This is a genomic window from Salmonella sp. SAL04214 (assembly GCF_046550615.1).
Taxonomy (GTDB): domain Bacteria; phylum Pseudomonadota; class Gammaproteobacteria; order Enterobacterales; family Enterobacteriaceae; genus Salmonella; species Salmonella enterica.
The window spans coordinates 1-114,287 of record NZ_JBGDXT010000011.1; the positions used below are offsets into that span (position 1 = coordinate 1).

At 49.7% G+C, this 114,287-nt stretch carries 116 protein-coding genes, 2 tRNA genes, 1 other RNA gene, 1 pseudogene and 1 other annotated feature (1 of these 121 running past the window's edge); of the genes and pseudogenes, 46 read left to right on the top strand and 74 right to left on the bottom strand.

The features are described 5' to 3' along the window. Positions 1–76: 76 nt before the first annotated feature. The 3 genes and pseudogenes from mdtK to ACLJQD_RS17495 all read left to right on the top strand — a co-directional run. Positions 77–631, top strand: a pseudogene (gene mdtK / locus ACLJQD_RS17485) (multidrug efflux MATE transporter MdtK); the annotation flags it as partial. Between the two features lie 151 nt (positions 632–782). Continuing rightward, positions 783–859, top strand: a tRNA-Val gene (locus tag ACLJQD_RS17490). A 10-nt stretch (positions 860–869) separates the two neighbouring features. After that, positions 870–946, top strand: a tRNA-Val gene (locus tag ACLJQD_RS17495). 158 nt (positions 947–1,104) lie between these two features. Here the strand turns inward: ACLJQD_RS17495 and ssaU are convergent. The 30 genes from ssaU to spiC all read right to left on the bottom strand — a co-directional run bounded on the left by ssaU (position 1,105) and on the right by spiC (position 22,594). Then, on the bottom strand, positions 1,105–2,163 hold the full coding sequence (gene ssaU / locus ACLJQD_RS17500) for an SPI-2 type III secretion system apparatus protein SsaU (RefSeq protein WP_017441025.1): 1,059 nt from the start codon (positions 2,161–2,163) through the stop codon (positions 1,105–1,107). Then, entirely contained in the window at positions 2,160–2,939 is a 780-nt protein-coding gene (gene ssaT, locus ACLJQD_RS17505) for an SPI-2 type III secretion system apparatus protein SsaT (RefSeq protein WP_000068770.1), read from the bottom strand. The genes ssaU and ssaT overlap by 4 nt, the downstream gene beginning before the upstream one ends. Next, positions 2,940–3,206: an SPI-2 type III secretion system apparatus protein SsaS gene (ssas, locus tag ACLJQD_RS17510; RefSeq protein ID WP_000999982.1), complete on the bottom strand. Its 267-nt coding sequence runs from the start codon at positions 3,204–3,206 to the stop codon at positions 2,940–2,942. It lies immediately after the preceding gene. Then, on the bottom strand, positions 3,203–3,850 hold the full coding sequence (gene ssaR, locus ACLJQD_RS17515; protein WP_000056367.1) for an SPI-2 type III secretion system export apparatus protein SsaR: 648 nt from the start codon (positions 3,848–3,850) through the stop codon (positions 3,203–3,205). Before ssaR ends, ssas begins: the two co-directional genes overlap by 4 nt. Positions 3,851–3,917: 67 nt before the next feature. Then, complete coding sequence (gene ssaQ / locus ACLJQD_RS17520; RefSeq protein WP_017441024.1) at positions 3,918–4,886, bottom strand: SPI-2 type III secretion system cytoplasmic ring protein SsaQ; 969 nt, start codon at positions 4,884–4,886, stop codon at positions 3,918–3,920. Continuing rightward, positions 4,867–5,241, bottom strand: a complete 375-nt coding sequence (gene ssaP, locus ACLJQD_RS17525) for an SPI-2 type III secretion system apparatus protein SsaP (RefSeq protein WP_017441023.1) — start codon at positions 5,239–5,241, stop codon at positions 4,867–4,869. Before ssaP ends, ssaQ begins: the two co-directional genes overlap by 20 nt. Beyond that, positions 5,222–5,599: an SPI-2 type III secretion system apparatus protein SsaO gene (gene ssaO, locus ACLJQD_RS17530; RefSeq protein ID WP_000449089.1), complete on the bottom strand. Its 378-nt coding sequence runs from the start codon at positions 5,597–5,599 to the stop codon at positions 5,222–5,224. Before ssaO ends, ssaP begins: the two co-directional genes overlap by 20 nt. Positions 5,600–5,601: 2 nt before the next feature. Further along, a complete protein-coding gene (ssaN, locus tag ACLJQD_RS17535; protein ID WP_017441022.1) occupies positions 5,602–6,903 on the bottom strand; it encodes a SctN family type III secretion system ATPase SsaN in 1,302 nt (433 codons plus the stop codon). Continuing rightward, positions 6,893–8,938: an SPI-2 type III secretion system apparatus protein SsaV gene (gene ssaV / locus ACLJQD_RS17540; RefSeq protein ID WP_017441021.1), complete on the bottom strand. Its 2,046-nt coding sequence runs from the start codon at positions 8,936–8,938 to the stop codon at positions 6,893–6,895. The genes ssaN and ssaV overlap by 11 nt, the downstream gene beginning before the upstream one ends. Next, positions 8,923–9,291, bottom strand: coding sequence for an SPI-2 type III secretion system apparatus protein SsaM (gene ssaM, locus ACLJQD_RS17545; RefSeq protein WP_000383700.1), 369 nt, complete (start codon positions 9,289–9,291; stop codon positions 8,923–8,925). The genes ssaV and ssaM overlap by 16 nt, the downstream gene beginning before the upstream one ends. Before the next feature lie 57 nt (positions 9,292–9,348). After that, positions 9,349–10,365, bottom strand: coding sequence for an SPI-2 type III secretion system apparatus protein SsaL (gene ssaL, locus ACLJQD_RS17550; RefSeq protein WP_017441020.1), 1,017 nt, complete (start codon positions 10,363–10,365; stop codon positions 9,349–9,351). Then, positions 10,331–11,005 carry an SPI-2 type III secretion system apparatus protein SsaK gene (ssaK, locus tag ACLJQD_RS17555; RefSeq protein ID WP_000011191.1) on the bottom strand — a complete coding sequence of 225 codons (675 nt, stop codon included), beginning with the start codon at positions 11,003–11,005 and terminating at the stop codon, positions 10,331–10,333. The genes ssaL and ssaK overlap by 35 nt, the downstream gene beginning before the upstream one ends. Then, positions 11,002–11,550, bottom strand: a complete 549-nt coding sequence (locus ACLJQD_RS17560; RefSeq protein WP_015405965.1) for a type III secretion system domain-containing protein — start codon at positions 11,548–11,550, stop codon at positions 11,002–11,004. Before ACLJQD_RS17560 ends, ssaK begins: the two co-directional genes overlap by 4 nt. A 17-nt stretch (positions 11,551–11,567) precedes the next feature. Beyond that, positions 11,568–12,317, bottom strand: coding sequence for an SPI-2 type III secretion system apparatus lipoprotein SsaJ (gene ssaJ, locus ACLJQD_RS17565; protein ID WP_000868145.1), 750 nt, complete (start codon positions 12,315–12,317; stop codon positions 11,568–11,570). Further along, positions 12,314–12,562: a SctI family type III secretion system inner rod subunit SsaI gene (gene ssaI / locus ACLJQD_RS17570; RefSeq protein WP_023194623.1), complete on the bottom strand. Its 249-nt coding sequence runs from the start codon at positions 12,560–12,562 to the stop codon at positions 12,314–12,316. Before ssaI ends, ssaJ begins: the two co-directional genes overlap by 4 nt. A gap of 11 nt (positions 12,563–12,573) precedes the next feature. Continuing rightward, the gene (locus ACLJQD_RS17575; protein WP_017441019.1) at positions 12,574–12,864 is read right to left on the bottom strand and encodes an EscG/YscG/SsaH family type III secretion system needle protein co-chaperone; all 291 of its coding nucleotides are present in this window, start codon (positions 12,862–12,864) and stop codon (positions 12,574–12,576) included. Further along, positions 12,842–13,057, bottom strand: a complete 216-nt coding sequence (ssaG, locus tag ACLJQD_RS17580) for a type III secretion system needle filament protein SsaG (protein ID WP_000350226.1) — start codon at positions 13,055–13,057, stop codon at positions 12,842–12,844. The genes ACLJQD_RS17575 and ssaG overlap by 23 nt, the downstream gene beginning before the upstream one ends. Positions 13,058–13,150: 93 nt before the next feature. After that, positions 13,151–13,840 (bottom strand): pathogenicity island 2 effector protein SseG, encoded by a 690-nt coding sequence (gene sseG / locus ACLJQD_RS17585; protein WP_000805837.1) that lies wholly within the window; start codon positions 13,838–13,840, stop codon positions 13,151–13,153. Beyond that, positions 13,837–14,619 (bottom strand): type III secretion systems effector SseF, encoded by a 783-nt coding sequence (sseF, locus tag ACLJQD_RS17590; protein WP_017441018.1) that lies wholly within the window; start codon positions 14,617–14,619, stop codon positions 13,837–13,839. Before sseF ends, sseG begins: the two co-directional genes overlap by 4 nt. Positions 14,620–14,634: 15 nt before the next feature. Next, complete coding sequence (gene sscB, locus ACLJQD_RS17595; RefSeq protein WP_000979962.1) at positions 14,635–15,069, bottom strand: SycD/LcrH family type III secretion system chaperone SscB; 435 nt, start codon at positions 15,067–15,069, stop codon at positions 14,635–14,637. Between the two features lie 51 nt (positions 15,070–15,120). Further along, positions 15,121–15,537 carry an LcrR family type III secretion system chaperone SseE gene (sseE, locus tag ACLJQD_RS17600; RefSeq protein WP_000249609.1) on the bottom strand — a complete coding sequence of 139 codons (417 nt, stop codon included), beginning with the start codon at positions 15,535–15,537 and terminating at the stop codon, positions 15,121–15,123. A 2-nt stretch (positions 15,538–15,539) separates the two neighbouring features. Next, entirely contained in the window at positions 15,540–16,127 is a 588-nt protein-coding gene (gene sseD / locus ACLJQD_RS17605) for an SPI-2 type III secretion system translocon protein SseD (RefSeq protein ID WP_017441017.1), read from the bottom strand. 15 nt (positions 16,128–16,142) lie between these two features. Then, the gene (locus ACLJQD_RS17610; protein WP_017441016.1) at positions 16,143–17,597 is read right to left on the bottom strand and encodes a type III secretion system translocon protein; all 1,455 of its coding nucleotides are present in this window, start codon (positions 17,595–17,597) and stop codon (positions 16,143–16,145) included. Between the two features lie 2 nt (positions 17,598–17,599). Beyond that, positions 17,600–18,073: a SycD/LcrH family type III secretion system chaperone SscA gene (gene sscA, locus ACLJQD_RS17615; RefSeq protein ID WP_017441015.1), complete on the bottom strand. Its 474-nt coding sequence runs from the start codon at positions 18,071–18,073 to the stop codon at positions 17,600–17,602. Beyond that, a complete protein-coding gene (gene sseB, locus ACLJQD_RS17620) occupies positions 18,070–18,660 on the bottom strand; it encodes an SPI-2 type III secretion system translocon protein SseB (protein ID WP_000094429.1) in 591 nt (196 codons plus the stop codon). The genes sscA and sseB overlap by 4 nt, the downstream gene beginning before the upstream one ends. A gap of 6 nt (positions 18,661–18,666) precedes the next feature. After that, the gene (sseA, locus tag ACLJQD_RS17625; protein ID WP_023182094.1) at positions 18,667–18,993 is read right to left on the bottom strand and encodes an SPI-2 type III secretion system chaperone SseA; all 327 of its coding nucleotides are present in this window, start codon (positions 18,991–18,993) and stop codon (positions 18,667–18,669) included. Between the two features lie 262 nt (positions 18,994–19,255). After that, positions 19,256–19,498 (bottom strand): YscE family type III secretion system co-chaperone SsaE, encoded by a 243-nt coding sequence (ssaE, locus tag ACLJQD_RS17630; protein ID WP_000210204.1) that lies wholly within the window; start codon positions 19,496–19,498, stop codon positions 19,256–19,258. A 7-nt stretch (positions 19,499–19,505) separates the two neighbouring features. Beyond that, the gene (gene ssaD, locus ACLJQD_RS17635; RefSeq protein WP_000323780.1) at positions 19,506–20,717 is read right to left on the bottom strand and encodes a SctD family type III secretion system inner membrane ring subunit SsaD; all 1,212 of its coding nucleotides are present in this window, start codon (positions 20,715–20,717) and stop codon (positions 19,506–19,508) included. Next, entirely contained in the window at positions 20,698–22,191 is a 1,494-nt protein-coding gene (spiA, locus tag ACLJQD_RS17640; protein WP_000261286.1) for an SPI-2 type III secretion system protein SpiA, read from the bottom strand. Before spiA ends, ssaD begins: the two co-directional genes overlap by 20 nt. A 1-nt stretch (position 22,192) precedes the next feature. Further along, positions 22,193–22,594 carry an SPI-2 type III secretion system protein SpiC gene (spiC, locus tag ACLJQD_RS17645; protein ID WP_001562740.1) on the bottom strand — a complete coding sequence of 134 codons (402 nt, stop codon included), beginning with the start codon at positions 22,592–22,594 and terminating at the stop codon, positions 22,193–22,195. Between the two features lie 400 nt (positions 22,595–22,994). Between spiC and ACLJQD_RS17650 the strand changes: the two genes are divergently transcribed. The 4 genes from ACLJQD_RS17650 to mlrB all read left to right on the top strand — a co-directional run bounded on the left by ACLJQD_RS17650 (position 22,995) and on the right by mlrB (position 28,464). Then, positions 22,995–25,757, top strand: coding sequence for a two component system sensor kinase (locus ACLJQD_RS17650; RefSeq protein ID WP_017441013.1), 2,763 nt, complete (start codon positions 22,995–22,997; stop codon positions 25,755–25,757). 30 nt (positions 25,758–25,787) lie between these two features. Beyond that, the gene (locus ACLJQD_RS17655) at positions 25,788–26,426 is read left to right on the top strand and encodes a two component system response regulator (protein WP_000666335.1); all 639 of its coding nucleotides are present in this window, start codon (positions 25,788–25,790) and stop codon (positions 26,424–26,426) included. A 178-nt stretch (positions 26,427–26,604) separates the two neighbouring features. Further along, on the top strand, positions 26,605–27,333 hold the full coding sequence (locus ACLJQD_RS17660) for a MerR family transcriptional regulator (protein ID WP_000122320.1): 729 nt from the start codon (positions 26,605–26,607) through the stop codon (positions 27,331–27,333). A gap of 171 nt (positions 27,334–27,504) precedes the next feature. Next, positions 27,505–28,464, top strand: coding sequence for a transcriptional regulator MlrB (gene mlrB, locus ACLJQD_RS17665; protein ID WP_017441012.1), 960 nt, complete (start codon positions 27,505–27,507; stop codon positions 28,462–28,464). 95 nt (positions 28,465–28,559) lie between these two features. Here mlrB and fumD read toward each other — a convergent pair whose 3' ends face one another. From fumD to ttrS, 3 genes are all read right to left on the bottom strand, one after another. Beyond that, positions 28,560–28,772 (bottom strand): fumarate hydratase FumD, encoded by a 213-nt coding sequence (fumD, locus tag ACLJQD_RS17670; protein WP_000165779.1) that lies wholly within the window; start codon positions 28,770–28,772, stop codon positions 28,560–28,562. Between the two features lie 97 nt (positions 28,773–28,869). After that, positions 28,870–29,490 (bottom strand): tetrathionate respiration response regulator TtrR, encoded by a 621-nt coding sequence (ttrR, locus tag ACLJQD_RS17675; RefSeq protein WP_000190927.1) that lies wholly within the window; start codon positions 29,488–29,490, stop codon positions 28,870–28,872. Then, positions 29,465–31,243 carry a tetrathionate respiration histidine kinase TtrS gene (gene ttrS / locus ACLJQD_RS17680; RefSeq protein WP_001214406.1) on the bottom strand — a complete coding sequence of 593 codons (1,779 nt, stop codon included), beginning with the start codon at positions 31,241–31,243 and terminating at the stop codon, positions 29,465–29,467. Before ttrS ends, ttrR begins: the two co-directional genes overlap by 26 nt. 181 nt (positions 31,244–31,424) lie before the next feature. On the opposite strand from ttrS, the gene ttrB reads away from it, so the two are divergent. The 11 genes from ttrB (at position 31,425) to ACLJQD_RS17735 (ending at position 43,855) form a co-directional block, all read left to right on the top strand. Next, on the top strand, positions 31,425–32,159 hold the full coding sequence (ttrB, locus tag ACLJQD_RS17685) for a tetrathionate reductase subunit TtrB (protein ID WP_001523928.1): 735 nt from the start codon (positions 31,425–31,427) through the stop codon (positions 32,157–32,159). Next, complete coding sequence (gene ttrC / locus ACLJQD_RS17690; RefSeq protein ID WP_017441011.1) at positions 32,160–33,182, top strand: tetrathionate reductase subunit TtrC; 1,023 nt, start codon at positions 32,160–32,162, stop codon at positions 33,180–33,182. It abuts the gene before it with no gap. Next, positions 33,175–36,237, top strand: coding sequence for a tetrathionate reductase subunit TtrA (ttrA, locus tag ACLJQD_RS17695; protein ID WP_017441010.1), 3,063 nt, complete (start codon positions 33,175–33,177; stop codon positions 36,235–36,237). The genes ttrC and ttrA overlap by 8 nt, the downstream gene beginning before the upstream one ends. A 322-nt stretch (positions 36,238–36,559) precedes the next feature. After that, the gene (locus ACLJQD_RS17700; protein WP_000471823.1) at positions 36,560–37,786 is read left to right on the top strand and encodes a PfkB family carbohydrate kinase; all 1,227 of its coding nucleotides are present in this window, start codon (positions 36,560–36,562) and stop codon (positions 37,784–37,786) included. 11 nt (positions 37,787–37,797) lie between these two features. Continuing rightward, entirely contained in the window at positions 37,798–38,535 is a 738-nt protein-coding gene (locus ACLJQD_RS17705) for a glutamine amidotransferase (RefSeq protein WP_017441009.1), read from the top strand. 58 nt (positions 38,536–38,593) lie between these two features. Next, the gene (locus ACLJQD_RS17710) at positions 38,594–39,487 is read left to right on the top strand and encodes a proline iminopeptidase-family hydrolase (protein WP_017441008.1); all 894 of its coding nucleotides are present in this window, start codon (positions 38,594–38,596) and stop codon (positions 39,485–39,487) included. A 21-nt stretch (positions 39,488–39,508) separates the two neighbouring features. Beyond that, positions 39,509–40,852 carry an APC family permease gene (locus ACLJQD_RS17715; RefSeq protein ID WP_000756093.1) on the top strand — a complete coding sequence of 448 codons (1,344 nt, stop codon included), beginning with the start codon at positions 39,509–39,511 and terminating at the stop codon, positions 40,850–40,852. A gap of 401 nt (positions 40,853–41,253) precedes the next feature. Beyond that, positions 41,254–42,666 carry a pyruvate kinase PykF gene (gene pykF / locus ACLJQD_RS17720; protein ID WP_000751447.1) on the top strand — a complete coding sequence of 471 codons (1,413 nt, stop codon included), beginning with the start codon at positions 41,254–41,256 and terminating at the stop codon, positions 42,664–42,666. Positions 42,667–42,976: 310 nt separating this feature from the next. Continuing rightward, the gene (gene lpp / locus ACLJQD_RS17725) at positions 42,977–43,213 is read left to right on the top strand and encodes a murein lipoprotein Lpp (protein WP_001082307.1); all 237 of its coding nucleotides are present in this window, start codon (positions 42,977–42,979) and stop codon (positions 43,211–43,213) included. A gap of 82 nt (positions 43,214–43,295) precedes the next feature. Then, on the top strand, positions 43,296–43,535 hold the full coding sequence (locus tag ACLJQD_RS17730; protein ID WP_017441007.1) for a major outer membrane lipoprotein: 240 nt from the start codon (positions 43,296–43,298) through the stop codon (positions 43,533–43,535). An 80-nt stretch (positions 43,536–43,615) separates the two neighbouring features. Further along, positions 43,616–43,855 carry a major outer membrane lipoprotein gene (locus ACLJQD_RS17735; RefSeq protein ID WP_017441006.1) on the top strand — a complete coding sequence of 80 codons (240 nt, stop codon included), beginning with the start codon at positions 43,616–43,618 and terminating at the stop codon, positions 43,853–43,855. Between the two features lie 66 nt (positions 43,856–43,921). Here ACLJQD_RS17735 and ACLJQD_RS17740 read toward each other — a convergent pair whose 3' ends face one another. The 7 genes from ACLJQD_RS17740 to sufA all read right to left on the bottom strand — a co-directional run bounded on the left by ACLJQD_RS17740 (position 43,922) and on the right by sufA (position 50,597). Further along, positions 43,922–44,923, bottom strand: a complete 1,002-nt coding sequence (locus tag ACLJQD_RS17740; RefSeq protein WP_017441005.1) for a L,D-transpeptidase family protein — start codon at positions 44,921–44,923, stop codon at positions 43,922–43,924. Between the two features lie 154 nt (positions 44,924–45,077). Then, a complete protein-coding gene (gene sufE / locus ACLJQD_RS17745) occupies positions 45,078–45,494 on the bottom strand; it encodes a cysteine desulfuration protein SufE (protein WP_000729470.1) in 417 nt (138 codons plus the stop codon). 12 nt (positions 45,495–45,506) lie between these two features. After that, the gene (gene sufS, locus ACLJQD_RS17750; RefSeq protein WP_000143859.1) at positions 45,507–46,727 is read right to left on the bottom strand and encodes a cysteine desulfurase SufS; all 1,221 of its coding nucleotides are present in this window, start codon (positions 46,725–46,727) and stop codon (positions 45,507–45,509) included. Beyond that, positions 46,724–47,995 (bottom strand): Fe-S cluster assembly protein SufD, encoded by a 1,272-nt coding sequence (gene sufD, locus ACLJQD_RS17755; RefSeq protein ID WP_017441004.1) that lies wholly within the window; start codon positions 47,993–47,995, stop codon positions 46,724–46,726. The genes sufS and sufD overlap by 4 nt, the downstream gene beginning before the upstream one ends. Then, on the bottom strand, positions 47,970–48,716 hold the full coding sequence (sufC, locus tag ACLJQD_RS17760; protein WP_000948904.1) for a Fe-S cluster assembly ATPase SufC: 747 nt from the start codon (positions 48,714–48,716) through the stop codon (positions 47,970–47,972). Before sufC ends, sufD begins: the two co-directional genes overlap by 26 nt. Before the next feature lie 16 nt (positions 48,717–48,732). Continuing rightward, on the bottom strand, positions 48,733–50,220 hold the full coding sequence (gene sufB / locus ACLJQD_RS17765) for a Fe-S cluster assembly protein SufB (protein ID WP_000089375.1): 1,488 nt from the start codon (positions 50,218–50,220) through the stop codon (positions 48,733–48,735). A gap of 8 nt (positions 50,221–50,228) precedes the next feature. Further along, complete coding sequence (gene sufA / locus ACLJQD_RS17770; RefSeq protein WP_000418973.1) at positions 50,229–50,597, bottom strand: Fe-S cluster assembly scaffold SufA; 369 nt, start codon at positions 50,595–50,597, stop codon at positions 50,229–50,231. A gap of 426 nt (positions 50,598–51,023) precedes the next feature. On the opposite strand from sufA, the gene ACLJQD_RS17775 reads away from it, so the two are divergent. Continuing rightward, positions 51,024–52,370, top strand: coding sequence for an L-cystine transporter (locus ACLJQD_RS17775; protein WP_017441003.1), 1,347 nt, complete (start codon positions 51,024–51,026; stop codon positions 52,368–52,370). Positions 52,371–52,657: 287 nt separating this feature from the next. On the opposite strand, the gene ACLJQD_RS17780 is transcribed toward ACLJQD_RS17775, so the two are convergent. From ACLJQD_RS17780 to ACLJQD_RS17790, 3 genes are all read right to left on the bottom strand, one after another. Beyond that, a complete protein-coding gene (locus ACLJQD_RS17780) occupies positions 52,658–52,846 on the bottom strand; it encodes a YdiH family protein (RefSeq protein ID WP_001537749.1) in 189 nt (62 codons plus the stop codon). A 98-nt stretch (positions 52,847–52,944) separates the two neighbouring features. Beyond that, a complete protein-coding gene (menI, locus tag ACLJQD_RS17785; protein ID WP_000637930.1) occupies positions 52,945–53,355 on the bottom strand; it encodes a 1,4-dihydroxy-2-naphthoyl-CoA hydrolase in 411 nt (136 codons plus the stop codon). After that, entirely contained in the window at positions 53,352–56,408 is a 3,057-nt protein-coding gene (locus tag ACLJQD_RS17790; protein WP_410967628.1) for an FAD-binding and (Fe-S)-binding domain-containing protein, read from the bottom strand. Before ACLJQD_RS17790 ends, menI begins: the two co-directional genes overlap by 4 nt. A 264-nt stretch (positions 56,409–56,672) precedes the next feature. On the opposite strand from ACLJQD_RS17790, the gene ydiK reads away from it, so the two are divergent. The 9 genes from ydiK (at position 56,673) to ACLJQD_RS17835 (ending at position 66,211) form a co-directional block, all read left to right on the top strand. Beyond that, complete coding sequence (ydiK, locus tag ACLJQD_RS17795) at positions 56,673–57,791, top strand: AI-2E family transporter YdiK (RefSeq protein ID WP_000248615.1); 1,119 nt, start codon at positions 56,673–56,675, stop codon at positions 57,789–57,791. Positions 57,792–57,973: 182 nt separating this feature from the next. Further along, positions 57,974–58,081, top strand: an RNA gene (rprA, locus tag ACLJQD_RS17800) — antisense sRNA RprA. Positions 58,082–58,249: 168 nt separating this feature from the next. Next, positions 58,250–58,609, top strand: coding sequence for a YdiL family protein (locus ACLJQD_RS17805; protein ID WP_000980454.1), 360 nt, complete (start codon positions 58,250–58,252; stop codon positions 58,607–58,609). A 140-nt stretch (positions 58,610–58,749) separates the two neighbouring features. Beyond that, positions 58,750–59,961 carry an MFS transporter gene (locus ACLJQD_RS17810; RefSeq protein WP_000797669.1) on the top strand — a complete coding sequence of 404 codons (1,212 nt, stop codon included), beginning with the start codon at positions 58,750–58,752 and terminating at the stop codon, positions 59,959–59,961. A 363-nt stretch (positions 59,962–60,324) separates the two neighbouring features. After that, positions 60,325–61,560 (top strand): MFS transporter, encoded by a 1,236-nt coding sequence (locus ACLJQD_RS17815; protein WP_000081211.1) that lies wholly within the window; start codon positions 60,325–60,327, stop codon positions 61,558–61,560. A gap of 66 nt (positions 61,561–61,626) precedes the next feature. Next, positions 61,627–62,493, top strand: a complete 867-nt coding sequence (gene ydiB / locus ACLJQD_RS17820; protein WP_000383488.1) for a quinate/shikimate dehydrogenase — start codon at positions 61,627–61,629, stop codon at positions 62,491–62,493. A 44-nt stretch (positions 62,494–62,537) separates the two neighbouring features. Then, on the top strand, positions 62,538–63,296 hold the full coding sequence (gene aroD / locus ACLJQD_RS17825) for a type I 3-dehydroquinate dehydratase (RefSeq protein WP_000860224.1): 759 nt from the start codon (positions 62,538–62,540) through the stop codon (positions 63,294–63,296). 154 nt (positions 63,297–63,450) lie between these two features. Beyond that, positions 63,451–65,046, top strand: coding sequence for an acyl CoA:acetate/3-ketoacid CoA transferase (locus ACLJQD_RS17830; RefSeq protein ID WP_000773598.1), 1,596 nt, complete (start codon positions 63,451–63,453; stop codon positions 65,044–65,046). Positions 65,047–65,059: 13 nt separating this feature from the next. Then, positions 65,060–66,211 carry an acyl-CoA dehydrogenase gene (locus tag ACLJQD_RS17835; protein ID WP_000347819.1) on the top strand — a complete coding sequence of 384 codons (1,152 nt, stop codon included), beginning with the start codon at positions 65,060–65,062 and terminating at the stop codon, positions 66,209–66,211. A 75-nt stretch (positions 66,212–66,286) separates the two neighbouring features. On the opposite strand, the gene ACLJQD_RS17840 is transcribed toward ACLJQD_RS17835, so the two are convergent. Then, positions 66,287–67,177, bottom strand: coding sequence for an AraC family transcriptional regulator (locus ACLJQD_RS17840; RefSeq protein ID WP_017441002.1), 891 nt, complete (start codon positions 67,175–67,177; stop codon positions 66,287–66,289). A 462-nt stretch (positions 67,178–67,639) separates the two neighbouring features. On the opposite strand from ACLJQD_RS17840, the gene ACLJQD_RS17845 reads away from it, so the two are divergent. The 5 genes from ACLJQD_RS17845 to fadK all read left to right on the top strand — a co-directional run bounded on the left by ACLJQD_RS17845 (position 67,640) and on the right by fadK (position 72,724). Continuing rightward, the gene (locus tag ACLJQD_RS17845; protein ID WP_000692095.1) at positions 67,640–68,404 is read left to right on the top strand and encodes an electron transfer flavoprotein; all 765 of its coding nucleotides are present in this window, start codon (positions 67,640–67,642) and stop codon (positions 68,402–68,404) included. 21 nt (positions 68,405–68,425) lie between these two features. Beyond that, positions 68,426–69,361: an electron transfer flavoprotein subunit alpha gene (locus ACLJQD_RS17850; protein WP_001015880.1), complete on the top strand. Its 936-nt coding sequence runs from the start codon at positions 68,426–68,428 to the stop codon at positions 69,359–69,361. Positions 69,362–69,417: 56 nt separating this feature from the next. After that, on the top strand, positions 69,418–70,704 hold the full coding sequence (locus ACLJQD_RS17855; protein ID WP_017441001.1) for an FAD-dependent oxidoreductase: 1,287 nt from the start codon (positions 69,418–69,420) through the stop codon (positions 70,702–70,704). After that, positions 70,701–70,994 carry a ferredoxin family protein gene (locus tag ACLJQD_RS17860; RefSeq protein WP_000093362.1) on the top strand — a complete coding sequence of 98 codons (294 nt, stop codon included), beginning with the start codon at positions 70,701–70,703 and terminating at the stop codon, positions 70,992–70,994. The genes ACLJQD_RS17855 and ACLJQD_RS17860 overlap by 4 nt, the downstream gene beginning before the upstream one ends. Positions 70,995–71,083: 89 nt before the next feature. Continuing rightward, positions 71,084–72,724 carry a medium-chain fatty-acid--CoA ligase gene (gene fadK / locus ACLJQD_RS17865; protein WP_017441000.1) on the top strand — a complete coding sequence of 547 codons (1,641 nt, stop codon included), beginning with the start codon at positions 71,084–71,086 and terminating at the stop codon, positions 72,722–72,724. A 41-nt stretch (positions 72,725–72,765) separates the two neighbouring features. On the opposite strand, the gene ppsA is transcribed toward fadK, so the two are convergent. Next, positions 72,766–75,144, bottom strand: coding sequence for a phosphoenolpyruvate synthase (gene ppsA, locus ACLJQD_RS17870; protein ID WP_000069335.1), 2,379 nt, complete (start codon positions 75,142–75,144; stop codon positions 72,766–72,768). Positions 75,145–75,480: 336 nt separating this feature from the next. On the opposite strand from ppsA, the gene ppsR reads away from it, so the two are divergent. From ppsR to hemP, 3 genes are all read left to right on the top strand, one after another. Next, a complete protein-coding gene (gene ppsR, locus ACLJQD_RS17875; RefSeq protein WP_000370992.1) occupies positions 75,481–76,314 on the top strand; it encodes a posphoenolpyruvate synthetase regulatory kinase/phosphorylase PpsR in 834 nt (277 codons plus the stop codon). Between the two features lie 155 nt (positions 76,315–76,469). After that, positions 76,470–77,516 carry a 3-deoxy-7-phosphoheptulonate synthase AroH gene (aroH, locus tag ACLJQD_RS17880; RefSeq protein WP_001082196.1) on the top strand — a complete coding sequence of 349 codons (1,047 nt, stop codon included), beginning with the start codon at positions 76,470–76,472 and terminating at the stop codon, positions 77,514–77,516. 156 nt (positions 77,517–77,672) lie between these two features. Continuing rightward, on the top strand, positions 77,673–77,864 hold the full coding sequence (gene hemP, locus ACLJQD_RS17885; protein ID WP_000089118.1) for a hemin uptake protein HemP: 192 nt from the start codon (positions 77,673–77,675) through the stop codon (positions 77,862–77,864). Between the two features lie 35 nt (positions 77,865–77,899). Here hemP and selO read toward each other — a convergent pair whose 3' ends face one another. The 16 genes from selO to ACLJQD_RS17965 all read right to left on the bottom strand — a co-directional run bounded on the left by selO (position 77,900) and on the right by ACLJQD_RS17965 (position 92,138). Beyond that, positions 77,900–79,342, bottom strand: coding sequence for a protein adenylyltransferase SelO (gene selO / locus ACLJQD_RS17890; RefSeq protein WP_017440999.1), 1,443 nt, complete (start codon positions 79,340–79,342; stop codon positions 77,900–77,902). Between the two features lie 61 nt (positions 79,343–79,403). Next, positions 79,404–80,117 carry an anti-FlhDC factor YdiV gene (gene ydiV / locus ACLJQD_RS17895; RefSeq protein ID WP_017440998.1) on the bottom strand — a complete coding sequence of 238 codons (714 nt, stop codon included), beginning with the start codon at positions 80,115–80,117 and terminating at the stop codon, positions 79,404–79,406. Positions 80,118–80,430: 313 nt separating this feature from the next. After that, positions 80,431–80,895, bottom strand: a complete 465-nt coding sequence (locus ACLJQD_RS17900) for a C40 family peptidase (protein ID WP_001213256.1) — start codon at positions 80,893–80,895, stop codon at positions 80,431–80,433. A 76-nt stretch (positions 80,896–80,971) separates the two neighbouring features. After that, positions 80,972–81,721 carry a vitamin B12 ABC transporter ATP-binding protein BtuD gene (btuD, locus tag ACLJQD_RS17905; protein ID WP_000080607.1) on the bottom strand — a complete coding sequence of 250 codons (750 nt, stop codon included), beginning with the start codon at positions 81,719–81,721 and terminating at the stop codon, positions 80,972–80,974. After that, complete coding sequence (locus ACLJQD_RS17910) at positions 81,721–82,272, bottom strand: glutathione peroxidase (protein WP_017440997.1); 552 nt, start codon at positions 82,270–82,272, stop codon at positions 81,721–81,723. Before ACLJQD_RS17910 ends, btuD begins: the two co-directional genes overlap by 1 nt. A gap of 91 nt (positions 82,273–82,363) precedes the next feature. Then, a complete protein-coding gene (btuC, locus tag ACLJQD_RS17915; protein WP_000954984.1) occupies positions 82,364–83,344 on the bottom strand; it encodes a vitamin B12 ABC transporter permease BtuC in 981 nt (326 codons plus the stop codon). Positions 83,345–83,546: 202 nt separating this feature from the next. Then, the gene (gene ihfA, locus ACLJQD_RS17920; protein ID WP_001229266.1) at positions 83,547–83,846 is read right to left on the bottom strand and encodes an integration host factor subunit alpha; all 300 of its coding nucleotides are present in this window, start codon (positions 83,844–83,846) and stop codon (positions 83,547–83,549) included. A 4-nt stretch (positions 83,847–83,850) separates the two neighbouring features. Next, on the bottom strand, positions 83,851–86,238 hold the full coding sequence (gene pheT / locus ACLJQD_RS17925) for a phenylalanine--tRNA ligase subunit beta (RefSeq protein ID WP_000672402.1): 2,388 nt from the start codon (positions 86,236–86,238) through the stop codon (positions 83,851–83,853). 15 nt (positions 86,239–86,253) lie between these two features. Beyond that, positions 86,254–87,237: a phenylalanine--tRNA ligase subunit alpha gene (gene pheS, locus ACLJQD_RS17930; protein WP_000018570.1), complete on the bottom strand. Its 984-nt coding sequence runs from the start codon at positions 87,235–87,237 to the stop codon at positions 86,254–86,256. A gap of 62 nt (positions 87,238–87,299) precedes the next feature. Continuing rightward, positions 87,300–87,423 (bottom strand) — a sequence feature (Phe leader region). Continuing rightward, a complete protein-coding gene (gene pheM, locus ACLJQD_RS17935; RefSeq protein ID WP_001386830.1) occupies positions 87,374–87,418 on the bottom strand; it encodes a pheST operon leader peptide PheM in 45 nt (14 codons plus the stop codon). Its footprint overlaps the feature before it by 45 nt. Before the next feature lie 115 nt (positions 87,424–87,538). Further along, on the bottom strand, positions 87,539–87,895 hold the full coding sequence (gene rplT / locus ACLJQD_RS17940; protein WP_000124850.1) for a 50S ribosomal protein L20: 357 nt from the start codon (positions 87,893–87,895) through the stop codon (positions 87,539–87,541). A gap of 50 nt (positions 87,896–87,945) precedes the next feature. Further along, the gene (rpmI, locus tag ACLJQD_RS17945; RefSeq protein ID WP_001124225.1) at positions 87,946–88,143 is read right to left on the bottom strand and encodes a 50S ribosomal protein L35; all 198 of its coding nucleotides are present in this window, start codon (positions 88,141–88,143) and stop codon (positions 87,946–87,948) included. Positions 88,144–88,238: 95 nt separating this feature from the next. Next, a complete protein-coding gene (infC, locus tag ACLJQD_RS17950; RefSeq protein ID WP_001574431.1) occupies positions 88,239–88,781 on the bottom strand; it encodes a translation initiation factor IF-3 in 543 nt (180 codons plus the stop codon). 3 nt (positions 88,782–88,784) lie between these two features. Further along, a complete protein-coding gene (gene thrS / locus ACLJQD_RS17955; RefSeq protein ID WP_001144226.1) occupies positions 88,785–90,713 on the bottom strand; it encodes a threonine--tRNA ligase in 1,929 nt (642 codons plus the stop codon). A 259-nt stretch (positions 90,714–90,972) separates the two neighbouring features. Continuing rightward, positions 90,973–91,827, bottom strand: coding sequence for a DNA/RNA non-specific endonuclease (locus ACLJQD_RS17960; RefSeq protein ID WP_001044094.1), 855 nt, complete (start codon positions 91,825–91,827; stop codon positions 90,973–90,975). Then, a complete protein-coding gene (locus ACLJQD_RS17965) occupies positions 91,824–92,138 on the bottom strand; it encodes a hypothetical protein (protein ID WP_000916604.1) in 315 nt (104 codons plus the stop codon). The genes ACLJQD_RS17960 and ACLJQD_RS17965 overlap by 4 nt, the downstream gene beginning before the upstream one ends. A gap of 142 nt (positions 92,139–92,280) precedes the next feature. Between ACLJQD_RS17965 and ACLJQD_RS17970 the strand changes: the two genes are divergently transcribed. Further along, entirely contained in the window at positions 92,281–93,240 is a 960-nt protein-coding gene (locus ACLJQD_RS17970) for a lipid A deacylase LpxR family protein (protein ID WP_001046434.1), read from the top strand. Between the two features lie 48 nt (positions 93,241–93,288). On the opposite strand, the gene ACLJQD_RS17975 is transcribed toward ACLJQD_RS17970, so the two are convergent. Next, a complete protein-coding gene (locus ACLJQD_RS17975) occupies positions 93,289–94,047 on the bottom strand; it encodes a YdiY family protein (RefSeq protein ID WP_000770981.1) in 759 nt (252 codons plus the stop codon). 288 nt (positions 94,048–94,335) lie between these two features. Here ACLJQD_RS17975 and pfkB point away from each other — a divergent pair, with 288 nt between their 5' ends. From pfkB to ACLJQD_RS17990, 3 genes are all read left to right on the top strand, one after another. Beyond that, positions 94,336–95,268 (top strand): 6-phosphofructokinase II, encoded by a 933-nt coding sequence (pfkB, locus tag ACLJQD_RS17980; protein WP_000251707.1) that lies wholly within the window; start codon positions 94,336–94,338, stop codon positions 95,266–95,268. A gap of 96 nt (positions 95,269–95,364) precedes the next feature. Next, on the top strand, positions 95,365–95,655 hold the full coding sequence (gene ghoS / locus ACLJQD_RS17985; RefSeq protein WP_000146133.1) for a type V toxin-antitoxin system endoribonuclease antitoxin GhoS: 291 nt from the start codon (positions 95,365–95,367) through the stop codon (positions 95,653–95,655). 106 nt (positions 95,656–95,761) lie between these two features. Further along, positions 95,762–96,622, top strand: a complete 861-nt coding sequence (locus tag ACLJQD_RS17990; RefSeq protein WP_000267686.1) for a fructosamine kinase family protein — start codon at positions 95,762–95,764, stop codon at positions 96,620–96,622. Positions 96,623–96,664: 42 nt separating this feature from the next. Here the strand turns inward: ACLJQD_RS17990 and ACLJQD_RS17995 are convergent, their stop codons facing one another. Continuing rightward, positions 96,665–97,201, bottom strand: coding sequence for a YniB family protein (locus ACLJQD_RS17995; RefSeq protein ID WP_017440996.1), 537 nt, complete (start codon positions 97,199–97,201; stop codon positions 96,665–96,667). A 148-nt stretch (positions 97,202–97,349) separates the two neighbouring features. Between ACLJQD_RS17995 and hxpB the strand changes: the two genes are divergently transcribed. The 3 genes from hxpB to tcyP all read left to right on the top strand — a co-directional run bounded on the left by hxpB (position 97,350) and on the right by tcyP (position 100,283). Further along, positions 97,350–98,018 (top strand): hexitol phosphatase HxpB, encoded by a 669-nt coding sequence (gene hxpB, locus ACLJQD_RS18000; protein ID WP_017440995.1) that lies wholly within the window; start codon positions 97,350–97,352, stop codon positions 98,016–98,018. Between the two features lie 137 nt (positions 98,019–98,155). Next, complete coding sequence (locus ACLJQD_RS18005) at positions 98,156–98,755, top strand: metal-dependent hydrolase (RefSeq protein WP_000505804.1); 600 nt, start codon at positions 98,156–98,158, stop codon at positions 98,753–98,755. A 136-nt stretch (positions 98,756–98,891) separates the two neighbouring features. Next, positions 98,892–100,283: a cystine/sulfocysteine:cation symporter gene (gene tcyP / locus ACLJQD_RS18010; protein ID WP_001010654.1), complete on the top strand. Its 1,392-nt coding sequence runs from the start codon at positions 98,892–98,894 to the stop codon at positions 100,281–100,283. Between the two features lie 102 nt (positions 100,284–100,385). Here the strand turns inward: tcyP and cedA are convergent, their stop codons facing one another. Next, complete coding sequence (cedA, locus tag ACLJQD_RS18015) at positions 100,386–100,628, bottom strand: cell division activator CedA (RefSeq protein ID WP_000977510.1); 243 nt, start codon at positions 100,626–100,628, stop codon at positions 100,386–100,388. Between the two features lie 216 nt (positions 100,629–100,844). Here cedA and katE point away from each other — a divergent pair, with 216 nt between their 5' ends. Next, positions 100,845–103,097, top strand: coding sequence for a catalase HPII (katE, locus tag ACLJQD_RS18020; protein WP_000019101.1), 2,253 nt, complete (start codon positions 100,845–100,847; stop codon positions 103,095–103,097). A 43-nt stretch (positions 103,098–103,140) separates the two neighbouring features. Here katE and chbG read toward each other — a convergent pair whose 3' ends face one another. The 7 genes from chbG to osmE all read right to left on the bottom strand — a co-directional run bounded on the left by chbG (position 103,141) and on the right by osmE (position 109,046). Next, a complete protein-coding gene (chbG, locus tag ACLJQD_RS18025) occupies positions 103,141–103,899 on the bottom strand; it encodes a chitin disaccharide deacetylase (RefSeq protein WP_000442730.1) in 759 nt (252 codons plus the stop codon). A 12-nt stretch (positions 103,900–103,911) separates the two neighbouring features. Next, positions 103,912–105,267 carry a 6-phospho-beta-glucosidase gene (locus ACLJQD_RS18030; RefSeq protein WP_000078778.1) on the bottom strand — a complete coding sequence of 452 codons (1,356 nt, stop codon included), beginning with the start codon at positions 105,265–105,267 and terminating at the stop codon, positions 103,912–103,914. Between the two features lie 124 nt (positions 105,268–105,391). Further along, entirely contained in the window at positions 105,392–106,234 is an 843-nt protein-coding gene (gene chbR, locus ACLJQD_RS18035; RefSeq protein ID WP_000983393.1) for a transcriptional regulator ChbR, read from the bottom strand. A gap of 10 nt (positions 106,235–106,244) precedes the next feature. Next, entirely contained in the window at positions 106,245–106,592 is a 348-nt protein-coding gene (gene chbA, locus ACLJQD_RS18040; RefSeq protein WP_000459883.1) for a PTS N,N'-diacetylchitobiose transporter subunit IIA, read from the bottom strand. Positions 106,593–106,642: 50 nt separating this feature from the next. After that, positions 106,643–108,001 (bottom strand): PTS N,N'-diacetylchitobiose transporter subunit IIC, encoded by a 1,359-nt coding sequence (gene chbC, locus ACLJQD_RS18045; RefSeq protein WP_000073064.1) that lies wholly within the window; start codon positions 107,999–108,001, stop codon positions 106,643–106,645. An 82-nt stretch (positions 108,002–108,083) separates the two neighbouring features. Then, positions 108,084–108,404, bottom strand: coding sequence for a PTS N,N'-diacetylchitobiose transporter subunit IIB (gene chbB, locus ACLJQD_RS18050; protein ID WP_000412161.1), 321 nt, complete (start codon positions 108,402–108,404; stop codon positions 108,084–108,086). 300 nt (positions 108,405–108,704) lie between these two features. Next, complete coding sequence (gene osmE, locus ACLJQD_RS18055) at positions 108,705–109,046, bottom strand: osmotically-inducible lipoprotein OsmE (protein ID WP_001039301.1); 342 nt, start codon at positions 109,044–109,046, stop codon at positions 108,705–108,707. Positions 109,047–109,264: 218 nt separating this feature from the next. On the opposite strand from osmE, the gene nadE reads away from it, so the two are divergent. After that, a complete protein-coding gene (gene nadE, locus ACLJQD_RS18060; protein ID WP_000174982.1) occupies positions 109,265–110,092 on the top strand; it encodes an ammonia-dependent NAD(+) synthetase in 828 nt (275 codons plus the stop codon). A 120-nt stretch (positions 110,093–110,212) separates the two neighbouring features. Continuing rightward, positions 110,213–111,094 carry an excinuclease Cho gene (gene cho / locus ACLJQD_RS18065; protein WP_023194607.1) on the top strand — a complete coding sequence of 294 codons (882 nt, stop codon included), beginning with the start codon at positions 110,213–110,215 and terminating at the stop codon, positions 111,092–111,094. A 74-nt stretch (positions 111,095–111,168) separates the two neighbouring features. Here the strand turns inward: cho and spy are convergent, their stop codons facing one another. The 3 genes from spy to astB form a co-directional block, all read right to left on the bottom strand. Beyond that, a complete protein-coding gene (spy, locus tag ACLJQD_RS18070) occupies positions 111,169–111,654 on the bottom strand; it encodes an ATP-independent periplasmic protein-refolding chaperone Spy (RefSeq protein WP_001229001.1) in 486 nt (161 codons plus the stop codon). A gap of 335 nt (positions 111,655–111,989) precedes the next feature. Continuing rightward, positions 111,990–112,958 carry a succinylglutamate desuccinylase gene (gene astE / locus ACLJQD_RS18075; protein WP_017440993.1) on the bottom strand — a complete coding sequence of 323 codons (969 nt, stop codon included), beginning with the start codon at positions 112,956–112,958 and terminating at the stop codon, positions 111,990–111,992. Beyond that, positions 112,951–114,287: the 3' portion of an N-succinylarginine dihydrolase gene (gene astB, locus ACLJQD_RS18080; RefSeq protein ID WP_000123949.1), read on the bottom strand. It continues 7 nt past the right edge of the window; the window shows 1,337 of its 1,344 coding nt (coding positions 8–1,344); its start codon lies off the right edge, out of view; its stop codon occupies positions 112,951–112,953. Before astB ends, astE begins: the two co-directional genes overlap by 8 nt.

Below are 114,287 nucleotides of genomic sequence, written 5' to 3' on the forward strand. Positions count from 1 at the left end.
CGATCTCCTTCGTTGGCAGATTGATTATGCCGGATGATCTCTAAATGTGAATGGCACGATTATGCGGGATACTTACAATCAGATTGCGCTTAACTTTAGCTCGCTGATGTTCGTGCTGCCGATGTCGCTGGCTGCGGCGGTAACAATTCGAGTGGGTTATCGTCTGGGCCAGGGCTCAACGCTGGATGCGCAAACCGCAGCGCGTACCGGTTTAGGCGTCGGTATTTGTATGGCTGTGGTTACCGCGATCTTTACCGTGACTCTGCGTAAGCATATTGCTTTGCTTTACAATGACAACCCTGAGGTCGTGGCGCTTGCCGCGCAATTAATGCTGCTCGCTGCGGTTTACCAGATTTCCGACTCTATACAGGTTATCGGCAGCGGTATTCTGCGCGGTTATAAAGATACGCGTTCCATCTTTTTTATCACCTTTACCGCCTACTGGGTGTTAGGTTTACCCAGCGGTTATATCCTGGCGTTAACGGATTTGGTGGTGGATCGTATGGGACCGGCAGGCTTCTGGATGGGGTTCATCATCGGCCTGACCTCGGCGGCGGTGTTAATGATGCTACGGATGCGCTATCTACAACGTCAGCCGTCCGCCATCATTTTGCAGCGCGCTGCGCGATAATACGACGATAGCCGTCGCATGGCGGCTATTTTCTCGACATGTTGCATATTTCCACCGCAATCAGGTGATTTCAAGAAGAAAATTGCGATTTCCCTCTTGCCTCATTGCGGTTGTGACGCTAATATTCGTCCCCGTTGTCACCTACAACGTTGCGTTCATAGCTCAGTTGGTTAGAGCACCACCTTGACATGGTGGGGGTCGTTGGTTCGAGTCCAATTGAACGCACCATCATTTTAATGCGTCTGTAGCTCAGTTGGTTAGAGCACCACCTTGACATGGTGGGGGTCGATGGTTCGAGTCCATTCAGACGCACCAATCCATTATCTTGTTTAAGTTTATAATACGCTATCTGGTGCTGGTGTCAGCCTAAAAGCGATTATTTTCAGTCTCTCACCTTTATCGTCAAGCGCTGCTCTATACGCTATTACCCCTCTTAACCTTCGCAGTGTCTTGAAGAAGCATACCAAAGGCATTTATGGTGTTTCGGTAGAATGCGCATAATCTATCTTCATCACCATACGTAACAAGGCTGCAACGGGTTCAAATAACGTTTCAGGAATTTTATCTCCACGTTCCACTTCAAAAAATAATGAGCGGGCCAGCTCAACATTTTCAACAACGGGGATGCAGTTACGTTCAGCGATGTTAACAATATAGTTAGCTTGAGCATCACTGCCTTTTTCCAGAACGCGTGGTATTGGCATATCGGTGGGGTGATAGCCAAGACAAACCGCAATATGCGTTGGATTACGCACTACCGCAACGGATTGTTTAACAGATTGAGCTAAACTCCCACTTTGTATTTCACTCTGCATTTCCCGACGCCGTGTCTTCATTTGAGGGTCTCCCTCCAGATCTTTATGCTCCTGTTTTACGTCATCTTTACTCATTTTTAGATCTTTTCTAATCTTATAATATTGAAAAGAATAGTCCAGAATGCCAACGACGATATAAAAAGCCATCACCCCTACCCATAACCATTTTATTAAAGAAGAAACCACAAGCACGCCACAGGCTAACCCACAGTACGGAAGCGCCCGAAAAGTACTGGCATAATAATAAAAGAAAAAGGCAAAGATAAGAGATAGCATGATAACTTTCAGGCTGGATTTACATAATTCCACTACGCTATGTAAAGAGAATATCTGCTTAAAATTACTTACCGGATTTATATGCTCGCTTTTAAAACCAATGGCCTTGCTGGCAATAACCACCCCCACCTGAAGAAACACGCTACCCACAGTAGCAACTATTACCCCTGCGCCCAGAAACAGCAGTGCAGAAGTCAATGACTCTATCAAAGCATGAGTCAATTGCGTTAATGCATAAGAAAATGGTTTATTTACTAATTGTAATGTGAAAGTTATTGACGCAATCAGTATCAAAATCATCTTTTCAGTAAAGAAATGAAAATACAAATAAAGCGCAATCAGCTGAAATAATGATGTTATTTCAATACTTTTGACGACCTGCCCTTCCTTACGGCCATCACGTAATTTCTTTTCTGTAGGCTGTTCTGTTTTCTCGCTCATACAGATGGGAACCAGTCTTTCAGATAAATATAAAATTTATCGCTTTCAACCAAATAGTGATGAAGAGCATAAGGGAATGAGATCAGGAGCGTTAGTAAAACTAATATACTTTTGAGCGGCATTGAGAAGAAAAATACATTCAATTGTTGTGCCGACCGATTTAAAAGACCTAAAGCCAGATCGGCTAATACCATACATATTATGGCAGGAACAGAAAAACTGATGCATAATTGATAAAGTGTTCTCCACTCTGCCTGGATATATTTTAAAAATTGCCGGTCAAATAATAAAGTACGCCCCGGTGGTAAATATTGGTATGACTCATACAGAATGTTTAATATAAACTCCATGCCGCCGCTTATAAAGAAAATAACACACAAAAACTGGCTGAAAAGCAAGCCAAAAAGTGAGGTTTCAGCTTCCATTGTAGAATTGAATATCGTACCCATTGTCGCGCCACGTAAAGTATCAAGCAGAAACCCCGCCATATCAACGGCCCAAAAGGGAACCGCCGCACAAAACCCAATTAAAAAACCAATAATCACCTCTCCGGTGACTAACCCTAACCAACTGTAATCTTTACCAATATGCATCATAATCTTCTGCTGGTAAATGATTGGTAATATGGGAAAGGTAAGTGACATAAGCACGCCATTACGTAAAAGCGCGGACCCTAAACTGCCACTTTTTAATAGGGGAAGTAATAAAGAGAGGCTCAATGGTCGAATAAAAGCCACAGCCAATGCAATAAGCCACTCATTTACCTGTTGTGCCATTCAACCATGCTCTCCAATTCGTAACATTATCTGCCGGGTATAATTCAACAGGATACCGCTAAGCCATGGGTAGCTGACCATTAAGGTTATTGCAATTGCCAATAATTTAATCATGAACTGTAGCGTTTGGTCCTGTATTTGAGTCAAGGCCTGAACAAGGCTTACGATGACACCAACTACCGATGCCACCAACACCACCGGCATAGACGTAAACAGGACGATCCATAAAAGTTGCGTTACAAATTGCGTCAATTCAGAATCATTCATGAAAAGCTCTGTACCAATTGCGCCAGTGTCAGATCCCAACCGCCTGCCAGTAAAAATATTAGCAGCTTAAACGGCAATGAAATGGTCATCGGCGACACCATCATCATCCCCATAGCCAGCAGTATATTTGAAATAAGCAGGTCAATAGCCAGAAAGGGAAGATAAATAAGTAATCCAATCCGAAACGCCTGCGTTAACTGACTCACCGTAAATGCCGGAATTAATATGAGCAAAGAATCAGGTTTTATCTTTCTTTTTATGTCTTCAGGCCAGGTTCGTTTTATCAAATTCCGAAAATAATTGGCTTCCTTTTCTTCAGAGTTTTTTTGCAAAAACTGTCGATAAGGCGCCAATGCTTTACTGTCCCACTCAGACGTCCAGAAAGGAGCGCCAGCGACCTGAACCGGATGCCAGCGCTCTTTTACAGCCAATAGCGTCGGCCCCATAATGAATAAGGAAAGTACAAGCGCAAGGCCATACAGTGCGATATTTGGGGGAACTTGTTGAATACCCAGAGCATTTCGTAAAATCGAAAATACCACCGCCAGTTTAAGGAAAGAGGTTCCCATGACGATAATGAGAGGCAGTATTGAAAGCAGAAACAATATACCAATCAGTTGCAAAGGCGAATCGGGTAAAGACATACTGTATCTCTCATGACACGACCTGGAACGCTATTATATTGTTCGCATATTATTTTTCTTATCAGGTTTACGCTGTATTTTTGGAAAGATACCAACGTGTAATACGCACCATAAATTCATTGCCACAGGCAATCAACTCACCTTGCCCAATAATACGGTCATTTACTCTTATCGTCACCTCTGGCGCAAAACATCCACCTACAGGCAAAACGTCCCCCGTTTTAAGTTGCCGTAATTGTCCAATTTCCAGACTCGCACGTCCGATCTCAAAGAGCACCTGTTGTGGTATCTGCTCAAGTTCGACTGAAGACGTTCCGTCACTCTTTGACATTGGGCTCCCTGACGCAAGTAGCGTTTCGATATCCTGGACTAATTCGTCAAATTTCATCGTGTTATCCTCTGTCAGCAATACCCTTGCGTAGATTCCCCCTGGTAGTTGAATAGCAAAAAAACCGAGTCTGATGTCGCCAAAGCAATGAATCCGAACGCCCATGCCGATTTCGATAGACTCAAGTTCAATTAATGTAAGCTGGCACCAGCCTGAATATACAGGGACTACAATAGGAGGAGCAGGATAAATCTGTTGACGCTCAGCAGAAAGCTCTCCGACTATATTGCGCAAAAAACCCGTTGGCCATGTAAAAATAATGCTATGGAACTCATGTTCTTCAACTATCCATTTAATATGCAACGCTAGCTGATGTGGTAGATTACTGCAGGATGTTGGCGGTTCGTTCTGACAGAGGGTGGCATCACTGGCTTGCAATAACGGCGCCAGCCCCCATTCAGCTATTCCATATAGCAATTCAGGATCGATAGCCGATCGATTAGCGGTGCCAATTAACCCTTCACACCAGCGCTGCCAGCATTGTTCTGCAATCCACACCCTACCCAGCTCATTATGATAATTTATGGTAAATAATGTCCCTTGCTGTACTGGATATTGTTGCATACTCAATGTCAGCTCACCAATGGTAGCGCCTTGCGTTGGAAGCATCTCCATCCACGGACGCTCTTCATTCGCTATTCTTAACATAGAATATCTCCAGGGAAATTATATACCCCATATGCAGCAACTGAGACTCCAGCCACTGCTTTAGCGCTTTCATCGAACGGTAAATTTCATGATGAGGGACATTGATTCTTAACTGGATTAGCCCCCCTGATTCACATACTTCACACTCTACACCGTCAAGATAACCGCCACTAACACGATAACGTTGCGTGAAAACCATGTTCTTATTCAATGCTGCAGGAGGATTATTCTCACCAATGGGTAATGCCTGGTGCATGAGTTGTTCAAAGTCCATACGTTCCGCCTCCGCCTCGTTATCATCCTGATAAGACTGGCATGGCAACCCAAGACTTCCCTCAACTTTGGTAATACGCATCGCTTAATACCATAGTAATTTTTTCTTTCTTTTTCATAAGCGCATTAAAATTCTTTTGTAATTCGCTTCGCCGGGAGACAAGCTGCTGATACTGATTCTCTAACTGCTGCCGTTGCGTCAAAAAGCTCTGCGCCTGAGTGAATAACCCGGCCATTTGTTGTTTCTTATCCAACAATAAATGACAAGATAACGTACCTTGCCAGCCCATTAATTCTTTCAGTCTGGTAGACACTGCTAAAGCGCGCGTCTGGCAAATCTGCTGTTCAGTAATAATCGCCTGTTGCTGCTGATCAAGTACGGTAAGTTTGCCGCGTAATTGCTTTTCACGCCGCGCGATTATCTCCAGCAAAGTTTCCATGATCACTCGGTGAGTATTTGGTGTAATTTTTCTATGAGTAGCTCGGGTCCGCATACTTCATCCTTACTTTGTCGCAAAAATGTGCAAATATCCGGATAGGTATCAATGGCTTTGTCAGTATCTGTATCAACTCCTCGCTGGTATTCCCCAATGCGTATTAACAGTTCAACCTCCTGGTAAAGCGCCAGGCACCGTCGCAATATCGCCGCCAGTTGACGATGCTCATGGCTGGTAACGACTGGAAAAACGCGGCTGAGCGTTGCCAACACGTCAATGGCAGGATAATGCCCCCTCTCTGCAAGCCGCCGGGATAGCACAATATGTCCGTCAAGCAGTGAACGGACTTCATCCGCCAACGGCTCATTCATATCATCGCCTTCCACCAGTACCGTATAAAATGCGGTAATACTGCCTTTTCCCCCCATTCCTGTACGTTCTAAAAGTCGTGGCAATGCACTAAATACGCCTGGCGGATATTCTCCAGAAACCGCGGTCTCTCCGGCGGCCAGAGCGATTTCCCGCGCGGCCCTGGCATAACGCGTCAGTGAGTCGGCAAGCAAGACGACTCGCTTTCCATTATCGCGAAAAAATTCTGCTATCGTGGTGGCCACAAACAGTGCCCTCACTCGCTCTAAGGCGGGTCTGTCAGAGGTTGCGACAACAATGACACAACGTTTTCGGGTCTCTTCAGACAGTGTAAAATCGATGAACTCGCGGACTTCTCGTCCACGTTCACCAATTAACACCAGAACATTGCAGTCTGCGTCTGGCGCATTACACAGCATCGCCAGAAGCGTGCTTTTCCCCACGCCAGGAGCAGAAAAAATACCCACTCGTTGCCCTTCGCCACAGGTCGCAACGCTATCAATAGCGCGAATCCCCGTCATTAATGGTTGAGTGATAGGCTGTCGAACCATTGCGGGAGGAGGCATTGCATCATAGTCTTTCCAGCAGACGTCGGGCAGTTCGCGGCCATCAAGGGGACGACCAAAACCATCAATGACTCGCCCTAATAACGCTTCGCCCACGGGAACCTGATGGCGTCGCCTTAAGGCCATCACTTGCTGCCCGCAGTGAAGTCCGATAGTACTCGTAAAAGGAGATAGCAAAGCTTTGCTGCCATTAATCCCCACGACTTCAGCAAGTTCTTCCCCAGGCTTTATACAGCACAACTCGCCCATAAATACCCCAGGCAACCACGCATTTAACAACGTTGCGCTGACATCCTGAATTCGGCCCCATCGACAATAACCATCGGGGGGCGGATATTTCAGCCTCAGACGTTGCATCAATTCATTCTTCATTGTCCGCCAACTCCTCTTCGCTAAGGTCAATACTTTCTACCACTTGTATAAGGCTCTCCTCTCCTAATTCCTGCCATGACAAAATCGGTACGTCGAACAAGGTGGCTTCTGTAATTTTTCGCAAGAAACGTCGGGTGTCGACAGAAGTGACAATGAATAATTTGGCTGACTGCTTCAGCGCCTGCTCGATAAGTTGCAGGATCTGCGTCTTATGACGAGACGACAGCGCAGTATAGGTCCCCATTGCCGTCTGGCGAATGGATTCACGCACGAGGTTCTCAATACCTTCGCCGATCCGCAAAATCGGCAGCGGTTTTCCTTCCGGATTAAGACGACGCAGAATATGACGGCGAAGCGCGATACGGGCATATTCTGTCAACATCAGGACATCTTTTTCACGTGGCGCCCAGTCAATTAAGGTGCCGAAAATAAGACGTAAATCTCTAATAGAAACCCGCTCTGATACAAGCCGCTGCAAAGTTTCAGCGATTTTATTAATGGGTAACTGGCGTTGAAGCTCTTTCACCAGCTCAGAGTAGTTTTTTTCCATCGCATTCATTAGATAACGCGTTTCCTGAACACCAATAAACTCTCCCATATGCCGAAGCAGGACACATTTTAATAAGGCAGAGATACGTTGGCTGCCCGCGAAAACGTCCAGTCCAAAACCTTGCGCCTTATGGGCCATCTCTTTTGTAAGCCAACAGATCTGTCCCATCCCGTTCGGTAACGTCTGGCTGTCACCCACCACACTAGCGTCCGCGCCTATCAATAAATAATCCGCCTGGGCGGGAATAGATAAACTAAATACGGGTTCCTGATATAGCAGTACCGTCAATTTTTCGGTGGGTTCAGGCAAAACCTCAATATTCACCTCAGGGAGAGGGACGCCGGTATCCTCAAATAAAAACCATCTCATGGCGTCAATATCACGAATCAGGTCGGCAGAATGTAACGTCGGGGTAAGACGTAAGATTAGAGGACATGCGCCGGGAACCATACTATCTTTTTCCGGTGCTTCGACGCCATTTGCGGAAACCACAGACTTTTTGCGGCGAATGAGGATAATTGGCAATGCTAACAACGCTGAAAAGAAAGCGAGAGTGATAAAAGGAAAGCCAGGAATTAAAGCGAGGAGCATTAAAACCACAGCGGTTAATATGAGCGACTGAGGTTGTCTGGCAATTTGAGAACTCAACTCTGTCGCCAGGTTCTGGCGTTTCTCACCCGGAACACGGGTGACAATAATTCCCGCGCTAAGGGAAATCAGCAGCGATGGAATTTGCCCACATAAACCATCTCCGATTGACAGTACGCTATAAGTGTGAACAGCCTCACTCATCGACATATCATATTGCACGATAGCGATAATGATACCGCCGATAATGTTCACCAGAACAACAATAATACCGGCAATCGTATCGCCTTTAACAAATTTCATCGCACCGTCCATCGCACCGAGAAAGCGGCTTTCCTGCTGGACGTGCTGTCTTAATGTACGGGCATGGTCTGCATCGATAACTCCGGCACGCAAATCGCCATCGATACTCATTTGTTTGCCTGGCATCCCATCAAGCGAGAAACGCGCGCTAACTTCCGCCACCCTCTCGATACCTTTTGTAATGACAATAAACTGCACGATAGTAATGATGGTAAATACGACCAGCCCAACGGTGAGATTTCCTCCTACGACAAACTTACCGAAAGCATCCACAATATTACCGGCATTATGTTGTAACAGTACCAGCCGTGATGTGCTGATTGTGAGTGACAAACGATATAATGTAGTAATAAGTAATAAAGACGGAAATACCGATAAATCGAGAGGGTCACTAAGATAAATAGCAATTAAGAGCAGGATCACTGAAAACATAAGGTTGATAGTAATCAGGATATCAACCATCCAGGTCGGTAAAGGTAACAGCATCATCACAATAGCGATTAATAACACCGTCGCCAGAACCATATCCTGCCGACCCGCGCATACACTGAGCCACTGTTGCGCCCTGATTCCCTCACCTAACCATGAACGCATTGCGACTCCAGAAATTTTATTTGTCGATGATGTAATCGTAACCAGAGCTCGGCGGAGCTGGAAAGAGGAGGAGAACAGCTCATTGCAAGCCCATCGCGCAACAAAAATAATCGCTGAGGAATACCCTGGAACGCTGCAGGTTTCCAGTGAGTTAAGGCTTTAAAAAGCAGATCTTCGTCTAAGAAGGTTTGCTTGAGTATCTGACATAAGTGAATACGACCGTTATGATAGTTTAGATAGGTTTCATATTGTCCTTGCCGCCAGAACATATTGGTTGCTAAAGGCCGTTCAGCTAATCCTGCTAATTGAATAAAAAGCTGAATATTACGTTCAGTAATGAGATCCCAATCCATCCTGCCGCCTCATGATGAGCCAGAACGCCAATTTACCTAAATATTGAAAGCCAGGTATCAGAATAAAACCTGATTTACCTTTACTTCACGAAGCGTTTCGAGAATTTGTTCACGTTGATCTTCGTCGTTAAAACAGTTATCGGGTATCAGCATAAACTGCGCATCAAGTTGTTGGAGTAACCGATTGAACATCTTCGATGAAGAAACTATAGCGGTAAGTCTATCAAGCAACCAATCACTGAAAAGCCAACGCTCACAAATGATATCGAGTAGTAGCGGCAGTAATGTATTAGGCGGCAACTGGCAAATCCACTCCTCACGCTGGCACTCTTTTTCAAGGCCAAGGAATAACAACAAACGACGCAAACGTACTAATGCTGCGGCCAAACGACTTTGCTCCGAGGGTTCGATGCATATGCTAAGTTCAAAGGCTATTGCTCTTAGCAAAATACGGACCCGTTCACAGCGATCCGGCCAGTCTGCCACGCGTCTGAACCACTGCGATAAGGGCATTTCATCGTTGTCTATCGCCTGTTGCATAAAACGCTTCAGCGAGGACAGCGTAGCGGTATCCACTTCGCCAAGTTCCAGTAAACTAAAAACGGCAAGTTCCCATCCCTCCTCCGCTGTAAGCGTATCCAGTTGCGATTGCAAATCGCGTTTTTTCTTTTTTGACAACCCGTCGGCAGTAAGCGCCATTGCAAGAGCGATAATTTGATACGCATTCTGTAAATCAGGATCACTATTCTCTTCGGTAAGCGGGCGCAACGTTGCCCCATTATCCTCCTGTATTTGTTTTATCAAACGCAGCAAAGCCTGCTGTCTGCGCTCCAGTTTCTCAGCATCCGTGAATTTATAACTTTCGCGCAGTTTACCACTCAGCGCCATTCCTATTTCTTCCATCGTCTCATAGAGCGCTGCCCCCGTCGTTTCCTGTAACTCCTGGAGAGCTAACATTGAAGGCGAAATAACCTCTTGTTCCTCTATAACCTGACCAGGGGTAAATGCTGTAGGGGGCGTCATTTTTATCTCATTAATTTTAATATTCATCGCTACCTCTTTTATCTTCACCATTACGTAACCATTTCAGTAACGCGTTGAAATGACGAGAAAGTGAAAATTCAACGGCATATCGTGTTGAGGAAAGTTCAGCCTGATCGGGAGAGAAACCAGGCTCGATAATCAACGTAAACCGCTTGCCAAAAGTTTCACGCATCAATGCCTCTTTTTCAGGATGAATACGCAAATAAAGCGCTCCCTCTTCCGCCATAGCCGTGGCCTGGCGTGCCAGACGATGGCACATAACACTGTCTACCGACTGTTGGTCGAACCAGGCCAACAGAACCTGTTCTATACTATTTTTAATATGATGCGCTGCTTGATCGACCAATGAACGAAATTGATTTTCATCTTCTTGTAAATGTTTTACATGCTGTTCCAGCCATTCCACTTCCATTTTTTCCAGCGTATTTTTACGCAACCACGCTAGTTCTTGTTGCTGCTCAACTTTCTGTTCACGCTGATAACGATAGGCGTCTCGGATGATTTTTTCAGCCTTACGGTAAGCGGAGCTCACAATAGCATGTGAAACTCTCTTAGCTTGTTGCTCTTGTGCAAATAAAGTTAATTGTAATGTTATCCACGGTGACTCAATAATATTTCGAGCGGGTAGCTTATGGTTAATTTCCGTCAGAGGAAGTGAAGTAAAACTCATAGCAAATGCTCCATGAAGATAATCTCGGTAAGAGAAGTCTTCGGCCAAAGTATACGCTGCGGAGGGGGTAATAATACTAATAGCGCATGTAAAACCGCATCATCATGCGCTTCCCGATTAAGAATGGCGGTACCGATCTGCAATGCAGTTTGTTGCATCACTTGCGGAGGAAGTAATTTGCCATCTCTTTGCCCCAACCAACCATATAGCTGCCAGATCTCATCCTCGCTAAACCACTGTAGAAGCAATTGCCGATACTCTGGTAGCATAAAATAGTCACTACACCTGAGTTTGAATAATCCCAGCCCAAAGGCAAATGCCGATATACGCGGCGCAAGACGAACCTGCCGTTTTTGCCTGTCATTTAAACAAGCTGGAATAACAGAGCTTCCTCTTAGTCTATTTAACGCTCTGTCAAGAAGAAGATCCAACTCGGGCCGATCGCCATAACGCCAGCAGTTTGAAGGATGAAAACCCAGCTTATCCAGCCATTCCGGTACAGCGTAACGAGCAGGTTGCCAGAAATAACGATAAAGTTGCAACACCTCGGGATCAGGTCGGCTCAAAAACGGCGTCTCAGGCAAAAATAGCCGATCAGGATGCCCACTCCTAATAACAGTCCTGTCAACGATAACATCAACTGATAAGGGTATTTCATCAACCACTTCACCACCTTCCCTTTATTGGCGTTGATCACGTCCATAATCCAGAATGTTTGTCTCGCGGGTACGTCAGGTACCATTCTGAATTCAGCAGGCTGCATCAAGATACTAATCTTACTGTATTGCAACCCAGGGATTGACATCTCTATTAAATCTTTAATTTTTACCCGAAAGGCCTCCATATTGACCTGAGGTGAATATTTTATAAATACGGCAACTGAGCTCGGAGAAGCGTTACTTCCCTCATCATAAGTCGGTAGCGCAATGGTCACTTTTGCATTAATTACGCCCTCCATCTGACTCAGCATTCCTTCAATTCTTTGTTCTTTTAAAAAATTAATCTTCTGCTGTTCTTCCTGGGGTGATACCACTAACTGATTAGCCGGAAACATCTTATCCGCCGTTGTAAACTGCCGATGCGGATAACCGTTAAGTCTAAGTAGCTCAACCGCATTAATAAACTGCGACTGCTCGACACGTAAGGTTACACCATCCTCTTCCTGTTTTTTTTCCGCATCAATATGATGCTGCATAAGTAATGCCAGCATTTGATTCGCCTCATCTTCTGGCAATGAGCGATAAAGATCCACATCACATGCCGTAAGAAAGAACGTAAGGACAGTAAGAAATACTATACGCTGAACCTTCATGTCATGCTATCCAGCTTATTAAGCGCTTGCGATGCTGCGCCTGATATTCTGGCAAGATAATCGACGCCTACCGTTAACTGCATATAATCCATTTGACTGGTCAACATAACCTGCGGTAATAAAGCACTGGCGTTACTGGTGGATGCATCATCTTTCAGCAATTGTTCAAAAAAATTAATTTGCTCCTGGCTCGGTTCTGCAGAGGACTTTACATAAGATTGAGTGCTTACAGGCACTACGCTCATATCAGAAATATTCAATTTTCAAATCCCTCATTTGGTGCAGGAAATAACAGGCGCAGCGCCATAGCCTCTGGCAAATCAATATCCGATAAAATTTTTGCGGCTTTTAGCGGCTCATTTAAACCCGCCAATAATAATGCCAGACATACCAACTGTAATTTTTTATCCGGAACAATAACCGTTAGCGCTGGTAACATCGCATGTACCTGGGAAATCAGGCTATGGTTAACGCCCGCAAACATGATTTCCAGCAACAACCGTCGAACATCGTCGCTAATAAATTCAGATTTTAGCAATGATTCCACTAAGCATATCCTTGATCATTTTGATCAGTGAACTTTCGTAATTAATAAATGTAGAATACTGCTGTAAGGCAAATTGCGCTTTAATCATCGATTCTGGGTTGAGCAAATCATTACCATTCATTTTGTCATTAATAGCCTGGCCTGCCTGGTGCGCCATGTGGGAGAGCATATCCACTAATTGTGCAATATCCATAATGCTTTTCCTTAAAATAAAAACATCGTAAGGATACTGGCAACATAGCAAAATTTAGAAAGCAATGAACATCCGGTATATACCTGAAAACGATTACTCCGGCGCACGTTGTTCTGGCGTCACCTGAGCCAACAAACGATATAATGGGCTGCTGACCTGCATACCGGTCATTGCCATCCCATCCATACCGAAGCGAGTAAAACCCATTAGTCCGTAGGTAATATCATTAAGTCGCTCTAATAAATGAGGCTGTAGTCCCAAACTACCACTCCAGTATGAATGCGTCATTACCGTCGCGGTTAAGACTAATCTACCGCCCAGGGAGACGGCTTTAGCAATCGCCATACTTTTGCGTTGATTGGCGAAACAATTAGCAATATAAAAAACGGCATTGCCTATACTGTCGTGAGCCATAGGTAAATGATGTTTATGATGGTAGATAAGACAGGCGACATCCGCGATGGCAATAGCAAGGCCAATTCCCGCCAGGGCTAAGAGCGGTGCGCCTCCACCACTTAGCACTGTTAATGCTATTCCAGCGGAACAGCATAAAATCTGTCCGCCCAAAATGACCGTTTGCCAACTAAAAATTTCTTTTGGAAAACACTCTATCACTCGTTTCGCAAGTCCGGCCAATAACCGCTCATTTCCTTGTTGAGGACCTATTCTACCACTCTCCATATTGGTTTCCGGATGTGGCAATGAGGGACATGGAGGTGATTCCTCAGGCGCGTTAACAGGACGTTGCCCTGCTACCTGAGCATTTGGGCTAACAGGTTTCATGGTTCTCCCTGAGATGTATGACCAGAACTGTCTATTAATGCAGGTGTAGTAGCAGATTGGCAGAGCGATGCCATTTGTTCCGCCAATAACGCACTGGGATCGGCATAAAGTTCATCAACAGAATTTTCCTGATCGTCGCCAGAGGGGCGGGCAAGGCAATAATCCAGTACCGCACCTATCGCCGTCAGGCTAACGGAGGTAATTACACTCCCCATGTCCAAAGAGGCCGCTATATTTTCAGCGGCGGGCAGTGGAAACTGTAGTTGTATAACCAACGAAGAAATAGCGATTCCTGAACGTATTAATAAAGAAAGACAATTAGCAAGGGTGTTAGCGCAGTTAAGACTTGCCCCACATTTTAAGGCCAGCGCACTGACCACAAGAGCAACGCTATCACTGGCGGTTTGTAACGGCTCCTTTTGCTGACATATCAATTGATAATTATGATACGCACAGCAAGCATCCCCAATAGCAATCACGAGCGCCGCCCCCGCAAGAATAGCAATGGGTAATCCTGCCCCGCCAGAAATTACCGCTGCAGCAACCGATAATCCAAACACGACTGTCGCGCCCAGCGCACGAATAGTGTATTGCATAAAATGTATAGCATAATCCCTCTGCTGCCTTATTTGTTCAGGCGTAAGCAGCACAGGGGCTGCGGGGGTGCCAGGGGCTGGAATTTCAGGGGGAGGAAACGATGCCTCCTTCGCTTGTGTATCGGAAGGAGGACTATTACCATCGACTATATTGCTTGCCGCTGACGGAATATGAATTTTCATATTTCGTTCTGTTATTTAAGCAATAAGAGTATCAACCATTATTTGCGCATTCTGGCGAATCTCACTCCATGAGGCATCCGCATAACTCATCTTGATTGCGGTTTGAAAAGCCTCTCTCGCCAACCCGGGTTCCCCCATCATTTTGAGACAGACGCCCGTTTGGTAAACCGGTTCTGGATGGCTGGCATCCAGCATCAAGGCATGTCCATAGAAATTAATGGCTGTCGTGTATTCTTTAAGCATCATCCAGGTGCCAGCCAATGCAATATGGGCACGCCAACTCCATGGCTGGGCCATCACCAGCCAACTAAAATCGATTACGGCGCGCGAATAATCCCCCTCCTGCCATGAGGCGTAACCACTGGCATAAACGCTTTCCGGATCAACGGATAATAGCTGTTTCAGAATGTCTTCGGGTATTTTATTTTTCTGATCTTCTTTCATCATCATACCTATTGATTGTTATTTTCACGTGATAATGATTTACGTCAGGAAGGTTATTTAAAAACGTCGCTGGATAAGATGCTCGGCGGATAAAACTGTCCAGTTATCGCCATCAAGCTGTGTAAAGGTCGCTCCCATTACTGTCAGGATACGCAATAATTTCCTGCGTAGCATGGCTTTTTTTTCATCCAGAACGTCGGTGATTATCAACATCTTTAAACATGTTAACTGCGGGTGATGCACAAATATCCCGCGTAAAAGTCCCAGTAAGTGAAACAATTGCTGTGGTCGAGGTTGCCCGGGCGTCAAGCGCCTGAGCTCACAAATAATCATTTCTTTTGCCTCAATACGATAGATCACCAGGTAAGGCGATAATATAAACTGCTGCCCAAGTAATATAGCGGTCTCCCCTAAATATGCAGGCTCAGTAAACACCTGATGCCGACGCAACCATTGCTCTATTTCTTGCACCATGTTTACCTCGTTAATGCCCGGAGTATTTCAGCAAGAACCGCGACCAGTGACGACCCCACACCGATGATTTGCTGCATAATTTCACCTGCTTTCTCCATAATTTCCGTCAGGGATTTATTATAAGATTGGGCCCCATTTTGTTGCAGGTCGGCAGTCGCTTTATCTTGATCACTTTGACGTTGCGCTACACCGGCCCCCAGGCCCATGACTCCCCCAGCAGTGTGTCCTACGGCTTGACCCGCTATAAGACCGCTTTCCCCGCCTACGGCCCCTAATCCTATCGTCAGCACTCCCGACAATATTGCGCCACCCGCAGTAATCATTGATGCTCTAAACGCTTCATCAATTGTTTTCATTTGCGTCTGTAAAACATTGACTTGCAGTTCCCAGGACAGTCGTTGTTTTTCTACGTTATAGTCGCGCATGATATTGCGCAGCTTTTTGGCAAGCTCCATTAGCTTCATCCAGATATTATCAAATAACAGAAGCATTGATTCAGTACCCATTCCCTCCCCGGAGGGAGATGGAGTGGAAGAAGGCGTTAACAAGGAAGGCGCTGGTAATACCAGTGCTACGTTACTCGCTTCCATATTTTTATCCTCAGATTAAGCGCGACAGCCAGCTATTCTCGCCTGAACGCTACTATAGTGATCAATGGTATCTAATACATCTCTAAGCGCGGCACCGCTACTCTTATAAAGCTCCTCTAAGCGTTTTTGTTCTATCTTTTTTTGGTCTTCCGTTTGTTGCATTATGAAATCCAGAAACCGTTGCTGAGTTATTAATTGCTCTATTTTCTTTTCGAGCTTCGCTTTTTCTGTGTTAACCATGCCAGTATTCATCTGATTGGCGCCCTCGGTTGCACATCTGATAGCCTGTAAGCCTTTAAATGAACAATCCCTCAGTAAGGCATACAGGATTTTTTTGAACATATTCCAGAGAACTTTATTACGAAAATTTTTTAACAGAAACTTTCCCCCTTCTTGCGCATATTTTTCCAGGGCTTCTTTTGCCGCTTCTTTTGCCATGGCTTTCACCCCCTCTTTCGTAAAACTTTTTCCCGCGCTTCGCGTCATATTATTTTCTACCTTACGAGAAAACTCAGCAGACTCCTCTTCCATCTCGCCCGGCGAAACCATTTCACGCTCAATCGCCTCAAATTGTTTGGAAAAATTTTCGCTCACCTCTTCGCCAAATTTTTCAGCCAACTCCTCTATTTCTGCTTCCCCTGCACCAACCATACGCTCAACCATTTCTTCGCCTAAACTGGAGCCAAGCACTTTTTCAGCTGCGCCAGATAAGCCTCTCGTCGCCATAAAAGCACGACCAATCTGGAAAACATCCAGTGCCATCGCGACGACTTCACAACCAACTTGAATTTTACTTGCCACGTCAATAATCGCCTGACAGGTATCGTGGTCAGCACCGCACATCATTGCCGTTTCGGCTCCGGCTTTAACCATTCCTGCACAACCTGCGGCCATATAAGCTACGCCGCTAGCCATTTCTGCGGGATTACCGGACAGAAAACCCTCCACAACTTTTAAGGCGCCAATCACAGTTTCAAATATGCCGGTAATCCAGTCAAAAATAGCGCCAAAAATGCCCGCTTTACGCGCTTTATCCTCCTGCTCTATCGCTTTCTGGATCTGCTCCTGATACTCCTTTACCTGCTTATTACGTAATGCATTTTGCACCTCAGTTGCCCGCTCAAGCTGTTGGCATAACGATTGAGCGTTATTACCAAAGACGTTGAGTATTAATGTCGTCATCATCATTGATAAAACAGTGGGATTGATATGCAAAAAGTCAGGCAATGATGGACGCTTATGATTTCCGGGTACGGCATCAAGCAGTTGCTTCAACGCATTGCTTGCCTCCTGAAGACTAATTTTCCCTGATAGCAGAGACGTGGCGTTGCCATCGCCAAAAGTAGAATTCACACGATGCTGGCGCTTTCCCAGCGAACCCGAGGAAACGCAACTGACATTGCTTAAGTGATGATGTGTTAAGGCGGTTACTCCTGCGGCGCTATCGCTATTACTGTGAATTCGATTCATTTTTAGCTCCTGTCAGAAAGTTGCTGTAACATCTTTTCTGCACGCAATCGGAGGATTTGATGTTCACTGACCTCGCCGCAAATACGCGCCACGGCCTTTAACGCTTTTATTGCATAACAAACGTTATCACACGCGAGGTAGCATTCCGCTGCGGCCCATGGCGCCTGCGGCGCATCAATCTTAATTTGTGCCGCGCGTCCATAAGCGTATATCGCTTCCCCCCAATGTTTTTGAGCCTGGCAGCATTCCCCTAACCGAAACCAATAGTCAAATGACCAGGCATCATATATCGTCAACAATTGAAAAAGTCGCGCTGCGCCGGCGAACTCTTTTACCTCCATAAGCTGCATGGCATAGCGATACAGAGTATTAAGCGGCTGTGTAACATCGTCATCCAACAACATACGCAGCGAGCCGCCACGCCGGAAAAACCGCATCGTGTCATGTGCCTGTTGTAGGGTCGGGTCTTTTTTCATGAGTACGTTTTCTGCGCTATCATACTGGAAATCTCCCCCCACTTACTGATAAGCCCCGTCAGTTGGGTAAGGACAGCGTTAAGCTCCTGAGACATTTTTTGAATTATTATCTGCCCCTGACTCATAAGATCGGTATTCCGGTTGGCATCGTTATCCAAAGCCGCTTTGACCGCCTGTAGACCACCTTTATCCAGCTTCCCATGATCGCCATATTTAGCCATATATTCATCAATGGTCAGACCATCGATGAGAATACCGTGTTCACGCATGTATATAATTACGTCCTCAGGCACCTCCTCTTTGGTTTTAGCATCTCCCTTGGCTGCTTTAGCAATCACCTCATCCATCTCATTTGACTTTTCCTGGGTATTTCTGGCACGTTCAGCGTTCTTCTGGACTTCAATAAATTTATCGTTTGCAATAGCCTGAATAACCATAAGGAGAATAAGCAAAACACCATACCCTTCGGCAAACGGATTTTGCTGGGATAAGTCATCCTGCCCCCCGGTATCAGTGTTGCTAACGCCGAAACTATTTTTAAACACAATAGGGTTTTGACTTCCCCATAAGATGTTTCCTGAAGACATTATGCTTTACCTTTTTGTTTTTCCTGACGGTATCTCCACCGGGGCTTGAGCATTAAGTTGTTTCAGTCGTACTTCAAGTTGTTTAAACAAACTTACTATTTTCTTTAAATCCTTCTCGGCCTCCTGGTTAACCCCGGCAACGCCTTGTGGAAATAGGTTATGAAGAATACTCTCTGTCTCTCTGCTTTTTTTGGGGCTCTCTGCCCTTTCAGCAAGCTGTTGACTCACCTTAGCCCGGATTTGGTGAAATTTTTTAAGACAGTGATTTAGCTGCATGTAACTTTGCTCTAAATCACGATATTCACTAAACACAGCCTTTTTCTTTATCATCATTCCCCTCCATATACACGATAGATAATTAACGTGCTAACTAAGAGCCTATCCCATTAGGGCTATTTTACTTGCCATTTTGGTCCTGGGCAGTGCTCGCCAAAACGCGTTAGCGTTTTGAACGCCGCTAGCGGCGGCCCGAAGGGCGAGCGTAGCGAGTCAAACCTCACGTGCTACGTGTACGCTCCGGTTTTTGCGCGCTGTCCGTGTCCAGGCTGGCTGCGCCAATAACGCCTGGTGGGATAGGCTCTAAGATATTTTTACTTTACTCTTGCTCACTCACTACAAGTGCGCTGTTATGGTAACGATAATAAATAATGTTGATGATATTTTCGGCCTGCTCGATCGCTTCAAGCAATAAGGTGTTTTGCTGATATTGCTGCGGATCCTGTAACCTACCGTTGTTCTCTTCTAACTGTTTCCGGGCAGCCCTTAATTGTAAAATTATGCCTTTGGCCTCTTCACGCGAATGAAGCAGCAAATCTTCTAACCGGGTCAGAGTTGTCATTTTCCACTCACTTAAAATCTAATGGATAGTTAATCAAAGTATCATAATGTTTAATCGTTACCACATCGGCACTCAGATGGACAATTTCTCCCCCATTGGGTAACAATGCCCCTACACGTAAACGCTCTTTATTCGTCAGTAATAAGTAATTACCATGGCGACTCTGTACAAAGCCAGCCACTGGCGCAGGCAGATACTTGCTTTCATCATGAGAAGGCGCAATATCCTGATAAATTAAAGAAAGAGCGGGGTCCTTTTTCTTTAATGCTGCTAACGTTTCTTGCAAAATGCGTTGATGAGATTCATCCAGGACACCACTGATAACAAAAGAGCGCCGCATTGGCGTAACATTGACAAGGCCCACTAAACCGTTCTCTATTATCGCAGAAATAATATCATCCCCCTGAGACTGATGAGAATGACTAATCTGCCAGTGCAATAACCCGGGAATATCTGCAAGTAATGGTTGAACCTTACGCCATTGCTGATCCATTTGTATATCATCATGAATTAACACGCTTCCCGGCCCTTCGCTGGATACTTCAGCATGCGGGTAACCCATTTTTATCAAAACATCCTGCACTTCTCGTATCAATAAGTCATCACAGATTACACCATCCCGATACATGACCCCCCATGATTCGAGAGTCGCTCTCACCTTTTGCATCTGTTCGCTTGACGCGCAATAACCGGACAACTGCAGGCTTCCATCTTCTTTCCATTGCGCCCGCACATAATGAATATTGCTTTTGTCTAATAAAAACTTAACCCGCAAAGGTAAATCATTTACCGTTTCAGGCTGACCGCCAATACTTAACAGGACACCCATTCCACCGATGAAAATCAAGAATACGCCAGCCAACCACCAGTACCCTGATCTGGAAACGGGTATTTGATAATCAGCAAGTTCACAATCCTGTTTACCAAACGCGATAGCCACTCCCGCAACCTGCAAAACCCCACTGGATGGTAGCGGCTTATTTGGATTAAATCTGCGGCCATTAACTCTAACTCTGGCTTTCCCGGCATCAACAAATAAACTATCTGCCTGTTCTCTCAGAATAATTTTTTCATTTATAGTAAGCGGAATACAAATATCGCATCCTTTCTCCCCCAGTGACAGGTTACCTTCATTCAGCCATACTTCCCGGCCTTGTAAAACGTGACCTAAAAAACGTATTTTCCAGGAGTTCTTTGGATTAACCATGAGATATGCCATTATTTACTACTGAGGCTTTAATCAAAAACAGCCTGATTACACTATGTACTTGAGTCGTATCATTGCGAAACAAATGGCCTACGACAGGAATATCGCCCAATAAAGGGATTTTGTTTTGCGAGTGGATTTGTTTACCTTGTTTAAATCCTCCCAGCAATAGACTTTGTCCGGCCAATAATGTGGCTTGCGAAGCAATTTCAGAATTTTGCACTTCGGGTAGCGGATCTGTTTCGCTTTGCGTATCACTTTGTTGTCCATCCTGAATATTAAGATTAAGCATTATTTTTTGCGTGCCATTGTCATTTAACAAGCGAGGTGTAACGCGCAACAAAGAACCCGTAGTGATGGATTCAAGTTTAGCCACTTTTTCTCCCTGCAGTTTGGTATAGAAAGTAATATTTTTATCCAGCACAGCCTGGATATTATTTAAAGTCACCACAGATGGCTGGGAAAGTACATAAGCCTGAGAGCTTTTTTCCAGGGCATTCAAACGCACCATAAAGTTTGAGGTATCGCTGATTACCGTTGAAAAACCGCTAGCACCGCCGTCATTCAAACCTGTATTGAACGCAATTTTCTTGCCACCCAGCGACACTGCCGTTCCCCAGTCGATGCCTAACTGGTTAATATCTCCAGCATTAACATCGATAATTTTCACCGAAATCTCTATCATCTGCTGGCGTTGATCTAATTCTGTGATGAGTTTCCGATACCCGGCCATATTGGCCGCATAATCACGAACGATCACTGCATTCTGGCGTGGGTCGGCAGCAAACATGGGCAATGCCTGTGTAGCGGGTGAACCATTGTTCGTCGATGACGCCGGGACGCTGGTTTTACTCATCTCACGCAATACACTCACGACCCCAGGAACCACGACGGACTGATCGCGATATTGGTATTGGGTATCCATCGCAGTGGCATACTTAAGCGTGTATATACTTACACTCACCGCACTGTCTTTTCGTTTGATTAACGCATTATCCAGCACTGAAGCTAATTGACTAATACGAGTCAGACAGCTGGGAACACCGCTCACCTCCACAGCTCTGGTACCGGTAATTTCTTTAACCTCGCATCCCGGTGATGAAAGGATATTCTGGCTGCGTAAGTAATGAATGAACCGCCCAGTAGATAAAATATTGAAAGTGATAACCTGATGTTTTAATAACGATGCAGGATATACATATAACATGCTGCCATCAAACCAGGTAAGCAAATCATATTGTGCTGCCAGGTTATTCAAAATATCGACCGGTGGTCCAGGCGGAATTTTTCCACTAAATGTAGCTGTTATCAATGGGCTAATAGTAATAGCCGTATCATAGTTCTCTGAGAGCAGATGTAAAACCTCTGCTAATGGCATTTGTCTGGCATAAAGGGTGAAGTCATTACCTTTCCATGATAACTCATCACTCTTTGCTGTATTGAGTATAAATAGTAAAATTAAGATTAAACGTTTATTTACTACCATTTTATACCCCACCCGAATAAAGTTTATGGTGATTGCGTATTACATTTTTTAAAATGCAAGTTAAAGCCAGGTGTTTTTCTATCTCAATAGCAATAAGCTCAGAGCTACTACTTGTGGTATAATAACCGTTTAACCATCCCCCATCCGCTGTGAGCTGTATAGCATAATCATGGACGTCCGGGTGTGCTGCAAGCAGTAGTGTCACATAGGCAAGACAAGGCTTAGGTAAGCTTTCCAGGTCATTTAAGAACAAAGAAATAGAAAATGCTTCTGAGAAAATTTCTCCTCTGGCAGGATGCCCATCAATAGTCATTATCCAGGATCGGCTATTACCTTCGGCCTTGATATCCTGAATTAATGGAATGCCTTTTAAAACTGCCAGCATGAATCCCTCCTCAGACATAAATGGGAGTTTCTATCAAATTCGCTCACAACCACATCCGTAAAAAGCCTGATTCACATTTATTTCGACTATACTCTTCTTGTACAATATCAGAATGCTGTCTACATATACCTTGTCACAGGCGATTCTATCATTCGGATTTTCCGATAAATTCACAATTACACTTTCAGCATTGACATAAAAAATTACAATTTGAAAAATTATTTATTAAATAAACTGTTACGATGTTTTTACATCGCCACCTTATTAAAAAGTAATTGTAGTCATCGACTGGGTTATATATGAAGAAATTTATCTTCCTAATGATAACACCATCGATTAATCTTCTGATGAAACTATATGTACTGCGATAGTGATCAAGTGCCAAAGATTTTGCAACAGGCAACTGGAGGAAAGCATTATGAATTTGCTCAATCTCAAGAATACGCTGCAAACATCTTTAGTAATCAGGCTAACTTTTTTATTTTTATTAACAACAATAATTATTTGGCTGCTATCTGTGCTTACCGCAGCTTATATATCAATGGTTCAGAAACGGCAGCATATAATAGAGGACTTATCCGTTCTATCCGAGATGAATATTGTACTAAGCAATCAACGGTTTGAAGAGGCTGAACGTGACGCTAAAAATTTAATGTATCAATGCTCATTAGCGACTGAGATTCATCATAACGATATTTTCCCTGAGGTGAGCCGGCATCTTTCTGTCGGTCCTTCAAATTGCACGCCGACGCTAAACGGAGAGAAGCACCGTCTCTTTCTGCAGTCCTCTGATATCGATGAAAAAAGCTTTCGTCGCGATAGTTTTATTCTTAACCATAAAAATGAGATTTCGTTATTATCTACTGATAACCCTTCAGATTATTCAACTCTACAGCCTTTAACGCGAAAAAGCTTTCCTTTATACCCAACCCATGCCGGGTTTTACTGGAGTGAACCAGAATACATAAACGGCAAAGGATGGCACGCTTCCGTTGCGGTTGCCGATCAGCAAGGCGTATTTTTTGGGGTGACGGTTAAACTTCCCGATCTCATTACCAAGAGCCACCTACCATTAGATGATAGTATTCGAGTATGGCTGGATCAAAACAACCACTTATTGCCGTTTTCATACATCCCGCCAAAAATACGTACACAGTTAGAGAATGTAACGCTGCATGATGGATGGCAGCAAATTCCCGGATTTCTGATATTACGCACAACCTTGCATGGCCCCGGATGGAGTCTGGTTACGCTGTACCCATACGGTAATCTACATAATCGCATCTTAAAAATTATCCTTCAACAAATCCCCTTTACATTAACAGCATTGGTGTTGATGACGTCGGCTTTTTGCTGGTTACTACATCGCTCACTGGCCAAACCGTTATGGCGTTTTGTCGATGTCATTAATAAAACCGCAACTGCACCGCTGAGCACACGTTTACCAGAACAACGACTGGATGAATTAGATAGTATTGCCGGTGCTTTTAACCAACTGCTTGATACTCTACAAGTCCAATACGACAATCTGGAAAACAAAGTCGCAGAGCGCACCCAGGCGCTAAATGAAGCAAAAAAACGCGCTGAGCAAGCTAACAAACGTAAAAGCATTCATCTTACGGTAATAAGTCATGAGTTACGTACTCCGATGAATGGCGTACTCGGTGCGATTGAATTATTACAAACCACCCCTTTAAACATAGAGCAGCAAGGATTAGCTGATACCGCCAGGAATTGTACACTGTCTTTGTTAGCTATTATTAATAATCTGCTGGATTTTTCACGCATCGAGTCTGGTCATTTCACATTACATATGGAAGAAACAGCGTTACTGCCGTTACTGGACCAGGCAATGCAAACCATTCAGGGGCCGGCGCAAAGCAAAAAACTGTCATTACGTACTTTTGTCGGTCAACATGTCCCTCTCTATTTTCATACCGACAGTATCCGTTTACGGCAAATTTTGGTTAATTTACTCGGGAACGCGGTAAAATTTACCGAAACCGGAGGGATACGTCTGACGGTCAAGCGTCATGAGGAACAATTAATATTTCTGGTTAGCGATAGCGGTAAAGGGATTGAAATACAGCAGCAGTCTCAAATCTTTACTGCTTTTTATCAAGCAGACACGAATTCGCAAGGTACAGGAATTGGACTGACTATTGCGTCAAGCCTGGCTAAAATGATGGGCGGTAATCTGACACTAAAAAGTGTCCCCGGGGTTGGAACCTGTGTCTCGCTAGCATTACCCTTACAAGAATACCAGTCGCCTCAACCAATTAAAGGGACACTGTCAGCGCCGTTCTGCCTGCATCGCCAACTGGCTTGCTGGGGAATACGCGGTGAACCACCCCACCAGCAAAATGCGCTTCTCAACGCAGAGCTTTTGTATTTCCCCGGAAAACTCTACGACCTGGCGCAACAGTTAATATTGTGTACACCAAATATACCAGTAATAAATAATTTGTTACCTCCCTGGCAGTTGCAGATTCTTTTGGTTGATGATGCCGATATTAATCGGGATATCATCGGCAAAATGCTTGTCAGCCTGGGCCAACACGTCACTATTGCCGCCAGTAGTAACGAGGCTCTGACTTTATCACAACAGCAGCGATTCGATTTAGTACTGATTGACATTAGAATGCCAGAAATAGATGGTATTGAATGTGTACAATTATGGCACGATGAGCCGAATAATTTAGATCCTGACTGCATGTTTGTGGCGCTATCCGCTAGCGTAGCGACAGAAGATATTCATCGTTGTAAAAAAAATGGGATTCATCATTACATTACCAAACCAGTGACATTGGCTACCTTAGCTCGCTATATCAGTATTGCCGCAGAATACCAACTTTTACGAAATATAGAGCTACAGGAGCAGGATCCAAGTCGCTGCTCAGCGCTACTGGCGACAGATGATATGGTCATTAATAGCAAGATTTTCCAATCACTGGACCTCTTGCTGGCTGATATTGAAAATGCCGTATCGGCTGGACAAAAAATCGATCAGTTAATTCACACATTAAAAGGCTGTTTAGGTCAAATAGGGCAAACTGAATTGGTAAGCTATGTCATAGACATTGAGAATCGCGTAAAAATGGGGAAAATCATCGCGCTGGAGGAACTAACCGACTTACGCCAGAAAATACGTATGATCTTCAAAAACTACACCATTACTTAATATTATCTTAATTTTCGCGAGGGCAGCAAAATGAAAGAATATAAGATCTTATTAGTAGACGATCATGAAATCATCATTAACGGCATTATGAATGCTTTATTACCCTGGCCTCATTTTAAAATTGTAGAGCATGTTAAAAATGGTCTTGAGGTTTATAATGCCTGTTGCGCATACGAGCCTGACATACTTATCCTTGATCTTAGCTTACCTGGCATCAATGGCCTGGATATCATTCCTCAATTACATCAGCGTTGGCCAGCAATGAATATTCTGGTTTACACAGCATACCAACAAGAGTATATGACCATTAAAACTTTAGCCGCAGGTGCTAATGGCTATGTTTTAAAAAGCAGTAGTCAGCAAGTTCTGTTAGCGGCATTGCAAACAGTAGCAGTAAACAAGCGTTACATTGACCCGACGTTGAATCGGGAAGCTATCCTGGCTGAATTAAACGCTGACACGACCAATCATCAACTGCTTACTTTGCGCGAGCGTCAGGTTCTTAAACTTATTGACGAGGGGTATACCAATCATGGGATCAGCGAAAAGCTACATATCAGTATAAAAACCGTCGAAACACACCGGATGAATATGATGAGAAAGCTACAGGTTCATAAAGTGACAGAGTTACTTAACTGCGCCCGAAGAATGAGGTTAATAGAGTATTAACCAGGGGCATCCGATGGTATTAAGCATTGGTCATATTTTGATGAGCCTTACGCCACGCAGTATTGCTCATCATCGACAAAATCCATACGGATGCCCTGGTATGCCGCACCATTTATCACTACCTTAGTCTTCATTTAATCATGATATAGTAGAATTCCCTTATTTAACGGGCTTTACCATGTCGTATTCTATCGGCGAATTTGCCAGACTATGCGGTATCAATGCCGCCACGCTAAGGGCATGGCAGCGACGCTATGGTTTATTGAAACCGCAGCGTACTGATGGCGGGCATCGCTTATACAGCGATGACGATATTCGACAAGCGCTTAGCATCCTCGACTGGGTGAGAAAAGGCGTACCGATAAGCCAGGTCAAACCCTTACTGTCGCGTCCGGTCATTCGCCTGGGCGATAACTGGATAACGATCCAGGAGACGATGCTTCAACATCTCCACGAAGGGCGAATTGACGCGCTGCGGCAGTTGATTTATGACTGTGGCCGGGAATATCCCCGCGCAGAACTGGTGACCCATTTATTACGTCCGTTGCGCAGCAAAGTGTCCGCGCATCTTCCCGCCGTGATGACGCTGCGCGAAATACTGGATGGCATCATTATTGCCTACACCTCTTTTTGCCTTGAAGGCGACAGAAAAGCGCCTGGCAACAATGCCTTTATTAGCGGATGGCATCTCTCGGATCACTGTGAAATCTGGCTGGAAGCGTTGACTCGTACCGGACAAGAGCTGCGGCTCAATGTGCTTCCCTCTCCACCAGCCGTGCTGGCGCCCGAGCTGTTCGCCCAGAGAAAATGGTTCCTGGTGACCACCGGAAAGCTCACTGCCGGGCAGAAAAAACAGCTTGCCCAGTGGCGCAACGTGGTCGCTTCGCTGGAGGTTATCACACTATAAGCGCTGAAATAGATTTCTTCCCCTCATTCTATCTTATTGATATTTAACTACATCAAAAAAATCTCCGCGAAAACTTAGACAAAAAAACAAAGTTGTGTAAGTTTTAAATCAGCGTGAGATAACATTTTGCGCCATTGGCGTCAGTCGTCGTACTTTCAATAAGGGGGAATCATGAATAACAAACCCGTAGTCGGCATTAGCGGATGTCTGACTGGCGCCGCGGTACGCTTTGATGGCGGACATAAGCGTATGGATTTTGTCATGAACTCTCTGGCGCCGTGGGTGACCTACAAACCGATCTGTCCGGAGGTGGCGATCGGCCTGCCCGTGCCCCGCCCTGCGCTGCGTCTTATCCAGACGACCTGTGGCGACATTCGGATGCGCTATAGCCATGCCCCGCACGATGACGTCACCGAGCGAATGAATGCCTTTGCCGATCGGTTTCTGCCAACAATAGGCGAACTGGCGGGGTTTATTGTGTGTGCAAAATCGCCCAGTTGCGGAATGGAGCGCGTTCGCCTGTATGATGAAAAGGGTAACAGGGGCCGCAAAGCTGGCACGGGGCTGTTTACCGCCGCGATGATGGACAAATATCCCTGGCTGCCGATAGAGGAAGATGGTCGCCTGCACGATCCGGTACTACGCGAGAATTTCATCGCACGTATCTTCGCGCTACATGAATTAAATGCGCTACGCGCGCAGGGCTTGAGTCGTCACAGTTTGCTCGCGTTTCATAGCCGATACAAACTTCAGCTTCTCGCCCACCACCAGGCCGGCTACCGCGAAATTGGCCCTTTCGTCGCGCGTCTGCATGAGTGGGACGATCTGGATGCCTTCTTTGTCCGATACAGAGAAAAACTGATGGCTATCCTGCGCCACCCCGCTTCACGTAAAAATCACACCAATGTGCTGATGCATATCCAGGGCTATTTTCACCGCGCGTTGAACAGCAGGCAACGCGCGGAATTACGCGAGGTGATTCTCGGCTACCGGGCGGGCCGACTACCTATCCTGGCACCGTTAACGCTGCTGAAGCACTATCTGGCGGAACATCCGGATGACTATCTACGCAGCCAGAATTATTTTGAGCCGTACCCTGATACATTAGGGCTGCGCTTAGCCATCACCTGATAACCCTGCGCATCGCTAACGGCGGGTAACCAGCCCGCCATGGTGACAATCGCGACAATTTAAAGGCGATGTCGTTATTGCCACCCTGATAGCGGCTATGACCGCGCCAGAGCGTTAATCACGGTTTCCATAGCCTGTTTTTCTAACGCGCTACGTTGGATGCGTTGATTCGCCAGCGCGGTTCTTAACACGCCCGCAATAACAATATATTTAGGCTCCTGCCCCAGATCGCGCATTTCCAGCACGACCTTGCCCACCACCCGGCACATCTCGCGGTACAGTTCGTCATCTTTTGTCGGTTTTGTCATACGTTTTACTCGTCGCCAGCTCAAACCAACAGAATATAACAGTCTTCTCAATTAAACAAAATTTGATGCAAATCAAAGAAATAACGCAGTTTATTATTCATGGCTCATACGTTGTTCGTATTCTGGTCTCTGGCGAGGCCATTTTTTCGAAACGCCTAATCAGTTCCGCCAGGCTACCGGCCTGCATTTTTTCCATGACTCTGGCGCGGTGCACCTCTACGGTACGCACCGCGATATTCATCGCTTCCGCAATTTCACGGTTCATAAATCCTTTTGCCACCAGGCTGGCCAGCTCACGCTCTTTCGGCGTCAACTGCTGGTAACACAGTATAATCTCACGGCGCGCCACCGCTGCCGATGAAACCGTCAGCGCACGCTCCAGCGCCGCCTGTAGCGGTTTTACCGATACCGGTTTTTGCAGAAAATCGACGGCGCCGCGTTTCATCTGCTCCACGGCCATCGGTACATCGCCATGCCCGGTAAGAAAAACAACCGCCAGGGTACTTCCGCACTGGCGCAACGCATCATGAACGCCCTGCCCATCCAGTACCGGCATTCGCATATCCAGTAATACGACTCCGGCCTGATACAGACTGGCCTGCGCCAAAAAATCCGCCCCCTGCGTCCAGCATTTTACGTCATACCCCAGACTTTCCAGTAAAAACGCGCACGCGTTAGTGACCGCCGTATCATCATCCAGTAGATGAATTGTCGCCATCCCTGCCCCCATGTTCATGTAAGAAATGTATCGTGACCACCGTTCCCGACAGACCGTCCGGCGCGGTCTGGTTCCTGATGCTGATATCGCCCCGCCCATACCGCACCAGCCGCTGGCAAATCGCCAGCCCTAAGCCCATCCCCTCTTTGCGGGTGGTCATAAACGGCTGAAACGCCTGACGTAATAGCGCCTCATCGATTCCCCCGGCGTTATCCTGTAAAACGATGCTGATGCCGTTTTCAGTGCGTTCAGCAACGATCCATAAATGGGTGGCGCCCGCCTGAGCCGCATTAAGAATGATATTCGCCAGCACCTGTTCCAGCAGCACTGACGGCAGCGTTACGCGCAGCGCAGCGCTAACCTCGGTATGCAGAGTCACTGTCGGAAACTGTTGCGCCATACGCAACAATTGCCAGACATGATCTATCGCCTCCCGAATGGCTATGGCCTTCCACGCTTCGGTTAGCACCGGGTTGCCCTGCGCCTGGCTGACCCAGTGACGCAGGTTACGCAGAGTATCCGCACCGCGTTGCGCCTGCTGGTCAATCTGCTCCAGCGCCGGCAGCAAGGGATGCTGTTCATCTGCAGCGCGCAGTCGAATCAGGCACCCCTGGGCATAATGTCGAATCGCGGAAAGCGGCTGATTAAGCTCATGGGCAAACCCGGAGGTCATTTCACCCAACACGCTCATTTGCCGGGCGGTTTCCAGCGCCCGCTCATGCTGATGAAGAACTACGCTATTACGTTCCAGTTGCTTTCCACGTCGACGCACCAGCAGCATGACCCAAATATAATTGAGCGTGAGCAACAGGAACGCCAGAATCACGCCGCCGACCATTAGCTGGTGCTGGATTAACCAACTTTTGACATCCAGCCACAGTCGACGCTGCTGAGGGTGCTGACGAACATCACGCAGCAACGCTTCCACCTGACTGGTCGACGCTGGCGCGCCCCAGTGAAATGACGCGGCGGCGGGCGCGTTGAATAGCGCTCGCGTTACGCGATCCGCCAGCGCATCGCTTACCGCAGGTAGCGCCGCGAACGACCAGTCAGGATATAACGGCGTACTGGTTAAGCAAGGCAGGGGCGTCGGTCGGGCAAGCAGCGCGATAAAGTCCTTTTTATTAATCAATCCTTCCTGATCCATATTTTCTAACAGACACACTGGCACAATTGCCGCCTGCACCGCTTTTTCGCGCAGCATATAGACTAAGGCATCGCCAGGAAATCCGGTAAAACGAAGATGAAAATCGCGCTCCGGGCGTAAGCCCGCGTCGCTGAGCGCTTTATAGCCTAATAAATAGCCGCCAAACGCCTGAGCATCAATCGCGCCGACTGTCTTACCGATGAGATCATGCGCCGTGGTGATGCCGCTATCGCGCCGGGTCAAAATCACGCTGCCAATAACATTACTCACCGCTTTCCCATCGCGCGTGGAACGCAGGGAAGCTAACCAGCGGAGCGGCGCATGGCTGTTCAGTTGGACAAATTGCGCCGGGTTGGTTATCACAAACTGCACGGTTCCCTGGTTAACGGCCTCCTGCATTTGATGCAGATCCAGCGGCTGGATGTGAAAGGTTTCGCCTGGAAGCTGTTGGCTTAATGTCTTTGCCAACGGTTGCCAGTGGCTACGCGTAGACGCCTCGCCGCGCATGGCCAAAATACCGATATTCCACGTCCCTGCCCACGCGCCATGACAAAGTAGCCCTACTGCCGCCAACACCGCCAGGCGCCTTACGGTTTTACCTCTCACCCTAATATCCCTGTCAATTATGTTGTTTTAGATCAACAACAAGCCGGGTATGTGGTTAACCACAATAGAGTGCACCCCGCCTCGATTTTTACACTGTAAATCATCAACATTTTTTATTCATTACACATGAACCAACATCGTGACAAATGTTTCATTGTTGGCAATGTGGACGGGAGTCAATATGGACAGCAGTAAACGGCAATTTCTCCAGCAGCTCGGCGTCCTGACCGCTGGCGCCTCGCTGGTTCCGCTGGCTGAAGCGAAATTTCCTTTTTCGCCGGAGCGGCATGAAGGCTCTCCCCGACACCGTTACGCCATGCTTATCGACCTGCGGCGTTGTATCGGCTGTCAGTCCTGTACCGTAAGTTGCACTATTGAAAACCAAACGCCGCAGGGCGCATTTCGTACGACCGTGAACCAATACCAGGTCCAGCGTGAAGGTAGTCAGGAAGTCACGAATGTGCTATTGCCGCGTCTGTGCAACCATTGCGATAACCCCCCCTGCGTGCCGGTCTGCCCGGTACAAGCCACCTTTCAGCGGGAAGATGGCATTGTGGTGGTGGATAACAAACGCTGCGTCGGCTGCGCCTATTGTGTCCAGGCGTGTCCTTACGACGCCCGATTTATCAATCATGAAACGCAAACTGCCGATAAATGCACGTTTTGCGTCCATCGTCTGGAAGCCGGGCTGTTACCCGCTTGCGTAGAGTCCTGCGTCGGCGGCGCGCGTATTATTGGCGATATCAAAGATCCCCATAGCCGCATCGCCACCATGCTTCATCAACATCGCGACGCTATCAAGGTATTAAAGCCGGAAAACGGCACGTCGCCCCATGTTTTTTACCTGGGTCTGGACGACGCCTTTGTCACCCCATTAATGGGCCGTGCGCAGCCCGCGCTTTGGCAGGAGGTCTGAATGACGCATTCACTCATCATTGAAGAAGTGCTGGCTCACCCGCAGGACATTAGTTGGCTGCCGTGGGCGGTACAATATTTCTTTTTTATTGGCATTGCCGCCTGCGCCGCACTGTTTGCCTGTTATCTTCACTGGCGGAAAAAAGACGCCGCAACAGAAGAAAATAGGGCATTACTGATTGCCATTACCTGTGCGATTACCGCACCGCTGGCGCTGACGGCGGATCTGCACCAGACCGCCCGCGTCTGGCATTTCTATGCCTGGCCGACGCCCTGGTCGTGGATGCCCTGGGGAGCGTTATTTCTGCCGCTGTTTACCGGCTTTCTCGCCCTATGGTTCCTGGCGCAGCAGATAAAACGATTATTCAATAAAAGTTACAACGTCACAAAATGGTTGGCGTTAGCCAGCGCGCTTTGCGCGGTGGGCCTGTTGATTTATACCGGCCGCGAAGTCTCCGTTGTGCTGGCGCGCCCAATCTGGTTTAGCTACGCCTTCCCCGTGGCGATGTTTCTTAGCGCCTTACAGGCGTTCTTCGCGCTGATGATTGTCGCCGCCCGACGCGACTCGGTAAGGCTGCCAAAAATATTGTGGGGACAAATCTGGACGCTGGCGGCGCTGGGGCTGGTTGTGGCCATGTGGGTTAGCGGCGATACGCTTTCCGGCACAGCAATCCGTCAGTGGATTTCCGTCGCCCTGTCAGCCAAATATTACGCTGTCGGCTGGCTAGCGCTGTGGGTATGCACACTGCTGTTCTGTAGCCTGGCGCTACGTCATCCGTTATCGCAACTAAGACGCGTCCTGCTGGTTCTGAGCGCGCTGGCGCTATGTTGGCTGATGCGCTGGACATTGTTGATTCAGGTACAAACCGTACCCAAGTTTAACGCGCAATTTAACCCTTACTCGTTACCAGGCGGAACGGATGGCTGGCTGGCTATTCTCGGCACCTTCGGCCTGTGGATAGCGCTACTGATTATTATTCGTGAAACGCTGAATGGACTCACCAGGAGATTACAACATGGCTAATTTAACCCGTCGTCAGTGGCTAAAAGTCGGTCTCGCCGTCGGTGGGATGGTCACTTTTGGTCTGAGCTACCGTGATGTGGCGAAACGCGCAATTGATGGCCTGTTAAACGGGACGTCCGGCAAGGTAACGCGCGACCGCATCTTTGGCAATGCGTTAATTCCGGAGGCGCAGGCGCAAACGCACTGGCAGCAAAATCCACAACAAACCATCGCCATGACGCAATGCTTCGGCTGTTGGACACAGTGCGGTATCCGCGCCCGGGTAAATGCCGATGGCAAAGTGATACGCATCGCCGGCAATCCCTATCACCCCTTGTCGCAGGAACACCCGATTGACTCGTCCGTGCCTTTTAGCGAAGCCATGGAGCAACTGGCGGGAGAAAGCGGTCTTGACGCCCGCTCAACCGCCTGCGCGCGCGGCGCCACGCTGCTGGAAAGCCTGTACAGTCCGCTGCGGCTGCTTGAACCAATGAAACGCGTGGGTAAACGCGGCGAAGGGAAATGGCAGCGCATCAGCTTTGAGCAGCTTATTGAAGAAGTCGTGGAAGGCGGCGATCTGTTTGGCGAAGGTCATGTGGACGGACTGCGCGCGATTCATGCGCCGGATACGCCAATTGACGCAAAGCATCCCAGTTTCGGGCCCAAAACCAATCAGTTACTGGTCACGAATACCAGCGACGAAGGCCGCGATGCGTTTCTGCGTCGTTTTGCGCTAAATAGCTTCGGCAGCAAGAATTTCGGCGCGCATGGCGCCTACTGTGGACTGGCTTACCGGGCCGGCTCCGGGGCGCTGATGGGCGATCTGGATAAAAACCCGCATGTCAAACCCGACTGGGAAAACGTGGAGTTTGCGCTCTTTATGGGCACCTCCCCGGCACAGTCCGGTAATCCCTTTAAACGCCAGGCGCGTCAGTTGGCGAGCGCCCGGCTGCGTGAGAATTTTCAATACGTCGTGGTCGCCCCCGCCCTCCCCTTATCAACGGTGCTCGCCGATCCTCGCGGTCGCTGGCAACCGGTCATGCCCGGCAGCGATTCGGCGCTGGCAATGGGGATGATCCGCTGGATCATGGATAATCAACGTTATAATGCTGATTATCTGGCGATTCCCGGCGTACAGGCGATGCAGCAGGCCGGCGAGCAAAGTTGGACCAACGCCACGCACCTGGTCATTGCGGATGAACTGCCGACGCTTGCCGGACAACACCTGACGCTGCGCCATCTTACGCCCGATGGCGAAGAGACCCCTGTCGTACTGAATACCGACGGCGAGTTGGTCGATGCATCCACTTGCCGACAGGCACGGCTTTTCGTGACGCAGTACGTTACGCTCGCCGACGGCCAACGGGTCACGGTGAAGAGCGGGTTGCAACGCCTGAAAGAGGCGGCAGAAAAGCTCTCGTTGGCGCAATACAGCGAACAGTGCGGCGTGCCGGAAGCGCAAATTATCGCGCTGGCGGAAACCTTTACCAGTCACGGACGTAAAGCTGCGGTCATCAGTCACGGCGGCATGATGGCCGGCAATGGGTTTTATAACGCCTGGTCGGTCATGATGCTTAACGCGCTGATCGGCAACCTCAGCTTGTCCGGCGGCGTCTTTGTCGGCGGCGGCAAATTCAACGGCGTTAGCGACGGCCCCCGCTACAACATGAACAGTTTTGCCGGAAAAGTGAAACCGTCCGGGTTAAGTATTGCCCGTAGCAAAACCGCTTATGAAGCATCGGAAGAATACCGCGACAAAATTGCCGGTGGGCAATCCCCTTATCCAGCCAAAGCGCCGTGGTATCCCTTTGTGGCAGGCCAGCTTACCGAACTGTTGACCTCCGCGCTCGAAGGCTATCCTTATCCGCTTAAAGCCTGGATTTCCAATATGAGCAACCCGTTTTACGGTGTTCCCGGTCTACGCGCCGTGGCGGAAGAAAAGCTAAAAGACCCTCGCCGACTGCCGCTCTTTATCGCAATTGACGCCTTTATGAATGAAACGACGGCGCTGGCGGATTACATTGTGCCGGATACGCACAATTTTGAGAGCTGGGGCTTTACGGCGCCCTGGGGCGGCGTAGCCAGTAAAGCCACTACCGCCCGCTGGCCAGTTGTCGCCCCCGCCACTCACCGAACGGCGGACGGGCAACCTGTCTCAATGGAAGCATTTTGTATTGCGGTAGCAAAACGGCTCCGTCTGCCCGGCTTCGGCGACCGGGCGATAACCGATCCGCAGGGCAATACTTTTCCACTGAACCGGGCGGAAGACTTCTATCTGCGCGTAGCCGCTAATATCGCCTTTATGGGCAAGACGCCGGTCGCGCCGGCAAATCAGGAAGATATTTCGCTTACCGGCGTCAGCCGCATTCTGCCAGCAATTCAGCACACGCTTAAAGCTGATGAGGTCGGTCGCGTGGCGTTTATCTACTCGCGTGGCGGCCGGTTTGCGCCCGAAGATAGCGGCTATACGGAGCAACGGTTAGGTAACGCGTGGAAAAAACCCTTACAGATCTGGAATGCAGATGTCGCCGCCCACCGTCACGCCATCACCGGGGAGCGCTTCAGCGGTTGCCCGGTCTGGTATCCGGCGCGTTTGTCAGATGGTCGTGCGATTGACGACCAGTTTCCCATTGGGCAATGGCCGCTGAAACTGATTTCATTTAAATCAAATACCATGTCCAGCTCAACAGCCGTCATCCCGCGCTTACACCATGTGAAGCCAGCAAACCTGGTGGCGCTGAATCCGCAAGACGGCGAGCGTTATGGACTGCAACATGGCGATCGGGTACGGATCATTACGCCGGGCGGTCAGGTCGTGGCGCAAATCAGTTTGTTAAATGGCGTGATGCCAGGCGTCATCGCCATCGAACACGGATATGGCCACCGCGAGATGGGCGCAACGCAGCACTCTCTGGATGGCGTGCCTATGCCGTATGATCCACAAATCAGGGCAGGCATAAATCTTAACGATCTGGGCTTTGCCGATCCGACAAGAACCATTACCAACACCTGGCTCGACTGGGTTTCTGGCGCGGCAGTACGTCAGGGGCTGCCGGCAAAAATCGAGCGTATATAACCCCCGGGCCGGAGAGCGATATCGTCTTATTTCGTCGAGGGTAGCGACTGATAAGCGAACGCTGTCCGGCTGCATATACTCACTGAATCGTGCAAGCCCAACTATTTTACGTTCACCCCGTCATATTACATAGAAAATATATGACAACACTCACAAAACTATTTTCCCCTTCTGTAAGCAATTAATATTTAACACATTGGCTGCGCTTCTGATTATTGACATTCATTTGGGGTTACTTCCGGTTGACCGCATAATCTGTGATTGAATTCACCGCATGACAACATTGCCATAAATACAATTCAACTCACTACCCGGAGGCAATATGTTTAAAGAAGAAAGACGTCATGCCATCATTAATTTACTGATAAAGGATAATAGTGTTAGCGTCAGTAAACTTTCAGACCTTTATAAGGTTAGCCAGGAGACTATTCGTTCCGATCTACGCTATTTCCAGAAATCAGGTATGCTTCAGCGTTGCTATGGCGGAGGGATTTTAAACCGTGACGCGCTGAGTAAGCTTATCACTGAAAATAAGATTGATATCTCCAGCACTATCGCCACGCCAATCCATCAGGATGCAAAACTGCGCCGGGAAAACACAAAAAAAGCAGGCAAGGTGTGTGTTTTAGGTTCATTCAATATTGATGTTTCAGCAACCGTGCCGTGGTTTCCACAAAGCGGAGAATCCATTCTGGCCAGTCAATTTGGATTCTATCCTGGAGGTAAAGGAGCCAACCAGGCTTTAGCGGCAAACAATGCCGGCGCTGCGGCGCATTTTATTTTTAAAGTGGGCAAAGATCAGTTCAGCGCATTTGCTATGAATCATATTATTCAATCAGGCATCACCTCATACAGCGCGTATCAAACAGATAAAGCGCCCACCGGTAGCGCATTGATCTATGTCTCCGCCGTGGATGGCGATAATATTATCGCCATCTACCCTGGCGCCAATATGATGCTCACCACGCAAGAGATTAACGAGCAACACCGTTATATCGCCGAGTCTGACGTTATGTTAATGCAGCTCGAAACGAACATTGAAGCGTTGACTGAATTTATTCGCCTGGGAAAACAAGAAAATAAAATGATCATGCTAAATCCTGCCCCCTATACGAAACAGGTGACGCATTTATTATCTGATATTGACATCATCACGCCGAATGAAACTGAAGCCTCTTTTTTATCCGGCGTAACCATTACTGATATTAATGATGCGAAAAAAGCCGGAAATATTATTCTGCAATCCGGGGTGAAAAAAGTCATCATTACCCTTGGCGCCCGTGGATCTCTGCTCTGTGAGCACGCCCGCACGTTGTACATTCCTGCGTGGAGCGCCGTGGTAAAAGATGCCGCCGGGGCCGGTGACGCTTTTAATGGCGCCTTAGCCGCCGCGCTGGCGCGACAAGCAGACATGGTCGCAGCCATTCAATATGCCTCCGCTTTCGCTTCTCTGGCGGTGGAACAAGTCGGTGCGTCGAGTATGCCTCAGCACTTGCAGGTTTTACATCGAATGCGTACCCAATCTAATAAAGTCATTAACATTAATTAACAGGTGACATAATGAAAATTTTATTTATTGGCGAATCATGGCACATTCATATGATTCACTCTAAAGGTTTTGATAGCTTTACATCGAGCAAATATGAAGAAGGCGCAGACTATTTATTATCCTGCTTGCGCCAGGGTAATATCGATGTAGACTACATGCCTGCCCATATTGTGCAAACTCGTTTTCTACAAACTGCCGAAGCATTAGCCTGCTATGATGCGATCGTCATCAGTGATATCGGTAGCAATACGTTCCTGTTACAAAACAGAACGTTTTATAATATGGACATTATTCCTGATGCATTACAACTTATCGCCGATTATGTTGCTGAGGGCGGCGGTCTGTTGATGATCGGCGGGTATTTATCCTTTATGGGAATAGAAGCAAAAGCCAATTATAAAAATACGGTTCTGGCAGAGGTATTGCCGGTTGATATGCTGGATGTAGATGACCGCGTAGAACTACCGCAAGGATGTAAAGCAGTAAATACTGCGGTAGAGCATGTTATTACCCAGCCATTTAGCGAATGGCCGCCGCTGTTGGGCTATAACAAGCTTATCGCCAAAGAAAATAGTCAGGTCCTTGCTGAAATTAATGGCGATCCACTGTTAGTTATGGGTACTCACCATAAAGGGAAAGTATGTTGCTTTGCCAGTGATTGTTCGCCGCACTGGGGAAGTCCGCAGTTTCTGCAATGGGAACATTACGCCACCTTCTGGTGTAATGTTTTACACACAATAAAAAAATAATATTATCCAGGCGAATATAAATTTCGCCTGCCCTGCCACACACTGAGTCATTAAGAATATGAATGATACTTATCTCTATGGCGAAATGTTTTCTGAAAACATATTGACAAGCTATCGGATTTATGGAGACAGAAAATCATTACTCACGCCGCTCATTATCCTTCACGGCGGCCCTTCTGGCGGCTTTGATTATTTATTAAATTATCGCCATCTGGCTGATGACGGGCGCATGGTAATATTTTACGATCAATATGGCTGCGGTCGTTCAACGCATTTTCCTCATGCCGACGCGTCTTTCTGGACTATTGCGCGTTATCTCCGTCAATTAACCCAATTAATTCATCACCTGGGTATTGGGCACGGGTATTCGATACTGGGACATTCCTGGGGCGGAATGCTTGCCGCAGAGCACGCCTGCTTACAGCCTGCCGGGCTTCGCGGGACGATTCTGGCCAGTTCGCCGGCCAGTATCGCCCTGTGGCAACAGGAAGCCATACGGCTCTTTAACGCTCTGACGCCAATGTCCGATGACGATATCAAAAACGTCATTATGCCCGCCGTCATTTATCAAAACCCACCGGAACAGCTGGTCGCTTATTATGCCAGGCACGTTTATACCCTCGCGGAAGAAGCCGTTCATGTTCAGCGATCTAATGCGCAGTTCGCCGCCGACCCTACGGGTTATCACATTTTATGGGGAACCAATGAACTGGCGGTAAATGGCAAACTTGCCGACTGGGATATTACGCCCCATTTGTGCCAGATACGCTGTCCTGTTCTGGTACTGCGCGGCGAAAACGATCAGGCAACCGAGCGCGTCGTCTCTCCGCTGCTCTCTCACATTTCAGACTGCCGCGCGGTCACTATTCCCGGCAGCAGCCATAACCCACATGAAGAAAATATCGCGCCCTGCCTCGCAGCGGTAAGCGCGTTTTTACGCGATCTGGCATAAAAAGCCATTAAGGTATTTATCATGAAAAAAGTCAAAAAATTGTCTCTTACCGATTTAGTGCTTTATGGTCTGGTGTTTATGGTGCCTATCGCGCCAGTCTCTCTTTATGGCGTCGTTTATAATCTTTCGCACGGTATGGTTGCGCTGGTTTATATTATTGGCGCGATCGCGATGTTTTTTACCGCGTACAGCTACTCTACCTTATCGCAGCATATCTCCTCGTCGGGTTCGGCCTATGCGTATGCTGGCGTATGCATTAATCCCGCCGTAGGGTTTCTGACCGGATGGATATTACTGCTGGATTATCTTTTGTTCCCTACGCTCGTGGCGGTGCTGGGCGGCGTCGCGGTCCACGCTATTTTACCGCAAATCCCTGTCTGGGTCTGGCCGTTGATTTATGTGGCTATTGGCACCGGAGTCAACTATCTCGGGATACAGCAAACGGCGAAATTTGATAAGTTACTGGTCTTTATTCAACTCGGTATTCTGGCGATTTTCGTGCTACTCATTGTCCGTCTGATGATGCTGGACAGTAGTCAGATAACGCTTTCCTTCCGGCCTTTTTTCGATTCACAGTGGTTCACCCCAGGGCTCATCGCGACGGCGATTTCGGTGGCTGCGCTGAATTTTCTCGGCTTTGACGCTATCAGTACATTAAGTGAAGAAAGCGAAGGCGGGGGACGCGCCGTCAGTAAAGCAACGCTGTTGGCGTTAGTTTTGGCGACGGTACTGTTTATTATCGTTGTGGCGTTTGCGGCGTTCGCCACCGGTAACGTCGACCGCTTCGCGGAAGGTAATGCGACGAATGAAGCATTTTTCACCATTGCCGGCAACGTTGGCGGTATCTGGCTCAAAGTGGCATTTTCCATCATTGTGGCGTTTGTGTGCGCCGTCGGCAACATTATTACCGCGCAAACGGCGGTGTCCAGAGTGTTATTTTCAATGGGGCGCGACCGAATGTTGCCCGCCTTCCTCGCTCACGTCCATACCACGCGTAAAACGCCGGATTATGCCATTCTGTTTACCGGCGGCGTCACCCTGCTGCTCAGCTACCTGTTTTCCGGCAAGATTGAATCTATCTCCACGCTGGTGAACTTTGGCGCGCTTTTCGCTTTTTTTGTCGTGAACCTGTGTGTGTTTATCCTGTTCAATTTCCGGATGAAAGCCCAGCGGCGCATTTTCGCCCATGTCATTTCGCCGATCATGGGGATGATCGTCATCGGCTACGTCTGTTTAAACATGAACATTCACGCTCTGATACTCGGAATTAGCTGGGCGGCGATCGGGATAGCGATACTGTGCTACCGAAAAGCACACAACCAAAACATCGCCATCGACCTGGAAGGCAAAAAGTTGCTCGATTGACATTATGCGCAACAACACCCGCTGTTGCGCAACGCCGCCCCTGTTCGGGCGGCGTCATCGCCAGCGACATCGTAAACGGCGTAATAACAAACCGTTGTGGATCTGCACAGATGTCTTTTGAAACAGGGTTTTCATTTTCCTTTTTTGTAAATTTCAGCGTATAATGCGCGCCAATTGTCTCTTGAATGGTTTCAGCGCATTGGACTGTAAAACTCAACGACTAAAATTATCCCCTTCCCGTTGGGCTGAAACGCGAGCACACATTCCTCTGCACGCTCTTTCGATGTCACCTATCCTTAGAGCGAGGCATCATCACTTTAGCAACACAGGCTTAGCTTCCGGGCCGTGCGCGCCCGAAGCCAGATTTCCATATCCTCCTCAACTTAAAGACTAAGACTGTCATGAAAAAGACGAAAATTGTTTGTACTATCGGTCCGAAAACCGAATCCGAAGAGATGTTAAGCAAAATGCTGGACGCGGGCATGAACGTGATGCGTCTGAACTTCTCTCATGGCGATTATGCAGAACACGGTCAGCGTATCCAGAACTTGCGCAACGTGATGAGCAAAACTGGTAAAAAAGCCGCTATTCTGCTTGATACTAAAGGACCAGAAATCCGCACCATTAAACTGGAAGGCGGTAACGACGTTTCGCTGAAAGCGGGTCAAACCTTTACTTTTACCACCGACAAATCCGTGGTCGGTAATAATGAAATCGTTGCCGTCACCTATGAAGGCTTCACCAGCGACCTGAGCGTTGGCAACACCGTCCTGGTTGACGATGGTCTGATCGGTATGGAAGTGACCGCCATCGAAGGCAATAAAGTCATTTGTAAGGTGCTGAACAACGGCGATCTGGGCGAGAACAAAGGCGTTAACCTGCCGGGCGTTTCTATTGCGCTGCCGGCGCTGGCTGAAAAAGACAAACAGGACCTGATCTTCGGTTGCGAACAGGGCGTTGACTTTGTTGCTGCGTCCTTTATCCGTAAACGTTCTGACGTTGTCGAAATTCGCGAGCATCTGAAAGCCCACGGCGGCGAAAACATCCAGATTATCTCTAAGATCGAAAACCAGGAAGGCCTGAACAACTTCGATGAAATTCTCGAAGCTTCCGACGGCATCATGGTTGCGCGTGGCGACCTGGGCGTAGAAATCCCGGTTGAAGAAGTGATTTTTGCGCAGAAAATGATGATCGAAAAATGTATCCGCGCACGTAAAGTCGTGATCACCGCGACTCAGATGCTGGATTCTATGATCAAAAACCCGCGTCCGACCCGCGCAGAAGCAGGCGACGTTGCGAACGCCATCCTCGACGGTACGGATGCGGTTATGCTGTCCGGCGAATCCGCAAAAGGGAAATACCCGCTGGAAGCCGTTTCTATCATGGCGACCATCTGCGAACGTACCGACCGCGTCATGAACAGCCGTCTGGACTACAACAACGACAGCCGTAAACTGCGCATTACGGAAGCAGTATGCCGCGGCGCGGTAGAAACCGCCGAAAAACTGGAAGCGCCGCTGATCGTGGTAGCGACCCAGGGCGGTAAATCCGCTCGCGCCGTGCGTAAATACTTCCCGGACGCCACCATCCTGGCATTGACCACCAATGAAGTGACCGCCCGTCAGTTAGTACTGAGCAAAGGCGTGGTATCGCAGCTGGTGAAAGAAATCAATTCTACTGATGATTTCTACCGTCTGGGCAAAGATGTCGCCCTGCAAAGCGGCCTCGCCCAGAAAGGCGACGTCGTAGTGATGGTCTCCGGCGCGCTGGTTCCAAGCGGCACCACTAACACCGCCTCTGTTCACGTACTGTAATAATTGTTGTGTGAATTAATTTGTTTAAAAAAGCGCCCTTCCGGCGCTTTTTTTATTTAATCGATAGCCACTATTAATAAAAAAATCAAATCGGATTTTACTATCTAATTGCGGATTATCTAAGAAGAATCCGATGGAAGCCCCCTGTTTTCTTTCGGTTTTTTAGGGACTTTCATGCATTTCGATGCTTCTTTGAGCGAACGATCAAAAATAAGTGCATTCCCATCAAAAAAATATTCTCAACATAAAAAAGTTTGTGTAATACTTGTAACGCTACATGGAGATTAACTCAATCTAGAGGGTATTAATAATGAATCGTACTAAACTGGTACTGGGCGCGGTAATCCTGGGTTCTACTCTGCTGGCTGGTTGCTCCAGCAACGCTAAAATCGATCAGCTGTCTTCTGACGTTCAGACTCTGAACGCTAAAGTTGACCAGCTGAGCAACGACGTGAACGCAATGCGTTCCGACGTTCAGGCTGCTAAAGACGACGCAGCTCGCGCTAACCAGCGTCTGGACAACCAGGCTACTAAATACCGTAAGTAATAGTACCTGCGTAATAAAAATGGCGCACATCGTGCGCCATTTTTTTTACCTATATAACCACACAAAATATAAGGTTATTGTTATGAACCGCACTAACAAACTGATCTTAGGTGCAGTAGTTCTGGGTTCCACGTTACTGGCAGGTTGTTCCAGCAACGCTAAAATCGATCAGTTGTCTTCTGATGTACAGACGCTGAGCGCTAAAGTTGATCAACTGAGTAATGACGTAAATGCAATGCGTTCCGACGTTCAGACTGCTAAAGACGATGCTGCTCGCGCGAACCAGCGTCTGGACAACAAAGTATTCCGCATCTGTAAATGATTTGACGCACGATATAAAATGGCGCACATCGTGCGCCATTTCTTTACCCACATAACCACTCATAATATAAGGATATTATTATGACCCGTACTAACAAGCTGATCTTAGGTGCAGCAGTTCTGGGTTCCACGTTACTGGCAGGTTGTTCCAGCAACGCTGGAATCGATCAGTTATCTTCCGATGTACAGACGCTAAGCGCTAAAGTTGAGCAACTGAGTAATGACGTAAATGCAATGCGTTCCGACGTTCAGGCTGCTAAAGACGATGCTGCTCGCGCTAACCAACGTCTGGACAACAAAGTATTCCGCATCTGTAAATGATTTGACGCACGATATAAAATGGCGCACATCGTGCGCCATTTTTTTGTCCGTCGTTTGCTGCGAAGGCTACTGCGTCGCGCGCGTTTGCCCCTCTTCCCCGACAAAACCATTCTGAGCGGATTCGACTGCGGTCGTATTTACCGCTGGCGTCTGCCCGGCGCTCACGCTGACTGGATACCCGGCTCGCCGGTATAGCGCCTTATCGACCAGGCGACTATCCACCCCTTGTGCGTTTCTGAACGCGGTAAATTCCGCAGGCAACACGTAAGGCATCGTCTGCACGTTTTGCTCTTCTTCCGGCGATAGCGGCCTGTGTACCTCTACATAACGAATGCCATTCGGCTCGACAGAGAATTTCACCGGCTGGTTAATCACTTTTACCGGCGTCCCCGTTCTGACCTGCGCAAATAACGCTTTGATGTCCGGCGCGTTCATGCGAATGCAACCGGAACTCACGCGCAGACCCACGCTATCCGGCGCGCTGGTGCCATGAATGAGATATTCCCCATTACCGTGCGCCAGACGCAGCGCATAGCGTCCCAGCGGGTTATTTGGCCCGGCAGGGATCACCGGCGGCAGCGTGATCCCCCGCTCAAGCGAACGTTGGCGTATGCCCGCCGTCGGCGTCCACGTCGGGTTGGGGATCTTTTGCCCTATCCGGGTGTCCATGACGGGAGTTTCCAGTCCCTGCAAACCGATGCCGATGGGATACACCTGAACGCGGTTTTCTCCCGGCGGGTAATAATACAACCGTAGCTCCGCGAGGTTGACGATAACGCCTTCCCTGGGCGCATCCGGCAATAGCATCTGCGAGGGAATGGTAATTAGCGTACCGGGCTTAGGCACCGGCGCAATCGTATTGTTCGCTTCAAGAATGAGCATCGCCGCCGTATCAAAACGCCGGGCGATAGCCTGCAGGTTTTTATCACCGTCCTGTACGGTATAGGTTTGATTCTGACCAATAAGACGGCTGCCTTCGGGCGGTAATGGATAATCAACCGCCCAGGCTGCCTGTAACGCGCTATACGCGCCGATAATAGTTAGCGTAATGAAAGACGCACGTTTCATACCAAACCTCCTGTATTCCTGGTGATGCCCTCTGCGACGACTGGTAGCGCTTCGCTTATCAGAATAACAAAATATACGCTCTGTCCACTCTGGATAAAGCGACGTCGCCGTCCGACAAAGGATTTGACATCAGGTAGAACGCTGTCTGTACAGTTTAGCTAAGAGTGGCGGCCTTAGCGCGAATTGCGCGAATCATTGCTTCCAGCCCCTGAGAACGAGAAGGCGTGAGGTGCTGCGTAAGCGCCATTTTTTCGAACCATGGCCGGACATCAAAATGCACAATATCCTGCGCCGTCATCTGGTGGTACAAAATAAATACCACCGCCATAAGGCCTTTAACGATCGCCGCGTCGCTGTCGCCCTGCAATTCGATAATGCCGTTGGCGTTTCGCCGCATCACGATCCACACCTGGCTCTGACAGCCATGAATCGTATTTTGCGGATTGCGATCCTGCGGATTTAACTCCGCCAGGCGCTGCCCCAACTCAATAATATATAAATATTTCTCTTCCCAATTAGCGCAACGCGTAAAGTTACGCAGCAATTTTTCTTTATCCGGTAGCGCAGCCATAAAACCTCACTGTTATCCCAATAAGCGGTGGATACGCGTTAATCCTGCCACCAGTCGGTCCACTTCTTCATGGGTGTTATACATCGCCAGCGAAGCCCGGCACATTGCCGGCACGCCATACCAGGCCATGAGCGGCATTGCGCAGTGATGCCCCGTTCGTACCGCGATACCGTAATTATCAAGAAAGCTGCCGACGTCGTAAGCATGGTGTTTACCCAGATTAAACGCGATGACGCCCAACCGCTGCGCCGGGCCATATAGCGTGATATCAGGCACCTGCGCCAGTTGCTCCAGCGCATAGCGCATCAGCATCTGCTCATAATCGCCAATCTTATCCAGTCCCAGCGACGTCACATAGTCAATCGCCGCGCCGAGACCGATGATGCCGCCAGTATTCGGCGTTCCCGCCTCAAAACGCCAGGGCGCTTTCGCCCATGTCGTTCCCTGCGTCAGGCTGACGGTCGAGATCATCGACCCGCCCCCTTCCCACGGCGGCATTTCTTGCAGCAACGCCTCTTTAACATACAGAATACCGATGCCGGTCGGCCCGTAAAGTTTATGGCCGGAGAAAACGTAAAAATCGCAGTCCAGCGCCTGGACGTCAACTGCATGGTGCATCACGGCCTGGGCGCCATCCACCAGCACTTTCGCTCCATGCTGGCGCGCCAGCGCAATCATGTCCGGCAGTGGGTTTTCCGTCCCCAGCACATTGGAAACGTGGGTAATGGCCAGCAGTCGGGTTCGGTCATCGAACAGTGCTGCTAAGGTCTCCAGCCGCAGCGTACCGTCAGGATGCAATGGGATCACGCGCAGTTCGGCGCCTTTGCGCTCGCACAGCATCTGCCAGGGAACGATGTTGGCGTGATGCTCCATCTCGCTGATGATAATGTTATCCCCGGCGCGAATATTTTCCGTTCCCCAACTGTTGGCGACAAGGTTAATGCCCTCCGTCGTACCGCGCACGAACACCAGTTCTTCTGCGGAGCGGGCGTTAATAAACCGCGACGCCTGCTTACGCACATTCTCCATGCTTTCGGTCGCCTGCGCGCTTAACGTATGGATACCTCGATGTACCGCAGCATAGCCGTGACGGTAGAAGGCAGATTCAGCATCAATCACCTGATTAGGTTTTTGAGCGCTGGCTGCGCTGTCCAGGTAAGCCAGCGGCAGGCCGTTAACTTCACGCTGCAGTATGGGAAAATCCGCCCGTACTTTTTCTACAGGAAATGTCATACCAGGCCTCCGGGCAGTCGCTGGCCGATTCGCGCCAGCACCTGCTGTTTAAGGGCGCTATCATGGATAGCTTCCGTTAACTCTGCGGCAAACGCGTAAAGAATCATGTGCCGCGCCTCCTGCTGCCTGATGCCGCGTGATTGCAGATAAAACATCTGCTCATCGTCAATACGCCCGATCGTCGCACCGTGGCTGCACTTCACGTCATCGGCATAGATCTCTAATTGCGGTTTGGTATCGACTTCAGCCAGTTTCCCCAACAACAGGTTATTATTGGTCATCTGGCCGTCGGTTTTAATGGCGTGTTGCGCCACGTTAATCAGGCCATTAAAGACCGCGCGTCCTTTGTCGCTGACGATGGTCTTGTGCAACTGGCGGCTGTTACAGTAGCCTTTGTTATGTTCCAGCCATGTCCGCGTATCGCAGACTTCATTTTTCACCGGCATCGCCAGACTATTCAGTCGAAGCGTCGCGTTTTCACCATTCAGTTGTGAGCTGCTGTGGTGACGTAGTACTGCGGCGCCCAGCAGAAAACTGTGGCTAAACGCCGAGGCGTCTGTCGCCAGCAGAAGATCGTTATGCGCAAAGTGATGGCTGGACGTATTTTCAAACGCCAGTTTGAAATGATGCAGTTGCGCATTGTCTGCAACGTTCATCGTCAGACGCGCGCCGGTAAAATGTTTTGCCGCTGTAAGGCTGACATAATGCTCAATAACCGTCGCTTCCGCGCCTTCCGCCAGCGCCAGATGGTGGCGATAATGCGCGGTGTTCAGCTCGTCGCCATCCACGCCCTGCGTGATATGCATTAACAGTAGCGGCCTGGTCGGACGCTGATTTCGCCGGACCTGTATATACGTAACACATTGCGCCAGGCTTTCCGTCAGATGCAGAAAAACCTCGGGATGTACCGGCGCGGTAAGCGTCTGGCGCTCATCCCTGACGCTAACGTCAAATCCGCTGTTTTGCGTGCTATCACTGAGCTCTGGCATAAACCGACCATCGACAAACACCAGCCGCACGGCATCGATTTGCAGCGCCAACGCATCACGCTGTGCGGCGCTGATAGTCGCACACTGCTGGATAAACTGGCTATGGGTTAAGCCCTCCAGCGGCGTGTATTTCCAGTCTTCATGTTTACGCGTCGGCAATCCCAGACGTAACATCTGTTGTAAATGTTGTCTTGCTTGCTCAGTTCGACTTTCTCCTTTTTCTTCAAAGAGATGCTGCCATTGCTGTAGCGCTTTACTGCTGTTCGGTAAGCCAGCCATAACCCTGCTCCTCCAGTTGTTTGACCAGAGTAAAATCGCCGGATCGGACAATTCGCCCCTGATAGAGGACATGGACGTAATCAGGCTTGATGTAGTCCAGTATGCGCTGATAGTGGGTCACGATAATAAAAGCGCGTTTATCGTCGCGTAACGCGTTGACGCCTTCCGCCACAATTTTCAACGCATCGATATCCAGTCCGGAGTCAGACTCATCAAGGATGCACAGTTCCGGCTCCAGCACCGCCATTTGCAAAATATCATTGCGCTTTTTCTCCCCGCCGGAAAAACCGACGTTTACCGAACGGGTCAGTAAATCTTCCGGCATTTTCAGCAATGCGATCTTTTCTTCCATCAGATCCTGAAAATCAAAGCGATCCAACGACGTCTGCCCGCGGTAGGCGCGCACGGCATTCAGCGCGGTTTGCAGGAAAAACTGGTTACTGACACCGGGGATTTCTACCGGGTACTGGAAGGCCATAAAAATCCCTTCGCCCGCCCGTTCCTCCGGCGACAGTTCAAGCAGATCTTTACCTTTGAACGTAACCGAGCCGCCGGTGACCTCATAATCTTCACGTCCAGCCAGAGTGGCGGAGAGCGTGCTTTTCCCGGAACCGTTCGGCCCCATAATGGCATGAACTTCGCCGGGGCGAATCTCCAGATTCAGGCCACGCAAAATCGCTTTTTCTTCCACACTGACCTGTAAATCTTTAATGCTTAACATGGTTTTTCCTTCATCATTAACCGACGCTGTGCTCAAGGCTAATCGCCAGCAGTTTTTGCGCTTCAACGGCGAACTCCAGCGGTAGTTCCGAGAAAACGTCTTTGCAGAAACCGTTGACGATCATCGAAATAGCGTCTTCTTCGCTGATACCGCGTTGCAAACAATAGAAAAGCTGATCTTCACCGATGCGTGATGTTGTCGCTTCGTGCTCCAGCTGCGCGCTGTTATTGCGGCATTCAACATACGGGAACGTATGCGCGCCGCAGTCCGCGCCAATCAACATGGAGTCGCATTGGGTGAAATTTCGGGCGTTGGTCGCCGTCGGCATAATTTTTACCAGCCCACGGTAGCTGTTCTGGCTGTGGCCGGCGGAAATGCCTTTTGAGATAATGGTTGAGCGCGTGTTTTTACCGATATGGATCATTTTGGTGCCGGTGTCAGCCTGCTGATGTCCACTGGTCAGCGCAACGGAATAGAACTCGCCGATAGAATTATCACCGCGCAGAATGCAGCTCGGGTATTTCCAGGTAATCGCCGAACCGGTTTCCGACTGGGTCCACGACATCTTGCTGTTTTCCCCTTCGCACAACGCCCGCTTGGTCACAAAGTTCAGAATGCCGCCCGTATTATTGTCGCCCGGGAACCAGTTTTGTACGGTGGAATATTTTACTTCAGCATCTTTATGGATGATGACTTCCACTACCGCGGCGTGTAGCTGATAACTGTCGCGTACGGGCGCGGAGCAGCCTTCGATATAACTCACATAGCTGCCTTCATCCGCCACCAGAATCGTGCGCTCAAACTGACCGGTTTTCTCAGCGTTAATGCGAAAATAGGTGGATAACTCCATTGGGCAACGCACGCCTTTGGGAACATAGATAAATGTCCCATCGGAAGCGACTGCCGCATTCAGCGCGGCAAAAAAGTTATCGTTCCCCGGCACGACGGTGCCAAGATATTTCCTGACCAGGTCAGGGTGATCGTGTATCGCTTCGCCAAAAGAACAGAAAATAATGCCCTGTTCCGCCAGTTTTTCACGGTATGTGGTCGCTACGGAGACCGAGTCAAAAATCGCATCGACGGCGACCTCTTTCCCTTCGCGAACCGGAACGCCAAGCTGCTCGAAGGCGTCTTCAACCTCTTTACTCAAAAAGGTATTCGCGCCCGTTTGCTGTACGGCTCCCGGCTGGGAAACGCAGTTATCGTCGCAGTTTCCGCATGATGGCGCAGAGTAATAGCTGTAGTCCTGATAGTTCAGTTTATCGTAGTGCGCCTTCAGCCAGTGCGGTTCATCCATGTCCAGCCAGGCTCTATAGGCATTGAGACGAAATTCCAGCATCCACTCAGGTTCGTTACGCTTTGCGGAAATCGCGCGCACCACCTCTTCGCTGATGCCTTTTGCCAGTTCATCAGTGGGTAATTGCGTGAAAAATCCTTCTTTGTAATTAAGGCGTCCGCCTGTCCAGATGCCGACCTCTTCCGTTGCTTCAGTATTACGAGACATAGTACCGCCTATACCCCAAAACTTTCGCCGCAGCCGCATTCATTCTGGGCTTTGGGGTTATGAAATTTAAATAACTGGTTCAGCCCTTCCTGCACGTAATCCACTTCTGTTCCGTCAATAAAAGGCATCGCCTGTAACGGTGCGAAAAGCTTTGCGCCTTCGGCTTCAAAAACCAGATCGTCTTTATCCGGCTCCCGAACGGTATCCAGAACATAGCCAAATCCGGCACATCCCGTCTGTTTTACGCTTAACCGCACGCCCAACATGCCCGGCTGCTTTGCTGCCAGTTCACGTATGTGCGCTGCCGCCGCTGGCGTTAGCGTCAGCCCTTGCCAGGGGAAGTCCTCCGGGTTAAACGTGCCTGAATGCAATTCCATAGAGTTACCTCGCGTTCTAAATCACCAGGATATAACAGCATGTTAGTGATAATGATTATCACTTCAACCCCTTAACCGCAGGGGCTTTCCAACAAATGGTTATATTGAGCGCCTTTTATTAAGCATAGACCCTGTCCGTCAGGTCATACGACAGACAAAAAATCGCTTAACTTTTTGATAAGTAATGATTTATAAGATATTAACCGTTCTGGCAGGTCAAAAACGAAAAGATGTATAGAAAATGACTATTTAATTAATAGGCTGCCGACATTGCCGGGCGGCGAGGTCAGAACCCCATTTTTTGTATGGATACCTGGCGTTGCGCTCTTTATAATCCGCTGCGGTTCTATAACTCAGTTTGAGCTATAGGTTTATGTAAACTCTTTCCGGCATTTCAGGTGCTGAATGAGGCAAGAGGCTTAAAATATGGTTGTTACGCTCGCGTATATCGCACTTTTTTTGGTTTTCTCGTGGGTCATCTTGAGAATTAATCAAAAAAGCGATTCCCTGTCGAAAAGCGTTTTTATCGCTATCTTTTTAGGGGCTGTTATTGGTTTATCCCTGCATTTTATTTCAGCAAATCACACTAAAACTATTATCGAATGGTACAGCATCGTCGGCAATGGTTACGTCCACCTGTTAAAACTGGTCGCTATACCGCTAATTTTTATTTCTATTCTTTCCGCCATCAATAAACTGGAAAATAGCGCCGGCATCGGAAAAATGTCGCTGACGATCGTCGGATGCATGTTATGCCTGGTGATGGTTGCCGGTTTTATTGGATTACTGACCGCTCATGTGCTGGGGCTTGACGCCAGCGCTTTTGTGCACATGCCGTCAATGTTAACTACGGAAGAAGTCAATAAGACTGCCGCGGTGTCGATTCCCCAGTTAGTGACATCGCTGATTCCGACTAATATTTTTCTTGATCTTACGGGGGCCAGAAGTGTTTCCGTTATCGGCATCGTTATCTTCACGCTAATAGCGGGGATCGCCCTGTTAAAGGTCAAAAAAGAGGCGCCGGAAGAAGGTCAGAAATTAAGCGCAGGCATTAACGCTATTCAGATATGGGTCATGAAGATGGTACGTATCGTTATTGCATTAACGCCCTATGGCGTCATGGCATTAATGACTACCGTATTTTCATCATACCACTTTGAACAATTCGCCAGCTTACTTGGTTTTATCGGCGCCTGTTACATCGCGATTTTCATGATGTTTATCGTGCATGCCATTTTGCTGATCCTCAGCGGTAATAATCCAGCGCGTTATTTCAGAATGGTCTGGCCCGTCTTAACCTTTGCGTTTGTTTCCCGCAGCAGCGCAGCCTCTATCCCGCTGGCCATTTCCGCCCAGGAAAAATTTGGCGTACAAAGCACCATTGCCAATATTTCCGCCTCGTTTGGCTCCAGTATGGGGCAAAATGGCTGCGCCGGGATTTATCCGGCTATTATGGTAGCGATGATTGCGCCCACCATCGGCATTGATCCGCTCTCGCTGCATTTTCTGGCCGCGATGTTGCCTGCCATTGCGCTAGGGTCTATTGGCGTAGCCGGCGTCGGCGGCGGCGGTACGTTCGCGGCGCTGATTGTCCTGTCGACGTTGAATTTTCCCGTTGCGCTGGTCGGTATTTTTATTGCCATCGAACCTATCGTTGATATGGCCCGCACGGCTCTGAACGTTAACGGATCGATGATGTCAGGTGTGCTGGCTAACCGTATTTTGAATAATCATACGGCTGACGACATGCCGGCGGTTATTGGCAGACCTTAGTTTTTTACGCGCCCGGAAAAGAAAAACCCTTAAGTCTGTTCAATACAGGCTTAAGGGTTCCGGCCCCATCCGGCGCTTATCTCCGGCACTCTTAATGGCTTAGCTCTTGAAGGGACATAAGAATAATCTCATAAAGAGAGCGCGCCTTTTTAGCACAAATGGCGATCTGTATTTTTTTTAAACAAAATCAAGGGGGTTATCTATTACCGGGGGACAGTGTCTGGTGAGATTGCCTGGTAACATAGCCGGATGGCGGCTATCGCCTTATCCGGCCTACACAGACTTTATTAATGCACGCCCAACCGCCAGGCGAAATAGATCTCTTCTTTCAGTTCGGTTGCAGATAGGGTGAGGAGATCGGCAAACTCTAACTCCAGCTGTTTTAAACGCTTCAAATACTGCGCGGGAGAAAGTTCGGTTTTATCACGGCGTAAAAATTCAATCGCCAGTTGGGTTGGGTCTAAATCAGTAGACATATCATCCTCGCTTATGTGTAAACGTGCACAGTATATCACCTTTTTCTGCACACATTTTGACCAAAAGCAATATGCATCACACTTTTATGGTGACAACGTCACACAATCGCCGTAGTAAGGCGCGAAGAACAGCACAGACGTCCCTGTTCATCAAAGATCTCTATCTGCCAGACCTGATGGCGAGCCCCGGTATGCAACGCTTTACAGACGCCTCGTACGCGCCCCTGACGCGCCGACCGTACATGGTTGGCATTCACCTCCAGCCCCACCACCTTTTGCTCCCCCTGCGTACACAGATAACCTGCGACCGAGCCGATACTTTCCGCCAGCACCACAGACGCTCCGCCATGCAGCAAGCCGAACGGCTGTTTGGTGCGATGATCGACGGGCATTGTCGCTTCCAGCGTATCGTCCCCAATACGCTCAAAGCGGATATCAAGCAGGCCAACCATATTCCCTTCCCCCATCGCATTAAGCGCATCGAGGGTCACTTCACGTTTCCAGATCAACCTATAATCTCCAGTAATGCCTGCAACGGGTGACGCACGCCCGTACCTTCAATGCGTTTAACCTGGCTTCGGCAGGAATAGCCGGTTGCCAGGCAGCGATTTCGCGGTAGACGTTGCATCGCCTGGTGCCAGGATAGCTCATAAATTCCCAGCGAATTTTTATGATTGGTGAGTTCATGTCCATAAGTGCCCGCCATACCGCAGCAGCCTACGCTGACATTTTCCAGCTTCGCGCCAAAATGGGCAAAGATGGCGGCCCACTGCGCAGGCGCGCCGGGTAAAGCCGTGACTTCCGTACAATGACCAAAAAAGTACCACGGTTCGCCGCTCACCTCGACGGACAGTCTTGCATTTATTTCCTGCGCCAGCCATTCATTCACCAGCAACACATGAAAATCGCCGCGCTGTTCGCCCAGCGCCAGTTTGTATTCGTCGCGATAACACAGAACCAGCGCCGGATCGACGCCCACCATCGGCATCCCCAACGCGGCGATCCGATTAAGGAACTCAGAGGTTTTTTTCGCCGTTTTCGCAAAGCGATTAAGAAAACCTTTAATATGCTGCGCCTTACCATTCGGCGAGAACGGTAACAATACCGGCCTCCTGCCCAGCTTTTCCGCCAGGCGGATAAAGTCCGCCACGACCCGGGCGTCGTAGTAGCTGGTAAACGGATCCTGAACCACCAGTACCGTTTTTGCTTTTTGCTCGGCGCTCATGCGCTCCAGTTGCTCAAGCGTCATATTAGCGGACGGATGGCCCACCAGTTGCTGTTGCAATGAAGGGGCAGAAAGCAGAGGTAAATCCACCATACCGATATGTTTTTTCGCCAGATTGCGAACCACCGGTTGGTTAATAAAAAAGTTAAAGGTCTTTGGCGCACGCGCCATCAGCGGCGCGTAGGTCTCGACCGTCGCCACCAGATGATCGCGTACCGGACGCAGATAACGCGTATGGTAAAGCTGTAAGAAACGCGAACGAAACTCCGGAACATCGATTTTAATCGGACATTGGGTCGTACAGGCTTTACATGCCAGACAGCCGGACATGGCCTCTTTAACTTCATGGGAAAAGTCATACTCGCCTTTGCGTTTGTGCCCACTATTCCGGGTGCGGGCAATCAGCGTGCGTAAGCTGGCGCGTTTTTCCGGCAACTCCTTTTCCAGCTTCAGCGGATCGACGCCGCGATCGGCCAATAGACGGAGCCATTCCCGTACCAGCGTCGCCCGCCCTTTCGGCGAGTGGATCCGGTTAAGGCTAATTTTCATCGACGGGCACATCGGGCTTTTCGCATCGAAATTAAAGCACAGGCCGTTACCATTACACTCCATAGCGCCGCGCCAGGTCTGCCGTACCGCCAGCGGGATTTGCCGATCCCATGTGCCGCGTTTTACCGCATCCACCTTCATCATCGGCGCCTCTATCCCCTGCGGCGGACAGATTTTACCCGGGTTAAGTCGATTATGCGGATCAAAAGCCGCTTTTATTTTGCGCAGCTCGCCATACAGGACTTCGCCGAAAAAGGCCGGGCTGTATTCCGCACGAAAACCTTTTCCATGCTCGCCCCACAACAGCCCGCCGTATCTGGCGGTCAGCGCGACGACCTCATCGGAGATCTGTTTCATCAACAGTTCCTGCTGCGGATCGCACATATCCAGCGCCGGACGCACATGCAGCACCCCGGCATCCACGTGGCCGAACATGCCGTAACTTAAGCCATGACCATCCAGCAGGGCGCGAAATTCGGCGATGTAATCGGCCAGATGTTCAGGCGGCACGCAGGTATCTTCCGCAAAAGGAATCGGTTTGGCAGCGCCTTTCGCATTACCCAGCAGCCCTACCGCTTTTTTACGCATCGCGTAAATACGCTCAATACCCGTCAAATCGGTACAAAGTTGCCAGCCGATCACGCCCGCTTCCGCACGCGCCATCAGGCCATCCAGCCGGTGGCATAGCGCCTCGACCTGTCCGTCAATAAGCGCTTCATCGTCACCCGCGAATTCCACGATATTCAGGCCAAGCATCTCTTTATCCGGCACATCGGTAATCAATTCGCTAACGGAGTGCCAGACAATATCTTCCCGCGCGAGGTTAAGGACTTTGGAATCGACCGTCTCGACGGATAAGGCGCGCGCATCAACCATAAAAGGGGCGTTACGCAGCGCGGAATCAAAGGAGTCGTATTTTACATTCACCAGACGGCGGACTTTGGGTATCGGGGTAATATCCAGCCGGGCTTCAGTAATAAACGCCAGCGTCCCTTCCGACCCCGTTAAGATGCGGGTAAGATCGAAGCGGGTCATGTCATCGTTAAAGACGTGGCGTAAATCGTAGCCTGTCAGGAAGCGATTGAGCTTTGGAAAGCTATCGAGGATAAGTTGACGGTTTTCCAGGCAGGACTGATAGACGGTCTGATAGATGCGGCCTGGCATCGTCGTGTTTTCACCCAGCGTCCGGGCAAGCTCTACGGGCATCGATTGCGTGTCAAGGATATCGCCCCCCAACAATACGGCCCGTATGCCTAAGACGTGATCTGACGTTTTCCCATAGACCAGCGAACCCTGACCAGAGGCATCGGTATTAATCATACCGCCAAGCGTGGCGCGATTACTGGTGGAAAGTTCCGGCGCAAAAAAATAGCCATACGGCTTTAACGCCTGATTAAGCTGATCTTTTATCACTCCCGCCTCTACCCGCACCCATCCCTCTTCAGGATTAATTTCAATAATGCGGTTCATATAGCGGGACATATCAACAATAATGCCCTGGTTTAGCGCCTGGCCATTCGTGCCAGTACCGCCGCCTCGAGGGGTAAATATCAGCGACGTAAAGCGCGGCTCCGCCGCCAGACGGGCAAGAAGCGCGACATCCGCCGTAGAACGGGGAAACACAACAGCATCGGGAAGAAGCTGGTAGATACTGTTATCGGTCGACATTGTCAGACGGTCGGCATAGCTGGTTGCCGTATCGCCCGTAAACCCTTGCTGCTCCAGCGCCTGCAAAAAATTGAGCACCAGCTGAACGACGCCGGGTGCCTGAGAAATTTGTGGAATCATTATATTGACCTTTTCCTGCGGTCTATGTTGTGAACGGTGGCGCCCAACCCGGCGAGCGCGAGCGGTCTACGCACAGGAAGGGATGCTTAATCGTTTGCGTGTTGCGTTATTTGTTGTATCACATTTTTTTCCTGTGCGCCCAACAGAATTACATGCAGAATCGGCCTGTTAAAAACCGCTGAAATTGCTCATCATTATAGGGTGTGGTTTGCATGTTCACGTCGCGCCAACGTTCTGGCGCAAAGACAAAGGTGAAAAGTATTTATGGTAAATGTTCGTCAGCCCAGGGATATTGCGCAAGTGCTGCTATCGGTGCTGTTTTTAGCCATCATGATTGTGGCCTGTTTGTGGATAGTACAGCCTTTTATTTTGGGGTTTGCATGGGCAGGTACGATTGTTATCGCGACCTGGCCCGTTTTGCTGAAATTACAAAAAATATTGTGGGGCCGCCGCTCGCTTGCCGTACTGGTCATGACGCTGCTGTTAGTGCTGCTCTTCGTTATTCCCGTCGCCTTGCTGGTGAACAGCATTGTCGATGGTAGCGGCCCGCTCATCCATGCAGTGACCGGCGGCGATATGACGCTACCCGATCTGGCATGGTTAAATAATATTCCGTTAGTTGGCGCCAAACTGTATGCCGGATGGCATAGCCTGCTGGATATGGGCGGTAGCGCTATTATGGCGAAAGTACGGCCTTATATCGGCACAACCACGACCTGGTTTGTCGGTCAGGCGGCGCATATCGGACGCTTTATGATGCACTGCGCCCTGATGCTGTTGTTTAGCGCCCTGCTTTACTGGCGCGGCGAACAAGTGGCGATGGGAATACGCCATTTTGCCTGTCGTCTCGCGGCTAAACGCGGCGATGCGGCGGTTCTGCTGGCTGCCCAGGCGATCCGCGCCGTGGCGCTTGGCGTGGTGGTCACCGCGCTGGTACAGGCGGTACTTGGCGGCGTCGGGCTGGCGATTTCCGGCGTGCCTTACGCTACTCTGTTGACGGTAGTGATGATCCTTTCGTGTCTGGTTCAGTTGGGGCCGTTGCCGGTATTGATTCCAGCCATTATCTGGCTTTACTGGACAGGCGACACCACCTGGGGCACCGTGCTGCTGGTTTGGAGCGCCGTCGTCGGCACTCTGGATAACGTGATTCGCCCGGTACTCATCCGCATGGGCGCCGATTTACCGCTGCTTCTGATCCTTTCCGGGGTAATCGGCGGCCTGATTGCATTCGGTATGATTGGTCTGTTTATTGGACCGGTGCTTCTGGCCGTGACCTGGCGTTTGTTCTCCGCATGGGTACATGAAGTTCCGGCGCCGACGAATGAACCAGAGGAGATCCTTGAAGAGCTGGATGACATCGAGGAAGCCAACAAGCAGTCATAATCCCGTCGGGCGGTATTGCCGCCCGATGCTTTAGCGACGTTTATCAATTCAACGCACACCCCATTTTGATTCGCCCGTCTGTTCCCCGCCGCATCTCATTTCTGTCGCAAATCCGTTACAGTTTTTAAACTATTGAGACGAATCTGATCGACGCAAAAAGTGCTCATGCCTACTATTAGCACACGGTTATAAATCAACACATTGATTTATAAGCATGGAAATCCCCTGAGTGAAACAACGAATTGCTGTGTGTAGTCTTTGCCCGTCTCCTACGATGGGCTTTTTTTTTTAACTTTTTTCGCTGCATTGTTACATAAGCCAGCTCCCGTTTCCCTTCAACACCGCGATATCTGCAACGAACAAATAATATTGCACAAAATAGTGTGATTCTGTTCAAGTCGAAACGGTGTCGGTGGTGCTATTTATAGCATCACTTTTTTCATATAAAAGCCTAAAAAATGATGAACGCGTTAGAACTACAAGCACTACGGCGTATTTTTGATATGACGATTGAAGAATGCACAATCTATATCACCCAGGATAATAATTCGGCAACCTGGCAACGATGGGAAGCTGGCGACACTCCCATCTCTCCAGAAATCATTGCCAGGCTAAAGGAAATGAAAGCCAAGAGACAGCGACGAATTAACGCCATTGTTGACAAAATAAATAACCGCATCGGCAATAATACAATGCGTTACTTCCCTGATTTATCTTCTTTTCAGTCCATTTATACAGAGGGGGATTTTATCGAGTGGAAAATTTATCAATCTGTTGCTGCCGAACTTTTCGCACATGATCTGGAGCGGCTGTGTTAGACGTAAACTTTATCGCCGCATCGTATTGATACCGGATAGAAAACCACACAATCACGACATTGACTTGTCACCCTATCCAATATGCTTCCTGCCTGTGTATACCACTGTAACGTTCAGGCGGCATCTCTGAGTCAGATAATATGAAAAATCGTTATTTCCCTACCGCTGTAGGGTTGTATTTTAATTACTTTGTACATGGCATGGGGGTTATCCTGATGAGCCTGAACATGTCATCGCTTGAACAGCAATGGCATACCAGTGCCGCAGGCGTATCTATTGTGATCTCTTCGCTTGGTATTGGCCGGCTAAGCGTTTTGTTAATCGCCGGTATGCTTTCCGATCGCTTTGGTCGCCGTCCTTTTATCATTCTGGGGACCGCCTGTTACCTGATTTTTTTCATTGGCATTCTTTATGCTCAGACGATTTTTGTCGCTTATGCCTGTGGCTTTTTAGCGGGTATGGCCAATAGTTTTTTGGATGCAGGTACCTATCCCAGTTTGATGGAAGCCTTCCCTCGCTCCCCCAGTACGGCAAATATTCTGATCAAAGCATTTGTCTCTGGCGGGCAATTCTTGTTGCCCATTATTATCAGCTTATTAGTCTGGGCTAATATGTGGTTTGGCTGGTCCTTCCTGCTTGCCGGGGCGATCATGCTTATTAATGCTCTGTTTTTATTACGCTGCCCTTTTCCACCCTATCCTGGTCGGATATTGAAGCCCAAAATCTCGCAAGCGCCTGTCACAGGCGTACATCATTGCTCCCTCATCGATCTTATCAGCTACACCCTTTATGGCTATATCTCGATGGCAACCTTTTATCTTATCAGCCAGTGGCTGGCGCAGTATGGACAGTTCGTCGCAGGAATGTCGTATACTCAATCCATCAAACTGTTAAGTATTTATACCTGCGGATCGCTACTGTGCGTTTTTATTACTGCCCCGCTGGTCAGAAAAACAATTCGCTCTACCACATTATTGATGTTTTATACCTTTATCTCTTTTATTGCGCTTCTGACGGTCTGCCTGCATCCTCAGGCCTATGTTGTTATGATCTTCGCATTCGTCATTGGATTCTCTTCCGCCGGTGGCGTAGTACAAATCGGCCTGACGCTGATGGCGGCCCGTTTTCCACAGGAGAAAGGTAAAGCGACCGGCATTTATTACAGCGCCGGCAGTATCGCGACGTTCACTATTCCGTTGATCACAGCGCGGATTTCAGAAATGAGCATTGCACATATTATGTGGTTTGATACCGGTATCGCCGCAGCGGGATTTCTCCTCGCACTGTTCATCGGTTACCGAAGTCGGGCTGAATCACAACATCACGCTGAAGCAGCGTCAACTGCGCAATAAATGTTAGCGTGCCAACTGCAATATTATTGCCTTGCTATGCAAAATAAAACGTTAGCCATTATCACCGGGAAACAAAAAATGTAATTTTCGTGTTAATTATTATTCATTATCTTCACACTTATCAGAAAAATTGCGATGAGCATCACGAGTTATATGTGTTAAACAACAAATTCGCAGCAATTTTTATATTTCCTGACTAACAAATGAAATGCTATCAATGCAATAAACCTGGCATTTTAAACGCCATGTTATGTACATATAACGACAGTACCGACTTATAGTGTTACTGAACAATCGCTGCATGTAGTAAAGCAGTAATAAGCAGGACATTGAATCAAACCATCAGCAAGGAGCTGTGAACAAATGTCTCAGAACAAGGCTCGCAACATGCCATATTTGCTGGCTGTTATCTGCATTTATTTTAGTTATTTTCTCCACGGCATGAGTGTTATTACACTAGCCCAGAACATGACCTCCCTTGCACAGAAATTCTCCACGGATAGTGCCGGTATTGCCTATTTAATCTCTGGCATTGGTCTTGGTCGTCTGGTCAGTATTTTATTCTTTGGCGTACTGTCCGATAAATTTGGCCGTCGGGCAATAATACTGCTTGGCGCCGTACTATATATGCTGTTTTTCTTCGGTATTCCCGCCAGTCCTAACCTGATGATCGCTTTCATATTAGCGGTGTGTGTCGGCGTGGCGAACTCCGCGCTGGATACCGGCGGATACCCTGCATTAATGGAGTGTTTTCCCAAAGCATCGGGCTCGGCAGTTATTCTGGTTAAAGCGATGGTCTCTTTTGGGCAAATGATTTATCCCCTTATTGTCAGCGCCTTGTTAGTCAACCATATCTGGTACGGCTACGCGGTGGTAATCCCCGGTATCCTTTTCGTCCTCATCACGCTGATGCTGTTGAAAAGCCGTTTTCCCAGCCAACTTGTCGATGCCAGTATTGCGAAAGAATTACCCCAGATGAACAGTACTCCCCTCGTCTGGCTGGAAGGCGTAGCTTCCGTTTTATTTGGCGTCGCCGCGTTCTCAACCTTCTATGTGATTGTGGTCTGGATGCCTAAATATGCGATGGCCTTCGCCGGAATGGCGGAATCCGACGCGCTGAAAACTATCTCTTATTACAGTATGGGATCGTTGGTTTGCGTGTTTATTTTTGCCGCATTGCTGAAAAAAATGGTTCGCCCCATCTGGGCCAATGTTTTCAATGCCGGGCTGGCGACACTCACCGCTGCGGCAATTTACCTGTATCCCTCTCCACTGATCTGTAATGCTGGCGCCTTCGTGATTGGTTTTTCCGCTGCTGGAGGTATTTTACAATTAGGCGTATCGGTAATGTCGGAATTTTTCCCTAAGAGTAAAGCTAAAGTCACCAGTATATATATGATGATGGGGGGCGTTGCTAACTTTCTTATCCCACTGATTACCGGTTATCTCTCTACTATTGGCCTGCAATATATCATTTTGTTAGATTTTGCCTTTGCACTACTGACATTTATCACCGCCATTATTGTATTTATTCGCTATTATCGCGTATTTAAGATCCCGCAAAACGATGTCCGATTTGGCGAGCGTTATTTCCAGTAAAAATGTTAACTATGCGCAACAGGCATGCGCCCTGCTCTGCACTGTCCACTTATTAAGGAGTATAAAATGGATGTTACTGCAAAATATGAATTAATTGGTCTTATGGCGTATCCTATCCGTCATAGTTTATCGCCCGAAATGCAAAACAAAGCGTTAGAAAAAGCGGGGCTACCGTATACCTATATGGCTTTCGAAGTGGATAACACGACGTTTGCCAGCGCCATTGAAGGACTGAAAGCATTAAAAATGCGCGGTACGGGCGTCTCCATGCCAAACAAACAGCTCGCGTGTGAGTATGTTGATGAATTAACGCCAGCAGCAAAACTGGTTGGCGCTATCAACACCATTGTTAACGATGACGGCTATCTACGCGGCTACAACACGGATGGTACGGGCCATATTCGGGCAATTAAAGAAAGCGGTTTCGATATTCGGGGAAAAACCATGGTGCTGCTCGGCGCGGGAGGCGCGGCTACCGCCATTGGCGCCCAGGCAGCCATTGAAGGCATTAAGGAAATTAAACTGTTTAACCGTAAAGATGACTTTTTCGAAAAAGCGGTTGCCTTTGCGAAGCGGGTGAATGAAAACACCGATTGCGTCGTTACCGTCACCGATCTTGCCGATCAGCACGCTTTTACTGAAGCGCTTGCCAGCGCAGATATTCTGACGAACGGCACCAAAGTTGGCATGAAACCATTGGAGAACGAATCCCTGATCGGCGATGTTTCCCTGCTCCGCCCTGAATTGCTGGTCACCGAATGTGTTTATAATCCGCATATGACAAAGTTATTGCAGCAGGCGCAACAAGCTGGTTGCAAAACAATTGATGGTTACGGCATGTTGTTATGGCAAGGAGCCGAACAGTTTGAACTGTGGACAGGAAAAGCATTTCCATTGGACTATGTGAAGCAGGTGATGGGATTCACAGCCTGACCGGTAAAATTATAATTGCGACGAATGACAATGAAGGGTACCAAATGAAAACCGTAACTGTAAGAGATCTCGTGGTTGGCGAAGGCGCGCCAAAGATCATTGTGTCGCTAATGGGAAAAACCATTACCGATGTGAAATCGGAAGCACTCGCCTACCGTGAAGCGGATTTCGATATTCTGGAGTGGCGCGTTGACCATTTTGCCAACGTGACAACGGCGGAAAGCGTACTTGAGGCCGCCGGTGCCATCCGGGAGATTATTACCGATAAACCCTTGCTATTTACCTTCCGCAGCGCGAAAGAAGGCGGCGAACAGGCGCTAACCACCGGACAGTATATCGCTCTGAATCGTGCAGCGGTTGACAGCGGTCTGGTCGATATGATCGATCTTGAGCTTTTTACCGGCGACGATGAGGTGAAAGCCACCGTCGGCTATGCTCATCAACACAACGTTGCGGTGATCATGTCTAACCATGATTTTCATAAAACGCCCGCAGCAGAAGAGATTGTTCAGCGTCTGCGTAAAATGCAGGAACTGGGCGCCGATATTCCGAAGATCGCCGTCATGCCGCAGACTAAAGCCGATGTCCTGACCTTACTTACCGCCACTGTAGAAATGCAGGAGCGCTATGCGGATCGTCCGATTATTACCATGTCAATGTCGAAAACCGGGGTAATATCTCGTCTTGCCGGCGAAGTGTTCGGTTCTGCAGCAACGTTTGGCGCGGTGAAAAAAGCATCTGCGCCGGGACAAATATCGGTAGCCGATCTGCGTACCGTATTAACTATATTGCACCAGGCGTAATACTTTATCGTGTGGCGGAATATTCTCTTTCTGCCACAATAAAAATAAATAGTTATCTGACATGAATATGTTCCATATTCATTGAAAGCCGCTGTCTTTATTACCTTAACACGGTTATATCGATATTGCTTTCAGGGATAATAGTGGAGTAAATATGAAACTCAATAAGCCATCACGCATTAATGGCCGCGTTCCCGTGCTCTCTGCACAAGAAGCAGTAAATTATATCCCGGACGAGGCCACTTTATGTATTCTGGGCGCAGGCGGCGGCATTCTCGAAGCGACAACATTAATTACCGCACTGGCAGATAAATATCAAACAACCCAGTCACCACGAGATTTATCTATTATTAGCCCTACCGGATTAGGTGACCGCGCCGATCGCGGCATCAGCCCGCTGGCGCAGGAGGGATTGGTAAAATGGGCGCTATGCGGACATTGGGGGCAATCTCCCCGTATTTCTGAACTGGCTGAACAAAATAAAATCGCCGCCTATAACTACCCACAAGGCGTATTAACCCAGACGCTGCGCGCCAGCGCCGCACACCAGCCGGGTATTCTGAGCGATATCGGTATTGGTACCTTTGTCGACCCTCGCCAACAGGGCGGAAAATTAAACGACGTGACTAAAGAAGATCTCATTAAGCTGGTAGAGATCGATAATAAAGAATATCTCTATTATAAAGCGATAGCGCCTAATGTGGCTTTTATCCGCGCCACTACCTGCGACAGCGAAGGCTATGCATCATTTGAAGATGAGGTGATGTATCTTGATGCGCTGGTGATCGCCCAGGCCGTTCACAATAATGGCGGTATTGTAATGATGCAGGTGCAGAAAATGGTAAAAAAAGCCACGCTGCATCCAAAATCCGTGCGTATTCCCGGCTATCTGGTGGATATTGTGGTTGTCGACGCCGACCAGACGCAACTGTATGGCGGCGCGCCGGTGAACCGATTTATCTCCGGGGATTTTACTCTTGATGATAGTACCCAGCTTACCCTGCCCCTTAATCAGCGCAAGCTGGTAGCCCGACGCGCGCTGTTTGAAATGCGTAAAGGCGCGGTAGGCAATGTGGGCGTAGGCATTGCCGACGGCATTGGTCTGGTCGCTCGCGAGGAAGGCTGCGCCGATGACTTCGTGCTGACCGTAGAAACTGGCCCGGTGGGCGGTATTACCTCTCAGGGCGTGGCCTTCGGCGCCAATGTCAATACCCGCGCGATCCTCGATATGACCTCACAATTTGATTTTTATCACGGTGGTGGGCTTGATGTCTGCTATTTAAGTTTTGCCGAAGTGGATCAACACGGTAATGTCGGTGTACATAAATTCAACGGCAAAATTATGGGCACCGGCGGGTTTATCGATATTAGCGCAACGTCGCAAAAAATTATTTTCTGCGGAACGCTGACGGCCGGAAGTTTAAAAACTGAAATTACCGATGGCAAATTAAATATTCTGCAGGAAGGTCGTGTGAAAAAATTCGTCAGCGAACTGCCGGAAATTACGTTCAGTGGAAAAATTGCGCTTGAGCGCGGGTTAGATGTGCGTTACATCACTGAACGTGCGGTTTTCACTCTCAAACAAGATGGCCTGCATTTAATTGAAATTGCGCCTGGCGTCGATCTGCAACGGGATATTCTTGACAAGATGGATTTTTCACCGGTTATCTCACCAGATTTAAAACTGATGGACACAAGATTATTTACCGATAGCACTATGGGATTCACGCTTCCTGACGCAACACATTAAAAGGAGTACAAATATGGATTTTTCATTAACTGAAGAACAAGAACTATTACTGGCAAGTATTCGCGAGTTAATCACCAGCAATTTTCCAGAAGAGTATTTCCGTACCTGCGATCAAACGGGCACCTATCCCAAAGAATTTATGCAGGCGCTGGCGGAAAACGGTATTTCGATGCTGGGCGTCCCGGAAGAATTCGGCGGCATTCCGGCTGACTATGTAACGCAAATGCTGGCGCTGATGGAAATCTCAAAATGCGGCGCTCCGGCCTTTTTGATTACCAACGGCCAATGCATTCACAGCATGCGCCGTTTTGGTTCCGCAGAACAACTGCGTAAAACAGCAGAAAGTACTCTGGCCACCGGCGATCCAGCATATGCGCTAGCCTTAACAGAACCTGGCGCGGGCTCTGATAATAATAGCGCCACAACAACCTGGACGCGTAAAAACGGCAAGGTTTATCTTAACGGCCAAAAAACATTTATCACCGGTGCAAAAGAATATCCTTACATGCTGGTTCTGGCGCGCGATACGGAGCCAAAAGATCCTAAAAAAGCGTTCACGCTTTGGTGGGTGGACTCAAATAAACCGGGCATAAAGATTAATCCGCTGCACAAAATTGGCTGGCACATGTTGAGTACATGCGAAGTTTATCTCGATAATGTCGAGGTGGACGAAAGCGACCGGGTCGGTGAAGAAGGCATGGGTTTCCTCAATGTCATGTACAATTTTGAAATGGAGCGTTTGATTAATGCGGCGCGCAGTACAGGTTTCGCCGAATGCGCATTTGAAGATGCCGCCCGTTACGCCAACCAGCGTATCGCCTTTGGTAAACCCATCGGCCATAACCAGATGATCCAGGAAAAGCTGGCGTTAATGGCCATCAAAATCGAAAACATGCGCAATATGGTGTTGAAAGTCGCCTGGCAGGCCGATCGGGAAGAGTCACTGCGTACCAGCGCCGCGCTGGCTAAGCTGTACTGCGCACGCACAGCGATGGAAGTGATTGACGATGCGATTCAGATTATGGGTGGGCTTGGTTATACTGACGAAGCCCGTGTCTCCCGCTTCTGGCGCGATGTTCGCTGCGAACGTATCGGTGGCGGCACGGATGAAATTATGATCTATGTGGCAGGACGCCAGATTCTGAAAGACTATCAGAACAAGTAAGGATCGTACCGGAACGTCTTATTCGGCCTGACTGCTTTACGACATCAGGCCGAATAAATCAGATATATTTCGCCGTCAGGTATTTGGCAGCAAATACGCCTGCTCAACCAGACTATTTTTAAATTGCTTACGATAATCGTTGGGAGAACATCCTACATGCCGCATAAACAATTTGGCAAAATGGTCCACATTTTCATATCCTACCCGCAATGAAATTTCTGCCAGTGGCGACTCAGTGTTTGTCAGCGCAAACTTGGCCTCGGTCATACGTCGTTGAATAACATAGTTGATAGGGGATATATGATATTCTTTGGCAAATTCATGGCATATATAACTGACGCTGGCACGAAATTTTTTCGATAGCTGGTCAAGCGTGATTTTTTCACGATAATTATTATTGAGATAAACAAGCACATCCTTAATTAATACATCTTTTTTAATGTAGCCTTGTTCAGAACGATAGGCATTTTTAAAATTTTCATAGTAAAGTGCGGTCAGAGTGTAAGCAAATGCATCGTATACAGAGGAAGCCAATACGTTTTTCCCCTGCGGAAGTAACACGCTTAATTCATTAAAGATACTTTTAATGACCTCTTTTCCCTGAACCACGGAAACCACCGGACAGGAATGACTCTGCAATAGTTGGTTTTCTTCCCAACCTGGAAAACAAAACCCATACAGCGCACAGGTATAGGTGGTAGCCGGCGAATTGCTGTCGGATGCTACAGCGTGTAGCCGCCCCCGCTCAACGACGACAATATCGTCCGCATGCGCGACGTAGAGTGAAGAGTCAATAATTAACCTGGCTATCCCTTTTTTGACGTAAATAAGCTCTGTTTCATTATCATGCATATGATGGCCAGACTCCCAGTTTGGATCATCGCTAATGACAAAACGTGAAAATCGAGGGGTCTTGTCCTGTTCAAAAATCGTCTCCGCGGCGGAGTCAAAACAGCGCTGATACATAATAACCTCTGTCAGGTTTAAAAAGATAACCAGGATAAAATAAAGCGAGCGTCAGTGTTGTACAACCGTGGAGATTACCAGCAAAACAAGATTATTCGTTCCGAATGCAAGATATTATGTTCTTTTGCAGACAGCTCAGATTACCTGTCGATAGCGTATTATCAGACAAAAATACATAGCCGACATATCTTTGATGTTTTCTTTTAACCTCACAGAAACAACATCGCACGTTTCATGTTAAAAAATGATGATATGCTTCGCACTTATTATTCTCACTACCGTATTTATATTTTTATGACGCCCTTTTCAGATGGTTGCTAACGATTCTCTGTTCGCAGATTTTTCGTGCAAGATTGTTGGCAAGGAAAACAGATTGACCCATCGAAAACCTCTTCAGACTGCCGCAGACTATTTTCAGTCAGATTTACGTTACTTATCCGCACGCGACTCACTGGAGATGCAATGAAAATAATAACCTGCTTTAAGTTGGTGCCTGAAGAACAGGACATTACCGTGACCCCGGAGCATTCGCTCAATTTTGATCGTGCCGAGGCCAAAATCAGCCAGTTTGATTTAAATGCAATTGAGGCCGCCGCGCAGTTAGCTGGCGATGGCGACGAGATCGCCGCGCTCACCGTCGGCGGCTCTCTGTTACAAAATTCAAAAGTCCGCAAAGATGTGTTATCCCGCGGGCCAGATGCGCTTTTTATGGTTCAGGATGCGCAGCTGGAGCACGCCCTGCCCAAAGAAACCGCGCTGGCGCTAGCATCCGCGGCGGAGAAAATCGGCTTTGACCTGCTGCTCTTTGGAGAGGGCTCCGGCGATATTTATGCCCAACAGGTGGGCCTGCTGACTGGCGAACTCCTGAAACTCCCCGTCATCAACGCAGTAAGCCATATTCAACGCGACGGCGACAAAATCATCGTTGAACGCACACTGGAAGAAGACGTTGAAATTATCGAGCTCACCCTGCCCGCGGTGCTTTGCGTGACCTCAGATATTAACGTTCCACGCATCCCGTCAATGAAAGCCATTCTCGGCGCCGGGAAAAAAGCCGTTACGTCTTGGCTGGCGAGCGATATCCACTGGACCCCAACCACGCCACTGGCGGAACTGGTCGCCATCTCGGTACCGCCGCAGACAGAACGCAAGCATATCATTCTCGATAACGATTCACCGGAAGCCATCACCGCACTGGCCGACCATTTGAAAAAATCCCTGAACTAAGCCCAACGGAGAAAAATTATCATGAATCATTTAGCTAACGTATGGGTATTTAGCGATAACGTAGAGCGTTATGCCGAATTAATGACCGGCGCGCGGCAGTGGGGAGAAAAAGTTTACGCCATCGTGCAAGGAAACACGGAGATCGACTACGTGAAAGCGCTTGGCGCTGATGAGATAGTCATTCTTGAATCGCATACGGATTTGCAGCGCGTGGAAAACTATGCCGAAACGCTGGCCTCATTATTAGGCGACCAAAATGGGCTGCTGCTCATGGCGGCGACCAAGCGCTGTAAAGCGCTGGGCGCCCGGCTGAGCATCCAGCTTGACGCCGTGATGGTGAACGACGCGACGTCTATTGACCTCCTCGACGGGACGCTACACGCAGAGCATCGCATGTACGGCGGACTTGCTTTCGGCAAAGAGAAATTAAACAGTCCGCAGGCGATTATTACGCTGGCACCCGGCGTGCTGGAACCCGCCGCCCCTCTCCCCGGTCATACTTGCCCGCAGACCACGCTGGCATATATTGCCCCACGCCACGAGGTATTGTGCCAGCAGCGGCGCGCGAAATCGTTAAGCAGCGTCGATTTGAGCAAAGCCAAACGGGTCATCGGCGTAGGACGAGGTCTGGCGGCGCAAAGCGATCTGGATATGGTGCATAAACTGGCGACCGTCCTCGGCGCAGAAGTGGGCTGTTCCCGCCCCATTGCGGAAGGTGAAAACTGGATGGAACGCGAGCGTTATATTGGCGTATCCGGCGTTCTGTTGAAATCCGATCTCTATCTGACGCTGGGCATTTCCGGCCAAATTCAACATATGGTGGGTGGAAACGGCGCAAAAATTATTGTCGCAATAAACAAAGATAAAAACGCGCCCATTTTCAATTATGCCGATTATGGTCTGGTGGGCGATATCTATAAGGTTGTTCCTGCCCTCATCGACCAGTTAAGCCGCTAATTCCTTTTTCAACGCACATCTCCCGTCGTCGATACGGCGGGAAAGGAGCATAAAGCATGTCGGATGATAAATTTGACGCTATTGTGGTGGGCGCAGGCGTAGCAGGAACGGTCGCCGCGTATGTGATGGCAAAAGCGGGACTGGATGTACTGGTTATTGAACGCGGAAACAGCGCGGGCAGCAAAAATATGACCGGTGGCCGGCTCTACGCTCACAGTATCGAAAGTATTATGCCGGGATTCGCAACGTCCGCCCCCATCGAACGTGTCGTTACCCGTGAAAAAATCTCCTTTTTAACCGAAGAAAGCGCCGTCACACTTGATTTTCACCGCGCGCCCCCTACTCCACCCCTTACGTCATATACCGTACTGCGCAACAAACTGGACCCGTGGCTAATGGCGCAGGCGGAGCAGGCTGGCGCGCAGTTTATCGCAGGTGTACGGGTCGACGCTCTGGTACGTGAAGGCAATCGCGTCACTGGCGTTCAGGCCGGGGATGATATTCTTGATGCGAATATTGTGATTCTCGCGGACGGCGTGAATTCCATGCTGGGCCGTTCACTGAACATGGTGCCTGCCTCTTCTGCGCATCACTATGCCGTCGGCGTAAAAGAGTTGATTGGGCTCTCTCCGGCACTTATTGAAGAGCGTTTTAATCTGGCGTCCCATGAAGGCGCCGCCTGGTTATTCGCTGGCGCGCCCTCCAACGGGCTCATGGGCGGCGGGTTTCTTTATACCAACCGCGATTCGGTTTCTCTGGGGCTGGTATGTGGCCTGGGCGACATTGCTCACGCGACCAAAAGCGTACCGCAAATGCTGGAAGATTTTAAACAGCATCCGGCAATACGCCCTTTGATTCAGGGGGGAACGCTGCTTGAATACTCCGCTCATATGGTGCCCGAAGGCGGCATAGCAATGATGCCGGAGCTGGCAAATGACGGCGTGATGATTGTCGGCGACGCCGCCGGTCTTTGCCTGAATCTCGGTTATACCGTCCGCGGCATGGATTTAGCCATCGCGTCCGCGCAAGCGGCCGCTCAAACCGCCATTGACGCTAAAGCGCGGCAAGATTTTTCCGCCGCGAGTCTTGCCGGTTACAAACGCGCGCTGGAGAAAAACGGCGTGTTACGCGATATGCGGCATTTCCGCAAACTCCCCGGATTAATGGAAAACCCACGGCTTTTTACCGAGTACCCGCGAATGGCGGCAAACATTGTGGGCGATCTGTTCACCGTTGATGGCGGTCCAGTCCCACCGTTGCGTAAAACTATCCTGTCACATGCGAAAAAAATTGGACTGGTGAATCTATTAAAAGACGGCATAAAAGGGGCTACGGCATTATGAGTTCGGACAATAAGGTGAATGTTGACGTCAAATTGGGCGTAAATAAATTTTACGTAGATGAAGGACACCCACATATCATTTTGCGCTCCTCGCCTGACATGCAGGAGTTTAATAAATTAATAAAAGCCTGCCCTGCCGGACTCTATAAGCTGGACGATGCGGGAAATATTCATTTTGACTCCGCGGGCTGCCTGGAATGCGGGACCTGCAGGGTTCTCTGCGGCAATACTCTTCTCGAAAAATGGGAATACCCGGCGGGAACGTTCGGCGTTGAGTTTCGCTACGGCTGACGCTCTGAAACACCGGATAACGACGCTACGGCGTCTTATTCGGCTTGCCCCCGGAGATTACGTCATTTGTATTAATAGAGAACAAGTCAATGAGTGTTACATTAACGTTTGACGCCGCAAGGCGGAAAACCTATCGCGAGTCCGGCTACTGGGGCGATGCTTCACTGGGCGACTACTGGCGGCAAACCGCACGCGCCGTACCCGATAAAATCGCCGTGGTCGATAATCATGGCGCGTCCTGGACCTACGCCGCGCTCGACTGCGCGGCAAGCCGCCTGGCAAACTGGTTACTGTCTCAGGGGATTCAACCGGGCGATCGCGTGGCCTTTCAGCTTCCGGGCTGGTGTGAGTTTACCCTCATTTATCTGGCCTGCCTGAAAACGGGCGCGGTATCTGTCCCGCTGCTTCCCGCCTGGCGAGAAGCAGAGCTGGTTTGGGTGCTGAACAAATGTCAGGCTAAAATATTCTTCGCCCCCACCGTATTCAAACAGAATCGTCCGGTCGATCTTATCCTTCCGCTACAAAATCAACTGCGCCATCTGACGCATATTGTCGGCGTGGATAAACTGGCGCCTGCCACCACAGCGCTTGCGCTTAGTCAAATCATCGACCGCAGCGAACCGTTGCAGTCAGACATTAACATTCACGGTGATGAACTGGCGGCAGTGCTGTTTACCTCCGGCACAGAAGGAATGCCGAAAGGGGTGATGTTGACCCACAATAATATTCTTGCCAGCGAACGGGCGTATTGCGCGCGGTTGAATTTAACCTGGCAAGATGTGTTCCTGATGCCTGCGCCACTGGGCCACGCCACCGGATTTTTACACGGCGTCACCGCGCCCTTTTTAATCGGGGCGCGTAGCGTATTGCTGGACATCTTTACCCCAGAAGCCTGCCTTACCTTATTAGCGCAGCAACGCTGTACCTGTATGTCAGGCGCGACGCCGTTTATTTACGATCTGCTTTGTGCCATTGAGCAACAGCCTGCCGACCTCTCCTCACTGCGATTCTTCTTATGCGGCGGCACGACTATTCCCAAAAAGGTTGCCCGCGACTGCCAGCAGCGCGGTATCAAATTATTGAGTATTTACGGTTCTACAGAAAGTTCTCCACACTCGATGGTTAATCTGGGTGATTCGACTTCACGCATGATGAACACCGATGGTTATGCCGCCACCGGTGTAGAAATTAAAATCGTGGATGAAGATCGCAATACGCTTCCAGCAGGCCACGAAGGCGAAGAAGCCTCGCGCGGGCCGAACGTTTTTATGGGATACCTGGACGAGCCGGAACTTACCGCCCGCGCACTGGATAACGAGGGCTGGTATTACAGCGGCGACCTCTGCCGCATGGATGAAGACGGTTATATCAAAATTACCGGGCGCAAAAAGGATATTATTATACGTGGAGGTGAAAATATCAGCAGTCGCGAGGTGGAGGATATTTTATTGCAACACCCCCGCATACACGATGCTTGCGTCGTTGCTATGCCTGATGAACGCTTAGGCGAACGTTCATGCGCGTATGTAGTCTTAAAACCGCCGCACCTTTCGCTGACGCTGGAAGAGGTGATCGCTTTTTTCAGTCGAAAACGGGTAGCGAAGTATAAATATCCGGAACGGATCGTCATCATAGAAAAACTGCCCAGAACCGCCTCTGGCAAAGTGCAGAAGTTTCTGTTGCGGCAGGATATTATTGAGCGGCTGCGCCAGGAGCACACTGCGGTATAAATTGCCGGATGGCGACGTTAACGCCGCCATCCGGTATTACACTACTTCTTCAGTTCCGCCAGACTCAGCCAGGTCTGAACCACGGTGTCCGGGTTCAGCGACAGGCTGTCGATCCCCTCTTCCATCAGCCAGGCGGCAAAGTCTTCATGGTCGGACGGACCCTGACCACAAATTCCAACATATTTGCCCTGTTTTTTCGCCGCGCGGATCGCCATCGACAGCAGCGCTTTCACCGCGTCGTTACGCTCGTCAAACAGTTCAGACACCACGCCGGAATCGCGATCCAGCCCCAGCGCCAGCTGCGTCATGTCGTTAGAACCAATCGAGAAGCCATCAAAATACTCGAGGAACTGTTCAGCCAGCAAGGCATTAGACGGGATCTCGCACATCATGATGATCTTCAGCCCGTTCTCGCCGCGTTTAAGCCCCTGGCGCGCCAGCTCTTCGATGACCGCTTTCGCCTGGTCGACCGTCCGCACGAACGGGATCATGATTTCGACGTTGGTAAGGCCCATATCGTTGCGCACGCGTTTCACCGCTTCGCATTCCAGCGCAAAACAATCGCGGAAACTTTCTGCGACGTAACGACCCGCGCCGCGGAAGCCCAGCATCGGGTTTTCTTCATGCGGCTCATAGCGTTCGCCGCCGACCAGGTTGGCGTATTCGTTGGATTTAAAGTCAGACAGGCGAACGATGACGCGTTTCGGGTAGAAGGCGGCGCCTAACGTCGCGATCCCTTCCGTCAGTCGACCAACGTAAAATTCACGCGGCGAGTCAAACCCTTTCATCATCTCACGAATGTCGTTTTGCAGCGCGGCATCCTGGTCGTCAAACTCCAGCAGCGCGCGCGGGTGAACGCCAATCATACGGTTAATGATGAATTCCAGTCGCGCCAGACCTACGCCTTCATTCGGCAGGCAGGCAAAGTCAAATGCCCTGTCCGGGTTGCCGACGTTCATCATGACCTTCAGCGGTAGCTCTGGCATGGTATCTACGCTGGAGCTTTTTACGCTGAAATCCAGCATGTCGGCATACACATAACCGGTATCACCTTCCGCACAGGAGACGGTTACTTTTTCGCCATCTTTCATGCGTTCGGTGGCGTCGCCGCAGCCGACTACCGCCGGAATGCCCAATTCGCGGGCGATAATCGCCGCGTGACAGGTGCGCCCGCCACGGTTAGTGACAATCGCCGCCGCTTTTTTCATGATCGGTTCCCAGTCCGGGTCGGTCATATCAGTGACAAGCACATCGCCAGGCTCAATACGGTTCATTTCGCCGATATCGTGAATAACTTTTACCGTACCTGCGCCGATACGATGCCCAATGGCGCGACCTTCGGCAATGATTTTCCCCTGCGCATGTAGCGTATAACGCTCCATCACCTGGCCACGGGAGCGCACGGTTTCCGGACGTGCCTGCACAATAAAGAGCTTACCGGTATGACCGTCTTTCGCCCATTCGATATCCATCGGACGACCATAGTGCCGCTCAATCTGCACCGCTTGTTTCGCCAGTTCCTGCACTTCTTCGTTGGTGAGCGAGAAAATGTCGCGCTGTTCCTGCGGCACATCTTCAATCTTCACTTGCTTGCCGTGCTCCTGGGTGGCGGCGTAAACCATGCGGATTTTTTTCGACCCCATGGTGCGGCGTACGATGGCCGGACGGCCTGCCGCCAGGGTTGGCTTATGGACATAAAATTCATCCGGGTTAACCGCGCCCTGCACCACCATTTCACCCAGTCCCCATGCCGAGGTGATAAAGACCACCTGGTCAAAGCCGGATTCGGTATCGATAGAGAACATCACCCCTGACGAGGCGAGATCGGAGCGAACCATCCGCTGCACGCCAGCGGAAAGCGCTACGCCGCGATGATCATATCCCTGGTGAACGCGATAAGAGATGGCGCGATCGTTAAACAGAGAAGCAAATACGTGTTTCACTGCCACCAGTACCGCATCGAAGCCCTGAACGTTAAGAAACGTTTCCTGTTGGCCCGCAAACGAAGCATCTGGCATATCTTCCGCCGTGGCGGAGGAACGCACGGCAAAAGAGGCATTTTCATCATCCGACGAAAGCTGCGCATAGGCATCGCGGATGGCGTTTTCCAGCGCCGGCTGGAAAGGAGTGTCGATAATCCACTGGCGGATCTGCGCGCCCGCTTTCGCCAGCTGGGAGACATCATCAATATCTGTCTTATCCAGCAGCTCATAAATGCGCTGGTTTACGCCGCTTTGATCCAAAAACTGGTTAAACGCATCGGCAGTGGTTGCAAAACCATTCGGAACGGATACGCCCATGCCGGAAAGGTTAGTAATCATTTCACCCAGGGAGGCATTTTTGCCCCCAACTCTGTCTACATCATTCATGCCGAGTTGGTTATACCAAAGCACCAGCGGTGACGAGCCATTGTTGGACATCGAACAATCCTTTTGTGATAAATGAACGAGTTTAAGAAACACATAGTTGCGTATTTATCCTGGCATACTTAAACCCGCGAAAAAAACGGTGAATCGTTCAAGCAAATTTATTTTTTCATTTTTTCAGATTGTTTACGTAGTTGCGCAAACCCGCGCATAGCACGGCATTCCCTGAATAACCCCCGGTATAAACTGCGTTTCCAGGAAATGAAACACACTTTTCATTAATTATAAAAAGCGCCTGTCATTTTATAAAATAAGCGACAAGTTATACGTTTCCCGTTACTTTTAATTTATGCTTTCAGATAATTATGTTTACTCTTCAGGATGAACAGAATGGATAATGTTGTTGATCGCCATGTTTTCTATATTTCTGATGGTACCGCCATCACCGCCGAGGTCCTGGGTCACGCGGTTATGTCGCAGTTTCCGGTGACGATCAGCAGCATCACGCTGCCATTCGTGGAAAACGAAAGTCGCGCCCGCGCCGTCAAAGACCAAATTGACGCCATTTATCAGCAAACCGGCGTTCGCCCGCTGGTGTTTTACTCGATTGTTTTACCTGAAATTCGCGCCATCATCTTACAGAGCGAAGGTTTCTGCCAGGATATCGTCCAGGCGCTGGTGGCGCCGCTTCAGCAGGAGATGAAACTGGATCCGACGCCGATCGCTCATCGTACTCATGGGCTTAATCCGGGTAACCTGAACAAGTATGACGCCCGTATTGCCGCTATCGATTATACCCTGGCGCATGATGATGGCATTTCATTGCGCAACCTCGATCAGGCCCAGGTCATTTTACTTGGCGTTTCGCGCTGTGGAAAAACGCCCACCAGCCTCTATCTGGCAATGCAATTCGGTATTCGTGCGGCTAACTACCCTTTCATCGCCGATGATATGGATAATTTGACGCTGCCCACATCGTTAAAACCGCTACAACATAAACTGTTCGGCCTGACAATTGACCCTGAACGCCTGGCGGCAATTCGCGAAGAACGCCGTGAAAACAGTCGCTATGCCTCGTTGCGTCAGTGCCGCATGGAAGTGGCGGAGGTCGAAGCGCTGTATCGTAAGAATCAGATCCCCTGCCTGAACAGCACCAATTATTCCGTTGAAGAGATAGCCACCAAAATTCTCGACATTATGGGGCTTAACCGCAGGATGTACTAGCAAACTAGTTTAATGGGTTGGTTTTTGTTATCATGCCGTTCTGCCTGCGAGGTGTGACACGCCTCGCACTTGAAATCAGCAGGGATTGGTTTATCGTGATGCCCATCACTTCCCGGTAGTCCTGCCGTTGAAGCAACAAATTTCTGAGACTTGTAATGAACAGAACCGACGAACTCCGTACTGCGCGTATCGACAGCCTGGTAACACCGACCGAACTCGCGCAGCGGTATCCTGTATCGTCCTCCGTCGCCAGTCATGTTACCGACTCCCGACGCCGGATAGAAAAGATTTTAAATGGTGAAGATCCACGGCTACTGGTCGTCATTGGCCCCTGTTCGATTCACGATCTGAATGCTGCCATGGAATACGCGACGCAGCTCCAGGCACAACGCCAAAAACATCAGGCGCGTCTGGAAATCGTCATGCGCACCTATTTTGAAAAACCGCGTACCGTCGTGGGATGGAAAGGCCTGATTTCCGATCCCGACTTGAATGGAAGTTACCGCGTCAATTATGGGCTTGAACTGGCGCGTCGCTTGCTATTGCAGGTGAACGAACTGGGAGTACCGACCGCCACAGAATTTCTTGATATGGTCACCGGCCAGTTTATTGCCGATCTGATCAGTTGGGGAGCGATTGGCGCGCGTACCACCGAAAGCCAAATCCATCGGGAAATGGCTTCTGCGCTCTCTTGTCCGGTCGGCTTTAAAAATGGTACGGATGGCAATACTCGCATTGCCGTTGACGCTATTCGCGCCTCCCGCGCCAGCCATATGTTTCTCTCGCCGGATAAAGACGGACAGATGACCATCTACCAGACGAGTGGCAACCCGTATGGGCACATCATCATGCGCGGCGGTAAAAAACCGAACTACCACGCTGAAGATATTGCCGCCGCCTGCGACACGTTGCATGAATTTGATCTGCCGGAACATCTGGTCGTCGACTTCAGCCACGGCAACTGTCAAAAACAGCATCGCCGCCAGTTGGAGGTATGTGATGATATTTGCCAGCAGATTCGTAATGGCTCCACGGCAATTGCCGGGATTATGGCCGAGAGTTTTTTACGGGAAGGCACGCAAAAAATTATCAGCGGTCAACCATTAATCTATGGTCAGTCCATTACCGATCCCTGCCTGAACTGGGAAGATACGGAAGTTCTGTTGGAAAAACTGGCCGCAGCGGTAGACAGCCGCTTTTAATAGCTCGCCCATCCTGCCGGGATGGGCGTTTCTTCGATGCGTTATCCGCCCTTTTCTCTCCGCGCGCGTATATCACTCCACAGAATTAGCACTTGCTGTTATTGCATTAATTATTGATAATAATAATCATTGTGAGTTTGATTATTAATAAATAACATGTCGCGTATGGATAACACCGAGCTGCCTCACCCTAAGGAAATGGACAATGAAACGCTTCTCCCTGCCGCTGAACGGCGCGTCAACAGTCAGGCGCTATTAGGTCCGGACGGCAAAGTCATTATCGATCACAACGGTCAGGAGTATCTGTTGCGCAAAACTCAGGCCGGTAAACTACTGTTAACCAAATAGCGCTCCCGCCAGCAGACGATGCTGCTGGCATCAGGCTAACTTGAACAACTGACCTCCAGCCGCTTTCCCCACTCCGGCGGTCGGCTGGCATAGTCATCATCTCGATCGGTAAAAGGTTGACGTAAAACTTCATGCAACCGATGCAGTTCCGCCATGTCTCCCTGTTCAGCCGCGTCTATCGCGCGTTGCGCCAGCCAGTTGCGCAACACAATCGCAGGATTCACGCGTTGCATCTGCTGCTGGCGCAGCGCGTCATCCACCGCCTCTGTGCGCAATCGCGCCCGGTAGCGATCGAACCAGGCATCGAACGCCCCGCGATCGATAAACGTATCCCGCAACGGCGAGGAAGCGCTCTGTTGCTCCGTATGGCTTAACATCCGAAATGTACGGGTATAGTCACTCCCTTCGCGCGCCATCAGACTAAACAATTCATTCAGTAAAGCGTTATCGTCTTTTTGCTCGGTAAAGAAGCCCAGCTTCTGGCGCATTCGCTGCCCATAGTGCGTTAACAACGCGTCCTGGTAGCGATCCAGCGCTCTGTTTAACGCGTCGATCTCAATAAAAGGGGTTAACGTCTGCGCCAGACGTTGTAAATTCCACAGCGCCACCGACGGTTGATTATCGAAGCGGTAACGTCCCTGATGATCGGAATGGTTACCAATGAAGCCGGGATCGTAGTCATCGAGAAAACCAAAGGGACCATAGTCGATGGTCAGCCCCAGAATCGACATGTTATCCGTATTCATAACGCCGTGCGAAAAACCGACGGTTTGCCACTCGGCGATGAGTCTTCCGGTACGCGCCGCCACCTCTTCAAACCACAAAGCATATTTTTCCGGGACATCCTGCCATTGCGGCCAATAATGACGAATAGCGAAATCAGCCAGTTGCTGAACTTTTTCCGGCTCACGGCGGTAATAGAAATGTTCGAAATGACCAAAACGCATATGACTTTGCGCCAGACGCATTAACATCGCGCCCGTTTCCTGCGTCTCTCGCTGAACCGGCGTATCGCTGGCTACGATAGATAACGCGCGCGTCGTGGGAATACCCAGATAATGCATGGCTTCGCTGGCAAGGCTTTCTCGTATGGTTGAACGCAGGACGGCGCGTCCATCCCCCATTCGCGAATAGGGTGTTAATCCGGCGCCTTTCAGATGCCAGTCGAGGGTCGAGCCATCCGCCAGGAGCTGTTCACCCAGCAAAATACCGCGTCCGTCGCCGAGCTGCCCCGCCCAGACGCCGAACTGATGCCCGCTATATACCTGCGCGACAGGCGACATACCGGGTAATAAGGTTTCGCCGCCCCAAACGCCAGCGCCATTAGTAGCGTCAAATAACGACGCGGGAATGGCTAACTGCTGCGCCAGTTCGTCGTTATACCAAATCAGTCGCGCATTTTTTAACGGTGTGGGTAAAAGCGCGGTATACGTTGCTGGCAGTTCATCGCGCCAACGGGCAGTAAAAGACAGGGTCATAGGGCCTCCTGTCTTCAGTGTAGACGGTTAATCACCGGTTAAACACCGGCAAACAGAAAGGTTATCGCTGAACGAGTTTAATGAGCTGGCTTACCGGCACCGGAGGCCATAGTCCGCCCTGGAATGCGCTAAACCCCAATGGCGCTGCGCGCGCAAACATCGCCTCAGTATCAATACCGGCAATCATCAGCGACTCGCAGCTGGAGGAGATCTGGGCAACGATGGCGTGCATGAATGGTTCGAATGAGATCATTTCAGCTCGCTGCTGAATAAAATTTTTATCCAACATGACTCGTTTGAAAAGCCCATCGAAAATAGCTTTAGTCGACGCCTCGCCTGCCCCAAAATTTGCCAGCATTAATGGGAAATGCATTGCCAGATTAGCTAACGTTTCATTGTTTTTGCCCTGGTTTAACCCAGGATAATTCTCATTTATAGCTAATTCAAGAAACGGAAAGCGCGCTGCCCGGGAAAAAAGTTCGCTATCTAATAATAATAAGTCACTAATTGCAGGCGGTAAATTAAGCCATGCAATAAGTTTATGCTGAATAAAAAAGTGCTGACAGGTTTCTAACAACGCCAGTTTTTCAACAAACAGACAGTATTGTTCCTCCACCGAAAGGCGAGGCGCTACCAACTCAGTCGGCATCCGCACGGCGCCGTCTTCAGCGGCAAACGTTGCAATAATCTCGAAACCAACAAGCCGAGCGTTTTCATCCATGACGGGAAGGAAAAAGAGTTCGGAATGGTAAAGCTCATCAAGTGAAGCAATCATTACGCCAGTCCCATGGTTAGGGCGCTATTCGCCATCCAGTCACTACGGACGGAAACAGACGTAACTTCAGATACTAATTGAAGCGTCATCATTTTTCTTGTTTACCGGTGAACCGGTTCCTTTTTTTAACTTACTCTGATTATAAACCAATATTCAATCTTGTACTTTTAACAGGGCGTGAACACGCCCGTTTTTAATAAAAGTACGTTTGTAAATGCTACGGTTATATCATTATATATGATGACAACAGATGTCATAAGTTCAACCGGCGATATGTTAAAAATAGACTATAAAATTTATATCGTCTGCGAGGTTAAATTCGCCGTGCCTGCCAGAAGTTTTTTCGCCAGTACACATTATCCAGCGATGAACGCATCACGCCACGACTGGTAGAGGCATGAATAAACTCATTATTTGTATCGTAAATACCAACATGTAAACCACTTTCGCCCGAACCGGTTTTAAAGAAAACCAAATCTCCGGGCAGCAATTCATCTTTATCGATTCTGGTGCCGATTTTTGATTGTTCACGCGTATCACGAGGCAACTGCAAATCAAACTTGTCGCGCATAGTGACTACCACAAAGCCGGAACAGTCCACGCCTCTGCGACTCATGCCGCCGTAACGGTATGGCGTACCGCGCCAGGACTGCAACTGATCGTTCAGACCCGCAATGACGGTAATGGAGTCTGATAATCTGGCATTTGGCGCCGGTGCCCGATGAGTACTGCATCCTGCCAGGAACAATGCTGTGATAACAAGAAGCCAAAAACGCATGCCGCAACAATCCTCTGTTTTTATTTTGGTATTAATTTAGCGTCGAAATTACCTGCTTTTCAAGAAACGATTTTACTTAAGTGGCCGAAATGAGCATTGGATGCCCCTCGACGTCGAGTCGTCGAAAGCGCAGACCGTAGGCTTGCGCCAGATAAGAGGGGGTGAGCACCTCTTCCCGGCGGCCGCAGGCAATGAGTTTACCGCGCTTTAGTAACCAGGCTTTATGCGCATGGCGCAGCGTGTGGTTCAGATCGTGGCTACTCATCACAATCGCAATTCCTGCCTGACACAAATGATGTAACACCCGATCCAAAGCGTTTTGTTGCGCAACATCGAGACTGTTCATCGGCTCATCAAGCAGCAATAATTGACCGACCGGATTAGCGTCGGGATGAATTTGTAGTACAACGGCAGCAAGGCGAACACGCTGCCACTCGCCACCGGAAAGCTGATTCACGCTTCGCCCCAGTTTGTCGCCCAATCCAAGCATATCGGCCACCTCGTTAAGCTGCCCGGTTCGCGTTTTATCAGGTTGATGCAATGTCAGGTAATGCCAGACCGGCATAGCGAACGGCGGATTTTGCTGTTGCGCAAGATAAGCGCGGTGTTGGGCAAGCGTTGCCGTCGCCCATGCCTCCAGCGGCGCTCCGCCAAACCTGATGCTCCCCTCGCCGGAGGTTAACCCTGCCATACGCGCCAGCAGCGTGCTTTTCCCGGCACCGTTCGGCCCGACAAGATGAAGGATCTCTCCTGCGCTTACTTCGCCGGAAAGCGGCCCCAGGCGGGTGCTCTCGGCGACATCCTTTAATTGCATCAATTGAGACATTATTTTGCCAACGCGATTTTTATGCTTTCCATCACAATAGGATCTTCAGGCGTCATATCCGGCGAAAAACGCTGTACCACCTGACCATCCCGGCCTACCAAAAATTTTTCAAAATTCCACAGAATATCATCCGGATAGAGTGGCGTACGCCCTTTGCTTACCATCCGTTCGTAAAAGCCGCTCTTCTCCGGCGCGACTGCCGTTGGCGCAGTGGCTATCAGTTTTTGATACAGCGGATGGCGCGCGTCGCCATTCACATCAATTTTACTGAACATCGGGAACGTGACGCCCCAGGTGCTGGCACAATAGGTTTTAATCTCCTCTTCGCTGTCTGGCTCCTGCCCCATAAACTGGTTGCAGGGAAAACCCAACACGACAAACCCCTGATCTGCCCACGCCTTCTGGATATTTTCCAACTGTTCATATTGCGGCGTCAGGCCACATCTGGAGGCGACGTTTACAATGAGCAGCACTTTTCCGGCGTATTTTTCAAGTGTAGTGACCTCTCCATCAATCGTCGTAACGTGAGTATTAAGAAGCGAGTTTTGCATGGTGTCTCCCTGATGTCGGTAGAATAGCGGGTTTCATCGTTAGCCTTTAATCATAGACTGCGAATGATGAAAGCAGTTGTTTACCGATGCGCTAACGCGCGGATTTGAGTAGCAGCCAGATAAACACTGGCGCCCCCAATGTGGCGGTGACCACCCCGATAGGCAGTTCAGCCGACGCCAGCGCCAGTCGGGCGACCACATCAGCCAATAGCAGGGCGATAGCCCCGGCCAGCGCGCAGCCGGGAAGTAAAACCCGGTGATCGGTTAAACCACATAAGCGCAGGATGTGCGGAATAACCAGACCGATAAAACCAATCGCCCCCGCCATCGCCACGCTGACGCCCACCATCCAGCCGGTGGCGACGACCAACAAATTGCGCCAGAACCACAGCGGCAGGCCAAGCTGCCGCGCCGAGGTTTCCCCTAGCGCCAGCATATTCAGCGGTTGCGACTGGCAACATATCCAGATCAGTACCGGGATGAGCGCAATCATTAGCCAGCTCTGCTGCCAGTCAACGCCGCCAAATCCTCCCATCATCCAGTACATTAATTGCCGCAGATCGAAAGAGGTGGAAAAATAGATAGCCCACGTCATCAGCGCGCTACAGATAATGCCCAGCGCGACGCCCGCCAACAACAAGCGGCTGGTAGAAAGATGGCGACGCGCAAAACGCAGCAGAATTAACGTAATAATGAGCGCGCCGGCTATAGCGCACAGTCCCAGCGCCCATCCTGGCAGTTGCCCCTGCCCCAGTAAGACGGCGGCAATAAGCCCAACACCGGCCCCATTCGAAACGCCGAGCAGACCCGGTTCAGCAAGTGGGTTTTCAAACAGCGCCTGCATCACAGCGCCAGATAGCGCCAGCGCAGCGCCAACCAGCAATACCGCAAGCGTGCGGGGAAGGCGAATTTGCCAGACAAACAGTTCCCCCCGGGCGCTTAACCAGTCACCGGGGGCAATCCACTGTTCGCCTGCGCATAAGCTCAGAAGTGTAGCCAGTAGCACCAGCAGTGACAGGCTCAGAAGCCAGCGAACGTTTCGTCGCTGTTGTTGGCGGGCAAAAGTCAGCATGTTATCCATTCAGCTGAAAAGAGGTAGCGTGATTTTACGGTGGGTATCCTCTACTTGAAAGAAAAAAGGCCGCAATGCGGCCTTTTTAGTTATACGGGTCATCTTTCAGGCTGACAGATACGCTGTCATCCCGCTGATCTACTTTCGGGATGGCAGCGTATCTGCCGCAATACACCCTGATGGATGTTATGCCTGGATCTGATTACTCTTCTTTGGGCGAAGCGTTTTCGACCCGGCTCTTTAACTTCTGCCCGGGTCTGAAGGTCACCACGCGCCGTGCTGTAATAGGAATATCTTCACCCGTTTTCGGGTTACGCCCCGGACGTTGATTTTTATCACGCAGATCGAAGTTACCAAAACCAGAGAGTTTCACCTGCTCACCGTTTTCCAGAGCACGACGGATCTCTTCGAAAAACAGTTCAACCAGTTCTTTGGCATCCCGCTTGCTAAGCCCAAGCTTATCAAACAGATATTCTGACATTTCAGCTTTTGTAAGCGCCATAGGTTCAATCCCTCAATGATGCCTGGAATCGCTCTTTTAATGCCTCTACACATTTGGCGACGGTAGCGGCAATCTCCTCTTCTTCGAGTGTACGGTTGGTATCCTGAAGGATCAGGCTGATAGCGAGGCTCTTATAACCCTCCGCAACACCCTTACCGCGGTACACGTCAAATAAGTTTACGCCAACTACCTGATTTACGCCAACTTTCTTACATTCGGATAAAATATCCGCTGCGGGAACGTTTTCTGCAACAACAACCGCAATATCGCGACGGTTGGCCGGGAAGCGTGAAATCTCCCGCGCCTGCGGCACGATACGGTCTGCGAGCTTATTCCATTCCAGTTCAAACACCAGCGTACGACCATTCAGATCCAGTTTACGTTCCAGTTCAGGGTGAACAACCCCAATAAAACCAATACGTTCATCTTTCAGATAAATCGCCGCAGACTGTCCCGGATGCAGAGCCGGATTCATCTCCGCCTTAAACTGGATATCACCCAGTTTGCCGGTTAAATCCAATACTGCTTCCAGATCGCCTTTCAAATCATAGAAATCAACGGTCTCTTTTGCCAGGTTCCAGTGCTCATCATAGCGGTTACCGCAAATCACGCCAGCCAGCATCAGATCCTGTCGAATACCCAGATTGGCTTGTGTATCCGGAACGAAACGTAAACCGGTTTCAAAAATACGCACGCGATTCTGCTGACGGTTTTGGTTATAGACCACCGTCGCCAACAATCCGCTCCACAGCGACAGACGCATCGCCGACATCTCAACGGAGATAGGGTTTGGCAGCAGCAGCGCTTCTGCGCCTGGATGGATGAGCTGTTGTACTTTAGGATCGACAAAGCTATAGGTAATCACTTCCTGATAGCCTTTGTCGTTCAGCATGGTTTTAACCCGCTTCAACGACAGATCGGCTTCACGGTGCGTTCCCATGATTAAACCGGCCTGAATTGGCTCGTCCGGAATATTGTTATAGCCGTAAACGCGGGCCACCTCTTCCACCAGATCTTCTTCAATCTCCATATCGAAACGCCAGGTCGGCGCCACGGCTTTCCACTCGTCCTGCCCTTCGGTCACTTCACAGCCCAGACGACGCAGAATATCACTGACCTGCTCATCCGCAATATGATGCCCGATCAGGCGATCCAGTTTACTGCGACGCAGCGTAATGGTGGCGCGTTTCGGCAACGTTGCTTCGTTGCTCACATCAATTATCGGACCCGCATCACCGCCACAGATATCAAGAAGCAGACGAGTAGCGCGCTCTATCGCTTTATATTGCAGCGCCGGGTCCACCCCGCGCTCGTAGCGATGAGACGCATCGGTATGCAGACCGTGGCGGCGAGCGCGACCGGTGATAGACAGCGGATTAAAGTACGCACACTCCAGCAGCACATTTTGCGTTTCGCCGTTCACGCCGGAATGTTCGCCGCCAAAAATACCGGCTATCCCCAGCGCCTTATGGTGATCGGCGATCACCAGCGTGTCCGCATTTAACGTCGCTTCGCTACCGTCCAGCAGGACGACGGTTTCACCCTCTTTTGCCATCCGCACGACAATACCGCCATCAATGCGATCTTTATCGAAAGCATGCATTGGCTGACCCAGTTCGAGCAGCACATAGTTCGTGACGTCAACCACCGCATCGATGGAGCGAATACCGCAGCGACGCAGTTTCTCTTTCATCCACAGCGGCGTCGGCGCGTTAACATTGATACCTTTTACCACCCGGCCAAGATAGCGTGGACACGCATCAGCGGCCTCTACTGTAATCGGCAGCGTATCGCTGATGGTTGCCGTAACCGGCGCCATTTCAGGCTCCTGGAGCGGCGCTTTGTTCAGTACCGCCACATCGCGCGCAACGCCGATGATACCTAAGCAATCCGCACGGTTCGGCGTGACGCTAATTTCGATGGTATTGTCGTCAAGCTTCAGGTATTCACGGATATCGGTACCCAGCGGCGCATCCGCCGGCAGTTCGATAATGCCGCTGTGATCGTCGGAAATCCCCAGTTCGGAGAAGGAGCACAGCATCCCTTCAGACGGTTCGCCGCGCAGTTTCGCCGCTTTAATTTTGAAATCGCCCGGCAGAATAGCGCCAATGGTGGCCACCGCTACTTTCAGCCCCTGACGACAGTTTGGCGCGCCGCAGACGATATCCAACAGGCGTTCTCCGCCAACGTTGACTTTCGTTACACGCAATTTGTCAGCGTTCGGATGCTGGGCGCACTCAACCACTTCCCCAACCACAACGCCATTGAAGCTTCCCGCGACCGGCTCAACGCCGTCTACTTCCAGGCCAGCCATCGTAATCTGGTTAGCCAACGCATCGCTATCAATTGCCGGGTTAACCCACTCGCGTAACCACAGTTCGCTGAATTTCATTGTTTTATCCTGCCTTTATTTAAACTGTTTAAGGAAACGCAGATCGTTTTCGAAGAATGAACGCAGGTCGGTGACGCCATAACGCAACATGGTCAGACGTTCCATCCCCATACCAAAAGCGAAGCCAGAATAGATTTCCGGATCGATACCGACATTACGCAGCACATTCGGATGCACCATCCCGCAGCCCAGCACTTCCAGCCATTTGCCGTTTTTACCCATCACATCCACTTCCGCAGAAGGTTCGGTAAACGGAAAATAAGAAGGACGGAAGCGAATCTGCAGATCCTCCTCAAAGAAATTACGCAGGAAGTCGTGCAGCGTACCTTTGAGGTTGGTGAAGCTGATGTTGGTATCAACAATCAGACCTTCCATCTGATGGAACATCGGAGTATGCGTCTGGTCGTAGTCATTACGGTATACACGGCCCGGCGCAATAATACGGATCGGCGGTTGCTGCGCTTTCATCGTCCGGATCTGGACGCCAGACGTCTGGGTCCGCAGCAGACGGGTCGCGTCAAACCAGAAGGTATCATGATCGGCGCGGGCCGGATGATGACCCGGAATGTTTAACGCATCGAAGTTATGGTAGTCATCTTCGATTTCCGGGCCAGTCGCCACGGTAAAACCAAGCTCGCCGAAGAAACTTTCAATACGGTCAATGGTACGCGTGACCGGATGCAGACCGCCGTTCTCAATACGGCGCCCCGGCAGGGAGATATCGATGGTTTCAGCGGCCAGACGGGCGTTAAGCGCTGCGCTTTCCAGCTCGGCTTTACGCGCGTTAAGAGCCTGTTGTACCTGCTCTTTCGCGGCGTTAATGACTGCCCCGGCTGCCGGACGCTCTTCCGGCGGCAGATCGCGTAGGGTCGTCATCTGAAGGGTTAAATGCCCTTTCTTGCCCAAATATTCGACGCGTACATTGTCTAACGCGGCAACATCTGACGCCTGGTTAATGGCGGCCGCTGCATTGGCAACCAGCTCTGCGAGATGTGACATGGTTTTCCTCATTGTGTCGGTGAAGACACCGGTTCATTGGACGTAATCTCTCGATTTCAGATACAAAAAAAGCCTCCATCAGGAGGCTTTTTTGCGCTGTTTTTCGTTTCGTTTTTCACGCGCTAGCCTCCTGGGATCAGGTGCTAAAGTAAAAAAAGAAACGGAAAATAGCAGCGTTCATGCTTGCGTTACCTTATGTGGTAAAACCGAATATCCTTTATTGAAAAGGGTTACAGGTCAATTGTCAACTCACTGAACAGTAAATAAAAGAGAGGGAGCCAGGCTCCCTCTTTTCACTGGCTTATGCCAGAGCTGCTTTCGCTTTTTCAACCAGCGCGGTGAACGCGACTTTGTCGAATACGGCGATATCAGCCAGGATCTTACGGTCGATTTCAACAGAGGCTTTTTTCAGGCCGTTGATGAATTTGCTGTAAGAAATACCGTTCTGACGTGCTGCTGCGTTGATACGCGCAATCCACAGTTGACGGAACTGACGCTTACGTTGACGACGGTCACGGTAAGCATACTGACCAGCTTTGATAACTGCCTGGAAGGCAACGCGGTATACGCGAGAACGCGCACCGTAGTAGCCTTTGGCTTGTTTCAAAATTTTCTTGTGACGTGCGCGTGCAATTACACCACGTTTTACGCGAGCCATATGTGCTCTCCTGTATCTATTCTAATTAAAAAGTTAAAAACGTTAACGGCTTATGCGTACGGCAGGCACGCGATAACCAGGCCCAGATCGCCTTTAGAAACCATGGCTTTCGGACGCAGGTGACGTTTACGTTTAGTCGCTTTTTTGGTCAGAATGTGACGCAGGTTAGCGTGCTTGTGCTTAAAACCACCTTTACCGGTTTTTTTGAAGCGCTTAGCAGCACCGCGTACGGTCTTAATTTTTGGCATTTTAATAACTTCCACTTCGCATTGTTAATAAACGAAACATAGGCGAACAAAACCTGTGAAGCCCGAAGGCTTCACAGAATTGTTACTTGAAGGCCTTACTGTTTCTTCTTAGGAGCAAGCACCATGATCATCTGACGGCCTTCGATCTTCGTTGGGAAGGATTCGACCACTGCCAGTTCTTGCAAATCGTCTTTCACGCGATTAAGCACTTCCATACCGATTTGCTGGTGGGCCATTTCACGACCGCGGAAACGCAGCGTGATTTTGGCCTTATCGCCCTCTTCGAGAAAGCGAATCAGGCTGCGGAGTTTTACCTGATAGTCGCCTTCATCTGTCCCAGGACGGAATTTAATTTCCTTCACCTGGATAACTTTTTGCTTTTTCTTCTGTTCCTTAGAAGACTTACTCTTTTCATAGAGGAATTTGCCGTAATCCATTATACGACAAACCGGCGGCTCGGCGTTAGGGCTGATTTCGACTAAGTCTACTCCGGCTTCTTCAGCTTTTTCCAGAGCTTCTCTCAGACTCACAATACCAAGCTGCTCGCCTTCCAGACCTGTTAAGCGAACTTCTTGCGCGCGAATTTCGCTATTAATACGATTCGGACGCGCCGTTTGAACTCGTTTTCCGCCTTTAATACTTTATTCCTCCAGTTGTTGAAGACTGCGGCTGCGAATCTCTTGTTGCAGCTTCTCAATCACGTCATTTACGTCCAGACTGCCCAGGTCTTTACCGCGGCGGGTGCGAACGGCAACTTTGCCTGCTTCCACCTCTTTATCACCACAGACCAACATATAAGGGACACGACGTAAAGTGTGCTCGCGGATTTTAAAGCCAATCTTCTCATTTCTCAAGTCTGCTTTTACACGAATGCCCGCATTTTGTAGTTTCTGCGTCAATTCGTTAACGTATTCAGACTGCGAATCGGTAATATTCATCACGACTACCTGAACAGGCGCGAGCCATGTCGGGAAGAAACCAGCGAACTCTTCGGTCAGGATACCGATGAAGCGTTCCATCGACCCAAGAATCGCACGGTGAATCATTACCGGCACCTTACGCTCGTTGTCTTCGCCTACATAGGAGGCGCTCAGACGAGACGGTAAGGAGAAGTCCAGCTGTACTGTACCGCACTGCCATGCACGATCGAGGCAGTCATATAAGGTAAATTCAATTTTCGGACCGTAGAATGCGCCTTCACCCAGTTGATACTCAAACGGGATATTATTTTCTTCCAGCGCAACCGCCAGATCCGCCTCAGCACGATCCCACATCTCATCGCTGCCGATACGCTTGTCAGGACGAGTGGAAAGCTTGACGACGATCTTCTCGAAGCCAAAGGTGCTGTACATATCGTAGACCATACGAATACAAGCGTTAACTTCATCGCGGATCTGCTCTTCGGTGCAGAAGATATGCGCATCATCCTGCGTAAAGCCGCGTACGCGCATCAGACCATGCAGCGCGCCTGATGGCTCGTTACGGTGGCAGCTACCAAATTCCGCCATACGCAGCGGCAAATCACGATAGGATTTCAGACCCTGGTTAAAGATCTGAACGTGGCCCGGGCAGTTCATCGGCTTGATGCAATATTCGCGGTTTTCTGAGGACGTGGTGAACATCGCATCTTTATAGTTGTCCCAGTGCCCGGTTTTTTCCCACAGCACACGGTCCATCATGAACGGGCCTTTAACTTCTTGATACTGGTATTCTTTGAGTTTAGAACGAACAAAGACCTCCAGCTCGCGGAAGATAGTCCAGCCGTCGTTATGCCAGAACACCATGCCCGGCGCTTCTTCCTGCATATGATACAGGTCGAGCTGCTTACCAATTTTACGGTGGTCGCGTTTTGCGGCCTCTTCCAGGCGCTGCAGATAAGCGTTCAGGGCTTTTTTATCTGCCCATGCCGTACCGTAAATACGCTGCAACATCTTATTATTGCTGTCACCGCGCCAGTATGCGCCGGCAGTTTTCATCAGTTTAAAGTGATGGCAGAAACGCATATTCGGCACGTGCGGACCACGACACATGTCGACATATTCTTCATGATGGTACAAGCCTGGCTTGTCATCATGAGCAATGTTTTCATCAAGAATGGAAACTTTGTAGCTTTCACCACGCTTCACGAAGGTTTCACGCGCTTCGTGCCAGCTGACTTTCTTCTTGATAACGTCGTAATTTTTCTCGGCGAGCTCATGCATCCGCTTTTCGAGCGCTTCGACATCTTCCTGAGTTAGCGTGCGGTCAAGATCAACGTCATAGTAAAAACCGTTGTCGACAACCGGGCCGATCGCCATTTTCGTGTGCGGCCAAAGTTGCTTGATTGCGTGACCTAACAGATGCGCGCAAGAGTGACGAATGATCTCCAGACCCTCTTCATCTTTTGCGGTGATGATGGAAAGCGTCGCATCATTTTCAATCAGATCGGAAGCATCAACCAGCTCGCCATTCACACGGCCCGCAATGGTGGCTTTCGCCAGGCCAGGACCAATGTCCAGAGCAACATCCATCGGGCTTACAGGGTGGTCATAATGGCGTTGGCTGCCATCAGGAAGAGTAATAACAGGCATGTAATATCCTTATTTGCAGTGGTGACCCATACGCAAGATCACATACAAAGAGAAAATGAATTTATTGACAGTGAGTTGTGTATCCATCTAGCCAACCATTGCTAAATTGGCGCACAACCTTCGACACAGACGAAAATCTCTATTTTCGTCCGGCATGACGATGGTAACACTAAAAAAAGGGAGATTGCATCACTCTGTAGCAAATCAAGACCCTTGACAGGGTATCTCCGTTATCTTTCCACGCGCTGTATAGCGCTTCTCATCGACAACCTAACCTCTGCGCCAGACTCCCCTTTGTTGTTTTCACCTCGCTGGCTACCGCTTCAGGCAAGGCAGACCACAGCGTCAGCACTGGCTTCGTTTTATGTTCGATAGCCTCCACGGTAACCTGATAGTCGCAAAAATTCGCCGAACGGGGCGTATTCTGATCCATAATAAACGCAGCGTAATTTCCTTCACTTTTTGACGGCGCCGTTCCGGTGAATAAAACCTTCCAGTACCCGCTGGGAATTTCTACCGTCGCATCTTCTGGCAATGTGGCGATATGCCGCTCAAAAAGGGGGCCGGTCACTACGTGCACTACAGATACATCAGCCTGTTTGGCAAGTTCGCGCACCCGGTTTTCCAGTGCAGCCCATGCTCCCTGGTTCAGGGCGGATTTCTGCGGCGTAATATTCGATAAATAATTTAACGACGGCCAGTCCGAAACGCCGCCCAATCCTGCCAACGGCGCCTGGTGTCCCCTGTCGACTTTTAATAGCGTATGGGCATTTTTATAGGCCGAAGGGGCCAACGTATCCGAGGGCGGTAAATCGGGGTCCTGCGCCCAGTTCCGCGGGCGACCGCTTGCCTGGCTGGTCTTTGTCACGCTATAGGCAACCCAGTTGGCAAATTTCGTGGCGCTATTATTATTGAGCGTATAGACATGGCGATAGATTGTTTGTTGACTTCCTCCTTGAGGACAGCCAACGCTACAGTTATCAGGTTGCTGAACGAGTACGTTACGATGGGGTAACTCGGGTGCCGATGTTGTATCCTGGGGAGGATACGATGTAGTACATGCGCTTAATAATACTACGGGCAGTAATTTTAGCAGATTAATGGTCTTATTCACTTTTGCTTCCTTAATAATAACTGCCCTAATAATTCAGATAGTAATAATTTGGTTATATTACCCTGCCAGCCGTTAGATACTCTCATCATTAAAGACAACACTATCACGGTAAAAATTAATAACAGATAAACATCGAAGCCATCATAGAAAATGAGCTCAAAAGAATACAACGTGATATTCATATTGATACCAAAAAACATCGTATTATATGCATAATCGTGAAGCCAATAATTTCTCGCACTCAGATAGCGAATGAAAAATGGATATTCAATAATATCTGACGCATGTTTTTCAACACCATTTTTCAACATTAAGGCAACGTATCCTCTCAATGACTCGCTGCTGGCAGGAGTTTAGTTATATTTAAAGGTTTAATAAGCACTGCGCATCATGCTGCTGTGCTTATTACTTTGTAAAAATAAGAGTATTCACTTTCATATTCAGGGGTAAAAAGTGAACAAATACAGCTATTGCGCAACGATGATTGCCGCCATACTCAGTACGACCACAATGGCCAATGCCAGTAGCCTTGCTATTTCAGTGGCGAATGATGATGCAGGTATATTTCAACCATCCTTAAATGCCCTTTATGGGCACAAGGCTGCAGACCGGGGTGATTATACTGCCGGGCTCTTTTTAGGCTACAGCCACGATCTCACTGACGCCAGTCAACTCTCTTTTCATATCGCGCAAGATATTTATTCTCCATCAGGTGCCAATAAGAGAAAACCTGAAGCCGTCAAAGGCGACCGCGCGTTCAGCGCCTTTCTTCATACCGGACTGGAGTGGAATTCATTAGCCACCAATTGGTTACGTTATCGTTTAGGTACCGATATCGGCGTTATTGGTCCTGACGCAGGCGGTCAGGAGGTTCAGAATCGGGCGCATCGAATAATAGGCGCAGAAAAATACCCTGCCTGGCAGGATCAAATTGAAAACCGTTATGGTTACACGGCAAAAGGAATGGTCTCCCTTACGCCAGCTATTGATATTCTGGGTGTCAATGTGGGCTTCTATCCAGAAGTCTCTGCTGTCGGCGGCAATCTCTTCCAGTATTTGGGGTACGGCGCAACCGTTGCGCTGGGAAATGATAAGACCTTCAACTCTGATAATGGGTTTGGGTTACTGTCCCGCCGAGGGTTAATACACACTCAAAAAGAGGGATTGATCTATAAAGTATTTGCTGGCGTTGAGCGCAGGGAAGTTGATAAAAACTACACGTTACAGGGGAAAACGCTGCAAACAAAAATGGAAACGGTGGATATTAATAAAACCGTGGATGAATATCGCGTCGGTGCTACCATCGGCTATTCTCCCGTCGCATTCTCTCTTTCTTTAAACAAAGTCACGTCGGAATTTCGCACCGGAGACGACTATTCTTATATCAACGGCGACATCACCTTCTTCTTCTGAAGCGTCACCACGGAATAACCGGGTTACGTAATGTAACCCGGTACAATATTACATCTTATAGCCCAGCGTTACCGTAGTGCGGCGATCGGTATGTTCAGGCGCTGATTCAGGCGGCTGCGAGTTCCACGTTAAATTATACCCCACCTTTAGACCAAAATGTTCGTTAATGGCGACATTGAGGGCTGTTTCCGAATTTAGTGTGGTGTCTTCTGCGCCAAATACTGACACCCCCTGTGTAAACTTAGCATTGTCAGTTAACTGCCAGGCATAGCTGCCGGAAGCATAACCCAACGGCTGCGTTTCAGTGGTATCGTCCGTATGTTCGTCATAGCGAACCCCTGGACCGAATTCAAAACGGAAGCTGTGCACTGGACCATTAAGGAACTGCCGCCCGTAACCGGCGGTCAGTACGTCGCGCTGACGATAACCGTTGAAACGGTCTGTCAGCCAACTGGCCTGGCCAAAGGTATAATCATAATCCGTCATATTAAAACGGTTACGCGCGCCTACCGCATATTTTTCTGAAGAGCGTTCATCATTAGAGGAGGTATTGCTGGCATTGCCCCATAATGACCAGGCGGTACGTTGTCCATACCAGGTCATCGCCGTGTCAGCCGTTAAGGAAGAACTTTTAGTATTGCCTGACTGAGCAAGGTAGCCCGCATTCAGATTACCTTCAAAAGGTTTTTTCGCGGTAGAGGGATCATCCATGACAGTAAAAACGGAATCATCGGCGGCGGCATACAAAGACGCGAACACGCCACCCGCCAGCATAACTACAGCGGGTACTGCCTTCAAAAGCTTCATTTATATAGAGTCCGTACAACTAAAAAAGAGACCACGACGGTCCCGGAAACTTTCATAGGGATCAATGACAAACGCCCCTGGAAAGGTAGCGAATTATAAGAAGCCCCGAATAACATAGCAATCAATTACTATTTCATTTTTTGAATAAGAACCCTCCCGAAGCATTCTTTTATTTATATAACTTTACATCGTACTTCTTTAAATAAAGATCCGGAAAATCATATTGTTAATTCCTTCACTTTCCGGGGATTAAGTGCCAGACTGAAATCAGCCTAACAGGAGGTAACGATGGTACGTATCTATACGTTGACGCTTGCGCCCTCTCTCGATAGCGCAACAATCACGCCGCAAATTTATCCCGAAGGTAAACTGCGGTGCTCCGCGCCGGTATTCGAACCCGGCGGCGGGGGTATTAATGTCGCTCGCGCCATTGCGCATCTTGGCGGCACCGCGACCGCAATTTTCCCGGCTGGCGGCGCTACCGGCGAACATCTGGTCGCACTACTGGCTGACGAAAATGTCCCCGTGTCTACCGTCGATGCGAAGGACTGGACGCGTCAGAACCTGCACGTCCACGTCGAGTCCAGCGGCGAACAATATCGTTTTGTTATGCCCGGCGCCACGCTGGACGATGACGAATTTCGCCAGCTTGAAGAACAGGTACTGGAAATTGAATCCGGGGCAATTCTGGTTATCAGCGGCAGCCTTCCGCCCGGCGTTAAGGTCGAGAAACTCACGCAACTGATTTCCGCCGCGCAGAAGCAAGGCATTCGCTGCATTATTGATAGCTCTGGCGACGCGCTCACCGCTGCGTTGGCGCTTGGCGATATCGAACTGGTGAAACCTAACCTGAAAGAATTGAGCGCGTTAGTCAATCGCGATCTGACGCAGCCTGATGATGTGCGTAAAGCGGCCCAGGAATTAGTGCAAAGCGGCAAGGCTCGCCGGGTAGTGGTCTCTCTGGGGCCGCAAGGGGCGCTGGGCATAGACAGTGAGAATTGCATCCAGGTTGTTCCTCCCCCGGTGAAAAGTCAAAGTACTGTTGGCGCAGGCGACAGTATGGTGGGCGCGATGACGTTAAAACTGGCGCAAGACGCGTCGCTGGAAGAGATGGTGCGCTTCGGTGTGGCGGCAGGCAGCGCCGCTACGCTCAATCAAGGTACGCGTCTGTGTTCTCGTGACGATACCCAAAAAATATACGCCTATCTTTCCGCGCAATAATCGTTTCCCCCTCGCCGAGGGGGATACCGGAAAATCGGTTAACGGTCGGCGCATCCGCCGCTGTTAAAAACACAGTTGCTCCCAACGAGGTGAACGATGGCCAGTGGCGATATTACCCGTTATGTTATTACCGTAACCTTCCATGAAGATTCCCTGACCGAGATTAACGAACTCAATAACCATCTGACGCGTAGCGGTTTTTTGCTGACATTAACGGACGATGAAGGGAATGTGCATGAGCTCGGCACTAATACGTTTGGCTTTGTTAGCGCTCAGAGCGCTGATGAAATCAAAGCGCTTGTCGCCGGACTTGCGAAAAGCGCGTTAGATAAGGATGTCGACATTACCGTGGCGACCTGGGAGGCGTGGAGTAAAAACGCACAATAAGTGCCATTCCCGCCGCGGCGCGTCCGCGATGTGCGTTAGTTCGTATTTTTTAACCGCATTTTTGCGCTAACCTTATGATCTGGCAGACAACGTGGGGAGAGACATTATGTGGCAAGCTATCAGTCGTCTTTTAAGCGAGCAAGTCGGTGAAGGCGAAATCGAACTGCGTAATGAACTGCCAGGCGGAGAAGTTCATGCCGCATGGCATTTACGTTATGCAGGCCATGATTTTTTCGTAAAGTGCGATGAACGAGAAATGCTTCGCGGTTTTACCGCTGAAGCCGATCAGCTGGAGCTGCTCTCCCGCAGTAAAACCGTTGTTGTGCCTAAGGTATGGGCGGTAGGTTCGGACCGGGATTACAGCTTTTTAGTCATGGACTACCTCTCGCCCCGCCCGCTGGATGCCCATAATGCGTTTATTCTTGGGCAACAGCTGGCGCGCCTGCACCAATGGAGCGACCAACCTCAATTCGGCCTCGATTTTGACAACGCGCTCTCTACCACGCCGCAGCCGAATACCTGGCAACGCCGTTGGTCGACTTTTTTCGCCGAACAGCGCATTGGCTGGCAACTTGAACTCGCCGCGGAAAAAGGCATTACCTTTGGTAATATTGACGCCATTGTTGAACATGTTCAGCAACGTCTGGCGTCGCATCAACCGCAGCCTTCTCTTTTGCATGGCGATCTATGGTCGGCGAACTGCGCGCTTGGCCCTGACGGCCCCTATATCTTCGATCCAGCCTGCTATTGGGGCGACAGAGAATGCGATCTGGCGATGCTGCCACTGCATACCGATCAGCCACCGCAGATTTATGACGGCTATCAGTCCGTTTCGCCGCTACCGCTGGATTTTCTCGACAGGCAGCCGATTTACCAGCTCTACACCCTGCTTAATCGGGCAAGGCTGTTTGGCGGTCAGCACCTGGCTACTGCGCAAAAAGCGATGGATCGGCTGCTTGCGGTATAGGTACAGCCCATGCCGGATACGGGCTATCCGGCATTTTTCAGTTTACATGAAGCCTAACAAGGAAAAGAAAAAGTAGCCGAGCACGATAATAATGACCGGCAAAATATAGAGCGGGAAAAACTGTAAAAAGATGGTATGGTGCGGCACCACGATACGTGACTCTATCTGCTCACGCGTTAGCCCGTCCGCGCCTTTTGCTTTTTCCAGGATCAACTGATCTTCCACGCCTTCACGTAAAAAACGTGACTGGCGGCTCATTCTGGCGCCGGAATCCTGCATCGCCAGCCCGACAAAAATCAGAATAAAAATGAGCCAGAAACCGATATTCAGGCTTCCCTGAAAATTCGGCGTCGGCGAGTTGTACCAAAAAACATTCAGAAACGGCGTATTCACGCGCATCATGTCTATCATTACGTGGGTAAAATCCAGCATTACCGCATTTATCCCCTCCTGCTTTTCACTGTGCGCATACATAAATTTAAGGACTGAGATGAGCGTGGAAAGCAGTGCCGGAATAAAAATAACCCACCCAACAACTCTTTTTAGGATTGCAATGCGTCCAGCTTGTTGATACGTCATGAGTTCCCCTTGATAAAGACGCGTCGTTTTGGCCTAAGTCTACCTGTTGATTCTCGTTTTCGCCTGATCTTTAAGGGCGATATACTAAGAACATGGTCATAATGAACGCTTAATTCGTTATTTTTTAATCTCAACAGGAGAGGTTGTGATGTCAACCCCACGTCAAATTCTTGCTGCAATTTTCGATATGGATGGACTACTGATCGATTCCGAACCGCTCTGGGATCGCGCTGAACTGGACGTGATGGCAAGTTTAGGCGTAGATATTACTCGGCGCCATGAGTTACCAGACACGCTTGGGCTACGCATTGATATGGTTGTCGATCTCTGGTTTGCGCAGCAACCGTGGAGCGGCCCCGATCGCCAGGAAGTGACAAACCGTGTTATTGCCCGCGCGATTACGCTTATCGAAGAGACGCGCCCTCTTTTGCCGGGTGTGCGCGAGGCCGTGGCGCTGTGTAAAGCGCAGGGGTTATTAGTGGGGCTTGCCTCGGCATCGCCGCTGCATATGCTGGAAAAAGTGCTCACCATGTTTGAACTGCGCGACAGTTTTGACGCGCTGGCTTCTGCGGAAAAATTGCCCTACAGCAAACCGCACCCGCAGGTCTATCTGGATTGTGCGGCCAAATTAGGCGTTGATCCATTAACCTGCGTGGCGCTGGAGGATTCGGTGAATGGTCTAATCGCGGCAAAGGCGGCGCGAATGCGCGCCATTGTGGTGCCAGCAGAAGAAAACCAGCATGATCCGCGCTTTGCGCTGGCGAATGTCAAACTTAACTCGCTGACAGAGCTGACGGCGACGCATCTACTCGGTTAAGATGTTTCCGAAACAAAGTCAACGGGCAATTAGCCGCTGAGCCAGACGGCAAGCGGCTTTGACAGAGACAAAGAGTTACAACGTCACCACTTCCGCCTACTGTATAAAAACCCTATACTGTATGAATTGACAGTTTAATGGGTTTTATCATGACGGCGGAAGGACATCTTCTTTTTTCTATAGCCAGCGCGGTTTTCGCCAAGAATGCCGAGTTAACGCCCGTCCTTGCGCACGGCGACTGGTGGCATATTATTCCTTCGGCTATTTTGACCTGTCTGCTGCCGGATATCGACCACCCCAAATCTTTTCTTGGTCAGCGCCTGAAATGGGTATCGAAACCGATCGCCCGCGCATTCGGTCACCGGGGGTTTACCCATAGTCTGCTGGCGGTCTTTGCCCTACTGGCGACCTTTTATCTCAAGGTTCCGGATACGTGGATTATCCCGGCGGATGCGCTGCAAGGCATGGTACTCGGCTATTTAAGCCATATCGTCGCGGATATGCTCACCCCCGCAGGCGTTCCCTTACTGTGGCCGTGCCGCTGGCGTTTCCGCCTGCCTATTCTGGCGCCGCGCAAAGGCAATCAACTGGAGCGATTTTTATGTATGGCGTTGTTTGCCTGGGCGGTGTGGATGCCGCAGTCCATGCCGGAAAACAACGTCATACGCTGGTCTTCGCAGATGATCACTATCCTGCAAATGCAGTTCAATCGTTTTATAAATCACCAGATTGATTAGTAAATCAACGCCAAAGTCATTTTTGGCATAAACCATTCCATTTGAATATAAAAGCCAGCTCACAGTTCTGCTAATCTTGCGCGAACAGAATCGCTAAAACACAGCGCTTCATAATAAAAAAATCAGGAGAACGGGGATGAATTTTCCATTAATTGCGAACATTGCGGTGTTCGTCATTCTGCTGTTTGTACTGGCGCAGGCCCGTCATAAACAGTGGAGTCTGGCTAAAAAAGTGCTTGTCGGCCTTGTGATGGGCGTGATCTTTGGTCTGGCCCTGCACACCATTTATGGCGCTGACAGTCAGGTGTTAAAAGACTCCATTCAGTGGTTCAATATTGTCGGCAACGGCTATGTGCAATTGCTACAAATGATTGTGATGCCGCTGGTATTCGCCTCTATTTTAAGCGCCGTGGCACGACTGCATAACGCCTCTCAATTGGGGAAAATCAGTTTTCTGACTATCGGCACGCTGCTGTTTACTACCCTTATCGCAGCGCTGGTGGGCGTGCTGGTCACCAATCTGTTCGGACTGACGGCGGAAGGTCTGGTTCAGGGCGGAGCGGAAACCGCGCGTCTGAATGCCATTGAGACGAGCTATGTCGGCAAAGTGGCCGATCTCAGCGTGCCGCAACTGGTGCTGTCTTTTGTACCGAAAAATCCGTTTGCGGATCTGACTGGCGCCAATCCTACGTCTATTATCAGCGTGGTGATTTTCGCCGCATTCCTGGGCGTGGCCGCGCTTAAACTGCTGAAAGATGATGCGCCAAAAGGCGAGCGTGTGCTTGTTGCTATCGATACCCTGCAAAGCTGGGTGATGAAGCTGGTGCGTCTGGTGATGCAACTTACGCCTTACGGCGTACTGGCGCTGATGACGAAAGTGGTTGCCGGCTCTAATTTGCAGGACATCATTAAGCTTGGAAGCTTCGTGGTAGCGTCATATCTTGGTCTGGCGATAATGTTTGTGGTTCACGGCATACTATTGGGCGTGAACGGGATTAGCCCGCTGAAATATTTCCGCAAGGTGTGGCCGGTGCTGACATTTGCCTTTACCAGCCGCTCCAGCGCCGCCTCCATTCCACTCAATGTCGAAGCGCAAACCCGCCGCCTGGGCGTGCCGGAGTCCATCGCCAGCTTTGCTGCCTCTTTTGGCGCGACCATCGGCCAAAACGGTTGTGCCGGTCTTTATCCTGCGATGTTGGCGGTAATGGTTGCGCCGACGGTCGGCATCAACCCCTTAGACCCCGTATGGATAGCCACGCTGGTGGGTATCGTTACCGTAAGTTCGGCGGGTGTTGCCGGCGTTGGCGGCGGCGCGACCTTCGCCGCGCTGATTGTGCTGCCTGCCATGGGCTTACCGGTCACGCTGGTCGCGCTGTTAATCTCCGTCGAACCGTTGATTGATATGGGCCGTACCGCACTGAACGTGAGCGGCTCAATGACCGCGGGTACGCTTACCAGCCAGTGGCTGAAGCAGACCGATAAAACCATTCTCGATAGCGAAGAAGACGCTGAACTGGCGCATCGATAATACATTATCGGGCGTTCACATCGTCTGAGACATGACGATCAGCAACTCAAAATGTCTGTCACTAAAAACGCCGGTCTCCAGTACCGGCGTTTTGTTTTTTTCTTAGTCAGCGATTTCGTTTTCCTGGCGAACCTGATTCGCCCAACGCTGCGCCGATTCTGGCACGCTAAAGGCGGGCGACCGTTGAAATGACTCCCCCGTCAGAACAAAGGCAACATATTTACCGCGCAGTATCCAGACGTCGCGAAACGTATCCATTTTTATCGCATGTTCCGGCGGCGCGGGTTCAACACGCGGAATATAGCTAATAATCTGGCGATTTTGCTGGCGAAGAGGTTTCATCATTAATGCTTCACTAAAAGAGGCTAAGGCTAAAAATCAGAAAAACACTATTTTAGCCGATCTTCGCCCCCGACGTCCTGTTCCGCGCGTGCGATTTCCCCGTTATACCCTGTCTGCCGTTCCGCTCTCCCCCGGCATAATTGCTGAAATGTTCTATAGTTAGAGTGATTTTGACTACTACCACGCCCATTTCAGTGATGAAAGCAGGAGACGAGTTCAATGTCGCATAATGAGAAATCCCCCCATCAGTCCCCCGTGCATGATACCCGTGAATCACAGCCCGGCCTGGACTCCCTGGCGCCGTCAGACGGTTCACATCGCCCCACGCCAGAACCGACGCCGCCGGGCGCGCAACCAACGGCCCCCGGCAGCTTAAAAGCGCCCGAGACCGCGAATGATAAGCTCACTGCCCTCGACGCCTTTCGTAAAGGCAGCGAAAATTATGCGCTGACCACCAATCAGGGCGTGCGCATCGCCGACGATCAAAATTCTCTTCGCGCCGGCAGCCGTGGCCCTACGCTGTTGGAAGATTTTATCCTGCGCGAGAAAATTACCCACTTTGACCATGAGCGTATCCCGGAGAGGATCGTTCACGCCCGCGGATCTGCAGCGCACGGCTATTTCCAGCCATATAAAGACCTGAGCGACATCACGAAAGCCGCGTTTCTGTGCGATCCACAGAAAATTACCCCGGTCTTTGTTCGCTTTTCGACAGTACAGGGCGGCGCAGGGTCTGCTGATACCGTACGTGATATCCGCGGTTTTGCGACCAAATTTTATACCGAAGAGGGAATTTTCGATCTCGTCGGTAATAACACGCCGATCTTTTTTATCCAGGATGCGCATAAGTTTCCGGATTTTGTGCACGCCGTTAAGCCCGAACCACATTGGGCTATTCCGCAAGGACAGAGCGCGCACGACACCTTCTGGGACTATGTTTCCTTACAGCCTGAGACGCTGCACAACGTCATGTGGGCAATGTCGGATCGCGGTATTCCACGGAGTTATCGGACGATGGAAGGGTTCGGCATTCACACCTTCCGTCTGATCAATGCACAAGGGAAAGCGACCTTTGTCCGTTTCCACTGGAAACCGTTGGCAGGTAAAGCCTCGCTGGTGTGGGATGAGTCACAAAAACTGACCGGTCGCGATCCGGATTTTCACCGCCGGGATCTGTGGGAGGCCATCGAAGCGGGCGATTTCCCGGAATACGAGCTGGGCCTACAACTCATTGCCGAAGAGGATGAATTTAAATTCGATTTTGATCTGCTCGATCCGACCAAACTGATTCCGGAAGAGTTGGTGCCAGTACAACGCGTCGGCAAAATGGTGTTAAACCGTAATCCGGATAACTTTTTCGCTGAAAACGAACAGGCGGCATTTCATCCAGGGCATATTGTTCCCGGCATTGATTTTACCAACGATCCGCTGTTACAGGGGCGTCTGTTCTCTTATACCGACACGCAAATCAGTCGTCTGGGCGGGCCAAACTTCCACGAAATTCCGATTAACCGCCCTACCTGCCCCTACCATAACTTCCAGCGTGACGGTATGCACCGGATGGATATCGACACCAATCCGGCGAACTATGAACCGAACTCCATTAATGACAACTGGCCGCGCGAAACGCCGCCAGCGCCAAAACGCGGCGGCTTCGAATCATACCAGGAACGCGTGGATGGCAATAAAATCCGCGAACGCAGCCCCTCTTTCGGTGAATATTACTCGCATCCTCGCCTGTTCTGGCTCAGTCAGACGCCGATAGAACAGCAGCATATTATTGACGCGTTCAGCTTTGAACTGGGTAAAGTCGCCCGCGCGTATATTCGGGAGCGGGTGGTCGATCAGTTAGCGCATATTGATGTTACGCTGGCTGAGGGCGTCGCGCATAATCTCGGTTTTGCACTCACCCATGAGCAAACGCAAATTGCCCCGCCTCCTGATGTCAACGGTCTGAAAAAAGATCCGGCGCTCAGCCTGTATGCGGTGCCGGACGGCGATGTTAAAGGCCGCGTGGTCGCTATCCTGCTGAACGATAAGGTTAACGCCGCCGATCTGCTGACCATTTTGCAGGCTTTAAAAGCCAAAGGCGTCCACGCAAAACTGCTCTATTCACGGATGGGTGAAGTAACGGCTGATGACGGTTCAACATTAACTATTGCGGCAACCTTTGCCGGCGCGCCGTCGCTAACGGTCGATGCGGTAATAGTACCGTGCGGCAATATTGCCGATATCGAGAGTTGCGGCGATGCTCGTTACTACCTTCTGGAAGCCTACAAACATCTGAAGCCCATCGCACTGGCAGGCGACGCCCGACGGTTTAAGGCGCTTTTAAACATTGATAGCCAGGGGGAAGAAGGACTTGTTGAGGCAGATAACGTTGACCACCACTTTATGGACACTCTGCTGACGCTGATGGCGGCACACCGTGTCTGGTCGCGTGCGGGGAAAATTAACGCGATTCCTGCATAAACGGCAAAAAATGCGGCGCATTCTTGCGCCGCAAACTCAGGAGCTAAATATCAAGAAAACTGCCAGGACGATATCCACGTTCCGCAATCGCTGCCTTGAGTGACGCAGACGTCAATACCTCCAGTTCAGTTAAGCGGGGGTAACAATAGGCGCTCTGGCGAATAATGTTGTCCACAAACGCCGGATGACACATCACCTCCAGAGAGGCTTCTCCTCGATGCGCCGAGGCATCCAGAATGCGTAAAAAGCACGCTTCGGTGATCTCCTCGCCGTAAAATTCACTACTAAATCCTTGAGTGCTGCGCAAATCCGACGGCAGATCGTCTGCGTTCAACACCGTCTGGCGGTCAATACGTAACGCAATCCCGCGCTGCGCCGCAAAGCGGGCGACGATGGGGAAAATTTGCGGGAACATATGCACATGATGGTGACTGTCGAGATGCGTTGGCTCGCGGCCAAATACGTCGATGAAACGCTGATACTGACACGCCAGTTCATGCGCAATTTCATCCAGCGGAAGCGTATCCTCCTCCGCCATTTGCCAGATCCATTTCCCCAACAGGCCGTCTCGCGTCAGGCCCGGCATCTCTGACACCGGTTTGCCTAACGTCAAAACAAAATGCATTCCCACCCCAAGCGCAGGCAGCTCGCGGCTAAGCTGCGCCGCATGGTCAATAGCCTCGCCATTGACCAGCGCCGTCGTGGAGGTCACAACGCCGTTGCGATATGCTTCAACAATGCCGTAATTTTGCCCTTTACTCAGGCCAAAATCATCGGCATTCACAATCAACACGCGTTCCATAGCCTACCTCTGTCAGTGGTGCTTACCTTTAAGCGCTTCGATGCAAGCGGCAAAATTAGGCAACCATTTTTCATGTGCCAGAATGAGCTCACGCGCCAGGACTTCTGCGTCGCGGTCGGAATGCACCAGCGGACTCAGGTTAAGCGCCAGCAGCACATCATTAAAGTTTCCGCTCAGCGCCGCATTGCTGGCCGCGACCTCAAATCCTTTAATCGTGTGGATAAGCCCCAGCACTTTTTCGTCAAAACGGGTGATACGCGGGTGCGGCGTCGCGCCATTGCGTCCCAGAATGCAGGTCATTTCCACCGCCCAGTCCGCCGGGATATTCTCGACATGCCCATGATGTGGAATATTAACGTAATGCTCAGTCTGCTTGTCATTATAAATAGCGTTAATGACTTCACAAGCGGCATCGGAATAATAAGCGCCGCCGCGTTGCTCAAGCTCTTTCGGCTTCACGTTTAGCTCAGGATTTTTGTACAAGTCGAAGAGTTGTTTCTCCACTTTTTGTACGACCTGAGCGCGCGCGCCGCCTTTGTAATATTCGCCCATTTCAATCGCCAGCATCTCTTTTTGCTTGAAGTAATACAACAAATAAGAGCACGGCAGCATGTTCAGCGAGCGAATCAATCCTTCACTAAACGGCAGATCAAAGATATTTTTTACGGTGGACGCTTTCAACTGACCGGACGCCACGCCATCCAGTAATTCTGCGAACCGTGAGGTGCCATTCACCAGCACATCTTTAATAAAGACCATATGGTTTAGACCAAACAGGTCAATGGAAAGATCGTCATTCTCATTCAGCGCCAGCACGTCATGAATAAACATTTTCATGCCGACAGGAATATTACATACGCCGATGAATTTTTTAAAGTTGGTATGACGATAAACCGCTTCCGTCACCATCCCCGCCGGGTTAGTAAAGTTAATGACCCACGCATTCGGACATAATTCTTCAACATCCTTAATGATGTCAAAAATAACCGGAATGGTACGCAACCCTTTAAATAAACCGCCAGCGCCGTTGGTTTCTTGCCCCAGATAGCCGTGGCTAAGCGGGATACGCTCGTCCAGCTCACGGGCTTTGAGTTGACCAACGCGTAGCTGGGTAGTGACAAAATTAGCGTCTTTCAGCGCTTCCCGGCGATCCAGCGTTTTATACAATTTTAGCGGAACGCCTGCTTTATCAATCATTCGCTGGCAGAGATCATAAATAATGCCCAGCTTCTCTTTCCCGTCTTCAACGTCAACCAGCCATAATTCGGTGACAGGTAATTCATGGTAGCGCTTAATAAAGCCTTCAAGTAATTCAGGGGTGTAGCTGCTCCCGCCACCAATAGTGACGACTTTTAATTTCTGGCTCATAATATCTCCCTTCAGTGTATGACACTGATATGTATTACGCTATGCCCGCTCGTAAGAAATAGCGTGACGTTCCCCGCGCTATTGGGGCAAGCGTGAAATGTAATTAATCGAGCAATGCAAACCGTTACTCATTAATTTCCGTCAATCGCTTCCGATAACTATTCGGCGTAAATGAGGTCATCTTCTTAAACGTTTTAATAAACAGACTTGGACTGCTATACCCGGCTTCATAAGCAATATCCGTAACCGAATAGTTGGTCATTTCCAACTGTTTCTTGGCAAAATTAATGCGAATCTCATTAATGATTTGCATCGGCGTTTTGCTGTAATAACGTCGGGTGGCGCGCGTCAGATACTCCTGGGATTTTGCCGACAGGCGCACCATATTTTCCAGCGCATGTTCGCCAAACTGCGTTTTATCATGCATTATCTCCACGGTTGCTTTCAGCCATTGTGGAATATCATCATAAACCTGCTCTTCGCGGTAATGACGTAAGCGGTTTATAATATAAAATGTCACCACTTCGATAAATTCGTCGAGCCCATTGCCGCGAAAATTCAACGACGCAATCACCGTTTCAATATAGGTAAGGAAGGTGCTATTCGCCCTGTATACCTGCGATGCCACAAAACAAAACGGCAGTAACGGAAGATAATGCTGTTCAAAAAAACGTTTACTAATTCCTACGTTCAGAATACGCGTTGCGCCAAACTCATAGAAACTTTGGTGATTCGACCCCACCGGGATAAAAACAAAATCTCCACGTTCCAGCAGCACACGCTTCCCGTTAATCTCCTGGTAATAACGTCCGGTTAATACCAGGGTAAATTCATAGTAGTCGTGCTGATGCAGCCCGGTGACGCTTTCCGTCTTGTTATAGATAAACACATGGAAATTTTTGCCATTGAAGAGCTGCTGCTCATAAACCGTTTTGATTTCCGTTGCGTTAACCTGTAGCTGCATCATCCGCCCCCTGTTATTTCAGTTTCTCATGGAGCTCAATCAACTCGGCGATCAGTTCACGAGCCAGCATTGAGGTCATCAAATGATCCTGAGCGTGAACCAGGACCAGACTGACTTTCATTTTGCCTTCGCCCTGATCGCCTTCGATGAGTTTTGTCTGCACAAGATGCGCTTCATTGAGCGCTATGCGCGACTGGTCCATCATCGCTTTCGCCGCCTCAAAATCGCCTTCTTTCGCTTTTCTGAGCGCGCCATATGCCAGGCTGCGCGCCTGACCAGAATTGATGATAAGCCCCATAACGACTTCTTCAAGTTCCTCAGCCGCTGTCTGGTTATCTACAACATTTTCAAGATCAAACATAGTCTTTCCTCTGATTCAGCCCGGCATGGCATCCCATGCCGACGCGGAGTTTAGAATTTCAGTGCGTTAGCGATATCTTCTTCGCTTTCTTCCTGCTCAATGGCGTTCTGCGCTTTGTTAGCCACCACCACGAAGGGGAGATAAATCAGGGTAGCGACCGCCAGGTTAAATAGCGCAACCAGTAATGCGGCGACGCTGCCGTTGGTGTTAAAGAACGCCCCCAACCCGGTTGGCATGGTCCACGGCGCAATATTGGTAATCGGCGGAATAATACCCAAATAGTAAGCCACCAGCGTAATCGCCGCCAGAATCGGCTGAACCAGAATGAAGGGGATAAACATCACCGGGTTCATAATAATCGGCAGGCCAAACAGGATGGGTTCGTTAATCTGGAAGATACCTGACGGCAGCGCCAGTTTTGCCACCTGGCGATAGTCCGCGCGACGGGATGCCAGGAAGATAGCGATGATCAGACCCAGCGTCGCGCCGCTGCCACCGAGGAAGATATAAGAATCCAGCATCGGTTTCGCCCAGATATGGAACGTTTTACCGGCTTCCAGCGCCGCATCGACGGAGCCATACTGCTGGTAAATAGAGATGTTTTCCAGCGCCCAGGGCGTCATGATGCCGCTGTCCAGCGCGGTCAGCGCCAGCGAACCATGAATACCAAAGAACCACAGCAGCGGTACAAAAATGACATATGCCCACCCTACCACGCTACCCAGCGATGCCAGCGGCGTAGAGATAGTGTCCATAATAATCTGATGGAAGTTAGAACCGTAATTAGACAGCGCCCAGGAAATAATCCCCATAATAGAGAGAATAATAAAGCCGGGAATTAATGCTGAGAATGAACGAGACACCGAAGCCGGTACGCTGTCCGGTAGTTTAATCACCCAGTTGCGCCGGACAATAAATGTAAACATCTCCGCGACCACCAGGCCAATAATAATACCGGAGATAATATTCGCGCCGCCCAGCCAGTTAGCGCCTACGGCATAGGCCTCGCCGACGCTATACGGCGTTACGGTCATAAATGCCGCCACGGAGAGCAGTCCGGCGGCCAGCGCATCAACCTTGCGCTCTTCCGCCAGCGCCATGCCGATAAAAAATGGCGCCATGAGCGACATAATGCCCAATGTGCCGTTATAGACGTTCCCGCCGATGCCTTTCAATCCATTAAGTGTTTCAATGGTTGAGGCATCAAGCCGAATGCCCATGGAATAAAAAAACGACCCCTCCCCAAAGCTCAGGAAAACGTTATTAATTAATACAAACATCGCCCCCGCAAGGGTTAATGGCATTAAACGAATAAAGCCGTTCTTGATTGCATTAACGTGTGGCTGCTTTCCTATTTTTACAGCAAAAGGAAGGAGTACCTTTTCAAGTGAAGCAATAACGTTACTCATAGAAAAATACCCTTAAATACCGCAATAAAATATTGCGGTTAGTGTATGAAATAACTCTTTGACGGGAAAAATTAAAAAATAATTAATTCGCGGCGGCTTTTTTAATTGCCGCTACCGCAGCTTTAAGCACGCCTAAGCCATCTACCTTGCCGTACAACATTGAATCAATGACTTCTACCGGTTTACCGGGTAATAAACGCTGAATTTCGGGGAGCATATAAGCAATTTGCGGGCCTAATAACACGACGTCCGCTGCCGGGCCTTTTTCACCGGCCAGGGTTTCAGGGAATGCTTCAATAATCACCGGCACTTCATATTTTTCAGCCTGAGCGCGCATTTTTGATACCAGTAACGATGTTGACATGCCCGCAGAACAAAACAGATAAATGTGTTTCTTTTCCATAAAAACCTTCCTCATGTGCGATTATCTGTCAACCAGATACGCCGCAAGCCTCAACCTGCATCCATACTCTGGGCGACTTGCGTAACCGGATTTACTTTTTTAGGTGGCTGAAATGAGTATACGGGATCGGACCGCCGGATGGTATTTCCTTGACCCACTAAATTGTCTCTCATTGACCTGGCGTTATGACCCCCCTCACATTTCGGGCAAATAATTCGCGATAATAAATAAGGTTATGGCAGGCACAAAAAAACCGGCTCGCAGGCCGGTTTCCTTGAATGTTCAGGCAATGTACAGTTGTTACTGCTTCGGCGCCTGTGGGTCAGTGTCGTACTCCGCACAGGTCTGGTAGCCGGAGTTAATCACGTGCCCGGTATCATCCAGCGCAACAAAGTAGGTTTCCGCTTTACCATCACGTTGACCCAGGATGTAGGTCTGACAGGTACCGCGCGCATGAATCATACTCACTTCAGATGACGGTTTGCCCGCAATCTGCGCAACTTGCGCCCTGCTCATTCCTTTTTTAACATCTTTAACGACAGGCTCAACAAATTGGTCTTTTGTACGATCATACGCCGTACAGCCTGCCAGCATAGTCATTACCGCCGCTGCGCTTAAAATTCCTGCTACGTTCTTGTTCATTTTCCGTCCTCTTGTTTATCAGCGTGTTATGTAAGCCTGGAATACATCAGAATATTTTTCAAGCCGCGACCCGCCACAAAAAGTCTTTCGGAAAATTCTCTAACGCAGCGACATGTTGTTTTAAACACCGCTTAGCCCGCCAAACCTTGTTGTTTCAGCGGCGAAGGGTTAGCTTTAACAGGGTAAAGATTCATTTTTTTAATGTCGAAGGGGGTTAAATGACTCTGCAGCAAGAGATAATCCAGGCGCTTGGCGCGAAACCGCATATCAACCCTGAAGAAGAAATTCGCCGCAGCGTGGATTTTCTTAAAGCGTACCTGAAAACCTATCCCTTTTTGAAATCGCTGGTGTTAGGCATCAGCGGCGGGCAGGATTCGACGCTGGCCGGGAAACTCAGCCAGATGGCTATCGCCGAATTGCGAGAAGAGACCGGTGATAATGCGCTGCAGTTTATCGCCGTTCGTCTGCCTTATGGCGTACAGGCCGATGAACAGGATTGCCAGGACGCCATTGCTTTTATTCAGCCGGACAGAGTACTCACCGTCAATATTAAAGGCGCCGTCCTCGCCAGCGAACAGGCGCTGCGCGAAGCGGGAATTGAGCTGAGCGATTTTGTTCGCGGCAATGAAAAAGCGCGTGAGCGAATGAAAGCGCAATATAGCATCGCCGGTATGACTCACGGCGTCGTGGTGGGCACCGACCATGCGGCGGAAGCGATAACCGGGTTCTTCACCAAATATGGCGATGGCGGTACCGATATTAACCCGCTTCATCGCCTTAACAAACGCCAGGGCAAACAGCTTCTCGCAGCGCTGGGCTGTCCTGAGCATCTGTATAAAAAAGTCCCCACCGCCGATTTGGAAGACGACCGCCCTTCACTGCCTGATGAAGCCGCGCTGGGCGTAACGTATGACAATATTGACGATTACCTGGAAGGCAAAACGCTGGACTCCGCCATCGCTAAAACTATCGAAGGCTGGTATGTAAAAACTGAACATAAGCGCCGTTTGCCGATTACGGTATTCGACGACTTTTGGAAAAAGTAAGCGTACTTCTACTGTTGTGCCGGATATCGCTCGTCTATCCGGCCTCCTCTCTTCCCAGCCTCTTTTTTAATCACCCATCCGCTGTTATACTGGATGAATAACCAGTTAACGGAGATCACTGTGGTACGGCGTCAATCAGCCCCCCGCCTTGAGTTTGAAGCAGCGGCCATTTACGAATATCCAGAACATTTACGTCCTTTCCTCAGCGAAGCGCCAGCCTTACCGGGCGTCTATATATTTCATAGCGAAAGCGATACGCTGCCGCTTTATATCGGTAAAAGCGTAAATATTCGCAGCCGGGTGCTCTCACATCTGCGAACGCCTGACGAGGCCGCTATGCTGCGACAGGCGCGGCGGATAAGCTGGATCTGCACCGCTGGGGAAATGGGCGCGTTGCTGCTGGAGGCGCGGCTGATCAAAGAACAACAGCCGCTGTTTAACAAACGGTTACGGCGTAATCGCCAGCTTTGCTCTCTACAGTTGAGCGAACAAAAGATTGAGGTCGTTTCCGCCCGCAGCGTCGATTTTTCCCATGAGCCGAACCTGTTTGGGCTCTTCGCCAACCGTCGGGCAGCGCTGCAAAGCTTACAGAACCTCGCCGATGAACAAAAATTGTGTTATGGCCTGCTGGGGCTTGAACCGGTAAACCGTGGGCGCGCCTGTTTTCGTTTCGCGCTGAAGCGCTGCGCTGGCGCGTGTTGTGGGCAAGAAACCCCGCAGGCGCATTTTCTTCGTCTGCAGGCCTCGCTGGAACGGTTACGTGTGGTTTGCTGGCCCTGGAAAGGCGCTATCGCGTTAAAAGAGAGCCGCCCACAAATGACCCAGTTCCACATTATCAACAACTGGTTATGGCTGGGGGCGGTACCCTCGCTGGATGAGGCTGCCACCCTGGTGCGTACCCCTGCGGGCTTTGATCAGGATGGCTATAAAATTCTCTGTAAGCCACTAATGTCAGGTCAATATGAGATCATTGAACTGCACACCGACTGTCGCCAGTCATAAAGAAAACCGCCGATCCTGTCCACCTCAACGATTGTGTTGTCGACAAGACCGGCGGTCTTAAATTATGCGGAAAGTTATTCTGCCGCAGCAGGCATTTTACCTTCTTGCGCCGGGCGTTCTGTCAGACGCTTCTCAAAATTAGCGTTATATTGCTTTTTCTGCTCCGGCGTCAGAACGTTATAAATTTTATTCTGGGTTTCCATATGCGCCAGCATATTGGCCTTGCGCTGTGCTTCCATTTTCGTAATTTGCGCTTCGGCTTTGGCTTTATCGAAGGTATCGCTGGCAATAATATCATGCATGGCGCGACGCTCTTCCAGCGGCGGACGTTTCATTTGCTCGCGCTGCGCTTTCATAATGTCGCGAATTTGTTGCTTCTGTGCGTCCGTCAGGTTCAGGTTTTTAAACATCATATCGTGATGTGGGCCAAATTTACCTTTATGCTGCATCATTGGCTTCGCATCCGCTGGCGCGGCGGTGGTAGTCTCGGCGGCATGAGCCAGATTCGCAGCACCCATCGCCAGGGTAGAGGCAACAAATAGAGCAGTCAGTTTACGCATATTTCCATCCTTCCTTTCAGTTATTTTTACGGCATATTTAAAACAGCGCCGTGTTGTCGTGATTAACTTTAACCGTCTTAGCGTCAATTAGTCATAACAACGGTAAAACAATGAAAGTATAAAAAACACTTTTTCGCCAATTGTGAAGAAAAAAAGAATAAATTGCGCAGAGTTGAAAGAGAAATATACAACAGCATGATATAGCAGAAATTATGCAGAACTATAACGCAGCAACGCTTATTAATAAAGCAATTCTCCAGGAATAATCCGTAATAGCATGAAACTGTGTCCCAAATCATCCCTGTAATCCTAACGTGAGCTTACAGGGACGTTTATCAGGGCAGTCTTTCCAGCATTAATCCAGCCCGCAATCCGCAGGCGACAGAGGGATTAGGAAAGAGAACATATTCAACGTCATGCGTCACCGTCACACGCTTATCCCCCTCCTCGGCCAGCAACGTTCCCTTCGCAAAGGCAGTAAAATTCAGCGTTTGCGCATCCATATAAAGCGCGAACTTGTCGCTGTGACGCGTGATTTGCGACACCACCCGATAGCGTAGCGGCGGCGAAGACGAGGTTGACGTTTCGATACCGCTCAGCAGCGCCGACAACGCCTGCGAGGTTACGCTGAACTGCGTCAGATCGTTTTGCCCAAACGGCAACGCCTTTCCCAACTCCAGCGTACAGGAAAGCGCGCCGAAATGTTCAGAGCTAAAGTGCGTAAACGTACCGCCTGGCGCCTGATGAAATACCAACGCCTCCAGTCCTGCCGCGCCCAGCCACGCCAGAAAATCCGCCTCCCACGGGCGGTCGCGCTGCGGCAATACGCCAAAACGCAAATGATGCGAGCCACGAATGGCGGTATGCAGATCCAGATGCCAGCGTACCCGCGCCTGGCCAGATGAAAAGAAGGTATCCAGACTTAGCTCCAGCTCACGCGCCCGCCGCGTTTCATCGCTTTCGGCAAAGGACTGCCAACGCCCGCCAAACATACGGTTCATATCGCTGTGACAATAGCGTATTCCCGCCGCCAGCGCCTGCGGATTGCCGAGTACCACCAGCACTCGCCACGTTAACGTCAAGCTGCCTGAATACAGCGCCGACAGCAGCTTATCCAGCATCTCGACCGGCGCGGTTTCATTGCCGTGTATCCCCGCAGAAAGAATTAACGCGCGGTCGACCGGCGCATCGGGTGTGAGTTCAAGCAGACCATGGCCTAACCAGCGCCAGCGAAAACCCGCGCCCTTCCCCTGCCTCACCCGTGGTGTCGTGCCGCTTAGCGTCAACGCCAGAAAGTTATCCATCAGCCGCCCCCGTTTGCTGGAAAGGATAAACCGACCCCAAATCCAGCAGACGCGTTAACACATCCAGCGCCTCCCGGCCTTCTCGCAATAATAACGGATCGGCCAGATCGGCGGCGGTCAGGCGATCGCGATAATAACGATCCGCCCACGCGTTAAGGGCCGTAAACAGAGCGTCATTCATCATTACCGCTGGATTCACCGCCCGTCGTTCTTCTTCTGTTAACACCACGCGTAATCGCAGACAGGCCGGCCCGCCGCCGTTGGCCATACTTTCTCGCAAATCAAACACCTGCATCGCGCTGATGGGGTTATCCTCCGCCACCAGCTTATTCAGATAGCGCCAGACGCCGACATGATCCTGACATTCCCGCGGCAACACTAACAGCATTGAGCCGTCGTCACGGCTTAACAACTGACTATTAAACAGGTAGGTCGCCACAGCATCTGATACAGAAACCTCTCCGGCGGGCACCTCTATCGCCATAAAACCGTCAACGCGCGTACGCAACTGATTAATGAGCACTTTCTGCCGGGCAAACGCCGCTTCGTGACAAAACAATACCTGTCGATTCGAAACGGCGATGACATCATTATGGAATACGCCTTGATCGATGACCTCCGGGTTCTGCTGAGCGAAGATAACCTGTTGCGGATTCACCTGATTAAGACGCGCCACGGCCTCGCTGGCTTCGCGGCTCTGGCGCGCCGGATAACGAGCGGGTCGTATTTCATTCTCCTCTTCGCGCCCATAGACAAAAAGCTGCACGCCTGCCGAACCATACTCGCCGCCCAGACGGTTATGATTCGCCGCGCCTTCATCTCCCAATAATGCGACCTGCGGTAACGCGCTATGCACTGAAAACTGACTTTCATCGCGAAATATGGCGCGTAGCAGCGCTTCGGTAACAGGCGCCTCAAGAGCGCGATGAAATTTATTGTTTAAATTCGCCACCGTCAGGTGAACTTTCCCGTCCAGCGCGTCTGCCGATGGGCAAACCGTCGCCGCATTCGCAACCCACATTGGCGACGCGGAACTCACGCTGGAAAGCCAGCGTGGCGCCTGACGCGCAACCTTATCCAGAATCTGTTCATCGCTACCCGTGAAGCCGAGCTGACGCAACGCCGGAATAAAAGGCCGCTCATGCGGCGGGATCACCGCCTGGGGAAAGCCGGCATCCGCCAAAGCCTTCATCTTTAGCAGCCCCTGCTTTACCGCCAGACGAGGATTCGACACCTGAAAACGGTGGCGGGTCGATGCCTCATTGCCGAAGGATAGCCCGGCATAATGGTGCGTAAGCCCCACCAGCCCGTCAAAATTAACTTCATGCG

What these genes read in the sequence shown, in the direction of transcription:
- spiA (WP_000261286.1), bottom strand. Translation starts at nt 22,191, where the DNA reads ATGGTAGTAAATAAACGTTTAATCTTAATTTTACTATTTATACTCAAT.
- ssaD (WP_000323780.1), bottom strand. Translation starts at nt 20,717, where the DNA reads ATGGCATATCTCATGGTTAATCCAAAGAACTCCTGGAAAATACGTTTT.
- ACLJQD_RS18005 (WP_000505804.1), top strand. Translation starts at nt 98,156, where the DNA reads ATGGGTTTTATCATGACGGCGGAAGGACATCTTCTTTTTTCTATAGCC.
- ACLJQD_RS17775 (WP_017441003.1), top strand. Translation starts at nt 51,024, where the DNA reads ATGGTTGTTACGCTCGCGTATATCGCACTTTTTTTGGTTTTCTCGTGG.
- ppsR (WP_000370992.1), top strand. Translation starts at nt 75,481, where the DNA reads ATGGATAATGTTGTTGATCGCCATGTTTTCTATATTTCTGATGGTACC.
- ydiV (WP_017440998.1), bottom strand. Translation starts at nt 80,117, where the DNA reads ATGATTGCTTCACTTGATGAGCTTTACCATTCCGAACTCTTTTTCCTT.
- ACLJQD_RS17660 (WP_000122320.1), top strand. Translation starts at nt 26,605, where the DNA reads ATGTCGTATTCTATCGGCGAATTTGCCAGACTATGCGGTATCAATGCC.
- ACLJQD_RS17740 (WP_017441005.1), bottom strand. Translation starts at nt 44,923, where the DNA reads ATGAAACGTGCGTCTTTCATTACGCTAACTATTATCGGCGCGTATAGC.
- ssaR (WP_000056367.1), bottom strand. Translation starts at nt 3,850, where the DNA reads ATGTCTTTACCCGATTCGCCTTTGCAACTGATTGGTATATTGTTTCTG.
- spiC (WP_001562740.1), bottom strand. Translation starts at nt 22,594, where the DNA reads ATGTCTGAGGAGGGATTCATGCTGGCAGTTTTAAAAGGCATTCCATTA.
- cedA (WP_000977510.1), bottom strand. Translation starts at nt 100,628, where the DNA reads ATGATGAAACCTCTTCGCCAGCAAAATCGCCAGATTATTAGCTATATT.
- ssaM (WP_000383700.1), bottom strand. Translation starts at nt 9,291, where the DNA reads ATGGATTGGGATCTCATTACTGAACGTAATATTCAGCTTTTTATTCAA.
- ACLJQD_RS17735 (WP_017441006.1), top strand. Translation starts at nt 43,616, where the DNA reads ATGACCCGTACTAACAAGCTGATCTTAGGTGCAGCAGTTCTGGGTTCC.
- chbR (WP_000983393.1), bottom strand. Translation starts at nt 106,234, where the DNA reads ATGATGCAGCTACAGGTTAACGCAACGGAAATCAAAACGGTTTATGAG.
- lpp (WP_001082307.1), top strand. Translation starts at nt 42,977, where the DNA reads ATGAATCGTACTAAACTGGTACTGGGCGCGGTAATCCTGGGTTCTACT.
- sufB (WP_000089375.1), bottom strand. Translation starts at nt 50,220, where the DNA reads ATGTCTCGTAATACTGAAGCAACGGAAGAGGTCGGCATCTGGACAGGC.
- osmE (WP_001039301.1), bottom strand. Translation starts at nt 109,046, where the DNA reads ATGAACAAGAACGTAGCAGGAATTTTAAGCGCAGCGGCGGTAATGACT.
- chbC (WP_000073064.1), bottom strand. Translation starts at nt 108,001, where the DNA reads ATGAGTAACGTTATTGCTTCACTTGAAAAGGTACTCCTTCCTTTTGCT.
- ACLJQD_RS17845 (WP_000692095.1), top strand. Translation starts at nt 67,640, where the DNA reads ATGAAAATAATAACCTGCTTTAAGTTGGTGCCTGAAGAACAGGACATT.
- ACLJQD_RS17810 (WP_000797669.1), top strand. Translation starts at nt 58,750, where the DNA reads ATGAAAAATCGTTATTTCCCTACCGCTGTAGGGTTGTATTTTAATTAC.
- thrS (WP_001144226.1), bottom strand. Translation starts at nt 90,713, where the DNA reads ATGCCTGTTATTACTCTTCCTGATGGCAGCCAACGCCATTATGACCAC.
- ihfA (WP_001229266.1), bottom strand. Translation starts at nt 83,846, where the DNA reads ATGGCGCTTACAAAAGCTGAAATGTCAGAATATCTGTTTGATAAGCTT.
- sseD (WP_017441017.1), bottom strand. Translation starts at nt 16,127, where the DNA reads ATGGAAGCGAGTAACGTAGCACTGGTATTACCAGCGCCTTCCTTGTTA.
- chbB (WP_000412161.1), bottom strand. Translation starts at nt 108,404, where the DNA reads ATGGAAAAGAAACACATTTATCTGTTTTGTTCTGCGGGCATGTCAACA.
- ACLJQD_RS17705 (WP_017441009.1), top strand. Translation starts at nt 37,798, where the DNA reads ATGAAAATTTTATTTATTGGCGAATCATGGCACATTCATATGATTCAC.
- ssaL (WP_017441020.1), bottom strand. Translation starts at nt 10,365, where the DNA reads ATGGTGAAGATAAAAGAGGTAGCGATGAATATTAAAATTAATGAGATA.
- rpmI (WP_001124225.1), bottom strand. Translation starts at nt 88,143, where the DNA reads ATGCCAAAAATTAAGACCGTACGCGGTGCTGCTAAGCGCTTCAAAAAA.
- sseE (WP_000249609.1), bottom strand. Translation starts at nt 15,537, where the DNA reads ATGGTGCAAGAAATAGAGCAATGGTTGCGTCGGCATCAGGTGTTTACT.
- ttrC (WP_017441011.1), top strand. Translation starts at nt 32,160, where the DNA reads ATGACGCATTCACTCATCATTGAAGAAGTGCTGGCTCACCCGCAGGAC.
- ACLJQD_RS17830 (WP_000773598.1), top strand. Translation starts at nt 63,451, where the DNA reads ATGAAACTCAATAAGCCATCACGCATTAATGGCCGCGTTCCCGTGCTC.
- ssaG (WP_000350226.1), bottom strand. Translation starts at nt 13,057, where the DNA reads ATGGATATTGCACAATTAGTGGATATGCTCTCCCACATGGCGCACCAG.
- pheT (WP_000672402.1), bottom strand. Translation starts at nt 86,238, where the DNA reads ATGAAATTCAGCGAACTGTGGTTACGCGAGTGGGTTAACCCGGCAATT.
- ssaT (WP_000068770.1), bottom strand. Translation starts at nt 2,939, where the DNA reads ATGGCACAACAGGTAAATGAGTGGCTTATTGCATTGGCTGTGGCTTTT.
- aroH (WP_001082196.1), top strand. Translation starts at nt 76,470, where the DNA reads ATGAACAGAACCGACGAACTCCGTACTGCGCGTATCGACAGCCTGGTA.
- ssaP (WP_017441023.1), bottom strand. Translation starts at nt 5,241, where the DNA reads ATGCGTATTACCAAAGTTGAGGGAAGTCTTGGGTTGCCATGCCAGTCT.
- ACLJQD_RS17710 (WP_017441008.1), top strand. Translation starts at nt 38,594, where the DNA reads ATGAATGATACTTATCTCTATGGCGAAATGTTTTCTGAAAACATATTG.
- hxpB (WP_017440995.1), top strand. Translation starts at nt 97,350, where the DNA reads ATGTCAACCCCACGTCAAATTCTTGCTGCAATTTTCGATATGGATGGA.
- ACLJQD_RS17780 (WP_001537749.1), bottom strand. Translation starts at nt 52,846, where the DNA reads ATGTCTACTGATTTAGACCCAACCCAACTGGCGATTGAATTTTTACGC.
- ssaV (WP_017441021.1), bottom strand. Translation starts at nt 8,938, where the DNA reads ATGCGTTCATGGTTAGGTGAGGGAATCAGGGCGCAACAGTGGCTCAGT.
- katE (WP_000019101.1), top strand. Translation starts at nt 100,845, where the DNA reads ATGTCGCATAATGAGAAATCCCCCCATCAGTCCCCCGTGCATGATACC.
- ACLJQD_RS17700 (WP_000471823.1), top strand. Translation starts at nt 36,560, where the DNA reads ATGTTTAAAGAAGAAAGACGTCATGCCATCATTAATTTACTGATAAAG.
- ACLJQD_RS17790 (WP_410967628.1), bottom strand. Translation starts at nt 56,408, where the DNA reads ATGATTCCACAAATTTCTCAGGCACCCGGCGTCGTTCAGCTGGTGCTC.
- ACLJQD_RS17850 (WP_001015880.1), top strand. Translation starts at nt 68,426, where the DNA reads ATGAATCATTTAGCTAACGTATGGGTATTTAGCGATAACGTAGAGCGT.
- ttrR (WP_000190927.1), bottom strand. Translation starts at nt 29,490, where the DNA reads ATGGCGACAATTCATCTACTGGATGATGATACGGCGGTCACTAACGCG.
- sseB (WP_000094429.1), bottom strand. Translation starts at nt 18,660, where the DNA reads ATGTCTTCAGGAAACATCTTATGGGGAAGTCAAAACCCTATTGTGTTT.
- ydiK (WP_000248615.1), top strand. Translation starts at nt 56,673, where the DNA reads ATGGTAAATGTTCGTCAGCCCAGGGATATTGCGCAAGTGCTGCTATCG.
- ACLJQD_RS17655 (WP_000666335.1), top strand. Translation starts at nt 25,788, where the DNA reads ATGAAAGAATATAAGATCTTATTAGTAGACGATCATGAAATCATCATT.
- ACLJQD_RS17860 (WP_000093362.1), top strand. Translation starts at nt 70,701, where the DNA reads ATGAGTTCGGACAATAAGGTGAATGTTGACGTCAAATTGGGCGTAAAT.
- ttrB (WP_001523928.1), top strand. Translation starts at nt 31,425, where the DNA reads ATGGACAGCAGTAAACGGCAATTTCTCCAGCAGCTCGGCGTCCTGACC.
- ssaI (WP_023194623.1), bottom strand. Translation starts at nt 12,562, where the DNA reads ATGAGCGTAGTGCCTGTAAGCACTCAATCTTATGTAAAGTCCTCTGCA.
- pheS (WP_000018570.1), bottom strand. Translation starts at nt 87,237, where the DNA reads ATGTCACATCTCGCAGAGCTGGTTGCCAATGCAGCGGCCGCCATTAAC.
- fumD (WP_000165779.1), bottom strand. Translation starts at nt 28,772, where the DNA reads ATGACAAAACCGACAAAAGATGACGAACTGTACCGCGAGATGTGCCGG.
- sseG (WP_000805837.1), bottom strand. Translation starts at nt 13,840, where the DNA reads ATGAAACCTGTTAGCCCAAATGCTCAGGTAGCAGGGCAACGTCCTGTT.
- sseF (WP_017441018.1), bottom strand. Translation starts at nt 14,619, where the DNA reads ATGAAAATTCATATTCCGTCAGCGGCAAGCAATATAGTCGATGGTAAT.
- aroD (WP_000860224.1), top strand. Translation starts at nt 62,538, where the DNA reads ATGAAAACCGTAACTGTAAGAGATCTCGTGGTTGGCGAAGGCGCGCCA.
- ACLJQD_RS17610 (WP_017441016.1), bottom strand. Translation starts at nt 17,597, where the DNA reads ATGAATCGAATTCACAGTAATAGCGATAGCGCCGCAGGAGTAACCGCC.
- ttrA (WP_017441010.1), top strand. Translation starts at nt 33,175, where the DNA reads ATGGCTAATTTAACCCGTCGTCAGTGGCTAAAAGTCGGTCTCGCCGTC.
- ACLJQD_RS17805 (WP_000980454.1), top strand. Translation starts at nt 58,250, where the DNA reads ATGATGAACGCGTTAGAACTACAAGCACTACGGCGTATTTTTGATATG.
- pykF (WP_000751447.1), top strand. Translation starts at nt 41,254, where the DNA reads ATGAAAAAGACGAAAATTGTTTGTACTATCGGTCCGAAAACCGAATCC.
- pfkB (WP_000251707.1), top strand. Translation starts at nt 94,336, where the DNA reads ATGGTACGTATCTATACGTTGACGCTTGCGCCCTCTCTCGATAGCGCA.
- sscB (WP_000979962.1), bottom strand. Translation starts at nt 15,069, where the DNA reads ATGATGATGAAAGAAGATCAGAAAAATAAAATACCCGAAGACATTCTG.
- selO (WP_017440999.1), bottom strand. Translation starts at nt 79,342, where the DNA reads ATGACCCTGTCTTTTACTGCCCGTTGGCGCGATGAACTGCCAGCAACG.
- ACLJQD_RS17910 (WP_017440997.1), bottom strand. Translation starts at nt 82,272, where the DNA reads ATGCAAAACTCGCTTCTTAATACTCACGTTACGACGATTGATGGAGAG.
- ssaN (WP_017441022.1), bottom strand. Translation starts at nt 6,903, where the DNA reads ATGAAGAATGAATTGATGCAACGTCTGAGGCTGAAATATCCGCCCCCC.
- ghoS (WP_000146133.1), top strand. Translation starts at nt 95,365, where the DNA reads ATGGCCAGTGGCGATATTACCCGTTATGTTATTACCGTAACCTTCCAT.
- sufA (WP_000418973.1), bottom strand. Translation starts at nt 50,597, where the DNA reads ATGGAATTGCATTCAGGCACGTTTAACCCGGAGGACTTCCCCTGGCAA.
- tcyP (WP_001010654.1), top strand. Translation starts at nt 98,892, where the DNA reads ATGAATTTTCCATTAATTGCGAACATTGCGGTGTTCGTCATTCTGCTG.
- chbG (WP_000442730.1), bottom strand. Translation starts at nt 103,899, where the DNA reads ATGGAACGCGTGTTGATTGTGAATGCCGATGATTTTGGCCTGAGTAAA.
- ACLJQD_RS17965 (WP_000916604.1), bottom strand. Translation starts at nt 92,138, where the DNA reads ATGTTGAAAAATGGTGTTGAAAAACATGCGTCAGATATTATTGAATAT.
- ACLJQD_RS17975 (WP_000770981.1), bottom strand. Translation starts at nt 94,047, where the DNA reads ATGAAGCTTTTGAAGGCAGTACCCGCTGTAGTTATGCTGGCGGGTGGC.
- ACLJQD_RS17835 (WP_000347819.1), top strand. Translation starts at nt 65,060, where the DNA reads ATGGATTTTTCATTAACTGAAGAACAAGAACTATTACTGGCAAGTATT.
- btuC (WP_000954984.1), bottom strand. Translation starts at nt 83,344, where the DNA reads ATGCTGACTTTTGCCCGCCAACAACAGCGACGAAACGTTCGCTGGCTT.
- ACLJQD_RS17715 (WP_000756093.1), top strand. Translation starts at nt 39,509, where the DNA reads ATGAAAAAAGTCAAAAAATTGTCTCTTACCGATTTAGTGCTTTATGGT.
- ACLJQD_RS17855 (WP_017441001.1), top strand. Translation starts at nt 69,418, where the DNA reads ATGTCGGATGATAAATTTGACGCTATTGTGGTGGGCGCAGGCGTAGCA.
- sseA (WP_023182094.1), bottom strand. Translation starts at nt 18,993, where the DNA reads ATGATGATAAAGAAAAAGGCTGTGTTTAGTGAATATCGTGATTTAGAG.
- ssaO (WP_000449089.1), bottom strand. Translation starts at nt 5,599, where the DNA reads ATGGAAACTTTGCTGGAGATAATCGCGCGGCGTGAAAAGCAATTACGC.
- ydiB (WP_000383488.1), top strand. Translation starts at nt 61,627, where the DNA reads ATGGATGTTACTGCAAAATATGAATTAATTGGTCTTATGGCGTATCCT.
- ACLJQD_RS17730 (WP_017441007.1), top strand. Translation starts at nt 43,296, where the DNA reads ATGAACCGCACTAACAAACTGATCTTAGGTGCAGTAGTTCTGGGTTCC.
- ssaQ (WP_017441024.1), bottom strand. Translation starts at nt 4,886, where the DNA reads ATGTTAAGAATAGCGAATGAAGAGCGTCCGTGGATGGAGATGCTTCCA.
- fadK (WP_017441000.1), top strand. Translation starts at nt 71,084, where the DNA reads ATGAGTGTTACATTAACGTTTGACGCCGCAAGGCGGAAAACCTATCGC.
- mlrB (WP_017441012.1), top strand. Translation starts at nt 27,505, where the DNA reads ATGAATAACAAACCCGTAGTCGGCATTAGCGGATGTCTGACTGGCGCC.
- chbA (WP_000459883.1), bottom strand. Translation starts at nt 106,592, where the DNA reads ATGTTTGATCTTGAAAATGTTGTAGATAACCAGACAGCGGCTGAGGAA.
- ssaK (WP_000011191.1), bottom strand. Translation starts at nt 11,005, where the DNA reads ATGAGTTTTACTTCACTTCCTCTGACGGAAATTAACCATAAGCTACCC.
- btuD (WP_000080607.1), bottom strand. Translation starts at nt 81,721, where the DNA reads ATGTCTCAATTGATGCAATTAAAGGATGTCGCCGAGAGCACCCGCCTG.
- spy (WP_001229001.1), bottom strand. Translation starts at nt 111,654, where the DNA reads ATGCGTAAACTGACTGCTCTATTTGTTGCCTCTACCCTGGCGATGGGT.
- ssaJ (WP_000868145.1), bottom strand. Translation starts at nt 12,317, where the DNA reads ATGAAGGTTCAGCGTATAGTATTTCTTACTGTCCTTACGTTCTTTCTT.
- ssaE (WP_000210204.1), bottom strand. Translation starts at nt 19,498, where the DNA reads ATGACAACTCTGACCCGGTTAGAAGATTTGCTGCTTCATTCGCGTGAA.
- sufS (WP_000143859.1), bottom strand. Translation starts at nt 46,727, where the DNA reads ATGACATTTCCTGTAGAAAAAGTACGGGCGGATTTTCCCATACTGCAG.
- sufC (WP_000948904.1), bottom strand. Translation starts at nt 48,716, where the DNA reads ATGTTAAGCATTAAAGATTTACAGGTCAGTGTGGAAGAAAAAGCGATT.
- ACLJQD_RS17815 (WP_000081211.1), top strand. Translation starts at nt 60,325, where the DNA reads ATGTCTCAGAACAAGGCTCGCAACATGCCATATTTGCTGGCTGTTATC.
- sufE (WP_000729470.1), bottom strand. Translation starts at nt 45,494, where the DNA reads ATGGCTGCGCTACCGGATAAAGAAAAATTGCTGCGTAACTTTACGCGT.
- sscA (WP_017441015.1), bottom strand. Translation starts at nt 18,073, where the DNA reads ATGAAAAAAGACCCGACCCTACAACAGGCACATGACACGATGCGGTTT.
- nadE (WP_000174982.1), top strand. Translation starts at nt 109,265, where the DNA reads ATGACTCTGCAGCAAGAGATAATCCAGGCGCTTGGCGCGAAACCGCAT.
- ACLJQD_RS17995 (WP_017440996.1), bottom strand. Translation starts at nt 97,201, where the DNA reads ATGACGTATCAACAAGCTGGACGCATTGCAATCCTAAAAAGAGTTGTT.
- hemP (WP_000089118.1), top strand. Translation starts at nt 77,673, where the DNA reads ATGTCGCGTATGGATAACACCGAGCTGCCTCACCCTAAGGAAATGGAC.
- ACLJQD_RS17650 (WP_017441013.1), top strand. Translation starts at nt 22,995, where the DNA reads ATGAATTTGCTCAATCTCAAGAATACGCTGCAAACATCTTTAGTAATC.
- ACLJQD_RS17900 (WP_001213256.1), bottom strand. Translation starts at nt 80,895, where the DNA reads ATGCGTTTTTGGCTTCTTGTTATCACAGCATTGTTCCTGGCAGGATGC.
- astE (WP_017440993.1), bottom strand. Translation starts at nt 112,958, where the DNA reads ATGGATAACTTTCTGGCGTTGACGCTAAGCGGCACGACACCACGGGTG.
- ssas (WP_000999982.1), bottom strand. Translation starts at nt 3,206, where the DNA reads ATGAATGATTCTGAATTGACGCAATTTGTAACGCAACTTTTATGGATC.
- ACLJQD_RS17990 (WP_000267686.1), top strand. Translation starts at nt 95,762, where the DNA reads ATGTGGCAAGCTATCAGTCGTCTTTTAAGCGAGCAAGTCGGTGAAGGC.
- ssaU (WP_017441025.1), bottom strand. Translation starts at nt 2,163, where the DNA reads ATGAGCGAGAAAACAGAACAGCCTACAGAAAAGAAATTACGTGATGGC.
- ACLJQD_RS18030 (WP_000078778.1), bottom strand. Translation starts at nt 105,267, where the DNA reads ATGAGCCAGAAATTAAAAGTCGTCACTATTGGTGGCGGGAGCAGCTAC.
- rplT (WP_000124850.1), bottom strand. Translation starts at nt 87,895, where the DNA reads ATGGCTCGCGTAAAACGTGGTGTAATTGCACGCGCACGTCACAAGAAA.
- ACLJQD_RS17840 (WP_017441002.1), bottom strand. Translation starts at nt 67,177, where the DNA reads ATGTATCAGCGCTGTTTTGACTCCGCCGCGGAGACGATTTTTGAACAG.
- sufD (WP_017441004.1), bottom strand. Translation starts at nt 47,995, where the DNA reads ATGGCTGGCTTACCGAACAGCAGTAAAGCGCTACAGCAATGGCAGCAT.
- ppsA (WP_000069335.1), bottom strand. Translation starts at nt 75,144, where the DNA reads ATGTCCAACAATGGCTCGTCACCGCTGGTGCTTTGGTATAACCAACTC.